This window comes from Nocardia mexicana NBRC 108244, assembly GCF_001613165.1.
Lineage (GTDB): Bacteria > Actinomycetota > Actinomycetes > Mycobacteriales > Mycobacteriaceae > Nocardia > Nocardia mexicana.
Window position 1 is genome coordinate 171,978 of the sequence record NZ_BDBV01000022.1, and the last position, 92,333, is coordinate 264,310.

Annotated in this window: 91 protein-coding genes, 1 tRNA gene and 3 pseudogenes (1 of these 95 only partly in view); 53 read left to right on the forward strand and 42 right to left on the reverse strand. The window is 66.7% G+C overall.

Features of this window, described 5'->3' with window-relative positions; genetic code table 11:
* On the forward strand, positions 1-191 hold the 3' portion of the coding sequence (locus NM1_RS09295; protein WP_068016607.1) for an alpha/beta hydrolase. It extends 736 nt beyond the left edge of the window; 191 of the gene's 927 nt are visible here — the last part of the coding sequence; the start codon falls outside the window, past its left edge; it ends in the stop codon at positions 189-191.
* 188 nt (positions 192-379) lie between these two features.
* Here the strand turns inward: NM1_RS09295 and NM1_RS09300 are convergent, their stop codons facing one another.
* Entirely contained in the window at positions 380-1,777 is a 1,398-nt protein-coding gene (locus NM1_RS09300; RefSeq protein ID WP_068016611.1) for an MmgE/PrpD family protein, read from the reverse strand.
* 114 nt (positions 1,778-1,891) lie between these two features.
* Here NM1_RS09300 and NM1_RS09305 point away from each other — a divergent pair, with 114 nt between their 5' ends.
* The 9 genes from NM1_RS09305 to NM1_RS09345 all read left to right on the forward strand — a co-directional run bounded on the left by NM1_RS09305 (position 1,892) and on the right by NM1_RS09345 (position 12,766).
* Positions 1,892-3,064, forward strand: coding sequence for a CaiB/BaiF CoA transferase family protein (locus tag NM1_RS09305; protein ID WP_068016614.1), 1,173 nt, complete (start codon positions 1,892-1,894; stop codon positions 3,062-3,064).
* 122 nt (positions 3,065-3,186) lie between these two features.
* Positions 3,187-3,666 (forward strand): MaoC family dehydratase, encoded by a 480-nt coding sequence (locus NM1_RS09310; RefSeq protein WP_068016618.1) that lies wholly within the window; start codon positions 3,187-3,189, stop codon positions 3,664-3,666.
* Between the two features lie 97 nt (positions 3,667-3,763).
* Entirely contained in the window at positions 3,764-5,659 is a 1,896-nt protein-coding gene (locus tag NM1_RS09315; RefSeq protein WP_246010765.1) for an AMP-binding protein, read from the forward strand.
* Positions 5,656-6,819 carry an acyl-CoA dehydrogenase family protein gene (locus tag NM1_RS09320; protein ID WP_068016623.1) on the forward strand — a complete coding sequence of 388 codons (1,164 nt, stop codon included), beginning with the start codon at positions 5,656-5,658 and terminating at the stop codon, positions 6,817-6,819. Before NM1_RS09315 ends, NM1_RS09320 begins: the two co-directional genes overlap by 4 nt.
* A gap of 146 nt (positions 6,820-6,965) precedes the next feature.
* Positions 6,966-8,144 (forward strand): CaiB/BaiF CoA transferase family protein, encoded by a 1,179-nt coding sequence (locus tag NM1_RS09325; protein ID WP_068016629.1) that lies wholly within the window; start codon positions 6,966-6,968, stop codon positions 8,142-8,144.
* A complete protein-coding gene (locus tag NM1_RS09330; protein ID WP_068016632.1) occupies positions 8,141-9,292 on the forward strand; it encodes a CaiB/BaiF CoA transferase family protein in 1,152 nt (383 codons plus the stop codon). Before NM1_RS09325 ends, NM1_RS09330 begins: the two co-directional genes overlap by 4 nt.
* Before the next feature lie 147 nt (positions 9,293-9,439).
* The gene (locus tag NM1_RS09335; RefSeq protein ID WP_068016944.1) at positions 9,440-10,156 is read left to right on the forward strand and encodes a GntR family transcriptional regulator; all 717 of its coding nucleotides are present in this window, start codon (positions 9,440-9,442) and stop codon (positions 10,154-10,156) included.
* Positions 10,157-10,547: 391 nt separating this feature from the next.
* Positions 10,548-11,840 (forward strand): MFS transporter, encoded by a 1,293-nt coding sequence (locus NM1_RS09340; protein ID WP_068016635.1) that lies wholly within the window; start codon positions 10,548-10,550, stop codon positions 11,838-11,840.
* A 38-nt stretch (positions 11,841-11,878) separates the two neighbouring features.
* Positions 11,879-12,766, forward strand: coding sequence for an HpcH/HpaI aldolase/citrate lyase family protein (locus tag NM1_RS09345; RefSeq protein WP_068016637.1), 888 nt, complete (start codon positions 11,879-11,881; stop codon positions 12,764-12,766).
* 99 nt (positions 12,767-12,865) lie between these two features.
* Here the strand turns inward: NM1_RS09345 and NM1_RS09350 are convergent, their stop codons facing one another.
* On the reverse strand, positions 12,866-13,975 hold the full coding sequence (locus NM1_RS09350; RefSeq protein WP_084519311.1) for a helix-turn-helix transcriptional regulator: 1,110 nt from the start codon (positions 13,973-13,975) through the stop codon (positions 12,866-12,868).
* Positions 13,976-14,231: 256 nt separating this feature from the next.
* Between NM1_RS09350 and NM1_RS09355 the strand changes: the two genes are divergently transcribed.
* The 3 genes from NM1_RS09355 to NM1_RS09365 all read left to right on the forward strand — a co-directional run bounded on the left by NM1_RS09355 (position 14,232) and on the right by NM1_RS09365 (position 18,288).
* Complete coding sequence (locus NM1_RS09355) at positions 14,232-15,659, forward strand: MmgE/PrpD family protein (RefSeq protein ID WP_068016640.1); 1,428 nt, start codon at positions 14,232-14,234, stop codon at positions 15,657-15,659.
* Between the two features lie 61 nt (positions 15,660-15,720).
* Positions 15,721-17,187 carry an aldehyde dehydrogenase gene (locus NM1_RS09360; RefSeq protein WP_068016642.1) on the forward strand — a complete coding sequence of 489 codons (1,467 nt, stop codon included), beginning with the start codon at positions 15,721-15,723 and terminating at the stop codon, positions 17,185-17,187.
* A gap of 51 nt (positions 17,188-17,238) precedes the next feature.
* Positions 17,239-18,288, forward strand: a complete 1,050-nt coding sequence (locus NM1_RS09365; RefSeq protein ID WP_068016647.1) for a zinc-dependent alcohol dehydrogenase family protein — start codon at positions 17,239-17,241, stop codon at positions 18,286-18,288.
* A gap of 178 nt (positions 18,289-18,466) precedes the next feature.
* Here NM1_RS09365 and NM1_RS09370 read toward each other — a convergent pair whose 3' ends face one another.
* From NM1_RS09370 to NM1_RS09400, 7 genes are all read right to left on the reverse strand, one after another.
* Positions 18,467-19,225, reverse strand: a complete 759-nt coding sequence (locus tag NM1_RS09370; protein WP_068016650.1) for an SDR family NAD(P)-dependent oxidoreductase — start codon at positions 19,223-19,225, stop codon at positions 18,467-18,469.
* A gap of 30 nt (positions 19,226-19,255) precedes the next feature.
* Entirely contained in the window at positions 19,256-19,684 is a 429-nt protein-coding gene (locus NM1_RS09375; protein WP_068016654.1) for an ester cyclase, read from the reverse strand.
* A 114-nt stretch (positions 19,685-19,798) separates the two neighbouring features.
* Complete coding sequence (locus NM1_RS09380) at positions 19,799-21,331, reverse strand: sugar ABC transporter ATP-binding protein (RefSeq protein ID WP_246010763.1); 1,533 nt, start codon at positions 21,329-21,331, stop codon at positions 19,799-19,801.
* 1 nt (position 21,332) lies between these two features.
* The gene (locus NM1_RS09385; RefSeq protein WP_068016656.1) at positions 21,333-22,418 is read right to left on the reverse strand and encodes an SMP-30/gluconolactonase/LRE family protein; all 1,086 of its coding nucleotides are present in this window, start codon (positions 22,416-22,418) and stop codon (positions 21,333-21,335) included.
* Positions 22,415-24,565, reverse strand: a complete 2,151-nt coding sequence (locus NM1_RS09390; RefSeq protein WP_169814223.1) for an ABC transporter permease — start codon at positions 24,563-24,565, stop codon at positions 22,415-22,417. The genes NM1_RS09385 and NM1_RS09390 overlap by 4 nt, the downstream gene beginning before the upstream one ends.
* Before the next feature lie 77 nt (positions 24,566-24,642).
* A complete protein-coding gene (locus NM1_RS09395; protein ID WP_068016662.1) occupies positions 24,643-25,713 on the reverse strand; it encodes a sugar ABC transporter substrate-binding protein in 1,071 nt (356 codons plus the stop codon).
* A gap of 58 nt (positions 25,714-25,771) precedes the next feature.
* The gene (locus tag NM1_RS09400) at positions 25,772-26,806 is read right to left on the reverse strand and encodes an ABC transporter permease (protein WP_169814224.1); all 1,035 of its coding nucleotides are present in this window, start codon (positions 26,804-26,806) and stop codon (positions 25,772-25,774) included.
* Between the two features lie 247 nt (positions 26,807-27,053).
* Between NM1_RS09400 and NM1_RS09405 the strand changes: the two genes are divergently transcribed.
* From NM1_RS09405 to NM1_RS09415, 3 genes are all read left to right on the forward strand, one after another.
* Positions 27,054-28,415 carry a carotenoid oxygenase family protein gene (locus NM1_RS09405; RefSeq protein WP_068016668.1) on the forward strand — a complete coding sequence of 454 codons (1,362 nt, stop codon included), beginning with the start codon at positions 27,054-27,056 and terminating at the stop codon, positions 28,413-28,415.
* Between the two features lie 129 nt (positions 28,416-28,544).
* Positions 28,545-28,916 (forward strand): nuclear transport factor 2-like protein, encoded by a 372-nt coding sequence (locus NM1_RS09410; RefSeq protein ID WP_114699417.1) that lies wholly within the window; start codon positions 28,545-28,547, stop codon positions 28,914-28,916.
* 134 nt (positions 28,917-29,050) lie between these two features.
* The gene (locus tag NM1_RS09415; RefSeq protein ID WP_068016675.1) at positions 29,051-29,845 is read left to right on the forward strand and encodes an enoyl-CoA hydratase/isomerase family protein; all 795 of its coding nucleotides are present in this window, start codon (positions 29,051-29,053) and stop codon (positions 29,843-29,845) included.
* A 33-nt stretch (positions 29,846-29,878) separates the two neighbouring features.
* Here the strand turns inward: NM1_RS09415 and NM1_RS09420 are convergent, their stop codons facing one another.
* Genes NM1_RS09420 through NM1_RS09445 form a run of 6 tightly spaced genes read right to left on the reverse strand, consistent with a single transcriptional unit; the run spans position 29,879 to position 34,758 of the window.
* Positions 29,879-30,613, reverse strand: a complete 735-nt coding sequence (locus NM1_RS09420; protein ID WP_068016678.1) for a GntR family transcriptional regulator — start codon at positions 30,611-30,613, stop codon at positions 29,879-29,881.
* A 30-nt stretch (positions 30,614-30,643) separates the two neighbouring features.
* Complete coding sequence (locus NM1_RS09425) at positions 30,644-31,096, reverse strand: MaoC family dehydratase (protein WP_068016681.1); 453 nt, start codon at positions 31,094-31,096, stop codon at positions 30,644-30,646.
* A 14-nt stretch (positions 31,097-31,110) separates the two neighbouring features.
* Positions 31,111-31,980 (reverse strand): HTD2 family dehydratase, encoded by an 870-nt coding sequence (locus NM1_RS09430; RefSeq protein WP_068016684.1) that lies wholly within the window; start codon positions 31,978-31,980, stop codon positions 31,111-31,113.
* Between the two features lie 5 nt (positions 31,981-31,985).
* Entirely contained in the window at positions 31,986-32,732 is a 747-nt protein-coding gene (gene fabG, locus NM1_RS09435; RefSeq protein WP_068016687.1) for a 3-oxoacyl-ACP reductase FabG, read from the reverse strand.
* Between the two features lie 23 nt (positions 32,733-32,755).
* Positions 32,756-33,598 (reverse strand): HpcH/HpaI aldolase/citrate lyase family protein, encoded by an 843-nt coding sequence (locus NM1_RS09440; protein WP_068016690.1) that lies wholly within the window; start codon positions 33,596-33,598, stop codon positions 32,756-32,758.
* Positions 33,595-34,758 carry an acyl-CoA dehydrogenase family protein gene (locus NM1_RS09445; RefSeq protein ID WP_068016692.1) on the reverse strand — a complete coding sequence of 388 codons (1,164 nt, stop codon included), beginning with the start codon at positions 34,756-34,758 and terminating at the stop codon, positions 33,595-33,597. The genes NM1_RS09440 and NM1_RS09445 overlap by 4 nt, the downstream gene beginning before the upstream one ends.
* Positions 34,759-34,893: 135 nt before the next feature.
* Between NM1_RS09445 and NM1_RS09450 the strand changes: the two genes are divergently transcribed.
* Positions 34,894-36,102, forward strand: coding sequence for an acetyl-CoA C-acetyltransferase (locus NM1_RS09450; RefSeq protein WP_246010789.1), 1,209 nt, complete (start codon positions 34,894-34,896; stop codon positions 36,100-36,102).
* A 50-nt stretch (positions 36,103-36,152) separates the two neighbouring features.
* Positions 36,153-37,316 carry an acyl-CoA dehydrogenase family protein gene (locus NM1_RS09455; RefSeq protein ID WP_068016699.1) on the forward strand — a complete coding sequence of 388 codons (1,164 nt, stop codon included), beginning with the start codon at positions 36,153-36,155 and terminating at the stop codon, positions 37,314-37,316.
* A 231-nt stretch (positions 37,317-37,547) separates the two neighbouring features.
* On the opposite strand, the gene NM1_RS09460 is transcribed toward NM1_RS09455, so the two are convergent.
* On the reverse strand, positions 37,548-38,801 hold the full coding sequence (locus tag NM1_RS09460) for a CoA transferase (RefSeq protein WP_068016702.1): 1,254 nt from the start codon (positions 38,799-38,801) through the stop codon (positions 37,548-37,550).
* Positions 38,802-39,148: 347 nt separating this feature from the next.
* On the opposite strand from NM1_RS09460, the gene NM1_RS09465 reads away from it, so the two are divergent.
* Together NM1_RS09465 and NM1_RS09470 are read left to right on the forward strand one after the other, a co-directional pair.
* Positions 39,149-40,327, forward strand: coding sequence for a lactonase family protein (locus NM1_RS09465; RefSeq protein WP_084519315.1), 1,179 nt, complete (start codon positions 39,149-39,151; stop codon positions 40,325-40,327).
* A gap of 191 nt (positions 40,328-40,518) precedes the next feature.
* Entirely contained in the window at positions 40,519-40,929 is a 411-nt protein-coding gene (locus tag NM1_RS09470; RefSeq protein ID WP_084519316.1) for a GlcG/HbpS family heme-binding protein, read from the forward strand.
* Positions 40,930-41,144: 215 nt separating this feature from the next.
* Here NM1_RS09470 and NM1_RS09475 read toward each other — a convergent pair whose 3' ends face one another.
* Positions 41,145-41,834, reverse strand: coding sequence for a TetR/AcrR family transcriptional regulator (locus tag NM1_RS09475; protein WP_068016711.1), 690 nt, complete (start codon positions 41,832-41,834; stop codon positions 41,145-41,147).
* 148 nt (positions 41,835-41,982) lie between these two features.
* Here NM1_RS09475 and NM1_RS09480 point away from each other — a divergent pair, with 148 nt between their 5' ends.
* The gene (locus NM1_RS09480) at positions 41,983-43,392 is read left to right on the forward strand and encodes a thrombospondin type 3 repeat-containing protein (RefSeq protein ID WP_147288827.1); all 1,410 of its coding nucleotides are present in this window, start codon (positions 41,983-41,985) and stop codon (positions 43,390-43,392) included.
* Positions 43,393-43,548: 156 nt separating this feature from the next.
* Here the strand turns inward: NM1_RS09480 and NM1_RS43850 are convergent, their stop codons facing one another.
* Positions 43,549-43,803, reverse strand: a complete 255-nt coding sequence (locus NM1_RS43850; protein WP_147288826.1) for a hypothetical protein — start codon at positions 43,801-43,803, stop codon at positions 43,549-43,551.
* On the opposite strand from NM1_RS43850, the gene NM1_RS09485 reads away from it, so the two are divergent.
* Positions 43,766-44,167: a hypothetical protein gene (locus NM1_RS09485; protein WP_147288825.1), complete on the forward strand. Its 402-nt coding sequence runs from the start codon at positions 43,766-43,768 to the stop codon at positions 44,165-44,167. The two genes, NM1_RS43850 and NM1_RS09485, sit on opposite strands and share 38 nt — an antisense overlap.
* A 178-nt stretch (positions 44,168-44,345) precedes the next feature.
* Here NM1_RS09485 and NM1_RS09490 read toward each other — a convergent pair whose 3' ends face one another.
* Positions 44,346-45,125 (reverse strand): IclR family transcriptional regulator, encoded by a 780-nt coding sequence (locus NM1_RS09490; RefSeq protein WP_068016719.1) that lies wholly within the window; start codon positions 45,123-45,125, stop codon positions 44,346-44,348.
* An 83-nt stretch (positions 45,126-45,208) separates the two neighbouring features.
* On the opposite strand from NM1_RS09490, the gene NM1_RS09495 reads away from it, so the two are divergent.
* The 10 genes from NM1_RS09495 to NM1_RS09535 are packed head-to-tail and all read left to right on the forward strand — an operon-like array spanning position 45,209 to position 56,464.
* Positions 45,209-46,291, forward strand: a complete 1,083-nt coding sequence (locus tag NM1_RS09495) for a cupin domain-containing protein (RefSeq protein WP_068016723.1) — start codon at positions 45,209-45,211, stop codon at positions 46,289-46,291.
* Entirely contained in the window at positions 46,288-47,151 is an 864-nt protein-coding gene (locus tag NM1_RS09500) for a fumarylacetoacetate hydrolase family protein (protein ID WP_068016726.1), read from the forward strand. The genes NM1_RS09495 and NM1_RS09500 overlap by 4 nt, the downstream gene beginning before the upstream one ends.
* On the forward strand, positions 47,144-47,839 hold the full coding sequence (locus tag NM1_RS09505) for a maleylpyruvate isomerase family mycothiol-dependent enzyme (protein ID WP_068016729.1): 696 nt from the start codon (positions 47,144-47,146) through the stop codon (positions 47,837-47,839). Before NM1_RS09500 ends, NM1_RS09505 begins: the two co-directional genes overlap by 8 nt.
* Before the next feature lie 22 nt (positions 47,840-47,861).
* Complete coding sequence (locus tag NM1_RS09510; RefSeq protein ID WP_068016732.1) at positions 47,862-49,046, forward strand: FAD-dependent oxidoreductase; 1,185 nt, start codon at positions 47,862-47,864, stop codon at positions 49,044-49,046.
* On the forward strand, positions 49,043-50,521 hold the full coding sequence (locus NM1_RS09515; protein WP_068016736.1) for an aldehyde dehydrogenase family protein: 1,479 nt from the start codon (positions 49,043-49,045) through the stop codon (positions 50,519-50,521). Before NM1_RS09510 ends, NM1_RS09515 begins: the two co-directional genes overlap by 4 nt.
* Positions 50,522-50,569: 48 nt before the next feature.
* Positions 50,570-52,699 carry a hydantoinase/oxoprolinase family protein gene (locus tag NM1_RS09520; RefSeq protein ID WP_068016739.1) on the forward strand — a complete coding sequence of 710 codons (2,130 nt, stop codon included), beginning with the start codon at positions 50,570-50,572 and terminating at the stop codon, positions 52,697-52,699.
* Positions 52,700-52,702: 3 nt separating this feature from the next.
* Complete coding sequence (locus NM1_RS09525) at positions 52,703-54,703, forward strand: hydantoinase B/oxoprolinase family protein (RefSeq protein WP_174556857.1); 2,001 nt, start codon at positions 52,703-52,705, stop codon at positions 54,701-54,703.
* Positions 54,700-54,981, forward strand: coding sequence for a hypothetical protein (locus NM1_RS43855; RefSeq protein ID WP_174556858.1), 282 nt, complete (start codon positions 54,700-54,702; stop codon positions 54,979-54,981). Before NM1_RS09525 ends, NM1_RS43855 begins: the two co-directional genes overlap by 4 nt.
* Positions 54,978-55,718 (forward strand): SDR family NAD(P)-dependent oxidoreductase, encoded by a 741-nt coding sequence (locus NM1_RS09530; protein ID WP_068016742.1) that lies wholly within the window; start codon positions 54,978-54,980, stop codon positions 55,716-55,718. The genes NM1_RS43855 and NM1_RS09530 overlap by 4 nt, the downstream gene beginning before the upstream one ends.
* Positions 55,715-56,464 (forward strand): class II aldolase/adducin family protein, encoded by a 750-nt coding sequence (locus NM1_RS09535; protein WP_068016745.1) that lies wholly within the window; start codon positions 55,715-55,717, stop codon positions 56,462-56,464. The genes NM1_RS09530 and NM1_RS09535 overlap by 4 nt, the downstream gene beginning before the upstream one ends.
* Before the next feature lie 85 nt (positions 56,465-56,549).
* Here NM1_RS09535 and NM1_RS09540 read toward each other — a convergent pair whose 3' ends face one another.
* The 4 genes from NM1_RS09540 to NM1_RS09555 all read right to left on the reverse strand — a co-directional run bounded on the left by NM1_RS09540 (position 56,550) and on the right by NM1_RS09555 (position 59,125).
* Positions 56,550-56,873 (reverse strand): hypothetical protein, encoded by a 324-nt coding sequence (locus NM1_RS09540; RefSeq protein ID WP_068016748.1) that lies wholly within the window; start codon positions 56,871-56,873, stop codon positions 56,550-56,552.
* Positions 56,874-56,962: 89 nt separating this feature from the next.
* Positions 56,963-57,154 carry a hypothetical protein gene (locus NM1_RS09545; RefSeq protein ID WP_147288824.1) on the reverse strand — a complete coding sequence of 64 codons (192 nt, stop codon included), beginning with the start codon at positions 57,152-57,154 and terminating at the stop codon, positions 56,963-56,965.
* A 72-nt stretch (positions 57,155-57,226) separates the two neighbouring features.
* Complete coding sequence (locus NM1_RS09550; RefSeq protein ID WP_068016755.1) at positions 57,227-57,979, reverse strand: SDR family oxidoreductase; 753 nt, start codon at positions 57,977-57,979, stop codon at positions 57,227-57,229.
* A 210-nt stretch (positions 57,980-58,189) separates the two neighbouring features.
* Entirely contained in the window at positions 58,190-59,125 is a 936-nt protein-coding gene (locus NM1_RS09555; RefSeq protein WP_068016951.1) for a LysR family transcriptional regulator, read from the reverse strand.
* A 237-nt stretch (positions 59,126-59,362) separates the two neighbouring features.
* Here NM1_RS09555 and NM1_RS09560 point away from each other — a divergent pair, with 237 nt between their 5' ends.
* Both NM1_RS09560 and NM1_RS09565 read left to right on the forward strand, forming a co-directional pair.
* Positions 59,363-60,553, forward strand: a complete 1,191-nt coding sequence (locus tag NM1_RS09560) for a low temperature requirement protein A (protein WP_068016953.1) — start codon at positions 59,363-59,365, stop codon at positions 60,551-60,553.
* A complete protein-coding gene (locus NM1_RS09565; protein WP_068016758.1) occupies positions 60,550-60,822 on the forward strand; it encodes a hypothetical protein in 273 nt (90 codons plus the stop codon). Before NM1_RS09560 ends, NM1_RS09565 begins: the two co-directional genes overlap by 4 nt.
* Positions 60,823-61,061: 239 nt before the next feature.
* On the opposite strand, the pseudogene NM1_RS43860 reads toward NM1_RS09565, so the two are convergent.
* From NM1_RS43860 to NM1_RS09580, 4 genes and pseudogenes are all read right to left on the reverse strand, one after another.
* Positions 61,062-61,198, reverse strand: a pseudogene (locus tag NM1_RS43860) (aldo/keto reductase); the annotation flags it as partial.
* A 48-nt stretch (positions 61,199-61,246) separates the two neighbouring features.
* Positions 61,247-62,275, reverse strand: coding sequence for an NADP-dependent oxidoreductase (locus NM1_RS09570; RefSeq protein WP_068016761.1), 1,029 nt, complete (start codon positions 62,273-62,275; stop codon positions 61,247-61,249).
* Positions 62,275-62,829, reverse strand: a complete 555-nt coding sequence (locus NM1_RS09575; protein WP_068016764.1) for a TetR/AcrR family transcriptional regulator — start codon at positions 62,827-62,829, stop codon at positions 62,275-62,277. Before NM1_RS09575 ends, NM1_RS09570 begins: the two co-directional genes overlap by 1 nt.
* 5 nt (positions 62,830-62,834) lie before the next feature.
* The gene (locus NM1_RS09580) at positions 62,835-63,527 is read right to left on the reverse strand and encodes a type 1 glutamine amidotransferase domain-containing protein (protein ID WP_068016767.1); all 693 of its coding nucleotides are present in this window, start codon (positions 63,525-63,527) and stop codon (positions 62,835-62,837) included.
* Between the two features lie 120 nt (positions 63,528-63,647).
* Here NM1_RS09580 and NM1_RS09585 point away from each other — a divergent pair, with 120 nt between their 5' ends.
* The 3 genes from NM1_RS09585 (at position 63,648) to NM1_RS09595 (ending at position 66,125) form a co-directional block, all read left to right on the forward strand.
* Positions 63,648-64,574 (forward strand): LysR family transcriptional regulator, encoded by a 927-nt coding sequence (locus NM1_RS09585; RefSeq protein WP_068016770.1) that lies wholly within the window; start codon positions 63,648-63,650, stop codon positions 64,572-64,574.
* 188 nt (positions 64,575-64,762) lie between these two features.
* Positions 64,763-65,167 carry a helix-turn-helix domain-containing protein gene (locus NM1_RS09590; protein ID WP_068016771.1) on the forward strand — a complete coding sequence of 135 codons (405 nt, stop codon included), beginning with the start codon at positions 64,763-64,765 and terminating at the stop codon, positions 65,165-65,167.
* A 46-nt stretch (positions 65,168-65,213) separates the two neighbouring features.
* Complete coding sequence (locus tag NM1_RS09595) at positions 65,214-66,125, forward strand: hypothetical protein (protein WP_068016774.1); 912 nt, start codon at positions 65,214-65,216, stop codon at positions 66,123-66,125.
* Between the two features lie 175 nt (positions 66,126-66,300).
* Here the strand turns inward: NM1_RS09595 and NM1_RS42105 are convergent, their stop codons facing one another.
* Positions 66,301-66,747, reverse strand: coding sequence for a hypothetical protein (locus tag NM1_RS42105; RefSeq protein ID WP_147288823.1), 447 nt, complete (start codon positions 66,745-66,747; stop codon positions 66,301-66,303).
* Positions 66,748-67,581: 834 nt separating this feature from the next.
* The gene (locus NM1_RS09600; RefSeq protein WP_246010761.1) at positions 67,582-68,964 is read right to left on the reverse strand and encodes a hypothetical protein; all 1,383 of its coding nucleotides are present in this window, start codon (positions 68,962-68,964) and stop codon (positions 67,582-67,584) included.
* A gap of 482 nt (positions 68,965-69,446) precedes the next feature.
* Between NM1_RS09600 and NM1_RS09610 the strand changes: the two genes are divergently transcribed.
* Positions 69,447-69,872 (forward strand): helix-turn-helix domain-containing protein, encoded by a 426-nt coding sequence (locus tag NM1_RS09610; protein ID WP_255286179.1) that lies wholly within the window; start codon positions 69,447-69,449, stop codon positions 69,870-69,872.
* On the opposite strand, the gene NM1_RS42110 is transcribed toward NM1_RS09610, so the two are convergent.
* The 5 genes from NM1_RS42110 to NM1_RS09625 form a co-directional block, all read right to left on the reverse strand.
* Entirely contained in the window at positions 69,863-70,219 is a 357-nt protein-coding gene (locus NM1_RS42110; RefSeq protein ID WP_147288822.1) for a hypothetical protein, read from the reverse strand. The genes NM1_RS09610 and NM1_RS42110 overlap by 10 nt on opposite strands.
* A 250-nt stretch (positions 70,220-70,469) precedes the next feature.
* Positions 70,470-71,180 carry a hypothetical protein gene (locus NM1_RS09615; RefSeq protein WP_068016779.1) on the reverse strand — a complete coding sequence of 237 codons (711 nt, stop codon included), beginning with the start codon at positions 71,178-71,180 and terminating at the stop codon, positions 70,470-70,472.
* Positions 71,181-71,246: 66 nt separating this feature from the next.
* A complete protein-coding gene (locus NM1_RS40965; protein WP_084519326.1) occupies positions 71,247-72,452 on the reverse strand; it encodes a hypothetical protein in 1,206 nt (401 codons plus the stop codon).
* A gap of 139 nt (positions 72,453-72,591) precedes the next feature.
* Positions 72,592-72,972 carry a hypothetical protein gene (locus tag NM1_RS09620; protein ID WP_246010759.1) on the reverse strand — a complete coding sequence of 127 codons (381 nt, stop codon included), beginning with the start codon at positions 72,970-72,972 and terminating at the stop codon, positions 72,592-72,594.
* A gap of 11 nt (positions 72,973-72,983) precedes the next feature.
* Positions 72,984-74,441, reverse strand: a complete 1,458-nt coding sequence (locus tag NM1_RS09625) for an NsdA family TPR-like regulatory protein (protein WP_147288821.1) — start codon at positions 74,439-74,441, stop codon at positions 72,984-72,986.
* 273 nt (positions 74,442-74,714) lie between these two features.
* Between NM1_RS09625 and NM1_RS09630 the strand changes: the two genes are divergently transcribed.
* On the forward strand, positions 74,715-74,918 hold the full coding sequence (locus NM1_RS09630; protein WP_147288820.1) for a hypothetical protein: 204 nt from the start codon (positions 74,715-74,717) through the stop codon (positions 74,916-74,918).
* A gap of 9 nt (positions 74,919-74,927) precedes the next feature.
* Positions 74,928-75,224, forward strand: coding sequence for a DUF6968 family protein (locus NM1_RS09635; protein WP_068016789.1), 297 nt, complete (start codon positions 74,928-74,930; stop codon positions 75,222-75,224).
* Positions 75,225-75,306: 82 nt separating this feature from the next.
* Here the strand turns inward: NM1_RS09635 and NM1_RS09640 are convergent, their stop codons facing one another.
* Complete coding sequence (locus NM1_RS09640; protein ID WP_147288818.1) at positions 75,307-76,680, reverse strand: NsdA family TPR-like regulatory protein; 1,374 nt, start codon at positions 76,678-76,680, stop codon at positions 75,307-75,309.
* A gap of 280 nt (positions 76,681-76,960) precedes the next feature.
* Between NM1_RS09640 and NM1_RS09645 the strand changes: the two genes are divergently transcribed.
* The 6 genes from NM1_RS09645 (at position 76,961) to NM1_RS42115 (ending at position 79,983) form a co-directional block, all read left to right on the forward strand.
* Positions 76,961-77,176 carry a hypothetical protein gene (locus NM1_RS09645; RefSeq protein WP_068016797.1) on the forward strand — a complete coding sequence of 72 codons (216 nt, stop codon included), beginning with the start codon at positions 76,961-76,963 and terminating at the stop codon, positions 77,174-77,176.
* A gap of 126 nt (positions 77,177-77,302) precedes the next feature.
* Entirely contained in the window at positions 77,303-77,824 is a 522-nt protein-coding gene (locus NM1_RS09650) for a hypothetical protein (RefSeq protein ID WP_068016800.1), read from the forward strand.
* A 6-nt stretch (positions 77,825-77,830) separates the two neighbouring features.
* On the forward strand, positions 77,831-78,040 hold the full coding sequence (locus NM1_RS09655; RefSeq protein WP_068016803.1) for a hypothetical protein: 210 nt from the start codon (positions 77,831-77,833) through the stop codon (positions 78,038-78,040).
* Positions 78,041-78,102: 62 nt separating this feature from the next.
* Positions 78,103-78,720, forward strand: a complete 618-nt coding sequence (locus NM1_RS09660; RefSeq protein WP_068016807.1) for a hypothetical protein — start codon at positions 78,103-78,105, stop codon at positions 78,718-78,720.
* Positions 78,717-78,953: a hypothetical protein gene (locus NM1_RS09665; RefSeq protein ID WP_068016811.1), complete on the forward strand. Its 237-nt coding sequence runs from the start codon at positions 78,717-78,719 to the stop codon at positions 78,951-78,953. The genes NM1_RS09660 and NM1_RS09665 overlap by 4 nt, the downstream gene beginning before the upstream one ends.
* Before the next feature lie 181 nt (positions 78,954-79,134).
* Positions 79,135-79,983 (forward strand): zinc ribbon domain-containing protein, encoded by an 849-nt coding sequence (locus NM1_RS42115; protein WP_114699394.1) that lies wholly within the window; start codon positions 79,135-79,137, stop codon positions 79,981-79,983.
* Here NM1_RS42115 and NM1_RS09675 read toward each other — a convergent pair.
* Positions 79,946-80,022, reverse strand: a tRNA-Pro gene (locus NM1_RS09675). The two genes, NM1_RS42115 and NM1_RS09675, sit on opposite strands and share 38 nt — an antisense overlap.
* A 386-nt stretch (positions 80,023-80,408) precedes the next feature.
* Here NM1_RS09675 and NM1_RS09680 point away from each other — a divergent pair.
* The 3 genes from NM1_RS09680 (at position 80,409) to NM1_RS09690 (ending at position 86,007) form a co-directional block, all read left to right on the forward strand.
* Positions 80,409-80,924 (forward strand): DUF8176 domain-containing protein, encoded by a 516-nt coding sequence (locus tag NM1_RS09680; protein ID WP_246010758.1) that lies wholly within the window; start codon positions 80,409-80,411, stop codon positions 80,922-80,924.
* A gap of 430 nt (positions 80,925-81,354) precedes the next feature.
* Positions 81,355-83,742: a beta-glucosidase family protein gene (locus NM1_RS09685; RefSeq protein WP_068016820.1), complete on the forward strand. Its 2,388-nt coding sequence runs from the start codon at positions 81,355-81,357 to the stop codon at positions 83,740-83,742.
* Between the two features lie 198 nt (positions 83,743-83,940).
* Positions 83,941-86,007 (forward strand): neutral/alkaline ceramidase, encoded by a 2,067-nt coding sequence (locus NM1_RS09690; RefSeq protein WP_068016822.1) that lies wholly within the window; start codon positions 83,941-83,943, stop codon positions 86,005-86,007.
* Here the strand turns inward: NM1_RS09690 and NM1_RS09695 are convergent.
* On the reverse strand, positions 85,994-86,779 hold the full coding sequence (locus NM1_RS09695; RefSeq protein WP_084519317.1) for an alpha/beta fold hydrolase: 786 nt from the start codon (positions 86,777-86,779) through the stop codon (positions 85,994-85,996). The two genes, NM1_RS09690 and NM1_RS09695, sit on opposite strands and share 14 nt — an antisense overlap.
* 95 nt (positions 86,780-86,874) lie before the next feature.
* On the opposite strand from NM1_RS09695, the gene NM1_RS09700 reads away from it, so the two are divergent.
* Together NM1_RS09700 and NM1_RS09705 are read left to right on the forward strand one after the other, a co-directional pair.
* Positions 86,875-87,474 (forward strand): TetR/AcrR family transcriptional regulator, encoded by a 600-nt coding sequence (locus tag NM1_RS09700; RefSeq protein ID WP_084519318.1) that lies wholly within the window; start codon positions 86,875-86,877, stop codon positions 87,472-87,474.
* 18 nt (positions 87,475-87,492) lie between these two features.
* Positions 87,493-88,305: an amidohydrolase family protein gene (locus tag NM1_RS09705; protein ID WP_068016828.1), complete on the forward strand. Its 813-nt coding sequence runs from the start codon at positions 87,493-87,495 to the stop codon at positions 88,303-88,305.
* A gap of 23 nt (positions 88,306-88,328) precedes the next feature.
* On the opposite strand, the gene NM1_RS09710 is transcribed toward NM1_RS09705, so the two are convergent.
* Positions 88,329-89,069, reverse strand: a complete 741-nt coding sequence (locus NM1_RS09710; protein ID WP_068016831.1) for a serine hydrolase — start codon at positions 89,067-89,069, stop codon at positions 88,329-88,331.
* A gap of 156 nt (positions 89,070-89,225) precedes the next feature.
* Positions 89,226-89,858 (reverse strand): TetR/AcrR family transcriptional regulator, encoded by a 633-nt coding sequence (locus NM1_RS09715; protein ID WP_084519319.1) that lies wholly within the window; start codon positions 89,856-89,858, stop codon positions 89,226-89,228.
* 58 nt (positions 89,859-89,916) lie between these two features.
* Between NM1_RS09715 and NM1_RS09720 the strand changes: the two genes are divergently transcribed.
* Positions 89,917-90,756 carry an alpha/beta fold hydrolase gene (locus tag NM1_RS09720; RefSeq protein ID WP_068016834.1) on the forward strand — a complete coding sequence of 280 codons (840 nt, stop codon included), beginning with the start codon at positions 89,917-89,919 and terminating at the stop codon, positions 90,754-90,756.
* A 52-nt stretch (positions 90,757-90,808) separates the two neighbouring features.
* On the opposite strand, the gene NM1_RS42965 is transcribed toward NM1_RS09720, so the two are convergent.
* The gene (locus NM1_RS42965) at positions 90,809-90,964 is read right to left on the reverse strand and encodes a DUF6131 family protein (RefSeq protein WP_169814225.1); all 156 of its coding nucleotides are present in this window, start codon (positions 90,962-90,964) and stop codon (positions 90,809-90,811) included.
* Positions 90,965-90,980: 16 nt separating this feature from the next.
* Positions 90,981-91,391, reverse strand: coding sequence for a hypothetical protein (locus NM1_RS09725; RefSeq protein WP_068016837.1), 411 nt, complete (start codon positions 91,389-91,391; stop codon positions 90,981-90,983).
* Between the two features lie 238 nt (positions 91,392-91,629).
* On the opposite strand from NM1_RS09725, the pseudogene NM1_RS09730 reads away from it, so the two are divergent.
* Positions 91,630-92,051, forward strand: a pseudogene (locus NM1_RS09730) (nitroreductase family deazaflavin-dependent oxidoreductase).
* Positions 92,052-92,144: 93 nt separating this feature from the next.
* Here the strand turns inward: NM1_RS09730 and NM1_RS42970 are convergent.
* A pseudogene (locus tag NM1_RS42970) lies at positions 92,145-92,333 on the reverse strand (DoxX family protein); the annotation flags it as partial.

Genomic DNA, 92,333 nt, shown 5'->3' on the forward strand with positions numbered 1-92,333 from the left:
GCAGCGAGGCGGGTTCGCTGTGGATGTCCACCGAACTGCACGGACGGGCGCGCAGCTCGAAGAAACTGGTGGTCGTCGAGGGCGGCACCCACATGGACTTCTACGACATCCCCAAGTACGTGGACCACGCCGTGTCCGAGGCCGTGCCGTTTTTCCGGGAGAACCTGGCGGGTAGCTCCGGCGAGAGCTGAGATCCCGTGTGCGAGCAGCAGGTGCCGCACATGAAACTCTTCCAGGCCCCCGCGCACTTCGGATGTGAAGTGTGCGGGGGCCCGGGGCGCAATCGGTCGGCAGTCGTCGATGGGGTGTGTGGATTCCGGCTGAAGCTTGCCGGAATGACGGGGGAGCCGTTGTGCTGAACGATCGGGGTGCCGCTGTGCTACGGAATCCGCAGCAATGCGGCGAATTCCGTTGCGGTGGTGGCCGGGTCGGTCGACTTGATCGCCCGCAGCAGTTTCTCGCCGCGATCAGGGCCCAGGGCCGTGCTGGTGAGTTCACGGAACTTGGCGTCGAGATCCGCTGGGGGCATGGGGTTTTCGGCGGTTCCCAGCGGGCTGTCGACGAAGATGCTCTCGCTGGTGCCGTCGCGATAGTCGACGGTGATATCGGCGACCCACTTCCCGGGGTAGCCGGTGTCGAGCTCGGGGTCCACCTCGATCTTCACCTGACGCGCGAGAGCGGCGACCGCGCTGCCGCCGCCCAGATCGAGCCGCCCCTGCATGTAGTCGTGATGGGTCCGGAACCCGTTGCCCAGGCCGAGAATCGACAGCGCGAACTGGAAGGGCAGGCTGTACTGCAGATGCTCGATGGTGCGGGGCGCGTAGGCATTCGCGTTCCGGGTGCCGATGATGACATCGCCTCCGGTCTGGATGCCGAGCCGGATGCCGTCGATCTCGCCGGCGCGCGCCGACAGTTGCCGTGCGCCGTCGATGTAGGCGTGGTTGATGCCGCAGCAACAGTACGGCTTGATCCACACACGGGTGATCTCGAACGGCACGTCCGGGGCGAATGCGGCGACGGCCGTCTCTCCGGCGTCTCGCCCAGCGTACGTGCGGAAGAATCCTTTGCCGCCGGTCAGAAACGTGGTTGGCCCGGTGATCCCGGCGGCGGCCAGCTCGGCGGCGCGGATGCCGTTGCGGGTGCCGATCCCGGAATGGAGCCGCTTCACCGAACCGCCGGACGACGTGTACTCCGTCGTTCCCGAGCAGTGACTGAGGGCGATCGCCAAGGCGTGCACGGTGCGCTCGAGGTCGAAGCCGCGCATCTTGGCGGTCACGGCGGCGGCGCCGAAGGCCGACAGCAGTCCGTGCGGGTGGAAACCGCGCTCCAGCAGCTCCGGCGCGGCCAGCACGCCGATCCGGGTGTAGACCTCGTACCCGGCGACGATTCCCGTGATCACCTCGCGCAGCGAGGATCCCAGTTCCTCGCCGATAGCGAGCGCCGCGGAGACCACGCAGCTGCCGGGGTGGCTCGAGCTGGCGCGGTGGGCGTCGTCGTACTCGAATCCGTGGCCGAGCGTCGCATTGACGAACGCCGCGTCGGCGGGGCCCATCGCGTCGCCGCTGCCCGTGGTGTGAGCACGGCCCGGCGCATGTGCCGCGCGGGCGAGCTCCTGGACCGCCCGGCTCCAGGGCAGCGCGGCGCACCCGATCTGGACCGCGAGCTGGTCCTGCATCAGGCGCCGTGCTCCGTCGAGAGCCTCGGGTGGAATCGAGTCGTACTCGAGCTCGGTGACCAGTCGGGCCACGGCGGTCTCGAGTGCCGGAATGTTCTGCATTTCAGGACCTTTCGCGGGGACATGCCGGGCGCCTCCACCCGTGATCCGGATTATGCGCACCGTGTGATGTGGCATACTATATATTATATTCAAAATTGAGGTTGGAGGCCTGCCATGCAGCACAAGCCGCTCGACGGTATCCGGATCCTGGAGATCGGTGGCTACATTTCGCTTCCCTTCGCCACCTCGCTGCTGTGCGCGCTGGGGGCCGAGGTGGTGAAGGTGGAGAAGCCGGTCGACGGTGAGGACTTCCGGCGTCACCAGAACAATGGGAGCCCGTATTTCCGGCAGTACAACACCGGAAAGCGCAGCCTGTCGGTCGATCTGAAGCGGCCGGAGGGAGTCGCGCTGGTCAAGGCGCTGGTGCCGCGATTCGACGTGGTCCTCGAGAACCTCCGGCCCGGAAAGCTGGCAGCCATGGGGCTCGGCCCCGACGAGTGCCGCGCGCTGCGGCCCGATATCGTCTACGGCTCGGTGACCGGATTCGGTCCCGGCGGCCCGCTGGCCGACCGCCCCGCGTACGACACCATCGGGCACGCCTTCGGCGGCCTCTACTCGCTGTTCGGCGACGAGGGCCGTCCGCAGCTGGCGGGCGGGCTGAGCGCGGACCTGGTCACCGGGCTGAGTACGGCGACGGGCGTCCTGGCGGCTCTGGTGGGCCGTCTGCGGACCGGGTCGCCGCAGCACGTGCAGACCTCGATCATGGAGGCCGTGAGCACCCTGACCGCCGACGGGGTCACCCAGTCGTTCGAGCTGGGCGCCGATCCGAGCCGGCAGAGCAGGCATCCGCAGGCGCAGAACTTCTGTGTCGAGACCGCGTCGGGGGAGTACCTGGCCGTGCACCTGTCGTCGTCTCAGAAGTTCTGGCGCGCACTGTGTTCGGCGATGGATCGGCTCGATCTGACCGAGGACCCCCGCTTCGCGGAGTACCGCCCGCGGGAGGCCAATTACTTCGATCTGGTCAAGATCGTGGAGGCGGAATTCGCGAAAAAGCCGGTGCGCCATTGGGAAGAGGTCCTCACCGCCGCGGATGTGCCCTTCGCGCCGGTTCTTTCGATGACCGGGTACCTGAAGCACGAGCAGGTCCGGTGGCTGGGGCTGGTCGAGCCGCAGTCCGACGGACTGGCGGTGCTGCGTCCCCCGTGGACGTTCGACGGGGAGCGCCCCGACCGGCCGGGCTCCGCGCCCCGGGTCGGGGTCGACAGTCGCGCCGTCGCCGCGGAGGTGTACTCCGCCGAGCAGATCGATGCACTGGTCGAGGCGGACGTCCTGTTCGCCGACGGCTGACGCGCGACGGCTGATAGCGCAACGGCCGCAACTATTCAATGCGACAACATAATATATAATGTTATAAGTTGAGGTGGTCTGCGGACAGCGGAGCGCACCTCACAGGATCGAAAGGACTTGTCATGCCCGGCCTCTATTTCGAGGAATTCGAACCCGGAAGCGTCATCGAGCACCCGACGCGGCGCACGGTGACCGAGATGGACAACGTCTTGTTCAGCACGCTGACACTGAATGTGGCGCCGCTGCACCTGGACGCCGAGTACAGCAAGGGCTCGATCTACGGGCAGCGGCTGGTCAACAGCCTGTTCATCCTCGGGCTGGTCTCGGGGATCACGGTGCCCGACACGACCCTCGGCACAACCTTGGGCAACCTCGGGTTCCAGGAGGTGAAGTTCCCGGCGCCGGTCTTCCACGGCGACACCATCCGGGTGCGGACCGAGATCGTGACGAAGCGGGAATCCAAGAGCCGCAACGACTCCGGCATCGTCACCTTCCGCCATCAGGGCATCAACCAGCGCGACGAGGTCGTCTGCGACTGCCTGCGGGCGGGATTGATGCTGAAGCGTTCCGCCGCACCGGAACCGGCGGCCACGGCGTCCTGAGTGGGGCGAAGGCGCGGAAAGAAAGGATGTGCCCGCGATGCGAGGACCAGGTCCGGCACGGACGACCGGGGCGTCGGCGTGGATGCCGGGAGACGAAGTGCGAGCGCGCAGCCGGCTGCTGCGAGCCGCGGCCGAGTGGGGGTACGGCGACCTCGCCGAACTGCACCGCGCATCGGTCGATGACCCGGAATGGTTCTGGCGGGCCGCCGCCGAGGATCTCGGCGTCGAATTCGCCGTGCCGTTCGACCGCGTTCTCGACGAGAGCGACGGCAAGCAGTTTCCGCGGTGGTTCCCGGGCGGCCGGTTGAATCTCGCGACCCTGTGTTCGCATCGCCACGCCGCGGGCGCGGCAGCGGGCAAGACCGCCGTCGTGTACGAGGGCGACGACGGCCGCCGCCGCGCGCTGACCTACGCGGAACTGGACACCGAGGTGCGCCGGTTCGCCGCCAACCTGTCCGCCCTCGGGGTATCGCAGGGTGACCGGGTGGTGCTGTTCGTCCCCGTCGTTCCGGAATCGGTGGTCGCCTTCCTGGCTTGCGCCATGATCGGCGCCATCTCGGTTCCGGCGTTCACCGGGTACGGCCCGGAGGCGCTCGCGGCGCGTCTGCGGGACTCGGAGGCGGTCGTTCTGATCACCGCCGACGCGACCACCCGGCGGGGAAAAGTGGTGCCGCTCAAGGAGACTGCCGACGAGGCCCTGGAGTCGGTGCCGTCCGTCCGCCACAGCGTCGTGGTCCGCCATCTCGACAACGGCGTCGAGATGCGCGACGGACGGGACCTCTACTGGGACGAGTTGCCCGCCGATCCGGAGCCGGTGCCGACGGCGCAGGTGGAATCGAACGATCCGCTCACCATCGTCTACACCTCCGGCACCACCGGGCGGCCGAAGGGAATCGTGCACTCCCACGGGGGATTCGCGGTCAAGGCCGCCGTCGATTTCGGCTACGGATTCGATGTGCACGACGACGATGTCATCGCCTGGATCTCGGATATGGGCTGGCTCGTCGGCCCCTTGCTCATCGCGGGCGGGCTGCAGTTCGGCGCGACCGTGGTGTTCACCGAGGGCGTGCCCGACCATCCCACACCCACGCGGATGTGGGAGATCGTCGACCGCAACGGCGTCACTCTCCAAGGCGTGGCGCCCACCGCGATGCGCCTGGTGATGGGCCGCACCGAAGGTCCGCCGCCGGGCCTGAATACGTTGCGCGCCTTCGTATCCACCGGTGAAGCGTGGGACGAGCCGACCTGGCGCTGGCTGTTCGAGACGGTCGGCGGTGCGCGCCGCCCGATCATCAACTACAGCGGCGGCACCGAGGTCGGCGGCGGGCTGTTGATCGGCTATCCGTTCCTGCCGATCGATCCGGCCTCGTTCAACGCCCCGGTTCCCGGCGTGGATGTGGCCGTGCTGGATTCGGACGGGAATCCGGTGACCGGCGAGGTCGGCGAGCTGTCGGTCCTGAACACCTTTCCGGGAATGACACATGCCTTCTGGAACGACCGCGAGCGCTATCTCGAGACGTACTGGAGCCGGTGGGACGACGTCTGGGTGCACGGCGACCTGGCCGCCGTCGACGAGCACGGCACCTGGCACATACACGGACGTTCCGACGACACGATCAAGGTGTCCGGCCGACGCGTGGGCCCGGCCGAGATCGAGGCGGCGCTGCTGAAGGACCGCCGCATCGTCGAGGCCGCCGTCATCGGCGAGCCCGATTCCCAACGGGGGCAACGGGTTGTCGGATTCGTCGTGCTCCGCGCCGGCGATATCGACCGCGACGATCTGACGGCCACCGCCGTACACCACATCGGCCGCTCGTTCGCTCCGCGCCTGCATGTGGTGGCGGCGCTACCGAAGACCAAGAACGGCAAGATCATGCGCCGCGCCATCCGGTCCCGCTATCTGGGTCTCGCACAGGGGGATCTGTCGTCCCTGGACCCCGCGACCCCCATCGACGGGATCCCGACCCGCGAACTATCAGGAGATCACGAATGACAACCACCGACGACACCGACCTCGAACTGGTTCGCAAGAACTCCCGGGAACTGGCTCGTCGCTTCGGGTACGACTACTGGCGCGAGAAGGACAAGAAGGGTGAATACCCTTGGGAATTCGTCAAGGCGTTCGCCGACGCCGGGTGGCTCGGCGTGATGATTCCCGAGGAGTACGGCGGCCTGGGCCTGGGCTTGATCGAGGCGGGCATCATGCTGCAGGAGGTCGCGGCCTCCGGCGCGGGCATGAGCGGTGGTTCGGCCATCCACTTCTACGTTTTCCCGCCCGCGCCGATCCTGCGCTACGGCTCGGAGGAAATGAAGCGCGAGTGGCTGCCGAAACTGGCCTCGGGTGAGATCCTGATGGCGTTCGCGATCACCGAACCCACTGCGGGCGTGGATACTTCGCGCATTCGCACCAAGGCCACCAAGACCGACGGCGGCTGGGTGATCAACGGGCAGAAGGTGTTCATCACCAACGCGCAGAACGCGCACAAGATCCTCATCGTGGCGCGGACCTCCCCGCGCGACGAGGCCAAGCCGCTCGACGGCATGACCCTGTTCTTCACCGATCTGAACCGCGACAAGATCACGGTGCGGGAAATCGAGAAGCTGGGCCGCTCGGCGATCGACTCGAACGAACTGTTCATCGATAACCTCGAGGTCCGCGACGACGAGGTCGTCGGCGAGGTGGGCCAGGGCTTCAAGTACCTGATCGACGGCCTCAACCCGGAGCGAATCGTGGTCGGGCTGGAGGGGGTCGGCCTCGGCCGTGCCGGTCTGGAGCTGGCGGCCCAGTACGCCAAAGACCGGATCGTATTCGACCGTCCCATCGGGCAGAACCAGGCGGTGGCGCATCCACTCGCCGACTCGTGGATCCGGCTCGAGGCCGCCGAGCGCGTGTGCATGCACGCCGCCGAGTTGTTCGAGGCCCGAAAGTCCTGCGGTAAGGAGGCGGCCGCGGCGAAATACCTCGGCGCCGAAGCAGGTTTCGAGGCGTGCGATCGCGCCATGTCGACGTTCGGCGGGTACGCGTACTCGAAGGAGTACCACATCGAGCGGCTGTGGCGTGAGGTGCGGCTGCTGCGCAACGCGCCGTTCTCGCAGGAGATGGTCCGCAACTACATCGCCGCGCAGGCGCTCGGGCTTCCCCGGTCCTACTGATCCCGGAGCCCCAGGGCCCCAACGACTCCCGAGATCCTGCTGAACCGCCAGGGGGTCTCGGGCGGCGACGCCGGCCGCCGCACATCCGTGCGTCAGTCACCCTGCGGTCGGCGTCGCCTACCAAACAAACGTCAGGAGTGCATGTGATGAGTGGACCATTGGCCGGAGTGCGCGTCCTGGTCCTGGCCGGTATGGGACCGGTGCCGTTTACCGGGATGCTCTTGGCGGATATGGGTGCGGACGTGGTGCGGGTGGTGCGCCCGTCGCACCGGTCCGCGCGGTCACTCGGTCAGACCGACGGCCTGCGCGACGACCACGACGTGGTCAACCGCGGAGTCGACTCGATCGCGGTGGATCTCAAGGATCCCGGGGGGATCGAGGACGTGCTGCGGCTGGCCGCGGTGTCGGACGTCTTCATCGAGGGGTACCGGCCCGGCGTGGCCGAACGGCTCGGGGTGGGCCCCGATGTGCTGCTCGCGCGCAACCCGGAGATCGTCTATACCAGATTGTCCGGATACGGCCAAACCGGGCCGCTGGCAACCGAAGCCGGGCACGACATCAACTACGTCGCGCAGGCGGGCGCCCTGCACGCCATGGCCCGCGCGGGTGAGCCGCCCCGGCCGCCGATCAACCTGCTCGGCGACTACGCGGGCGGCGCGACGCTCGGCGCCTTCGGCATCGTGTGCGCGCTGCTGGAGGCATGGAAGTCGGGACGCGGACAGGTGGTCGACGCGGCCATGGTCGACGGCGTGGCATTGCTGACCGCCAAGCTGCAGGGCCTGCGCGCGGCGGGCCTGTACTCCGACGAGCCCGGGACCAATTACCTGGACTCCGGTGCGCCGTTCTACGACACCTATCGATGCGCGGACGGCCGCTACCTCGCGGTGGGTGCGTTGGAACCCGATTTCTACGCCGAATTCATCGCGCGGCTGGGAGTCGATACCCGGGACTGGCCCGATCAGGACGACCGCCGGGCCTGGCCGCGGCTGCGCGAACTGATCGGCGCCGCGATAGCGCGGCGCACCCGTGCGGAGTGGGCGGAGATCTACACGGGAACCGATGCCTGCGTGACGCCGGTGCTGTCGTTCGGCGAGGCGGCCGACCACCCGCACAACGCCGCGCGCGAGCTGTTCCACACCGTCGGCGGCGTACTGCAGCCCGCCCCCGCGCCGCGGCTGAGCCGCACTCCCGCCCGCGTTCCGGCCGTCCCGCCGTCCGAGCGGCTCGACACGGGTGAACTGATCACGCGCTGGAGCGTCCGGACCGATACCGATGTTGCCGAATACATTGCCGCACAGGTGATGACGAAGGAGACCGGGGAATGACCACGCCGCTGTCCGGCATCACCGTCGTCGGCCTCGAGCAGGCCATCTCCGCCCCGCTGTGCACCCGGCACCTCGCGGATCTGGGCGCCCGGGTGATCAAGATCGAACAACCCGGGTTCGGGGACTCGACCCGCCATTACGACCGGGTGGTGCGGGGGATGGCCGCGCATTTCGTCTGGCTCAACCACGGCAAGGAATCCGCGGCACTGGATCTGACCGACCCGGCGGACGCGGACGTGTTCACGGGCCTGCTGGAGCGGGCGGATGTGCTGGTGTCCAACCTGGGGCCCGGCGCCCTCGGCCGCCTCGGATTCGCGCCGGAGGAGCTGGCCGAGCGCTACCCGCGGCTGATCGTCGTCGATATCTCCGGCTACGGCCGTGGCGGGCCGCTGGACCACAAGCGTGCCTACGACCTGCTCGTGCAGGCCGAGGCGGGATCCTGCGCGATCACCGGAATGCCCGGTGCCCCAGTCAAACCCGGTATTCCCATCGCGGATATCGGCACCGCGCTCTACGCGTACTCCAGCGTGCTCGCCGCGCTGTACGAACGCGACCGCAGCGGTCGCGGCGCGGTCATCCCGATCGCCATGCTCGACGTCGTCGCGGAAATGATGGGCTTCGCGCTGAATCAGGTGCTGCACGCCGGAACGGAACCCGAGCCCGTCGGGATGGGGTCGCCGATGATCGCCCCCTACGGCGCCTACCCGACCGCCGACGGGCAGACGGCGGTGCTCGGCACCACCAGCGACCGCGAATGGCGCCGTCTCACCACGGATCTGCTGGACCGCCCGGAGCTGTCAGCGGATCCGCGCTACGCCCACAACCACGACCGCGTGGCCCACCGTGCCGAACTCGACGAGATCGTCGGAACCTGGTGTGCGAAGCGCGATCTCGCCGAGATCCAGCGCCTGGCCGATGCGGCCGGAATCGGCAATGCCCGCCTCAACGGCGTGCGTGAGCTGGCCGAGCACCCGCAACTGGCAGCCCGGGATCGGTGGCACGACATAGACTCCACCGCCGGACCGCTGCCCGCGCTGCTGCCGCCCGCCCTCGCTCGCGGCTGGGCCCCGGTATCGGGCCGGGTACCGGAACTGGGCGCCGATACCGAGGCGATCAGGGAGGAATTCGGCAGCTCGATCGCTGAGTAAAGGCAGGGCGAGCCTGACCGTTGGCCGAAGGCAAGGCGGTCCTGGTCGCCGGGTAAGAGCAGACGCCACGCGGCCGCTCGAATGTTTTGTTCCGGAAAGCATGAGGCATAATGCATAGAAGTGCCGACCGGAAAGGACCGAGCCTTCATGGAATCGACGACGCGGGGACTGCCGCGTAGTTCGAACTCGCCGCGACAGCAGCTTTCCGAGGATGTCGCAAGCTATGTCCGGGAGCTCATCGTCTCCGGACGGGTACGGCCGGGCGACTTCCTGCGCACCGAACCCATCGCGGAGGCGGTGGGTGTCAGCAATACACCGGTGCGCGAGGGCCTGTTGCTGCTCAGCGGTGAGGGTTTCGTCGAGCTGGTGCCGCGGCGCGGCTTCATGGTCTCCGCCTTCAGCCGCCAGGACGTGCGCGACATCTTCTGGGCGCAGGCGACTTTGGCCGGTGAACTGGCCGCGCGTGCCGCGAAGTCCATCTCCACCACGCAGCTGGATCACCTCGCCGATGTGACGGCAAGGCATGCCGCGGCGGTCGAGAGCGGCAAGGATCCGGCGCTGGTCGTGCAACTCGGCCACGAATTCCACCGCACGATCAACCTGGCCGCCGATTCGCGCCGCCTCGCCATGCTGTTGCGCTCGATAGTCCGGCAGCTGCCCGACCGGTTCTACAACGATATCGAGGGCCATGGCACGGAGGCGCTGCAGGAGCACCCCGCGATCCTCGAGGCGTTGCGGAAACGGCGCGGGAAGGCGGCGAGCACCCTGATGCGCGACCACATCATGGCCGGCGCCGACGAACTCGTCGCCATGCTCGAGAACCAGGGTCTGTGGTCGGACGAAGACCGGAAGTCCACGGCTTAGGCCGCAACTCGACACCACGCGAACCTGCCGAGAGCCGCCGCGGCTGTGTGTGTACCAGTGCGTGTCGGCCGGGTGTCGCGCGCGGGTCCGTATCGGCCCGCCATCGCGTGCTGGCGTCGTGCTCCGCTCGAAGTAACTGCGTGGCAGTATCTTTCGCTGCCGGGGAGAACTCCGTGCCGGTCTGTTCTGCGATGATGTCTCGCTAGGCAATTCGGCTGTGCCATCCGCCGGAAGGGCGACTGTCGCGCGGCGGGCGGCAACTATCCAGATTCGCCACATTATATATTGTGCGCTACTACACTCTGGCTGGGCCCGGTGCGTTTCTCCGGGCGACGCTCGAAGAGATAGGGCCACACAGGTGACCGGAACATTCCACGCAACTCCCGGTACGATGCGGCGAATTGCGATCGCGGGCGGTATCGGTACCGTCATCGAGTACTACGACTTCTTCATCTTCGCCACGGCGGCGGCACTGGTCTTTCCCAAGGTGTTCTTCCCGGCGCTGGGGTCCGCGGCCGGCACGGTCGCGTCGTTCGCGACACTGGGTGTCGCGTTCGTCGCCCGGCCGGTGGGATCGATCCTGTTCGGGCACTTCGGTGATCGGATCGGCCGCAAGCGGACGCTCGTCGCGACACTGCTGATCATGGGTGCGGCCACGGCCGCCGTGGGCGTCATGCCGACGGCGCACCAGGTCGGGGTGATCGCGCCGATCGTGGTGGTGGTGCTGCGATTTCTGCAGGGCCTCGCGGTCGGCGGCGAATGGACGGGGGCGACCCTGATGGCGGCGGAGAACGCGCCGCGCGGGCGGCGCGGATTCTGGTCGGTGTTCGGATCGTTCGGCGGTTCCGTCGGGCTGGTGCTGGCCAGCTGCACCTTCCTCGTCACCGGCGCGACCATGAGCAACGAGACATTCGAGGATTTCGGGTGGCGGATCCCCTTCCTCACCAGCCTGGCCCTGGTCGTGGTCGGTCTCGTCGTGCGGCTGCGGATCGACGAGACTCCGGTATTCGCCGAGGAAGCCGAGCGGCACGGCATCGCCTCGATCCCGCTGCTCGAGGCGGTCAAGCGGCAGCCGCGCGAGGTCATGCTGGCGTCCGGCCTGCTGGTGATGGTGTTCGCGTTCTACTACATCGCGGTCAGCTACTTCCTGACCTACGGGACATCACACCTGCACCTGAGCCGGACCACCGTCCTGGCGATCAGCATCGTGCCCGGATCGGTGTTCTGGGTCTCGATGACCCTGAGCGCCTGGCTCTCCGATCGGATCGGCCGCAGGCGAATCCTGGTGGCGGCCAACGCGGTTGCCGTGTTGTGGGCGGTGGTGCTGTTTCCGATCGTCGAGGCCGGTGGGGTCGTCACCTATGCCGTCTGCGCGTCGGTGACGACGCTCATCGCCGGCGCCGCCTACGGCCCGGTCGGTGCCTTCCTGCCGGAGTTGTTCCGGACCAGGTACCGGTATACCGCCAGCGGCGCCACCTACAACGTGGCAGGCATTCTGGGCGGCGCGGTCCCTCCGCTGGTCGCCTCCGCGATCACCGAGGCCTACGGCGGCCTGGCATTCGGGGCGTTTCTCGCCGTCCTGTGCCTGATCAGCCTGGGGTGCGTCCTCGCGTTGCCCGAGACCCGGCACAACCGGATGGACGGTGTGGAGGCCGCGGCAGACGAGGCCGTTGCGGATACTTAATATATAATGCGTTAACGACACGTTGAAGGAGAAGAACCGTGAAGCCGTATCGTTCGATGCTGTTCGTTCCCGGGCACAAACCGACCTGGGCGGAGAAGGCGGTCGCCGCCGGAACCGATGCGCTGATACTCGATATGGAGGATTCGGTGCCGGTCGCGGACAAGCCCGCCGCGCGGCTGACCGTACGGGACACCATCGGCCGGCTGCGCGAGCAGAACGTGCGGCCCGACGTGTGGGTGCGGCCCAACAGTTACGACAGCGGTCATTTCGGCGCCGATGCCGAGGCCGCGATCGTCGCGGGGGTGGCGGGACTGTTCCTGCCGAAGGTGTACACGGCGGAGGAAGTCCGGCGCATCGACGCCGTCGTGGCCCACATCGAGGAGCGCGAGGGCCTGGAATCCGGTTCGGTCGGGCTGATCATCAGCTTCGAGACGGCGGTGTCGGTGGCGCACTGCGAGGAGATCGCCGCCGCATGCCCGCGGGTGTGGAGCCTGCTCGGCGCGACCGGCCCGAATGCGGACGTCGGCCGGGAGCTGGGTTTCGAATTCACCCTCGAGGGTCTGGAGACCCTGTATCAGCGCAGCCGCATCGTGGTGGCGGCGCGCGCGGCCGGGCAGACACATCCGGTGACGGGCGTGTGGCAGGACATCAAGGATCTCGACGGGTACCGGCGGTTCGCGGAGGATTCCCGGCGGCTGGGATTCCGGGGGATGGTCTGCATCCACCCGTCGCATATCGCCATCGCCAACGAGGTGTTCACCCCCTCCGAGGACACGGTGGATTTCTACCGGCGCATGATCTCGGCGTTCCGGGAGGCCGAGGCGAACGGCAGCGGCGCGGTCGATTTCGAGGGTGTGCACATCGACCTGGCCCATGTGAAGACGGCCGAGGCCGTCATCGAGCTGGCGGATGCCATCGGCGTCTAGGAGTGTTCCGACGGTCGGCCCCGGGGTATAAGCCTCGGGGCCGACCGCGTTGCGGAAGTTACTGCGCGGCTGAGGGTTACGACTCGTCCGGTCGCGGGGTCAGTGTCCGTGTCGGGTGGCGGTATCGCGCAGCCAATACGCGACCGCCTCGGCGCGGTTGGCGGCGCCGAGTTTGCGCAGGATATGGGTGACGTGGGTTTTGACCGTGCCCTCCGAGATCGAGAGCTTGCGCGCGATGAGGCGGTTCGGCTCGCCCGCGGCGAGCAGCTCGACCACCTCGACCTCGCGGCTCGACAGCAGCGGATGGGCCGGGGCGGGAGCCGGAACAGCCTGCCGGGCAGCGATATTCACGTCGGTGGTGAGCTGGTCCATGCCTCGGCGCAGGTCGGCGAGCCCGTCGAGGACCCGGAGGCGGGCGAGCGAGTGGCTCAGCCCCTCGGCGAACAGGTCGAGGACGGCGCGGTCGGTGGCGTCCACGTCGCGGTGCGGGCGGTGGCAGTCGCCGTGCACCAGGCCGACGACCTTGCCCCGGACCGTGAGCGGGGCGATCCCGTACGAGGTCGAACCGGACATCTTCACCAGCGTCCGGTCGACCCGCGGATTGTGCTGGACGTCGAGGGCCAGCCCCGGGCGCGCGTGCCGGACGATATCGGATTCGATGAGCGTGCCGTCGAGTCGCGGCGGCCTGCTGCGGCCGGCCGTCACCATCTCCTCCGCCAGCCGCTGGTCGCCGATGACGCACATGGTGTGCAGATGCCAGAACGACTCGTCGACCGTGGACACCAGCGCGCGATCGAATCCGAGCGTGCACACCGCCTCGGGGGCGCGGGCCAGCAGGTCGTCGGCTGTGGTCGCATCGTGCAGGCGCGCCAGCGCCCGGCGGACCCGGTGCATCATCTCCACGCCTTCGGACACGCGGATCTCGTCGACTTCGCCCTCGGCGTCGCGGATGCGGGCCAGCAGCACGGTCAGTTCGGCCACCCGTCCGGGCTCGGCGTGCGTGTTCGCGAGGGTGGTCAGATCCGCCACGGTGGCGTCCCACAAATAGCGGAGCAGTTGTCTGGCGGCGGACGCCGGGAGGAGGTCGCGGACGGGGAACTCCCGGCCCAGCGTGCGGCTCACCGCCGCGGTGAGATCGCGGATCCGCCCGCTCAGATCGGCGTCGAGCATCATGCCGCGGTGGTGCGTATCGAGGGTTCCGGTGGCCACTGTCGTCTCCGAGGTGCGTAACGTAACAATATATTATGTCAAATCATTGTCGATGACAAACGACGACGCGCGACGAGATCGGGCAGCGGTGGCCGTGTCGATCGTCCGAAGGTCGTAGTCGAATCGGACGAGGGACAGATGCTACGACCTCGCACCGAGGTCCATGGTTGTAATCGGGGTCACAGATCCGGTGTGGCCGCATGCGTCAACCTCCGCCCCGCTGTGGGCGAGGGCCGTACTCGAGAGGAATCCGTTCGTGTCGAAGACGATCGTCGAACAGCTCGCCGACTTCACCACCCAGGTCGACTATTCGCGCTTGCCCGAGCGGGCGGTGGTCGAATCCAAGCGCATTCTGCTGGATTCGATGGGGTGTGCCCTGGGTGCGGTCGACCAGCACAAGGGCAGGATCGGCATCGAGTACGGACGGCTGACCGGCGGGTCCAACGGTGATGCGACGATCATCGGAACCGCCGACCGGGTCTCGATCTTCGGTGCGGCCTTCGCCAACGGCGAGCTGATCAACGCCCTGGACTTCGACGCCGTGCTGCCGCCGGGGCACGTGACGCCCTACGTCCTTCCGCAGATCATGGCCGTCTCGGAGAGCCGGAGCCGCTCCGGCCGGGACGTGATCGCCGCGATCGCGCTGGCCCACGAGATGTCGTTCCGGTTCTACAAGGCCATGGACTATCTGCGTGATGTCAAGGACGGCAAGATGAATCTCGCGAACGTCCTCGGTTACAGCAACACGATCTTCGGGGCGACCGCTGCCGTCGGCCGACTCGGGGACTACTCACCCGCGGTGTTGGCGAATGCTCTCGCGATCGCGGCGAGTACCTCTCCGGTGAACTCCCAGCGCTCGTGGACTGCGCATGCCCCCACCGCGACCATCAAGTATTCGCTGGCCGGTGCGCTCACCCAGGCGTCGCTCACCGCCGCCTACATGGCCGAGCTGGGTCACCGGGGCGATCTGCCGGTGCTCGACGACGCCGAGTACGGGTACCGGCGCTTCATCGGCACCCAGCGGTGGGAGCCGGACCGGATCCTCGAGGATCTGGGTGAGAACTGGCTGTTCCCCGCCGAGCAGACCTTCAAGCCCTATCCGCACTGCCGGATTCTGCACGGCCCGCTGCACGCGCTGACCGAGATCGTCGAGCGCAACGACCTGAAGGCCGACGAGATCGACGCCATCCGGTGCTGGGGTGAGGCGGCCGTGCTGCATCCGCTGTGGCTGAGCAACGCCATCGAGCACACCCACGACGCGCAGTTCAGCATCGCGCACGGCCTGGCCGTGGGGGCACATCACGTGCTGCCCAGCAAGCGGTGGCACGATCCGGAGCTCGTCTTCAGCGACTCGGTCATGCGGCTGATGGACCGCGTCACCTTCCAGCCGCACCCGGACTACTTCGCCGAACTCGCGGCCCATCCGTCGGCCCGCCCGGCGCGGGTCGAGGTCGACGCGCGCGGCACCACCTTCGCCGCCGAGCGCCGATTCCCGAAGGGCAGTCCCTCGCCCGATCCGACCACCCGGATGACCGACGACGAGCTGATCGCCAAGTTCCGCGTCAACGCCGAGGGCGTCCTCTCCGAGGCCCGGATGGACAGCGTGGTCGAGGCGGTGTTCGAGCTCGACGAGGTGGACGACTTCGGGGTCGTCATGCGGCAGCTCGGCACCGATACCAACTGAAAATCATTCAGAAGCTAGTCGCCGACCCGTCAGCAGTGCGGGTCGGTGCGAGGAGAAGACGATGGTCTGGCAAGGCAACTACACGAAACTGTTCATCGGCGGCCGGTGGACGGATCCGACGGCGACCGAGAAGATTCAGGTGATCTCGCCCTATACCGAGCAGGTGGTGGCCGAGGTGCCGCTGTCCTCGACCACGGATGTGGATCGGGCCGTCTCGGCGGCCCGGCACGCCTTCGATCACGGACCGTGGCCGCAGCTGCCGCTGTCCGAGCGGATGGAGGTGATGAGCCGGGTCAGCGCCGGGCTGGGGGAGCGGCAGGAGGAGATAGCCCAGCTGATCACCGCGGAGATGGGCAGTCCCATCACGTTGTCGCGTGGCGCGCAGTCGCTCGGGGCGAAGATGCTGCTGGACGCCTTCCTCGAACTCGCACCGCGATACGAGTGGAGCACGATCCGGAGGTCTTCCAGCGGAACGGGTTTGGTGACTCGGGAGCCGATCGGCGTTGTCGCGGCGGTGATTCCGTGGAACGTACCGCTGCAGATCACGATGCTCAAGCTGAGCCCGGCCCTGCTCGCCGGATGTACGGTGATCCTGAAGACCGCGCCCGAGGCGCCGCTCAACGCCTATCTGTTCGCCGAAATCCTCCAAGCCGCAGGGCTTCCCGACGGCGTGGTCAACATATTGCCCGCCGATCGCGGGGTCAGTGAGCACCTCGTGACGCATCCGGACCTGGACAAGGTGTCGTTCACCGGATCCACCGCGGCCGGGCGGCGCGTGGCCGAACTGTGCGGGCGGGATCTGCGGCGGGTGACCCTGGAACTCGGCGGCAAGTCCGCCGCGGTCATCCTCGACGACGCCGATCTCGACCTGGCGATCGGCCAGATCCGGAAGCTGTCGATGCGCAACAACGGGCAGGCGTGCAGCAACAAGACCCGCATCGTGGTCGCGCGCAGCCGGGAGGCGGAACTCCTGGATCGGCTGACGGCCATGGTCGAATCTATGCCGGTCGGCGATCCGGCCGATCCGGCGACGGAGGTCGGGCCGGTGGTGAGCGCGCGCCAGCGCGCCATGATCGAGGGCTATATCGAGATCGGCCGCAGTGAGGGCGCGAAGGTCACGGTGGGTGGTGGCCGTCCGTCCGGTCTGGACCACGGGTGGTTCGTGGAGCCGACCGTCTTCGCCGGTGTCGAGCCGAATATGCGGATCGCGCAGGAGGAGATCTTCGGGCCGGTGCTGTCGGTGCTGAGCTTCCGCGACGAGGACGAGGCCGTCGCGATCGCCAACAACTCGGAGTTCGGGCTCAACGGATCGGTGTTCGCCGCCGACCCCGCGCACGCGCTGGCGGTCGCGCGCCGCATCCGCACGGGGACCGTGGAACTGAACGGCAACGTGGTCGGATTCCATTCTCCGATCGGGGGATTCAAGTCCAGCGGCATCGGCCGCGAGGCCGGGCTCGAAGGCTTCGACGGCTACGTGGAGCCGAAGTCCTACGGCCTGCCGCCCGAGCTGGCGGATTCCCTGTCCTGACGAGAAACAACGGATCGACCCGGCGGCGGCCGGAAAACTGGAGGAATACCGATGCGCGGCATTGTGTTCAACGGTGATCGCGAGCTGGAGATCGCCTCGTTCGACGACCCGGAACCGGGTCCCGCGGACGCGGTGGTCGAGATCAAAGCGTCCGGTATGTGCGGGAGTGATCTCAGGTTCTATCGAGCGCCCGCGGGAGAAGCGCTGGCGGCGTTCGGTTTACAGGGCGACGGGGCCGGGATCATCGCCGGGCACGAGCCGTGCGGCGTCGTCGTCGAGGTCGGAGCCGACGTCGACGACCGTGTCGTGCGGGTAGGTGACCGGGTGATGGTCCACCACTACGACGGTTGCGGGTTCTGTGATCGCTGCCGCACGGGGTGGACGCAGATGTGCGAGCGGGGCGCCAAGATCTTCGGGGCGACCGCCCACGGGGGTCACGCCGACTACATCAAGGTGCCCGCCCGCACCCTCGTCCCTTTGCCCGACGAGCTGAGCTTCGCCGCCGGCGCGGCGATCGCGTGCGGGACCGGAACGGCCTTCGGCGGGCTGGTGCGCCTGGATCTGAACGCTCGCGACACCGTCGCGATCTTCGGTCAGGGGCCGGTCGGCCAGGCCGCCGTGCAGCTGGCGGCCGCTATGGGCGCCGAGGTCATCGCGGTCGACGTCGCGAGTGAACGAGTTGCTCGCGCAACAGAATTCGGCGCCGCGCATGCGATCGACTCCGGCGCGACGGATGTGGTGGAGGCGATCCGCGAGCTTACCGGCGGCAAGGGTGTGACCCGTGCGCTGGACTGCTCGGGAGCGGCGGCCGCGCGGGTGGCCGCGGTCCGGGCCACGTCCCCCTGGGGTCGGGTCGGATTCGTCGGGGAGGGCGGTGAGGTGACGCTGAACGTCAGTCCCGACATCATCCGCAAACAGTTGACGATCGTCGGCTCCTACACCTTTTCCGTTGTGGGACAGGGCGAGTGCGCTCGATTCATCGCCACCCACGGCGTCGACGCCGACAAGGTCTTCACCGACCACTGGAGCCTGGACGACGCCGAGGACGCCTACCGGGAGTTCGACAAGCAGACCGGCGGGAAGGCCGTCATCGAGTTCTGAGCCCGGCGGAGGGTGCTGCGCGCCGAAGAGAGATATCGTATCTCTCTTCGGCGCAATGCGTTTCACAGTGCGTTATCACCTGTGCACGGTGCGGACAAGCACCCGGGGGACGATCGGGGGCGAAGCAGAAGGGCCGTGGCAGCTCGGCTGCCACGGCCCCGCTGTACCGGTTCCGGCGTCAGTACAGCGTGTATCCGCCGTCGACCGCGAGCGTCACGCCGGTGACGAACGATGCGGCATCCGACAGCAGCCACAGCGCGGCCTCGGCGTGTTCGACGGGCTCGCTCGCCCGCCGCAGCGCATGCGTGGCGGCGACCGTGTCGGCGTAGGACGGGTTCTTCTCGAGATACTCGAGGTACATCGGGGTCTTGGCCGTCGACGGGCCGATGGCGTTGACGCGAACACCCTGCTCGCCGTACTCGGCGGCCGCCGCCTTCGTCAGACCGGCGAGGGCGTGCTTGGAGGCGGTGTACTCGGCGGCCTTCGGGATATAGATGAACGACCCGACGGAGGCGGTGTTGACGACCGCGCCGCCGCCGGTCCGGATCATCGCCGGGATCTCGTACTTCATGCAGAGGAACGGGCCGGTGACATTGATGGCGAAGATCCGGTCGAATTCCTCGCGCGTCACGTCGACCAGGTTCTTCCCGGTGTTGGGTACGCCCGCGTTGTTGAAGGCGCCGTCGAGCCCGCCGTAGGCGGACACCGCGGCGGCGACCATGGCCTCCACCTGCGCCTCGTCGGTCACGTCCACCGTGACGAACTGGGCGGTATGGCCCTCGGCGGTCAATTGTTTCGCCAGCGCCTCGCCCGCCTCGGTCGTGACGTCGGCGATGGTGACCTTGGCGCCCCGCTCCGCGAAGAGCCGTGCGGCCGACTCCCCGATGCCACTCGCGCCGCCCGTCACGATGATGGAGCGTCCTTCGATTTCGGCCATGATGTGTCTCCTGTCGGTGTTGTTGTCGGTTCAGCTCGCGGCGGGGTCCGGCAGCAGGCCCAGCTGAGTCAGGAACGAGGCGTTGTCCCAGTACACGCGGTGCTCCACGACCTTGCCGTCGCGTGCGGTGAAGGTGTCGACGAGCGGGAAGGTCACCGCGCGGCCGGACGGGGGCACCTCGCCCTGCGCGGTGGCCAGCGGGCCGGTCTGAGTGCCGGAGAACGTCAGTTCGGCGATCGCGGTGTCGCCGTCTCGCCAGATGTTGCGGCGGTCGATCTTCATATCGGGGAAAGCGGTGATGAAGGCCTGGATCAGGCCTCGCAGCGCGTCGATGCCCTGCAGTGGGCCGGTGGGGAACTCGGCCGCGACGTCGTCGGCGAACGGACTGGCGGCCAGCTCGAGATTGCCGGACTCCAGGCCGTCGTAGTGCTTGTGGACGAGGTCGGTCAGCTCGCTCATGGCGGTGGCCTTTCGGATAGCGCGGGCGAGGACGCCCGAGATCGAAGATGTTAAATATATTATGCGTCATGTCTGTGTGATGTGAAAGGGTCTGTGCGCCAACGCCTGTCCTCCTCAGTGCACCGCCGCGAACATCAGCCGGGTCTCGTCGGCCTCCTCGGGATCGAATTCGGCCGCGATCGTGCCGTTCTTCGCGACCAGGATCCTGTCCGAGAGGGCGCGGATCTCCGGCATATACGACGAGATGACGACGACGGCGACACCGTCGTCGGCGAGGCCGCGGATCATGGCGTGGATCTCGGGGATGGTCCCGAGGTCCACACCGCGCGTCGGTTCGTCGATGATCGCGACGAGCGGTGTGCGGGTGAGGCCCTTGGCGAGCACGACCTTCTGCTGATTGCCGCCGCTGAGCTCCTCGAGCGTCGCGCGGTGCGGTTGCAGGGTTCGCACCTGGAATCGCTCGACGAACCGTTGTGCCACAGACTTTTTGGCTCCTGGCCGTACTACCAGGGGGAGGCGCGCGGCACCGCACAGATGGCCCAGATAGATGTTGTCGGCGATGGTCAGGTGGCTGAAGAAGCCCGAGGCCTTACGGTCCTCGGTGATATAGACGATGCCCGCCTTGCGCGCGTGGCGCGGCGTCCGGAACCGGACCTCGCGACCGTTCAACCGCGTGATGCCGCCACGGAGCCTGCGCCGCTTCATGATTCCGCTGACGATCATCGCGACCTCGCTGCGGCCCGCGCCCACCAGTCCGTAGATTCCGACGATCTCACCGGCGTATGCGGAGAACGACATGTTGCGCACCACCGGTAGTAATGTCACGTCCTCGACCTCCAGGACGGGGATCGGTTCCGGTTGGCGTCCGGCGGGCACGCGGCGCATTTCGACGTTGCGGCCCACCATCATTCGCACCACCTCGTCGCGGCTGAACTCCGGCCGGGTCAGTGTGCCCTGCACCTCCCCGTCGCGCAGCACGGTGATGCGGTCGGCCTGCTCGAAGGCCTCGTCGAGCATGTGGGTGATGAAGATGACGCCGATGCCCCGGCGCTCGAGATGCCGCATCGACATGAACAGCTGCAGGCGTTCCTCGGGGGTGACCGAGGAGGTCGGTTCGTCGAGGATCACCACCTTCGCATTTCGATGCACGGCCCGGGCGATCTCGACCATCTGCTTCTGGCCCACGCCGAGCGTTCCCACCGCCACCTCGGGGCGGATGTGAAAGTTGTGGGATTCCAGCAGTTCTCGTGCGGCGATGTTCAGGTGAGCGAGATTGTTGAACACCTTCTCGTCGCCCATGAAAAGGTTCTGCGCCACCGTCATCGACTCGACCAGTGATCCCTCCTGGTACACCATCGAAATCCCGGCGTCCACAGAGTCTTTCGGTGCCGTGAAGGCGCACTCGCGGCCGTCGACCTGCACCGTGCCGCTGTCGTGGGCGACCGCGCCGGAGATGATCTTGACCATGGTCGATTTCCCGGCGCCGTTCTCGCCCAGCAGGGCGTGGATCTCGCCCGGCCGGACGTCGAAGTCGACCCCCCGCAGCGCATAGGTACCGCCGTAGCGCTTGCTCACCTCCGACAGCCGGATGACCGGCACGTTCGTGACCGCACTCACGTTGTCCCCGTTCGGCATTCGCGTTGCCACCTCATTCCTCCTCACTGTGCAACCGCAGCAGATTTCCGAACCCCTTCGCGGCGGCGACCAGATGGTCGCCGTCGACCGCCACCCCGGTGATGCCGTGCCGCTCGCTGTCGACTCGGGCGTGGGCGCTCTCCACGACGCGGCCGGTCCGGTCGATGCGCAGCACCAGCCCGCACGAGCGGGCCGGAGCCCACGGTTTGACCACGCCGAGTACGCGCAGCTGTCCCATCTGCATGGTGTCGGTATAGGGGTTCGCGCAGCGCAACCGCGGCACGAACCAGTCGTCCGGGTCGATCTCCGCCACCATCTCCTCGATGACCTTCGGTTCGTCCAGCAGCATTTCGGTGACACGGTTGCGGATGTAGGGCGCCGCGACCCACCAGCCGTCGGCGGCGGTCCGCAACCGCCCCGGGTACAGCGGCATGTTCGCGGCGATCGCTCGGGCGGTTCGAGCCGGAGAAGCGATGGTGCGCAGCTCGATTCGATGATCCAGGCTCAGCGACACCAGCACTTCGGTGTCGGAGGCGACCTCGATTCCCGACGGCCAGCCGAGGCTTTCGGCCTGGATCCGTGCGTCCGGGCCGTCCACCCGGACGATGAGCCCCGACCGGTCTCCGCGCACGAGGGCCCGAGACCAGCCGTCGGCCGTCTCGTGCCGCGAACCCACGGTGGCCGCGAGCGAACCGTCGGGAAGTACGGCGAGATCGGTGACGCAGGACGATACCGGCCCCCCGCTGCACAGCTCCTCGACCGTCCCCGCCGCATCGATCGAGAACAACCCGGTGCCTTCGACGGCCGCGATGAGCCGATCCTGCCGCCACACGAGTGGGCCCACCGGTCCGGGCAGCTCGGCGAGCGTGCGCACCCGCTCGTCACGCAGCTCGAAAACCGCACTCGAGCTGCTGAAAAGCACCGCGCCGGAGTCGGTTACGATCACGTCGTCGGGCTCGTAGGCACCCGTCGGCAGCAGGTCGGCGGCCTCGTCCAGGCGGCGGTTGGGTCGCAGACCCGCATCCATCGGCGGCACCGTGCGATGGCGCCCCCACGCCGGATTGATCCATTCGGCAACAGTCCTGGCCGTGCGATTCATGCGTTCACCTCGGCGGGGGTACGAGCGCTGCCGCCCAGGCCGGGCACCTGCGCCGGGTCGATCGAGCCGATCTCGCTCGCGTCGAGAGGCAGTCGTCCGATGCGGTTGTTGCTGACTCCGCACAGATAGAGATGCCCCGCATGCTCCTTGACCGACGTCACCATCGGGTAGTTCTCCATCGTCTCGTCCCACAGCACCTGCAGGATCTCGCCGCGGTCGTCGAACTTCACCACGCACGACATGTTGAGCTGCGGCACCACCCAGTTGTCCAGGGAGACTTCGCGAGTCATGCGCCGCCGCACAGCCGGATGTCGGCGCAGCAGGTCCGACATCGGAGTTCGCATGGCGCACAGCGGAAGCCAGTAGTTGCCGTCGGAGGACCGGTTGAGGTTGTCCGGGTACCCCGGCAGGTTCTCGAGGACGGGCTCGAGCTGTCCTTGCTTGGGCCCGGCGATCCACAGTCGATCCACTCGGCACAGGCCGGTGCTCACGATCAGGATCGACATGCCATCGTGCGCGGTGCAGATCCCGTTGGGGAATACGTGATTGGAGACGACGACATCGGTGCTGCCGTCCGGGTCGATGCGGATGACGCGCCCGTTGGCCCGGAACTCGACCAGCTCGACGAGGAAGTCGGCCGTATTGGTTCGGGTCGAGAAGTCCGAGGCGTAGATCGATCCGTCGGGGGCGATATCGAGGTCGTCTATCGCGCGCAACCCCGAATCGTCGAGCAGCGACAGTCGGCTCCGCCTGACCTTGTTGGCCAGCAGTTCGTGCTCGCCGTCGGGGGATATCCGGTAGACGCCCATGCCGCCGACCGCGACCACCAGCTGCCCATCGTTGTCGAGGACGTGACCGCAGGGGAAACCGCCGGTGCGAGAGAAGATTTCGCCCTCGGTGCGGCCCGGCTCGAACTTCCACACCCAGCCGCGCTGGTCGCCGCAGAACACGTTGCCGTCGTTGTCGACCGCGCAGTCCTCGGCGCCGCGGATCTGCCCGAGCCCGATCGGCGGCGCCGCGGTCAGCCTGCTGTTGAGGTTCCAGACGCTGCCCGGCGCGGTCACATCGATCAGCGGAGGCAGCACGAGCCGCGCCGGATCGATCTTGAGTTTTTCGACCGTGCGCTGCCGGTACTTGCCCCATTCGAGGTCCAGAATCGTGAAAACCAGCAGCACCGCCGCCAGAATCACCGTGTAGTAGGAACCCTGGGCGCCCTCGGAGATCGTCGCCTGCTGCACGACCGCGACCACCAGCACGCCGACGGTGGCTCGCAGCACCGATCCGCGGCCGCCTTTGAGGCTCACCCCGCCCAGCACAACGGCCGTCAAAGCGATGATCTCCCAACCCTTTCCGACGTTGGGGTCGGTGCGGCCGAGCCGGGCCGCGGTCAGCAGACCGGCCAGTCCCGCCAGCGCACCGGACAGCACGTAGATCCAGAAGGTGGTAGCGAGGACCGGAATTCCGTTGCGGCGCGCGGATCTTCGATCCGAGCCCACGGCCGTCACCCACCAGCCCCACCGTGACCGGGTCAGCCCCAGGTGCACGACGAGGAGTACGACCAGGAACAGGAACCATTCGGTCGGGATTCCGGCGATCTTGCCGAACCCGAGGAATTCCCAGACGATATCGGGCTTCGAGACGCCGATCCGGGTGCTGAAGGCGTTCTGGAACGCCGTGGCGGCCCCGCCGAATGCGATGAAGGTGACGAGAGTCGTGATGAACGGCCGCATCTTCAGCCGCGCGATCAGGAAACCGTTGACCGCGCCGAGTGCCGCACCGGTGAGGACTGCCGCGGGCACCACGACGGCCATCGGCCAGTCCCACACCCGGTTGGCCACCATCGCCCCGATGGAGGCGACGCCGACGATCGAGCCGACCGACAGATCGATACCACCGCCGACCAGCACCACGGTGAGCCCGATGGCCAGCAACCCGAATTCCGTGGCCTGGTCGAGGATGAGCGGCGCGTTATCGGCGCCCACCTGGGTGGTGGCGAGGACGAAAGCGCACAGAATCAGAGCGAGCGCCAGCGGTACGGCACCCTCCATCCACCGCTTCTCGAACAGGTCCGATAGTGTGCGGTAGCGGGCGATGCGGTCGGTCCAGCGACCGCCGGTGAGTGCGAAAGAGTCGACGCCCCTGGACAATTGCTTGATTCCCCGTCGCCCGGCGGTCAATGACCTGCTTGCCGGGGGCGATTCCGAGTCGGTGTGCGTGGTCATGCTCACCGGCCCTTGTAGCAAGCGATGGAGATGTCGTCGACATTGGTCTTGTCGACCAGCGCGTCGGCGACGAAGGCGACGGTGTGGCTGCTGCCGGGCTGGGCGCCGGTCTGGATGAGCTGCTGGGTCGCCGCGACGGCGGCCTCGCCGATGCCCTGGACGTCGTAGGCGACCGAGGCGGTGACCAGTCCCTGCTTCATGGCCTCGCAGGTGCCGCTGTTGGCGTCGAAGGTGTACACGCCCACCGAATCCGGCGCCACCTGACCGCGGGCGACGGCGCTGGCGACGGTCTGACCCACGGTGACCGCGTTGACGTCGTAGGTCACCAGGAATCCGCAGAGCTTGCCCTGCTGTTGTTGCAGCATCGAATCCGCCGCCTGCTGTGCCACCGCGTTCTGGAACTGCGAATGCGAGACGGTCACGGTGTAGCCGAGCGGCTCCAGCACCTCGCGGATGCCCTGGTTCCACTGCAGCGAGGCGGGGTCGTTGCCGGGCCCGTCGATCACCGAGACCTGCTTCGGTGCGTTGCGCCGGCCGCAGTCGTCGGCCGCTCGCTGCGCGATGGTCCGCGCCGCGCGGTGGACGTCGACGCCGATGAACGCGTCGCCGAGCCGGGTCGACATCATATTGAGGACCACGGTGCGGATTCCGGCACGTTCGGCTTGCTGAATCGCGTTGTCCAGCAGGCCCAGATCTTGATTCTGCAGGACGAGGACGTCGACGGCCTTGCGGGCGATGAGGTCGTTGATGATGCTGATCATCCGGTCGCTGCTGAAATTGGCGTCGTACACCTCGAAGTCGGCGCCGAGGCTGCCGAACGCCCGCTCCATCGTGGAGCCCCAGTTCTCGGTCAGGGCATAGCCTTTGTACAGGATCGGGACGAAGGCGATCTTCTTGTCCTTCATCACGTCGTGGGCCTTCTGCACGGCGGGCATCAACTCCACGTTCGCGCCGAAAGCCTGGTCACCGCTCGCCTCGCCGCCGCCGCTCGCTCCACTGTCGACCGAACATCCGGCGACCGCGAATGCCGCCAGCGCCGCCGTCACCAGTGCGAGTATCTTTTTCCTGCTCATCGTTGAACACTCCTGAATTCGGATTACTAGGGTGGGAAAGGCTCTGTGCCGGAATGGGTTACAGTTCGCCGGACTTCTCGGTCTCGACATTTCTCGGATGCAGCCAGGCATCGAACGCGATGGCCGCGATAAGGACCGCGCCGCGGATCAGATCCTGAACGGCGGTGCTGAGGCCGTGCAGCACGAGCAGGTTGTTGAGCACGCCGACGAACAGCGAACCGGCGAGGACGCCGAGAATCGTTCCCCGCCCGCCGGACAGTGAGACGCCGCCGATCACCGCGACGGTGAGCGCGGTGAACAGAATCGGGTCGAAAGAGGTCACGGTCGTCTGCACGCTGCCCTGAATCGACACCGCCACGTACCCGGCCAGCACGGCGAGCAATGCCGCGATCACATAGGTGAGGACCTGCAGCGGCCGAACCGGCGCGCCGGTGATCCGCGCGGTGTCGAAATTGTCGCCCATCGCTCGAATGAGACGGCCGGGAGAGGTGTAAGAGATGAACAGCCATGCCACGACGAAGACCGCGCCGGCCACGAGCACCGGCCGCGGAATCCCCAGCACGGAGCCGCTGCTCAGTTCGGCGATCAACGACGAACCCGGCACGTTGTAGACGTTCTGGCTCAGGAACAGGAGGTCGATTCCGCCGATCGCGAGCATGCCGGTGGCGAGCGTCGCGAACAGCGCGGGCACCTCGAAATAGGCGACCAGCACGCCGTTCACGATCCCGGCCAGCAGCCCCAGCCCGGCCAGTAACGCGATCGCCTGCCATTCCGGCATGCCGCGGTGCATGAACGCGAGGGTCGCCTGGGCCGCGCCGAGCCCGATACCGGCCACCGACAGATCGATGCCTTTGCCGAGAATGACGACGGCCTCTCCGACGGCGAGGATTCCGAAGGCGGCCGACAGGCTCAGAATGCTGGTGAAATTGCCGAACGACAGGAAGTTGGGCGTCAGCATCCCGCCGACGACACATACCAGCGCCGTGATCCCGATAACGAGATACGCCTGCTCGACCCGGGAAATCCGATCTCGCGGTGAGACAGGAACTTTCGCGTCCAGCGTGGCTTGCGCCGGGAATTGTCGTGGCCCCATCGCCGCTCCTCGTCCGTCATGTGATGTGGCTGACAACTGTGGCCCAGAGCACATCGCCGCAACATCCGGCGCTGGTCGGATTCGGCTACGACCTTCGGACGATGGCCCCTACCGTCGGGGGGAGGTTTTCGGGCCGGTGACCTGGCAGTTTTGTGGGCGGCTGACGGTGCCCGCAAGAACAAGACTGTTTGTCGGCGAATTCTCTCGGCATTGTGGCACGGCCGATTCGAGATAGGGAGAACCGCTGATGACGTCCACGCCGAATGCCGAGATTCCGTTGCATCTGGCCGGGAACAATGCGCCGGTCACCGAGGAGGTGACGGTGGAGCCGAGGGAGGTGGTCGGCCGGATACCGGCCGAGCTGGACGGGATGTTCGTGCGCAACGGCCCGAATCCGCGGACGGGCTGGTCGCCGCACTACTTCGCCGGTGACGGCATGGTGCACGCGGTTGCCCTGCGGGACGGGAGAGCCCGGTGGTATCGGAACCGATATGTGCGGACCCCGCTGTACGACAATCCCGGCCGGTCGCGTTTCGATCTTGCCCTCGATGCCGCGACCGGGACGGTGGACTACCGCGTCACCACCGCCAACACGCATCTGCTGGTGCACGCGGGCCGCTTGCTGGCGCTCGAGGAGGGCGGCTTCCCCTACGAGTTGAATGCGGCGCTGGATACGTTGGGGCCGTTCACTTTCGGTGGTGAACTGACCACACCCATGACCGCGCATCCGAAGGTCTGCCCGGATTCGGGGGAGCTGCTGTTCTTCGGAGGGCGACTGCGGGCGCCGTACCTGACATATTACCGGGCCGCGCCGACCGGTGAACTGCTGCAGTCGCAGGTGATCGAGGTGCCGCGGGCGACGATGATGCACGACTTCGCTGTCACGGCACAGCATGTGGTGTTCATGGATCTGCCGGTGGTGTTCGACCGAGCGGTGGGGTGGCGGTGGGACGACGCGCACCGGGCGCGGTTCGGGGTGATGGCTCGCACGGGTGGACCGGTCCGCTGGTTCGATATCGCGCCCTGCTACGTATGGCACACGCTCAACGCGTTCGAGGCCGACGGCAGCCTGATCGTCACCGGTACCCGGGTACCGAGCTTGTGGCGCGGGGGCTCCGGCGACATGGGCGGCGAGTTGCCGCGCTTGCACCGGTGGCGCTTGGACCTGGCGCGCGGCACGGTAACGGAGGAGCAGATCGACGACGTGTCCGTGGAGTATCCGCGAGTGGCCGACGCGCTGATCGGTCGTGCGCACCGCTTCGGTTTCGTGAGCAGCTTCTCCCTGGATGTCGAACGGCGCCACTCGTGGGTCTACCGCTACGACTTCGCAGGCGGTGTGACCCGTGCGGCGCATAAGCTACCCGGCGGCCACACCTGTGGGGAGGTGGTCTTCGTTCCGCGGCGCGACGCTGTCGGCGAGAACGACGGCTACCTCCTCGGATTCGCCCACGACCGTGCCCGCGGCACCGGCTATCTGCTGATCCTCGATGCCGGTGACCTCACCGCCGACCCGGTGGCGGAGGTCCACCTGCCGGTGCGCGTGCCCGCGGGATTCCACGGCACCTGGATCCCGTCCGGAACGCTCGCTGCCCACCGGTTCCACTCCTGATCCGCGGCTGAAATCCTGCCGAGTGTGGCCGCGAACTGTCCAATATCTGCACACTCGCTGCGCCGACACATGGCGATCATGGTGGTGCAGGCGACCTGCGGCACCCTGATAGGAAGGCATCAGCCACCGATGAGCAACACACCCGACCAGGCGACCATCGAGCTCGCCGAGAACTGGGTCAAGGCCCTGAAGAACATCGACCTGTTCCTCGAGATCACCACCGAGGACTGCCAGGTGTGGCACAGCGCCGACGACAAATGGGTCTCGGTGGCCGAGGCCGTCGCCGCCGTCTACGAGCGCTCCGGTGACGACGGCGTGCCCGACTTCCGTGCCGAGGGGATCACCTACACCGAGAACGGCTTCTTCAACGAGGCCTCGACCGAGGTTCAGATCAGCGGTCAGCGCGTCAAACTGCACCTGCTGCAGATCGTCGAGGCCCGCGACGGTAAGGCTGTCCGGGTACGCGAGTACATCGGCCCCGAAATGGGCATCCAGCCGTAAGAGCAAGTGAGCCAATGGAAAGCGCGCGGACCGGCTCACCCGGACCGCGCGCTTTTTCGCGGACGAGGAGGAGGGGTACACAACATAATATATAATGTTCTAGTTGATAGTGCTGACAATACGGGAGGACGGATATGAGTCGCTACGCGCGCTTCGAGCACCTGCGGGTGGACGGGCCCGACGATGCGGGAGTCGCCGAGCTGGTGTTCGACGCCCCGAACCTGAACGCGGTCGGCGAGGGCGCCCACGCCGATCTGGCGCAGGTGTGGCGCGAGTTCGACTCCGACCCCGAGGTCAAGGCGGTCGTCATCCGGGGCGAGGGGAAGGGGCTGTCGGCGGGCGGTTCGTTCGCGATGGTCGAACGGTTGCGCGACGACTTCGAGGTCCGGTCGCGCGTGATGCGCGAGGCCCGCGATCTCGTCTACAACGTCCTAGATTGCAGCAAGCCGATCATCTCCGCGATCCACGGCCCCGCTGTCGGCGCGGGCCTCGTCGCGGCCGTACTCGCGGACGTGTCCGTGGCGACCAAGACCGCGAAGATCATCGACGGGCACACTCGGCTCGGTGTCGCGGCCGGTGACCACGCCGCGATCTGCTGGCCGTTGCTGTGCGGCATGGCGAAGGCCAAGTACTACCTGATGACCTGTCGTCCGCTCACCGGCGAGGAAGCCGAGCGCATCGGCCTGGTATCGCTGTGCGTCGAACAGGATTCCGAACTCCTGCCGACCGCGCGGGAAGTGGCCCGCGAACTGGCTTTGGGTGCGCCCACCGCGATCCGGTGGACGAAGCAGTCGCTGAACAACTGGTACCGCCAGGTCGCGGGGTCCATCTTCGACGCTTCGCTGGCACTGGAGTTCTACGGATTCGGCGGCCCGGAGGTCCGAGAGGGTCTCGCCGCTCATCTCGAACACCGCAAACCCCAGTTCTGAGTGGGCCTGGCTGCTGAGACCGGTTGTGAGACATTACTTCTCAGGGCCGGTGTCAGTGTTCTCGGAGTCGGTGTCCGTGACGGGATCGTGCCAAGGGCCGCGCTGATCGAGCATGCCGAGCACGCCTTGCGCGCCGTCGAGAATATGTCTTTCGGTGAGCTCCCCGGCGCGCTGGGCGTCGCGGGCACGCAGGGCCTCGATCAATTGCGGGTGGTCGTTGCCGCTGGCTGCCAACCGGCCCTCCAGCGACGCGTAGAAGCGATTCGGCAGGTGCCTGACGACCGACCCCAGCAGCAGGGTGAGCCGGTGTGAATCGGCGGTCAGATTGATATGGCGATGAAAGTCGTGCCCGAATCCGGCGGCGGCGTCGCGATCTCCCGCGCCGATGGCGTTGCCGAGTTTCGCGTTGATCGCCTCGAGTTCCTCGATCTGTTCGGAGGTGATCCTGCCCGCGGCGCGAACGGCCAGCTCTGCGGCGAATTGTGCCTGAGCCCAGAACAAATCGTGCACATCCTGCTGTGAGACCGGTGCGACGACGAATCCGCGCCGCGGCACCAGTTCGACGAATCCCTCACTGCGCAGCGCGAGCAGACCCTCGCGCACGGGTGTATTGCTGACACCCACCGCCTCGGCGATCGGTTCCATCCGCAGGAACTCTCCGGGGCGTACCTGCCCTGACATGATCAGTTCGCGAACATATGCAGCGACTTCCTCCGGCAGTTGCTGCCGCCCGCGGTTGCCGCGGATGCGGATCAAATTGTCGGCCACGGTTCGCCTTTCCGTCTATGTGCGGAACTGTCAGGTGAGCAGCACCAAAGTGTCGGCGACGCAGGCGGGTTTCGTCTCGTCGGCGGCGTGCACGACATAGCGCGTGGTCAGGATGGCACCGGCGGTAGTGTCGCGGAGTTCGGTGAAGGTGGCGGTGCAGCGCAGGGCCGAATCCACCGGGACGGGATCCGGGAAGCGCACCTTGTCGATGCCGTAATTGACTCGGGCCGTGCCGAATTCGAGCGCAAACAGCTGCTGTCCGAAGTACGGCAGCAGCGACAAGGTCAGAAAACCGTGGGCGATGGTGCGGCCGAACGGGCCACCGGCGGCGCGCGCCGGATCGACGTGAATCCACTGGTGGTCGCCGGTCGCTTCGGCGAAGGCGTCGATGCGGTGCTGGTCGATGGCCAGCGGCTGGCTCGGGCCCAGCCGTACGCCGAGGGCGGCGCGGACCTGATCGAGATCCGTGAATGTACGAACCATGGCCGGTTCCCCTGTCATCCGAGGCCGATTTCGACGGTCGCGTTCGGGCCCGCTGCCTCGGCGCCGGGTCCGAACAGCTCGACCCGCAGCGCATTGCCGTCCTGGCAGGTCCGCAACTGCGCGGGTTGGGCGCAGAACAGGGGTGCGCGGTTGCGGTGCCTCAGCCGGGCGGGGCGTCCGGTGGCGCCGGTCAGACGCCGGACCTCGGCCGCGGCGAGGGTGATCAGGGGGCCGTGGACGACCAGTCCTGGATAGCCCTCGACGCGGGTGGCGTACGGCCAGTCGTAGTGGATGCGATGGGCATTGGCGGTGGCGGCCGAGAATCGCATCAACAGGGTCGGATCTGTCGCGAAGTCCCAGCGACTGTCCCCGGCGGACCGGAACGGGCCGCCGGCCGGTGTCAGCGCCGCCGCCGCGGCGACCGGCGCGTCCGTCGTGCTGGGGGCCGAGGGTTCGCGGTAGATGAGGTCTTGGCGTTCCTCCACCGCGAGCTCGCCACCGTCGCGGTAGAGCCTGGTGCCGACCACCACCACGACCAGTTTTCCGGAGCGACCGGACTTCTCGCTCACCGATTCCACCCGGGACACCCGGCGCACGGTCTCGCCGACGTGGATTTCGCTGTGCCAGTGGACTTCACCGCCGGCGAACATGCGTCGCGGGAGAGGAACGGGCGGCAGGAAGCTGCCCCGCGCGGGGTGCCCGTCGGTGTCGATCTGTGCCGAACCCGGCCAGCGCGGCAGCGCCACCCAGTGCCACATCGGTGGCAGTTCGTCACCGGGCCGGGGTGTCGGCAGCCCGTCGTCGAACAGCGCCGCCAGCGCGGCGACCGGACCGGGATCGATGATCTCGTCGGTGGTGACGGTATGTGGTTCCCACTGTCGCATGACTGCTACATCAACCTTCCGCCGGTGACCTCGAGTACGGTGCCGGTCATGTAGGACGACAGATCGCAGGCGAGAAACAGTGCCACCGAGGCGATTTCGCCGACCTCACCGGCACGGCCCAGCGGGATCTCGGTCATCTTCTGCTCCCACACCCGCTCCGGCATCGCCTCGGTCATCGGGGTGCGGATGAGGCCGGGCTGAATGGCGTTGACCCGAATGCCATGGTGGGCGACCTCTTTCGCGGCGGCCTTGGACAGGCCGACGATCCCGGCCTTGGCGGCGGAATAATTGGTCTGCCCGACCAGGCCGACCTTGCCCGACAGCGACGACAGGTTCACGATCGCGCCGCTTTTGCGCTCGCGCATGATCGCCGCGGCCTTGCGGGTTCCGTTCCAGGTGCCCTTGAGGTGCACGGAGACGACCTGGTCGAACTGGTCCTCGGTCATGGTGCGCATGGTCGCGTCGCGGGTGATGCCGGCGTTGTTCACCATGACGTCCACGCCGCCGTAGGTGTCCAGCGCGGCCTGCAGTAGCGCGTCCACATCCGCGGAATCGGTGACTTCACAGCGGACTCCGATGGCCTTGCCGGGCCCGCCGAGGCGTTCGGCGGCCTGCTTCACCGTGTCGGCATCGAGGTCTCCGAGCACGACCCGGGCCCCCTCGGCGATGTACGTCTCGGCGATGGCATAGCCGATGCCCTGTGCGGCGCCGGTGATGACCGCGGTGCGGTCCTGCAGCAATGGTCGGGACATTTCCAACTCCGTTTCGTCGGGCGTCAGGGCAGGGGAGTGTTCGCTCGGGTCAGGATGCGATGGGCGCGGTCCACGACCGGCTTGTCGACCATCTGCCCGTCGAGTACGGCGGTATCGCCGGTACCGCTCGCCTCGACTATCGATGTGGCCCAGCGGATTTCGTCGGCGCTGGGGCGCAATGTGGCACCGGCCGTGCCGATCTGGCGGGGATGGATGCAGAGCTTGCCGGTGAATCCGAGCCTGCGGGCGTGATTCACCTCGGCGATGAGCAGTTCCGGGTCATCGATACTGCCGGTGACGCCGTCGATCGGTCCGGGCAGGTTCGCCGCGGCCGAGGCGAGCACGAGTGTGCTGCGCGCCGCCGCGAGCGCGTGGTGGTCGCCCGGGTCGATGCCGAGTTGGGCCGCGAGATCGAATGTTCCGATGGCCAGCCGCCGCACGGTCGCGACCTGGGCGACCGCCGCCGCGTTCAATACGCCGTGCGCGGTCTCGATCAAAGCGATGAGTGTGGCGCCCGCGCCGAGGGCTGTCGCCGCGTCCAGCAGTGTGCCGGGATCTTCGGCCTTGGGGACCATCACCGGGGCCCTGTGCTGAGCAAGCATCGCGAGATCGGCTGCATGCCAGGGAGTTCCGGTGGCATTGATGCGTACCGCGCCGCTGTTCCCGGCGGTGAGCCACTGGTGGACATGGTCGCGAGCCTCGCCCTTACGGGCGGGGGCGACCGCGTCCTCGAGGTCCAGCACGATCAGGTCCGCGCCCGAAGCCTGGGCTTTGGGAAACCGCTCCGGTCGGTCGCCGGGCACGAACAGCCACGTCGCGGCCGTTCGCACGGCGGCCGTCGCGGATGAATCCGGTGGTGCGGTCATGCGCGCCGCCCGGCTTCCCGGAGCAAGCCGCCCCCGATGATCAGACGCTGAATCTCGCTGGTGCCCTCGTACAGTCGCAGCAGCCGGACATCGCGGTAGATGCGCTCGACCGGCACCTCGCGCATGTACCCGGTGCCGCCGTGGATCTGAACCGCGAGATCGGCCACCTTACCGACCATTTCGGTGCAGAACAGTTTCGCCGCCGAGGGGCCGAGGCGCCGGTCCGCACCGCTGACATAGCGTTGCGCGGCTTCGCGAACCAGCGCGCGACCGGCCATCACACCGGTCTGCTGATCGGCGATCATGGCCTGCACCAGCTGGAATTCACCGATCGGCCGACCGCCCTGAGTCGCCGACGCCGCGTAGGCGACCGATTCGTCCAGCGCGCGTTGCGCCGAACCGACCGCCAGCGCGGCGATATGCACGCGGCCGCGGGCGAGCGACGTCATCGCCGCCCGGTATCCGACGTCTTCCGAGCCGCCGACCAGAGCGGATGCGGGCACTCGTACGCCGGAGAACACCACGTCCGCGGTCCAGGCGCCTTCCTGGCCCATCTTCTTGTCCTTGACGCCGACCTCGACGCCGGGGGCGTCGGCGGGAACCAGGAACACCGCGATCCCCGGGCCCGATTCGCCGGCGGGGCGGGTGCGCGCGAAGACCACGAACAGATCCGCGATCGGCGCGTTGGTGATGAACCGCTTCTGGCCGTCGATCACCCAGTCGTCGCCGTCGCGAACGGCCTTGGTGCGCAATCCCGCCGGATCGGATCCCGCGCCCGGCTCGGTCAGCGCGAAGGAGGCGACCACTTCGCCGGAGGCTATGCGTTCGAGCCATCCGGCCTTCTGCTCGTCGGTGCCGAAGTTCACCAGCACCTGGCCCGCGATGCCGTTGTTGGTGCCGAACATCGACCGCAGCGACAGCGAGGTGTATCCGAACTCCATCGCCAGCTCGACATCCTGGGTGAGGTCCAGACCCAACCCGCCCCACTGCTGCGGGATCGCATAGCCGAACAGGCCCATCTCGGCGGCCTGTTTGCGCAGATCGCCGGGAATGGCGTCGGCCTCCATGATCTCCTGCTCGCGCGGCACGACCTTCGTTCGAACGAAATCACGCACATGCGCCAGGATCGCGCTGAAGTCCTCGGGGCCCACCTCGGGCATTCGATCACCGTCCTCTGGTCCGTCGAAGAATATTATATAAAATGTATATGCCGCAAGCGGTGCCGGCTGCTTCGGTGGCCGCCATGGGCCAGTTCGATCGAGATGGGTGTGAGGATATTGTCGAATCAGCAATTGTTGCGGCGGGTCGCGATCGTCGATCCGCTGCGGACTCCTGTCGGAACCTTCGGCGGCGCGCTGCGCGATGTCGCGGTGGAGGACTTGGCGGCCACCGTGGTTCGCGAGGTGGTCGCGCGGTCCGGCATCGATCCCGAGCGCATCGATGACGTCGTGTTCGCGCAGTCCTACGCGAACTCGGAGGTTCCGTGTGTGGGGCGCTGGGTGGCGCTGCACGCCGGGCTGCCGATCGGGGTGCCGGGGATGCAACTGGATCGGCGCTGCGGGGGTGGGCTGCAGGCTCTGGTGACGGCGGCGATGATGGTGCAGACGGGCGCCGCCGACGTGGTGCTGGCGGGTGGGGTGGAATCGATGAGCCGCATCGAGTACTACTCGACCGCCACTCGCTGGGGTGCGCGGGCGGGTACCGTCTCGCTCTACGACCGCCTCGACCGTGGCCGCGAGCGGTCGCAGCCGGACGAGCGGTTCGGCCGCATCTCCGGAATGATCGAAACCGCAGAGAATCTCGCCGGCGACTACGCGATCGATCGCGAGAGCGCCGACGCGTATGCCGCGCGGAGCCACCAGCGCGCGGCGGCGGCATGGAAGAACGGCCGCTTCGACGACGAGGTGGTGCCGGTCGCGGTGCCGCAACGGCGCGGGGAACCGCGAATAGTCAACGCCGACGAGGGAATACGGCCCGACAGCACCAACGAAAGCCTCGCCAAGCTGCGTTCGATCACACCCGGCGGCACGGTGACCGCCGGTAATGCGAGCCAGCAGAACGATGCGGCCTCGGCCTGTCTGGTGGTGGCCGAGGACCGACTCGCCGACCTCGGAGTGACGCCGATCGGATTTCTCGACGGCTGGGCCGCGGCAGGCTGCGATCCCTCGCGAATGGGTATCGGCCCGGTGCCTGCGGTCGCGAAACTCGCTGCGCGCCAAGGTACCGACACGCAGAAGCTGTTGAACGGGCTCGATCTGGTCGAGTTGAACGAGGCCTTCGCCGTGCAGGTGCTCGCGGTGCTGGAGGGGTGGGGCTGGCGCGATCACGATCGGCTCAACGTCAACGGTTCCGGTATCTCGCTCGGACATCCGATCGGCGCGACCGGCATGCGGATGGTGACCACGCTGTTGCGCGAACTCCATCGCCGCGGCGGCGGGAAGGGGCTCGCCACGATGTGTATCGGTGGCGGTCAGGGACTCGCCGCGACGGTCGAAGCGGTGTAGTGACCGCACCGATGGACCTGAAATAGAACATATAGGCACGAAGGAGAACAATGAACACCCTTACCCCCGACGAGCAGGAGATCGTTGCCCTGGTCGGCAAATTCGTCGACGAGAAGGTCCGTCCCCGGGTGCGGGAGTTCGAGGCCGACGACATCTACCCCGGCGAGCTGATCGATGAGATGAAGCAACTCGGGTGCTTCGGCCTGCTGGTCCCGGCGCGGTTCGGTGGAATCGAGGTCAGCACAGCGTGTTTCGCCCGGATCACCGAGGAACTGGCCCGCGGGTGGATGAGTATGGCCGGTGCGATCGGCGGCCACTCGGTCATCTCGTATCTGCTGCGGACCTTCGGGACCGAGCAGCAGCAGGAGAAGTTCCTGCCCAAGATGGCCACCGGCGAGATCCGGGCGACCATGGCCCTCACCGAACCCGGCGGCGGCAGCGACCTGCAGGCCATGCGCACCACAGCCCGGGCCGACGGCGACGACCTGGTCGTCAACGGGAGCAAGACGTGGATCTCCAACGCCGCGCACTCCGGGCTGATCGGGCTGCTGTGCATCACCGACCGCGACGCCCGGCCCGCGCACCGGGGGATGAGCGTCGTGCTCGTGGAACCCGGTGCGGGGCTGGTCATCTCGAAGAAGCTGCCGAAGCTCGGTTATCGCGGGGTGGAGGCGTGCGAGCTGGTGTTCGAGAATATGCGAGTGCCGAGCGCCGCGATCCTGGGCGGCGCCCCCGGTGCCGGATGGAACCAGATGATGCGCGGGCTCGAGGTCGGCCGCGTGCAGGTCGCCGCCCGCGCCGTCGGGGTGGCGCAGGCGGCGCTCGCCGACGCGACCGCCTATGCCCAGCAGCGCGAATCGTTCGGGAAGCCGATCTGGCAGCACCAGGCGGTCGGCACCCACCTGGCCAACATGGTTACCAAGGTGCAGGCGGCCCGCCTGTTGACCGCCGACGCCGCCGACCGCATCGACCAGGGCGTGCGGGCGGATATGGAGGCCGGTATGGCCAAGCTGTACGCCTCGGAGGCGGCGATGGAGGTCGCCCTCGACGCGATGCGCGTGCACGGCGGCTACGGCTACTCCCGGGAGTACGAGGTCGAACGTTACTTCCGCGACGCCCCGCTGATGATCCTCGGCGAGGGCACCAATGAGATTCAGCGCAATGTGATTGCGGCGCAGCTGATTTCCCGAAACAAGCTCGACGACCGGCTCTGATTCCGGAGTCGGCGGGCACGCGCTTCCCTGGCCACGCGGTCGTCGCAACGAGGGGTTGCGATGACCGCACAGCCGTCCCGCCCATGGTGCCCGCGTCGTGCTGCCGAATCAGGCTGTTCTGTCCATGGTTCCCGTGTCGCGCGGCCGAATCAGGATGTTCTGTCCATGGTTCCCGCGTCGTGCAGCCGAATCAGGATGTTCCGCCGACGGTTCCCGCGTCGTGCTGCCGAATCACACTGTCCCGTCGATAATTCCGGCGTCGTGCAGACGGCCCAGTTCGGCGTCGCCGAGGCCGAGAATTTCGGTGAGGACCTGGTCGGTGTGCTCGCCGAGGCCGGGCGCGATGGCGAAGTCGCCGTATTCGGCGCCTATGCGCAAGGGGGATCGGGTGGACAGCACCCGGCCGACACCGGGCTGCTCGACCTCGCCGAAGATCGCGGGTGCGCCCTGTTCGCGAAAGGTGGCCGCCACCTCGTGCACGGTGCGGAACCGGCTCCACAGCACACCGGCGTCGCTCAGTGTTCGGTCGATGTCCGCGAGGGGCCGGGCGGCGAACCAGGGTCGCAAGGTGGCGGTGATGATCTCGCGATAGCTGTACCGGTCGGCCTCGGTGCGGAAGTCGGCGCCGAGGGTCTCCTCGAGCGCGTCGAACACCTTGCCGGTGCCGGTGACCGTGCGCAGCGCGTCCCAGTGACGCACGGTGAGGGCGACGACCATGACGCGGCTGCCGTCGGCGGTCGCGAAATCCGCTCCGTAGCTGCCGTACACCTGGTTGCCGTGCCGCGCACGGCTGCTGCCGAGCTCGTCTGCCTCGGCCAGCCAGCCCAGATTCGCCAGCGTGGAGAAGGCCACGTCCGCCAGGGCGATCCGGATGAAGGACCCGACCCCGTCGCGCGTGCGACGGTGCAGGGCGGCCAGCAATCCGGTCGTGGCGGTCATACCAGCCAGCAGATCCCAGGCGGGCAGCACATGGTTGACCGGTGCGGCCGATTCGATAGGGCCGGTCATATCCGCCACTCCCGCATCGGGATTCACGGTGTAGTCCACGGCCGCGCGACCGTCGGCGTAGCCGTCGATGTGGACCTGGATCAGATCGGCGCGGCGTTCGGTCAGGGCCTCGTAGGACAGCCACGGGCGGCCGACGTTGTTGTCGACGACGATGCCCGCATCGGGACCGGCGCCGGTGGCGAGCGCGATGACCAACTCGCGGCCCTCGGGGGAGCGAAGGTCGACCGCGATCGACCGCTTACCTTTGTTCAGCGCCGTCCAGTACAGGCTGCGGCCGGTGCGCTGCGACAGCGGCCAGCGGTTGTAATCGGCGGCGCCGCCGATCGGATCCACCCGGATGACATCGGCCCCGAGCTGGCCGAGCGTCATCCCGCCCGACGGGCCCGCTACGAAACTGGCGAACTCCAGGACGCGCAGCCCGGCCAGCGGGCGCCGGGTCGAGTCGTCGATGGTCGAGTCGGGCCGGGTGATCGTCATCGAGTTGCCTCTGCTCTGTTGCGGGGTGGGATTGTCGGTCATGGTGGTTGCCACGGAGACGGTGGGCAATATTAAAGTATAAAATATATGATACTTCTGTTGGCCCCATCGACATCATCTGCGCCCATCCGGGCAGCAGCGGACCTCCGGCAGCGTCTACGGCCAGCTGATCGACGAAATAGGGTATGTCACAATGGCATTCGATGCTTCCTACCGGGGAATGAGCGGCGGTGAACCCAGGTATCCGGCGGATCCCGGCGCGCGTCGAGGACTTCCGTTGTGCGGTGGCCACCTAGTGTCCAAATCCTGGACGTTCTGACCGTTGGGCCGGTCCTAGGCTCCGCGACATGACATCGGATTCAACGACGAAGGGTGCGTCGGGGATGCGCCGCCGGGCGAACTCCGACGGCCGTAGTCGGCGGCGCAGGAACGCCATCAGAGTATTGGCTGTCGCTGCCACGATCTTGCCCGGATTCACGGCGGCGGCACAGCCTGCGGTGGCGGACGCGTCCGAATACCGCATCTATATGCACGGATTCATGAGCGACGGGGTCGTCGGATACAACGCCTCCGACGCCGGGCCCCCGACTCCGATCGGCCGGACACCGACCGGCCCTCCGCCGAACTGGCCGGAGGCGGCGTCACCGGACGGCCGGTTCCTGTTCGTGGCGCCGACGCAGAATCCGCGGTTGATTCCCTACGCCATCGGGTCCGGCGGGAGCCTCACCCCGCGAACACCGCTCGGTTTGCCCGACGTGCCGGTCGACATCACGTTCGCGCCGAACGGCCGCGACGCCTTCGTTCTCGTCGGCGTGACGAATGCGGCGGTGGTACCCGTGCGTTTCGACAGTGATGGGATTGTGGTCCAGAACGGTCCTGTGACGCCGCTCGGCCTCGCGATCGACGGCCTGGGCTCGGCGTCGGTGTCGCCCGATGGGCGAAATCTGTACGTGGCCAGCGTGCCGTCCAGGCAGGTGGTGGTCTTCGACATCCGCGAGGACGGTACGTTGTCCGGGGCCAAACAGCGTGTCGCCGGCGGCATGAACCCGCTGTTCCCGACGATCACCCCGGACGGCCGGCACCTGTACATCGTCAACGAACTCAGCGCCACCGTGCAGGCGTTCAACCGGGCAGAGGACGGGACGTTGTCGGAGGTGGCCGGGTCGCCGTATCCGGCGGGCCTGCTCCCGCACGTTCCGAGCATGACCCCCGATGGCCGCTACCTGTATGTGCCGAATATGGGCTCGGCCGCCATCAGCTCCTATGCGATCGAGGCGGACGGGAGCCTGCGGGCGCTGCCCACCGCCGACTTCGACCCGAGGGTGGGTGTGTACTCCGAATCGTCGGTGATGTCGCCGAGCGGCAAGGTGCTGTGGGCGCTGGGCACCGATCCGATGGGTGCCCAGGAAGTCCTGCGCCGCTTCACCATCGGCGACGACGGCACTCTCACCCGGGACGAGGCGACGGTCCTGTATCCGGGCACCGCCGTCGCCGACGGCCGGACATTGACGCTGGTACCCGCCTGACGAGCTGCGGCCGCCGCCCGGACCGACTTCGCTTCGAATCCGGTGGTCCCGGAGGGCAATTCGACAGGGCGGCCGCGACACGATGCCGTTGATCACCGCGGTGGACCAGGCGTCCGCGGTGCGTTGCCTTGGTGGCGGGCGCGCCCAGCTCCAGTGGGACCGGGAAGCCGGATCTCCGCTAATTTGGTGATGTGGCGTCGGGAATTCCCTTGGAACAGGCCGAAACAGTGATCGCGGCTGCTCGCCGGGTGGCGGGTGAGCTCGAGGAATCGGTCTGCGTCGCGGTGGTGGAGAGCGGCGGCACGATGGTGGCGTTCGCGCGTATGGACGGCGCGTCCCCGGCCGCGGTCGATGCGGCGAAACGAAACGCGGACATCGCCCTCGCATTCGGATTCGACACCGTGCACATCACCACCCCGATACCCGGTGACCACCGAGTGCCGGACCGCCGGCAGCCGGACGGTCATTCGCTGGTCCCGAACGGCGGTGGGGTGATCATCCGCATGAACGGCACCGTCGTCGGCGCCGTGGGCGTGTGCGGCGCGGCCTCATCGATCGTGGACCACAAGATCGGCACAGCCGCAGTGTCCGACCTGACCTGACCGGCGGGCAGAAGGCGCGGGCGTTGCCCCGCAGGCCGTTCGTGTCGCCCGTCTGGCCGGTTGGTGGTTTCCGCCGTAGGTGAGGCGGGGTGTAGCAGGGTTCCTCGTGGAGGGAGCCGTTGCCGGGGTCGGTCATTCGGCAGTGCCATTCGAGGACGACGAGAGACCCTCGGCCGTGGGGACCGCTTCCACAGGGGCGGGCCTGATGTCGTGGTTCAGGTCGCCGGTGGTGAGTTCGTATATTCCGGCTTGCCGAACAGCGCCATCGCGCACTGGGCGAGAAGGGGGGTCAGCTCGGGCAGTGTCGCGGCGGGCTGGGTGCGCAGGTGATGGCGCATGCGTCCGTCCAGGCCGTCGACGAAGAAATCGAAGGCCTCCGGAGGAGGCTGGGGGATGGTGGGGTCCTGGCTGACCGCGAGGCTGTGCAGTGCCCGCATTCGTTCGCCGAACAGGCGCACCATGGTGAATCGTGTGCCGGCCGAGACGGGTCCGGCGCCCATGATCTCCACGTGCATAGCCTTGGCCGCATTAGGCTCGGCCGCAAGGGTTTCCAGGTAGGTGCGGATCGAAATGTCCAGCAGGGAGCGCCAATCGGGTGGACCGTCGGGGGTGCTGGCGACCGAAACTGCGTCGGTGATTCTGTCGACCGCGACGTCCACGCAGACCTCCAGGGCCGCGCCGAAGCATTCGTCGATGCTGTCGAACAGCTCGTAGAAGGTGCGTTTCGACACGCCGGCCGCCTTCACCAGATCGATCACCGTGACGGCGTGGTAGCCCTTCTCCGCCGCGAGATCGAACGCGGCGATGCACAGCCGCCCGCGCTGGGAGCTGGCTACGTCTTCGCGGCTGAGCCGGTGCCGACCCCGGGGCAGCGAGCTGGGAGCGAACGCCTCTGCCATCGTCATGCCCCCGATGGTAGCGAATGAGAAACCTTCTCGTACCTATTGTCAGGCCTATCGGGGAACGGTAGCGTACCTCACAACCCGCATTGAGGTACGACGCGGTATTTCGATAGTGCTCGGGAGCTGATCCCGAAAGACATGGGGAGTTGCGATGAGGCCCAAGGCAGGATTGCGATGGGGTGCGGCGGTAACGACCGTCCTGGTGATGGGACTGCCCGCGGTGGCGTCGGCGGCGCCGCTGGCTCCGCTTCCGATTCCGGATCCGCCGAAGTGCGGCATCTGGGGGTGCACCGATTCGCCGCCCGATCTCGGCGTGCCGATCCCGGATCCGGGCCCCGAACCCGAGGTGCCCGCGGGCGGCTGGACCTGGGGCAACCCACCGCCGGAATCGGAGTCGTTGATGTGGGTCGACTTCGACCGCGACAGCGTGCCCAACTGGGCCGACAACTGCCTGCTGGTGCCGAATCAGGATCAGGTCCCGGCGACCAAGCCGGCCGACGGCAGTGTGCCGGTGAGCCCAGAGGCCCACAACATGGCCGTCGAATGGAAGTCGGAGAATCCGAACTCGAACTATCGCCTGGCGGACCAGTTGGGCGAGGCGTGCTCGTCGTACAACGAGAATTGGCGCCTGACCTATCAGGCATTCCGGACATCGAGCAATGAGCGCAAGCGCGACATCTTCAAATTCATGGGTGAGGGCGGGCCGATGTTCGGTCCCGACAACATGGTGCTGGCAGTGCCGACCTGTTCGACGCTGCCCGCCTCGGTATCGATCCTCGAGCTGACGTTGCGGCTGCCCGTCGGCAGTGTCACCAACGCGCTCGCCGCCATTCTGACTCCCGCGATCACCGACCATTTGTCGTGCAGCGGGCCTTTCGTCAAGCTGATGGAAGACGTGGCCATGCTGGCCTGGGCCGGTAAGCACCAGTACCAGCCGACCAACGAAGGCGGCACGATCACCAACCGGTTCCTGCCGCTCCCCACGGATATTCCGCAGCTCGCGCCGCTGTACAGGCTGTTCCCGTGGCTGTTCCCGGCCGGTGACGGGCAGACCGTGCAGGGCAGGGTCAGCCGCGGCGCCAAGTCGACGCTCGACGGCAAGGACGCGATCGTCCTCGACTGGCGCGCGGTCGGCGGTGCGGGCATCGGGCAGGGGCCGACCACCTATCCGGTGACCGATCAGAAGCTGAGCGACTTCTTCAATATCGTCAACGGTCTCGGGAACGCCGCGGGCAACACCATCGAGGGTGCGATCCTGCGGGCCCTGCCGTTGGCGATCGGCAATGTCATCAAGGCCGTTCCGCCGCTGAACGCGCTCGACCCGAACTATCTGATCTACGACGCCTGTCGTGCTGTGCAGGAAGGCTTCTGGGCCTGCACTGTCCAGATCGGCGCCAAGCGCGAATCGGACCACATCGAGACGGTGATCGACGAAGCGTGGATGCCGATGGAGACGCTCGACCCCAGCATCATCAACCACTACCAGTGGGAGGCCACGCACCTGGCCGACACGACACCGGAACGATACGGGCTGCCGCCACAGCTCGGTCTCTACAACTGACCGAGCCCGCCGGACCGCGCGGGCGAGGGCCGCAACTCGTGCGACAACGGTTGCGGCCCTTGGCCTCCCACTGATCGGCGGACGGTTTGGGCAAGGCCGCCGACGGATTGTGCGAGGTCGGTGAATCCGTTGTCGTACAAGGCCCCTGTGACGCCGCTAGTGGACGGGCTGGGTGAGTTCGTTGTGCTCGTCGTTGACCAGGTGGAAGGCGTAGGCGAGGCTGGTGATGGCTGTCTGCCATCCGTCGCGGCTTCCCACGCCGACGGGGTCGCGGGCGATGGCCAGCAGCACGGTCGCGGCGTCGATTGCGTGTGCCGCGGCGTTGAGCAGGGTGGGTGCCGGGGCGGGCGCGGTGCGGGTGGCGAGTGTGGTGATGCGCTGCCGTGGTGTTCTGCCACGGCGGCGGTTCACGCCCGCCGACCTGCCCGGCTACGCGGGCCGGCTGTTCGACTATCTGCTGATCGATCCGGCGGTGCTGCGGTTGTCGACGTGGGCGAATCTCGAACGGCCCGAGGCGACGTCCGGGGAGATCGGTGCGTACCGGCCGAAGGTCGAGGCACTGCGTGAGCACGCCGACGCCGACGCGGCCGATGTGCTGGCGCTCGTGCTCGGCCTCGTCACCGCTTGGGCCGACGCCTCACCGTCACTGCGCACTCTCGCCGCCGACGGCCCCGAATCCCCGCAGCGCCTCGAGCGGCACCGCACGGCCATGACCGCCGCCGTCGCCGCCGTGTCGCGTGAACTCGAACGGTCGGCGGCGCCAGAGCCGCCCTGATCCCTCGCAGCACGACGTCACGCCCGTGCCGTAGTAACTCGTGGACCCTGATCTACCGAGTTCGGCCGCGCCGGGTTGGAGTGGACCGCATATCAGAGTCGGACGTGCCGGTGAGTCAGGCTGTACCCCCGGTTCGGCCGTGCCAACCGTGGCGGGCAATGGCTACGCTGTGTCCGGCTCACTGGAATTGGTCGAGGACCTGCCGGCTTTCGGTCGCCAGTGCGACGAGTCGGCGTCCGATTCTGTCGGCGAGCCGGCGATTCATACGGATGGTGGGGGCGGCGACGGAGAGTCCGGCGATGGGCTGGCCGGTGCTGGTGCGAAGCGCGACTCCTACTGCGGTCAAACCCTTTTCGGTGTCATCGGCGTTGACGGCGTAGCCGAGGCGTCGGGCGGATTCCAGGGCGCGTTGCAGGGTGGTCCAATCCTGGTCGGTGAGGTGGGCTTCGCGGTCGTCGGCGGGGGTGGGCCCGCGGCGGGCGTAGAGGCGGGCGAGTTGGACCGCGGTGAGATCGGCGAGCATGGCTTTTCCGGTGGAGGCGGTCCGGGCGGGCATGATCGCCCCGCGCCGATCGCCGACCCGTAGTGCCTGTTGCGATTCGACGCTGCCGATGAATCGGACCCAGCGGCCGCTGCGCACGACCAGATGCACGGATTCGCCTGTCTCATCGCGGAGTTGGCGCATGAGCGGGCGGGTGAGCAGGTTCAGCCGGCTGGTTGCCCGATGTTCGACGGCGCCCAGGAACAGTGCGGGGCCGGGCAGATAGCGGCGGGTGGCGTCCTGCACGGCGAAGTCCCGGTACACCAGCATCGACAGCAGGCGGTGCGCCGTCGAGGACGAGATTCCCAGAACCGCGGCCGCGTCCTTGACCGTGAGTTCCCCCTGGTCGCGGAGGATGGCGATGAGCAGTAGGGCGTTGTCGACAGAGCTCTGTGGATAGGTGGGTCGATCCCGCATAGCAGAATCCTAGTGCATTTATGAGACGGATCACATTAGCGTCGAATCCAGCTTCACATCACAGATAGCTGGAAGGAAACGCGGTGGCCACGACGTCCGAGGCGGACGCTGCCGATCAGGTGGCGTTGTCGCAGTTGTACCGAGATTTCGAGCATGAGCATCTGGTCCCGTTGTGGACGCAACTGGGGGATCTGATGCCGGTGCAGCCGAATTCCGATGCGCGCCCGCATCATTGGCGTTGGTCGACGCTGGCGCCGATGGCGGCACGCGCGGGAGAGCTGGTGCCGGTGGGCCGCGGCGGTGAGCGCCGTGCGATCGCGCTGGCAAATCCGGGACTGGGTGGCGCGCCGTACGTGTCGCCGACATTGTGGGCGGCGATCCAGTATCTCGGTCCCCGCGAGACCGCGCCCGAGCATCGGCATTCGCAGAACGCCTTCCGTTTCGTCGTGGAGGGCGAAGGTGTGTGGACGGTGGTCGACGGGGACCCGGTGGCGATGCGCCGCGGGGATTTCCTGTTGACGCCGGGCTGGCATTTCCACGGCCACTACAACACCACCGGTCGGCCGATGGCCTGGATCGACGGCCTCGACATCCCGTTCGTCCGCTACACCGACTCGTCGTTCTTCGAATTCGGTGCCGAGCACCCGGAAACTACTGCGACACCGAGTATTTCGCGTTCGGAACGGTTGTGGGCACATCCGGGCCTGACCCCGGTATCGCAGGCGGGACGGCGTCCGAGTTCGCCGATCGCCGCGTACCGGTGGGAACACACCGACCGGGCCCTCACCGACCAGCTCGATCTGGCGGACAAGGGATTTCCCGGTGCGGTGGCGCCGGGGCACGCGGCGGTTCGGTTCACCAATCCGACCACCGGCGGCGACGTCATGCCGACGATGCGCGCCGAGTTCCATCGCCTGCGTGCCGGGGTCTCCACCGCCACTGTCCGGGAGGTCGGATCGTCGGTGTATCAGGTCTTCTCCGGAGCCGGGCGGGTGCGAGTCGGGGACTGCGAGTACGGGGTGGACCGCGGTGACCTGTTCGTGGTGCCGTCGTGGCAGCCAGTGGCGATCACCGCGGGCGTCGGCGAGCATCTGGATCTGTTCCGGTTCGCCGACACGCCGATTTTCGAAGCACTGCACCAGTTCCGGGCCGAGGTGACGCGATGAGACTGGCGACGCTGCGATCGGATGCGGGAACGTTCGCCGCCAGGATCGCCGACGACGGCGCGGTGCACGATCTCGGAATCGGTGATGTCGGTCAGTTGCTCGCGCTGCCGGGCTGGGAGTCGATCGCCCAGGGCGGCCGCCGCCGGCATGTGGCGGTCCTCGACTATGCACCGGTCGTGCCCCGGCCGGGAAAGATCGTGTGCGTCGGGCTGAACTACCGCCACCACATCACCGAAATGGGCCGCGAGATCCCCGAATATCCCACCCTCTTCGCGAAGTTCCCCGAAGCGCTGGTCGGCGCCGGTGACGACATCGTGGCACCGGCAGCCAGCGCGCAGCTCGACTGGGAGGCCGAACTGGCGGTGGTGATCGGCCGCCGCGTCCGGCATGCCGACCGCGGTGCCGCGGTAGCGGCCATCGCCGGATACTCCGTGCTCAACGACGTGACCGTGCGGGACTACCAGTATCGGACACCGGAATGGTTGCAGGGCAAGACATTCGAGGCCACGACACCCTTCGGGCCGACACTGGTGACACCCGACGAATTCGATCCCGCCACCGCGTGGCTGTCGGGGTGGGTCGACGGCGAGCAGGTGCAATCGGCCACCCCGGGCGATCTGGTCTTCGATGCCGCGGCGCTGATCGAATACATCTCGGCGATCCTCACCCTGGCACCGGGCGACGTCATCGCCACGGGCACCCCCGGCGGCGTCGGTCACGCCCGCACCCCGCGCCGCTACCTGAGCCCGGGTGCTGTTCTGCGCACCAGCGTCTCGGGGCTCGGTGAACTGCGCAACCCGGTGGTCGCGGAGACGATCACCGGCGCGGTGCCGGTCGGGTCGGGAGCCGATCATGACTGAGACCCGGCCCGAGACGGCCCTGGACTGGATGCTCGGCGGCACTGCCGTTCTTCTCGACATCGTCGACCGACTGCCCGATCACCAACTCGGGCTGGACAGTTCGCTGCCCGGCTGGACACGCCGTCACGTGCTGGCTCACCTGACGGGCAACGCGCGGGCGCTGGGGCGCCTGGCCGACTGGGCGGCGACCGGTGACCCGAACCCGATGTATCCGAGTCCCGAGGCTCGCGACGAGGAAATCTCTTCCCGCGCAGGCGAACCCGCCGACCGGCTGCGCCAGGATCTGCGCGACACCGCGGCCGGGCTGGAGCGGCGGCTGCGCGCCCTGACTCCGCAGCAGTGGCGCAGACCGGTGGTCACCGCCCAGGGGAGGACGGTCGCTGCCACCGAGATTCCGTGGCTGCGCAGCCGCGAAGTGTGGGTCCACGCAGTCGATCTGGCCGCGGGGGTCAGCTTCGCCGACGTGCCCGCGCCGGTATTGGAGCGACTGGTCGCCGACGTGATCGCATACCGCGCGCAGCGGGGCACCGATCCGCTGTTCGCGGTCGAGTTCGAGAACGGGCGCCGCTGGCCGGCCGACCACTCCGCACCTGTGATCGCGGGATCGATGCCTGATTTGGCGGCCTGGCTGACCGGGCGGGGCCCCGCACCCGATCCGGCGGCGCCGTCGCTGAGCCGTTGGCTGTGAACATCGAAAGGCACATGTCACCATGCAATCTCGAACCGAAGCGTTGATTGTCGGCGGGGGAGTGGCCGGTCTGGCCACGGCGCTCGCCCTCTCCCGCACCGGGCGCACCGTCCGCCTCATCGAAAAAGCGCCGCTGTTCGGTGAAGTCGGCGCCGGGTTGCAACTCGGCCCGAACGCCACCCGCATTCTGGCCGCGTGGGGTCTGCTCGGCCGCGTCGTCGACAGCGGTGTCGTACCGCGCCGCATCTCGTTGCGGGACGCGCTGTCCGGCGACTGCCTGACCGCGCTGGAACTGGACGCCGACTTCGAGGACCGCTACGGCGCGCCGTACGTCGTCACACACCGCAGCGACCTGCATCGGATTCTGCTCGACGCCGCCCGCGACGCCGGCGTGGATCTGCGCACCGACAGCGAAGCCGACACCGTGACCGAACACGCCGACCGTGTCGTCACCACACTGACTACCGGAGAACAGTTCTCCAGCGACATCGTGATCGGCGCCGACGGGCTCAACTCCCGGCTGCGAGCAACCATCAGCGACGACGCACCCGTACCGTCCGGCTATGTCGCCTACCGCGGCGCGATGCCGGTCGGCGCCGCGACCGGTTCGGACCTCGACGAGGTTGTCGGCTGGATCGGACCCCGATGCCACCTGGTGCAGTATCCGTTGCGGCAGCGCGAAATGCTCAACACCGTCGCCGTGTTCCGCAGCGGGCGATTCGACGCCGGCGCGCCGGAGTGGGGCGGCCCGGACGAACTGGACCTGGCGTTCGAGAAGTGCTGTGGGCCAGTGCAATCGGCGCTTGAGCAGTTGTGGCGCGATCGCTGGTGGCCGATGAGCGATCGCGAACCCATCGGCAGCTGGCACCGGGACCGGCTGCTTCTGGTCGGCGATGCCGCCCACCCGATGTTGCAGTACCTCGCCCAGGGCGCCTGCCAGGCGATCGAGGACGCCGACACCCTCGCAGGCGCCCTCGGTGCCGCACCCCTCACCACCGGACGGTGGAAACAGGCGGTGACCGATTTCCAGAACCGCCGTATCCCTCGCACCGCCCGGGTACAGACCACCGCGCGCTGGTGGGGCGACCTGTGGCACTGCGACGGCATGACCGCCACCCTGCGCAACGCCTATCTGCGCGAGCACGACCCCAGCAGCTACCGCTACAGCGACTGGCTGTACGCCGACACCACCAGGAGTACCCGATGACCCTCAGGCTCGATGCCGAAATCCCCGTTCATATCGCGCGGCACCTCGATCGCGAGTTCCGGCTGCTGATCGGTGGTCGCTCGGTCGCAGCAGCGTCCGGCCGGACCTACGACGTCCGGTCACCGGCTACCGAAACCGTCATCGCGTCCGTCCCGGACGGTGACGAGACCGATGTCGAAATTGCCGTCGCCGCAGCGGAATCGGCGCGACATTCCTGGCGGATGACCCCGGCGCCGGAACGCGCGGCGATTGTGCGCCGGGTTGCTGATGTGATCGAGCAGCACGCCGAGGAATTGGCGGCCCTGGATTCCGTGGACGCGGGGTCGCCCATCGCCAATGCTCGCGCCGATGTCGCGATGGCGGTGGAGCATCTGCGCCTGTTCGCCGCACTCGCTTTGGAGATGAAGGGCGCGACGATCCCGGCCAGCGCCAACCTGCACTACACGTTGCGGGAGCCGATCGGCATCTGCGCGCGGATCGTGCCGTTCAACCATCCGCTGATGTTCGCCTGTAAGTTCGCCGCTCCCTTGGTCGCCGGCAACTGCGTGCTGGTGAAACCGCCGGAGGTGGCGCCGCTGTCATCACTGCGACTGGGGGAGTTGCTGGCGGGCGAGCTACCGCCGGGAGTGCTGTCGATCCTCGTCGGGGACGGTCCGGCCGTGCCCCGCGCCATCGCCCGCCACCCGCAGGTGCGACGCATCGGGTTCATCGGTAGCGAACCCACCGGCCGGGCGCTGCAGCGCGAGGCGGCCGAGCACACGGTCAAGGACATCACACTCGAACTCGGCGGCAAGAACGCCATGCTCGTGTTCGACGACGCCGATCTCGAAAAGGCCGCCGCCGGAGCGGTATTCGGCATGAACTTCACCTGGTCCGGGCAGTCGTGCGGATCCAACTCGCGGCTGCTGGTGCACGAGAGCGTCGCGGAGGAGGTCACCGCCCGGGTGGTGGCCGAGGTGGCGGCACGCACGGTGGGCAGCCCGTTCGACGAACACTGTCAGCAGGGGCCGCTGGTGTCGCAGCGGCAACTCGATCGCGCTCACCATTACATCCGCACCGCCGTCGCCGAAGGTGCCACCGTGCTGACCGGCGGTGTCCGGCCCGACGGCCTCCCTCGCGGTCACTACCTGCGGCCCACCGTGCTCGGCGGGGTCACCCCACAGGCAACCGTCGCCCGCGAGGAGGTGTTCGGCCCGGTGCTGTCGATCCTCACCTTCGACACCGAACAGCACGCCGTCGATATCGCCAACAGCGTCGACTACGGGCTGACCGCCAGCGTGTGGACCCGCGACATCACCCGGGCGCATCGCGTGATCGGCGCGCTCGATGCGGGGTTCACCTGGATCAACGGCTCGTCGCGTCATTTCCCCAATGTCCCGTTCGGCGGGTACAAGGCCTCCGGTGTCGGCCGCGAGGAAAGCCTGGAAGAACTGCTCAGCTACACCCAGACCAAGGCGGTCAACGTGCTGCTGTGACACCCGAAACCGTCTGTACCCCAAGCTCTCTCATCCTCGGAGGCCCTCATGCCCTACGTCATCGGAATCGACACGGGCGGCACGTTCACCGACGCTTTCGTCGCCGACCGTCACAACCGGCTCGCCGCCGCCAAAACACCCTCCACCCCACCGGATTTCGCCCGCGGCTTCCTCACCGCCATCGATGATCTGGCCGGTGCGCTGGATATCACGACCGCGCAACTGCTGTCGGAGACCGACTACATCGTGCACGGCACCACCTCCACCCTCAACGCGATCGTCACCGGTGACGTTGCCCGGGTCGGATTCCTGACCACTCGCGGCCACGCCGATTCCATCTCGATCATGAACCTGGAAGGCCGCTACGCCGGGCTGGGCAGCGACGACATCCAGCACATGGCTCGCACCGCCAAACCCGCGGCATTGGTGCCGCACGAGCGCATCCGCGAGATCGACGAGCGCATCGACTACAAGGGCGCGGTGATCGTCCCGCTCGACGAGCAAGCCGTGCGCGACCAGGTGCGCGCGCTGCTGGCCGACGGCGTCGAATCCATCGCGGTGAGCCTGCTGTGGTCGTTCCGGAACCCGGTGCACGAGCAGCGCATCCGCGAGATCGTCCGCGAGGAGGCTCCGGATCTCTATGTGGCGCTGTCGAGCGATGTGAGCCCGCGTATCCGCGAATACGCACGCAGCGTCACCACGATCATGAACACACAGGTCGGCCCCCGGCTGGCAGCCTACCTGCGGCCGCTCGAGGATGAGCTGAAGGATCGCGGCTTCACCGGCACCCTGCTGGTGATGCAGGGCTCCGGCGGCTGCGTATCATCCAAAGACGCACCCTCACACGCGATCACGACCATCGGATCGGTCCTCACCGGCGGTGTCATCGGGTGCCGCAATCTCGCAGAGACACTCGGGCACCGCAACGTCATCTCCACCGATATGGGCGGGACCACGTTCCTGGTCGGACTGGTCCGCGACGGCCAACCGGTCACCTCGACATCGACGGTGCTCAATCAGTACACCGTCAGCACGCCGATGGTCGACGTGCACACCATCGGGGCCGGGGGCGGTGCGATCGCCTGGATCGACGCGGGCGGCAACCTGCGCGTGGGCCCGCGCAGCGCCGGGGCACGGCCGGGTCCGGCGTGCTACGGCGCCGGTGGCACCGAGCCGACGGTGACCGACGCCGACGTCGTGCTCGGCATCGTCAACCCGGACAACTTCCTCGGCGGGCGCAAACAGCTATCGAAAGAACTTGCCACCGAAGCAATCCGGACACATATCGCCGAACCCCTCGGCCTGTCGGTGGCCGACGCGGCACAGGCGATCTACGCGATCCAGAACGCCCAGACCGCCGATCTGGTCCGCAAGGTCGTGGTCAACACCGGCCAGGATCCCCGTGACTTCGTGCTGTATTCGTTCGGTGGCGCCGGGCCGGTGCATGCGGCCAGTTACTCGGCCGACCTCGGTGTCGCCCAGGTCGTGGTGCCGCTGGGATCGACCGCGGCGGTGTTCTCCGCCTACGGCCTGGCCGCATCGGACATCGTGCTGACCGCCGAGCGCAGCCGCCCGCACACCTTCCCGCCGCCGGACACTGCCGTGAACGAGGTCTACACCGAGCTGGAAGACGAACTGCGGCAACGCCTGCGAGATCAGGGGCTCCGGTTCGAGACCGTGACCTACGAACGGGAAGCCGACATTCGCTACACCATGCAGATGGCCGAGGTCTCGACCCCGGTCCCCGGAGGGCAGCTCGCCGGGGACGATATCGCCGGCGTCGGCAGCGAATTCGAACGCCGCTACGAGAGCATCTACGGCAAAGGCTCCGGCTTCGCCGACGCCGGACTGCAGGTGATCACCTACCGGGTACGCGCCGTCGGGCACCTGCCCATCCGCCCGATCCTGCCCGAACACGCAGTGCACCAGGGCGATCCCGTCCCGCGCGGCACCCGCGAGGTTTTTCTCGACGTGGTCCACGGCCGGGAAGCGGCCGCGATCTACGACTACACGGCGCTGGGCGCCGGTCATCGGCTCGTGGGGCCCGCGGTCGTGGAAGCGCCGACGACCACCGTGGCACTGCCGCGCGGCACCGAGGCGACCGTCGACCGTCTCGGCAATCTCGTCATCACCTACCGGTCCGCGGACGCGGACACCGATGTCACGAAGGAGGGCTGACCCATGCCCGCAGTTCCCGTGGCCGGTTCGGAACGCTTTGCCGTTCAACCGGAATCACTTGCCACCGACACCCGCGCGGTCGGTGCGGTTGCCTTGCACCGGGTGGACCCGGACGAGGTCACCGCCCTCGACCCGCTGACCTACGAGGTCGTCCGGCACCGCCTGGCGGCGATCACCGAGGAGATGGGCGACGCCATCAAGCGTATGAGCGGCTCGGTCGTCGTCACCGACTGCAACGACTTCGGTGCCGCCATCCTCGACGAGACCGGTGACACCGTCCAGGTCGGCCTCTACAACATGCAGCTGGCCGCCTCGGTCGACATGGCCGCGAAATGGACACTGCACCACCGCAGTTCGAATCCCGGGTTCGGGCCCGGCGACCTGTTCCTGTGCAACGACCCGTGGGTCGGCGGCGGGCTGCACCAGAACGACGTCACCGTGCTGGCGCCGCTGTTCCACGACGGCGAACTGTTCGGGTGGACCGCCGCCGTCGCCCACCAGGTCGATCTCGGCGGAGTCTCCCCCGGAAGCTGGTCGGTCGACGGCCGCGACGTGTTCTGGGAATCCATCCCCACACCGCCGGTCAAGATCGTCGAAAACGGCCGTCTGCGAGCCGATGTCGAGGACGCATACCTGCGGCGATCCCGTGTACCCAAGCTGGTCGCGCTGGACCTGCGCGCGAAGATCGGTGCCAACAACGTCGCCCACGACCGGCTGCACGCTCTGATCGGCAAGTACGGCGCCCGCACGGTCAAGGCCGTCATGAAGCGGATGATGAACGACGCCGAGACCCGGGTGCGGGCGAAGCTCGCCGAACTCCCCGACGGCAGCTGGGGTGCGGTCGCGCACCAGGACGGCGGCCGCGCCGGCGACCGCGCGATCCACAAGATCGTGCTGACCATGACCAAATCCGGCGACCGGCTGACCTTCGACTTCACCGGTACCGACCCACAGGTCGATGGCATCATCAACTGCACCCTGGCCGGGCTGCGCGGCGGTATCATGCCGGTACTGCTCACCATGCTCTGCCCCGACATCCCCTGGGCACCCGGCGGCATCTACCGCGCCATCGGCATCATCAGCGAGCCGGGCACGCTCAACAACTGCACCTTCCCCGCCGGAATCGGCAAGGCCTCGGTCGCCTCGGCATGGGCGACCCAGAATGCGGTGTCGGAAACCGTCGCGGCCATGCTCGCCACCCACCCCGTGCACTCCCGCCAGCTGATGAGTGTGTGTTGTGGCACTTGGGATCTCACCCTGCTCGCCGGTGTCGACCAGCGCGGCGGCGGCTTCGTGACCATGCTGTGCGATGCCATGGCCGGTGGGCTCGGCGCCAAGATCGATGGCGACGGCGTCGATACCGGCGGCGAGAACTGCATACCGATGGGCCGCGTCGCCGACGTGGAGATCAACGAATTCAGCTTCCCCATCCTGTATCTGTGGCGGCGCGAGGAAACCGACTCCGGCGGTCCGGGTCGCTACCGCGGCGGTGTCGGCGCCTCGAGCTGCTTCATCCCGCACGACACCGGCCCGGACGGGCTGCATCTGGTCGTCTCCGCACCGGGCAAGGCAGTGCCACAGGCCCCCGGACTGTCCGGCGGCTATCCCGCCGCCACCCAGCACGACCTCCTCATCCGCGACAGCGCTGTCCGCGCCGCCTTCGCCGCCGGACGCATACCCGCCGCTTTCGACGACATGGGCGGCCGCCGCGACGTGGTCCCACCGCACCTCGAGACCGCCCTCGGCGCCGACGATGTCTACTACACCCATTGGCAAGGCGGTGGGGGCATCGGGGACCCGTTCCTGCGTGAGCCCGAGATGGTGGCCGCGGACGTCCAGGCGCACAAGGTATCTCCCGACGCGGCACGCCATGTATACGGCGTCGTGCTCGACGACCAGGCCCACCCGGACCTCGACCGTACCGCTGCCTACCGGCAGCAGGCCCGCGCTGAACGTGCCGGCGCCACAACCACTCTCACCATCATTCCGGGAGAACGACCGTGATCATCGACATCAATCTCGAGACCGGCGGCGACGGCGCGGTGTGCTGCCGTCACTGTGGCGCGCAGGTCGGCGCGTCGCCGCAGCAACCGATGTCGCAGGCGCTGGTGCGGACCTCGGCCGCAGCGAACGCGGGCCCGGGCATCAAGGAGGACCCGGCACTGTTCACCGACCGGACCATGGCACTGCGGCAATCGTTCTGCCCCGGCTGCCTGACAGCACTCGCCACCGAGATCGTCCCCGCCGACGAACCGAACTACCGAAAGTGGGCCCTGGCATGAGGTATTCGAACATCGACCGGAAGGTCGTCGTCGTCACCGGAGCCGCACAGGGTATCGGCGCCGGCTACGCCCAGCGGCTGCACAGGGAGGGCGCCACGGTCGCCGCCGTCGACCTGTCCCCGGCCGTCCAGGAGCTCGCGGACTGCACCTCGCACCACATCGTCGACGTCGCCGATCCGGACAGTTGTCGCACGCTGGCCGCCGAGCTCGGCGAACGGTACGGTCGCGTCGACGGTGTGATCAACAATGCCGCGATCTTTTCCACGATCCGGATGAAACCGTTCTGGGAGATCACCCCTGCGGAATGGGACCGGCTCATGGCCGTCAATCTCAAGGGGCCCTGGCTGCTGACCGCGACACTGTTACCGCTGCTACGACGTTCGGATGGTGCCAGCATTGTCAACATCGGCTCCGACGCCGTGCAACTCGGCAGATCCGGATACCTGCACTACGTGGCCAGTAAGGGCGGCGTCACCGCCATGACCTTCTCGATGTCACACGAGCTGGGGCAATACGGGATTCGCGTCAACACGCTCTCACCCGGCCCCGTTTACACCGAGGTCGCCCGGGAGACCGTATCGCCGGAACAGAAGGACGCCATGCTCGCCGCCCAGGCACTGCACCGTACCGCCGGACCGGACGACATGACGAGCCTCGCGGTGTTCTTGCTCAGCGACGACAGCAGTTACCTGACGGGACAGACGATCTCGGTCAACGGCGGGCTGGTACACCGATGAGCGACATCACCGAGGTCCGCCGGTTGGTCGCCACCTCCAGTCGCATCCTCGCCCGGCACGGCCAGGGCGACTTCATCTGGGGCCACAGCTCGGCCCGCGACCCCGAGGACCGGGGTGTGTGGATCAAGGCCAGCGGCTGGGGCCTCGACGAAATCACCCCCGCCCGTGTGCATCTGGTCGACCGCGGCGGAAAAGTTGTCGACGGCGAGGGTGCGGTGCAGTTCGAATACCCCATCCACACCGAGATCATGGCCGCACGTCCCGATGTCGGGGGAGTGGTGCATACCCACGCGCCGCACGCGATCGCGCTGGCGGCCGCAGGGAAGGAGTTGGTGCCGGTCAGCCACGCGGCCAACTACTTCGTGCCTCCAGCGGTGCCGCGGTTCACCGCGACCGCGGACCTGATCATGACCGCCGATCTCGGCAGGGCGGTCGCAGAGTGTCTCGGCGTCGCGTCCGCGCTGTTCCTGGTGAACCACGGAATCGTCACGGTCGGACCGGATCTGCCGACCGCAACGTTCGCTGCGCTACTGCTGGAGCAGGCGGCCGAACAGCAGCTACGTACCATGGCTTTCGGGGACGCGCTGCACTGGTCGAACCCGGCGGAGTCGCTGGCCAAACGCGAACACATCTACAACTCCACCGCGATCGGCAAGGCGTGGGACTACCTGGTACGAACCACCGTGAACACAGCAAGCTCACCAGCCGCCGATGGGGTCCCAGCGAGGATCAGCTCGCCCGAATGAACACCGCGACGACCGCGGCAGCCTGCTGCGAGGCAGGCCGCCGCGGTCCGGATCGGTTTCGGGAACCGTTGGCACAGTGTGGAATTCAGGCTTGACCGGTGTCGATACGGCTGATCTTGCCGTCGGCGTCGACGGTGAACGTCCAGCGGGTACGCATCTGTCCCCAGCGGTCGTTGCGATAGTTCGCGATCACCCTGAGACCGTCGCCGGATTCGGACTCGATCTCGAAATGGCCGTGAGTGGTGAAGATTTCGCGTTCGGCCCATTCGGTGAGGTCGTGCGGACGACCGTCGTCGGACAGCGTCGCGCCGGTGGCGAGGGTGTTGTAGAACCCGAGCCGGTCTCCGGTGTTGACCGCGGTCACCAGGGCACGGACGGATTCGCTGCTGGGCTGATCGGAGGTTGTCATCACGGTTCCTGCTGTGAAAGGGGTTGGGGTGGAGGCTGTTCGGTGCTGCTGGATTCGAACGAACGTCAGCCGCCAGCGGGCACCGTGATCTAGAACTGCTGCTCGAACGAAGGCTTCCCGAAGTCGCCGCGCAGCGCGGCACGCCACTCGTCGGCGTGCTCGAGGAGCATGCGTTCCATGCGGTCGAGCTGGTCGAGTCGCCATTCGGCGGTCTTGGTGAGGTCGGTGCGGAGGTTCCTTCGCTGTCGCTCCGCGAGGTCGGAGAACGCGTTGTCGGGCATGGCCATCTCCTGGGGGTGGTGTGAAATGGGCGCGGCGCCCGGTGTTTTCGTCCGGGCGCCGCGCGGGTGCTGTCACCGGGTGGTGTAGCCGCCGTTGGCGAAGATGGTCTGGCCGGTGACCCAGCCGCCGTCGGTGACGAGGAATTCGACCAGCGGGGCGATGTCGTCGATCTGCGTCAGGCGTCCGCCCATGGCCTGGGATTTGTGGAACTCCACCCGTTCCGGGGTTTCCTGGGGGTAGAAGAACGGGGTGTCCATCGGGCCGGGGGCGACGTTGTTGACCGAGATGCCGCGGGCGGCGAACTCTTTCGCCGCGGCGCGGGTGAAGTGCTCCACCGGGGACTTGGCGCCCGCGTAGGTGGAGTAGCCGTCGGTGAAGGCCGCCAGCAGCGAGGTCACCACGGTGACCACCTTGCCGCCGTCGTTGAGCCGCTTACCGGCCTCCTGCAGGAAGAAGTAGGCGGCCTTGGAGTTGATGTCGAACATCGAATCGTATTCGGCCTCGGTGGTTTCGGTGATCGGCTTGCGCAGCACCTTGCCGACGGTGTTGATCGCGATGTCGACCGAGCCGAACGCGTCGACGGCGGTGTCGAACATGCGCCGCACGTTGGCCGGGACGGTGAGGTCGGCCTGGAATTTGACCGCCTTGCGGCCGGTGGCCTCGACGGCGGCGACGGTCTTGTCGGCGTCGGCCTCGCTGCTCGCGCTGTTGTAGTGCACCAGCACGTTCGCGCCGCGCTCGGCGAGGCCGGTGCTGATGAGGCCGCCCAGGTTCTTCGCGCCCGCGGCGACGATCGCCGATTTGCCTGCCAACACTGTGCTCATGGGGTGAGTCCTTCTTGTCGGTTCGGGATCTTGCGAACTCGACGCTAGGAACGTATTGCACAAATGGGAAACAGAACTTATTGGTTTACTTACCACTATTAGTTGTTTGCGCAGGATATGCTCGCCTGGTAGTTCGATCCGGTTGTGGTTCTGCGCGTGCGTGTGCGGACCGACCGGGTGGTACGAGGTTGCGTCGCGATGTGCCGCAGGTTATCGGCGCGGTATCGGCGAGATGGTGCGTGGGTTGTCGCCGGTGGTGAGCAGGTCGCGGATGGCCGATCGGGTGTGTGGCAGCCAGACGCCCTGGACCGGGGCCAGGGGCGGGTCGGTGAGATTGATGATCTGCACGGTGCCGCCGAGTGCCGGACCGGGTGGCTCGGTGACGAAGGCGACCGCGTCCGGGTAGTCGAGAACCGCGGTGGCGGGCGTCGTGCCCTGAATCCGGTTCACCACCAGTGTCGGTTCGAAACCCGCACGGCGACAGGTACTCAGGATGAAATCGGTGTAGAACGACGTGCCCGGCGGCGCCCAGACGATGAACCGTTCGTCGCGCAGGTCGCGAATAGCGATGGTGCGGTGTCCGGCGAGGTGGTGGTCGCGGGCGACGGCGACGTGCAGCGGGTGGTAGGCGATCACGGCGGCCGCCAGTGTGGCGGGGACGGTGGTACCGCGCCGCAGCGCGAGGTCGACCGAGCCGTTCAGGACCGCCGTTTCGAGGTCGCTGGGGAACATTTGCAGCGCGGTGACCGACACGTCCGGCATCCCGTGGCGAACCGGTTCGAGCAGGCGGTGTACCTCCTCGGCAGTGATCGCCGGCGTGTGCGCGACGACGAACGGCCGACGCTGCGCGGCGGCGGCGTCGCGGACCTGCCGCGCAAGCACCTGACCCGCCGACAGCAGCACCGACGCGCCGTCGCGCAGCGCCTTCCCGGCCGGGGTCAGGCGCACCTGCCTCCCGGTGCGGTCGAACAGCGTCACCCCCAGTTGAGATTCCAGCTTGGCGACCGACGCGCTGAGCGCCTGCTGGCTCAGGTGCAGCTGCTCGGCGGCCTTGCTGAATCCGGAATGCTCCGCGACACACAGGAATTGCTGCAACCGCCGCGAGTCCAGCGGCTCCTCGGTCGGCGACACCGCGGGATTGAGCATGCGCCGCATGCTACCGGCTCGCGCGACCCCTACCGGAATTCGGCGCTGTCTTAGCACGGCGCCCGCTCGACCTGCACTTACAATTCCTCATTGTAGGTAGCCAGCTATTTACTGTTTCCGAATCGACGGGGCATGGACATACCGTCGATATCCGGCGTGGACGGCGACGTTGCCGCGACATCACCGTCCACGCCACCCCAATCGCCCCGAGGGCGTGTGGCGATCGAGGAGGAGGACATGCGGCTGCAATCGCTGTGGCGGTCCGGTGACGAGCCGCCGGTCACCACGATGGAGTTGTTCTTCGATCTGGTGTACGTCTTCGCCGTCACCCAGTTGTCGGCGACGCTGCTGCATCACCTGACCGTTCGCGGCGGTGTCGAAACGCTCGTGCTGTTCGGCGCCGTGTGGTGGGTCTGGAACTACACGGCATGGGCCACGAACTGGGTCGACCCCGACCGGGTTCCGGTGCGGGTGCTGCTGGCGGTGCTGATGCTGTTGAGCCTGATCATGTCCGCGGCCATCCCCGAGGCGTTCGGAGACCACGGCCTGCAGTTCGCGGTCGCGGTGGCCGCGATGCAGGTGTTGCGACCGTTGTTCATGGTGATCGTGCTGCGCGGCCACCAACTGTCGCGCAACTACCTGCACCTGGGCATCTGGTCGACCGCCGCGAGCGTGCTGTGGATCGTCGGCGCCACCGCCGACGGAAACGCCCGACTGCTGTGGTGGGTCGCGGCGCTCGCGGTCGACGTGCTCGGCCCGGCAGCGAACTACGCCGTACCCGGACTCGGGCGCACGCCCATGTCGACATGGACGTTGTCGCCCGCTCATCTGGCGGAGCGGTGCCGTCTGATCGTGATCATCGCCCTCGGTGAATCGGTCCTGTCGATCGGGAAGACCTATGCCGAACTGTCTTCGGGGGCACGGGCTTCGGCGTCGCTGATCGTTGCCTTCGTGGAGACGTTCGCGCTGTGGTGGCTGTACTTCACCCGCCGATCCGACGGGGCCGTGCACCGCGTGATCCGTTCGGGTGATCCGGCGAAGCTGGGCCGCGGCGCCTACGCCTACGCGCACGCCCTGTTGGTGGCCGGGATCATCGTGACCGCGGTCGCGGCCGAACAAACCATGTCGCACCCCGACCACCACGCCGAGTGGCCCGACGTGCTCGTCATCGTCGGCGGACCCGCCGTGTTCGCCGTGGGCATGCTGGTGTTCCTGATCTCCACCGGCGGCTTCGACCGCACCGAACGCCTCGCCGGGGCAACGGGTTTCGCTGCCCTTCTCGCGCTAGCCGTGGCCGGCGGGATGGCGGGCTGGCCGCTGCTGCTGCTCGACGGCGCCGTCGCCGCCGTCCTGCTGGCATTGGCCGTTGTGACCTCACTACCTACCGCACAGGCGCCCAACACGGCGCCGGAACTGGAGACCAGATGAGCCGCACCACCGTCGTCATCCTCGTCGGATTCGTCCTGCTCGCCGTGTTCGTGCTCGTCGGCTCGGCCTTCGGCAAGCGCGGAATCCGCCGCGCCACAGAGGATTTCCTGCTCGTCTGGCTGGCACTGGTCAGCGGCAACATGGCCGTCGGCGTGATCGACGAAGGCTACGGCTTCGCCGAGGAAATCCCCTTCTGGCTGCTGAACTTCCTGCCCGCCGCGGCCGTCGCGGCCGTCGCCCGCTACGCGGCGCGCCCCCGGAGTGCGTAGTGGCCGCATCGAAGCCGTTGCGCACCAAGCGATTGTGAGATCCGGGACCCGCGCCCGGTGTGCCGTTCGAGAGGTGGGAAGCAGCGCTGTCGGGGATGTTCGTGCCGTTGCGGGTCAGTCCCCCTTTCGGGACGGGCGTTTCACGGTCGGTTTGCGCACAGTCGTCTGTCGGACGTCGATCTGTCCACGATCGGCGGTAGCTCCCAGCGGATGTGGCGCAGCGAGGAATCGGCTGGCGCGGCGGTGTCGATGAAGTTCACGCCGAGTTCGACGGCCCGCCGCAGGACGCGGAAGGCTAGTCGGGATCGGCCGGGTCGCCCCGGACGCCGGAGCCGGTGATCTGCATGGCGCCGTAGCCGAGCCGGTGGACGGGCAGGTCGCCGCCGAGGTTGTAGCTGCCGGACGCTTTGTTCGGGTGTTGTGCTCATCGTGAAGTCCCTGGGGTTGCGGTGAGGCGCACCAGCATCTTGCCGGTATTGGCGCCGTTCATCATGGCGGTGAATGCGTCGAAGGCATTGTCGATGCCGTCGACGACGGTTTCGTCGGCGCGCAAGGTGCCGTCCGCGAGCCAGCCCGCGGCCTTGGCGGCCCACTCGGGAGCCTGGTGCAGGTGGTCGCTGACGTTCATGCCGCGCAGGGTGATTCGCTTGCCGATGGCCAGGGGGAGGTGGCTGGGGCCGGGCGGGAGTTGGGTGTCGTTGTAGATGGAGATGGCGCCGCACAGCGCGATGCGGCCGCGTAGGTTCATGGTGGTCAGTGCGGAGTCGAGGTGGTCGCCGCCGACGTTGTCGAAGTAGACGTCGACGCCGTCGGGTGCGGCGGCGGCCAGGTCGGGGTGGATGGTGCCGTTGCGGTAGTCGATGGCGGCGTCGAAGCCGTACTCGTCGAGGAGCCGGGCGGTCTTGGCGGGCCCGCCGGCGGAGCCGATCACCTTGGCGGCGCCGAGTTGCTTGGCGATTTGTCCGGCGACGGAGCCGACGGCTCCTGCCGCGCCGGAGATGAACACCACGTCGCCCTCGCGTACGGGGGCGACCTCGGTCAGGCCCGCCCACGCCGTGAGGCCGGTCGTGCCCAGCACGCCCAGATATGCCTGGGCCGGAGCGAGATTCGGGTCGACGACCTGTGCCTTCCCCGCGTCGAGCAGCGCGTACTCACGCCAGCCGTCGAAGTGGGTCACGGTCGACCCGACCGGGATCGTCTCCGAGCCGGAGGCGATCACGGTGCCGACCGCGCTGCCGGTCATGGGCTCACCGAGAACGAAAGGGGGAATATAGGATTCGACGTCGTTCATGCGGCCGCGCATGTACGGGTCGACCGAGAGCCAGTCGTTGCGGACCAGTACCTGGCCGGGGCCCGGATCGGGAACAGTGGCGGTCGTGAATTCGAAATCGGCCGGTTCGGGTGCGCCGACGGGCCGGGTGATCAGACGCCATTCGCGGCTTGTTGTGGGCATTATCGTTGTGCTCCTGAAGGTTTCGAGGGGGTGAGTCCGTCGAGCAGTGCGGTGGTGGTGCGGTGCAGCAGGTCCGTCCGGTCGGTGGACAGCAGACCGATGGTGGCGGCCAGCAGGATCCGTGCCGCGTCCGCCGGGTGGTCGATGTGCTCGGTGGTGAGGGTGGTGGTGATCAGGGAGTGGAGTTCGTCGGTGAACTCGCGGCAGATGTCGCCGCAGAGCCGGGCCTGCTCGTCGAAAATCTCGGTGGCGTGCGGGGATTCGGCGAAGTGGCCGGTGGCGAGCTGGACTTTGGCCGACAGGATGCCGTGTATCCGGTCGACGAGAGGGCCGTCGGCTACGGCGGCCTCGCGGGCATGGGAGAGGGCCTCGGTGTGCAGCCGGTCGGCCACCCGGCGTACAGCGTCGTCCTTGCTACGGACGTACTGGTAGACCGCCGACCGGGAGACACCGACCTCTGTGGCGATGTCGTCCACGGTAGTCCGGCGCACGCCATAGCGCAGCAGGCAGCGCAGGGTCGCGTCCAGGATGTCCGCGGTGCGGTCGGCGGCCACGGAGATCAGAGCGCCTTCAGCATCTCCGCGGCCAGCGGTGCGGAGGAGGCCGGGTTCTGGCCGGTGTAGAGGTTGCGGTCGACCTCGACCCGCGGAGCCCAGGGCTCGCCTTCGCGGTAGTCGACGCCGAGTTCGACCAGGCGGTCCTGCAGCAGCCACTTGGCCTTGTCGGCGAATCCGGCCTGCGTTTCCTCGGCGTTGCTGAAGGCCGCGACGCGGTAGCCGGCGAAGGGGGACTTTCCGTTCGCGTCGGCGGTGGCCAGCAGGGCGGCGGGGGCGTGGCACACCACGCCGAGCGGCTTACCGGAGGCGAGGGTGTCGGTCAGCAGCTTGCCGGAGACGGTGTTGACGGCCAGATCCTCCATCGGCCCGTGGCCGCCCGGGTAGTAGACCGCGTCGTAGTCGGCCAGCTGGGCGTCCTCGAGTTTGATCGGGTGGGCCAATTCGGTGGCGGCAGAGAGGGTTTCGGCGATCTTCGCCGCGCCGTCGGGCCCGCCGTTGACCTCGGGCGCCAGGCTGCCGCGGTCGACCGACGGGACGACGCCACCCGGGGTGGCCACCACGATGGTGTGCCCGGCGGCCTTGAACGCCTCGTAGGGTGCGGCGAACTCCTCGCCCCAGTATCCGGTGGGGTGCTTGGTGCCGTCGGCCAATGTCCAGTAGTCGACGCCGGTCATGACGAACAGGATGCGTGCCATCTAGAACTCCTTCGGGGAATGATGCGGGCTCCGACGGGCTGACACTTCGTATGTGTTTCGTCAGACCGTCGAGACCCACGCTAGGACGGCATCCATCACCTGACCAATAGAATCTCTGATATGGGACATAGGGTGACCAATAGCTCCGTTGATTTGGCGCAGCTGCGGACGTTTCTGGCCGTCTACCGAGCCGGATCGCTTACCGCCGCCGCGACCCAGGTGGGCCTGTCCCAGCCCACAGTGACGACCCAGGTGCAGGCGCTGGAACGGCACCTCGGCCGGCCGCTGTTCGAACGGTTGCCCCGGGGCGTGGCCCCGACAGCGGCGGCCCACGACCTGGCCGCGCGGGTAGCCGATCCGATGGACGCCCTGGAGGGCGTCATCGGTAGCCGGTCAACGGAGAGTGCGCCGCTGCCGGAGCCGCCCGTTCTCCTCGGCGGCCCGGCCGAGATGCTCGCGATCGTGGCCCTGCCTGCCCTGGCGCCCCTGGTCGGCGACGGAGTCCGGCTGACCGTCACCACCGGACTCACCGACGATCTGCTGACCGACCTGCGGGCGGGCAAACTCGACCTGGTCATCGCCACCACGCGGCCGCGCGGCCGGTCGGTACTCGCCGAGCCCCTCGCGGACGAGGAGTTCGTCCTCGTCGCCGCGCCCGAGGTCGCCGATAGCATCGACGTCGACCGGCTACGCGCCAATGATCCCGGCGGCCTGGTCGGGGTTCCGCTGATCAGCTACGCCGCGGATCTGCCGATCCTGCGCCGCTACTGGCGCCATGTCTTCGGCATGCGCTTGGAAGCCGAACCCGCGTTGACCGTCCCGGACCTGCGCGCGGTCCTCGCCGCGGTCGCCGCGGGCGCCGGTATCAGTGTGCTGCCGCGCTACCTGTGCGCACGCGAACTCACCATGGGAACCGTTGTGACGCTTATGGATCCCGACGATCTACCGATCAATACCGGATTCCTCGCACGTCGCGTCGGCGGGCCCCTCCGGCCGCACGTCGACCGCGTCCGCGCCCAGTTGCTGAACGCGGCGAAAACCTGGTGAGCGATCCTGGTCGAGTACCGCACTGCCGGATGATTGTTCGTCAGCCGCGATTGCGAATGTCGCAATAGATTCGTCAGAGTTCGCTGGATAGTCGGAACGCCAGGTGACTTACCGCTTGTCACCTGGCGTCTTCTGTCGGGGTTAGCGGACGGTATTTGAAACAGTGGGAACCGGATTGGCTGAAGTCGGTGATCGCCAAGATCGAGGCTGCTCCAACGCGCCGACCTTCGAAGACGGATGGCAGCACAGTTCGACCGCGACGGCTGGATCGTCGGCTGTCCGCAGAGACGATGGCCGATCTGGTAGCTGCTTACGAGACCGGCACCTCTACCAACCAACTATGCGAGCTGTACGGGCTGTCCAAGGGCGCACTGCTGAAGATCCTTCAGGAGCACGGCATGCAGATGCGAAACCAGCCGATGACGGAGGGGGAGATCGACTGGGCGGTGCGGCTTTACGGCGAGGGGCAGTCGTTGAATGCCGTCGCTCGGCAGCTTGGCAAGGCCAAGGGGAGCGTGTGGAAGGCGTTGCGGGGCGAGGGTGCGATACGTCCGCCCGAACCAGTTGACGGCTTGTTGCTGTCTTCTTGGTGAACTGGGCCTCTCGACGTGTCGGTGGACCTGAGTATTGTCCCTCTGTATGGACGAACCAGACGCTGAATCGGCGGCGACGGCCGGTGAGGAACCGCAAACGCGCGTCACCTACCGGAATCCACTCGCCGAAGAGATGACGCAGCGTGAAGCCACGATCCGAGACATGCTCGGCAGCCGTTTGAAAACCGACATGAATGAGCTAGAGATCACTATCTCCGACTACAGCTCCGACTTCAAGATCGTGTTTGACCATTTCTGCCGTTACCTCCTCGGCAGAGACAACTTGAGTGTGATCAACAGTGACGGCACCCGGCAGTGGAAGCGCAAGTCATCTGGTCTACTTCGAAACTTCTTGGTGTCCCGCATGGCGGTTCGTGACCACACATACGTGTTGGTCAAAAGATACTGGGAGGCCGATCCCGAACTCGCACGGGATGAGGACGCCGAGTTCATGGACCAATACCGAACCAAGGTAAAAGCCATTCTTGTGAAACCGCAGTTCGCATTCCTGCAAGACCTTCGCAACTATGGTGTCCATAAGTCTCTGTATCCGTTCACCTTGCACACGCAGTTCGCTGGCGGGTACATGAAGAACGACATCAAGTTGGACCGCGATAAGCTCATGTCCACCTACAGCAGCTGGAGCGCACCTGCAAAGCAAGACATTGAGTCGCAGGATGGCGAAGTGGATCTGCTTACTCCGATGGAAGAGTGGTCGAAGGCGTGTAGAGAATTCTACGAATGGTTTCACGGTGCGATTACAATCCACCATATGGAGGACTTCCAAGCGGTGGAACGCGCCTTGGAGGAGTACCAAGAATGGCGGCGGGAGACTGGAACAATGCCGCCTGACTGGATAATCAATGGCGGAGAGTCTTCAAGTGCTCCAAAACGACGTTCACATAAGAGTCGCGATGCGCGGAAGAAGCGCAAGCGCAAGCAGAGGAAGCGGCGGTAGCGGCTCCCCAATATGTGAGAACCCCGCCTTGTCCGGACCAAGACGTGGTCTCCGCGAGACAGGTCATGCGAGGAGGCAGAGCGAAAATGACCTGTTACGATGCGCGAAAGCATTCAGGACCCGGAATACTCGACCATCGTGCGGTCCAAGCACTTTCTCATTGATACCGCACGATTTAAGACAAGCGTTCTAGAGAAATTCTTCTCCACTGTCTTGGCGGTGTAAATTCAAGAGCTTGATCAGCCGAAACTGTGATCAAGATATCGATCCCATCAGGTAGTATCAGCGGCTCTTGTGGCACGATTCTGACATCACCGAAATCCTCTGACAATGAACGTGCAATTGAAAATCCAGCACCGCTTGGATGGATGATCAGTACGCCACAGTGTAGTCCACTTTCTCCAACGAAGGACTGAACCATGTTCACCGAGTCGGCGTCTATCCAGCTCTGTATTTTATCCCGGAACGCTCGATCGAGGCTAAAGGGACGACTGTGACCATACTGGTAGCCCGTGAGGAGAATTCCGGGAGTGAAGTCGGAGGTCTCGAATGCTGCAAGATCCTCCGCGCAGGATTGATGAAATCTGAGACTGCAACTTCCAAGGTGCAGTAAATAGGTCATCGACACCTTGTTGTTCCAATTTGAACAGGAGCGGTCCAAGTTGTGTCTCAATCTGGCGGATTGACGGCGCTCCATTATACTCTGAACGCCCCCCGGCGGCGGCAGTTGCATCTGGCATCACAAACCACGTTTTCTGCAAGCCGGGTACACTAATTGGTGAATTCGATACTTTCCTGTCAATTGTCGCGCGGAGATTTTCCAGCTCCCCACTCTTGAGCGCCTTAACTTCGACAGCAGTTCTTGTTGAACGGTAGTCGACGACCGGTCCCGGCCTCTCATTTTCACAAACGCGATCAAGCTCATTATCATCCAGCAACGCTGACACGGCCGCCTTGCCCAACTGCTCTTCCGGACTCTCTTTCAGGCATTTGGGGTGTGTACACGTAGCCATGGTGGAAAGGATAACGCAATCAGATACGGCGTTGAAATCAGATTCCCGAACTACACATAGATAACATCCGACCAGTTGGCTTTAACCGGTGTTACCGCCACCATAGCGCTTCAGCGAGCGATCGCCCCACAGGCGGTCATCCGGTTCAAGTAGCGTCCGTCATCCTCCGTTCCAGTCGGGCTGACAGGATTTGAACTGCGACCCCTTGACCCCAGATCGGATGGAGGTCGAAATCGCAGGTCAAACGCTTTGCACGGAAGTTCATCCGGAGTCCTGATGTGCTGGTCAAGGGACAACGCTCGTAGCGTGCGGTCCCGTTCTGGTCCCGCCCCGAGGCGCCAGCGAGCTTCAGTTCAGAGCAGGTGCGCAGCGTTCCGCACGATCACTTCGGTTGTCAAGCTGGCGACGGCCCGGCCGCCGAGTCCTAGTCAACCCTCCAGGGTTCAATTGCCAGCCACGTAGTTGTCCGCGAAGGCCAGTACGCGCGGGGCAAGAGTCATGTAGGGAGGAATCCACAGCCGACGTGTAAATCCTGGGCCATTCTGCAACGCGTATAAACCCTGTCTGCCGTTGAAACGACCGATCAGCTCCTTCACCGTGGCGGCATCAGTGGCCGTGTTCGGGTACAGGATTGCGTCGAGCTTCTCTTGCAGCTCAACCATCTGCGGCTGGATGGCGTTCACCATGTCCAGCACGCTGGGATCGGCGGTCATCTGTTCCAACTCGCTGCGCTTCAACCATGGCTTCTTCCGAGCCTCTCTCGTGAAGTGAAGCATGTAATCCCGGTCCATGCACACGTTCACCGCTGGTTCCCCGTGCAGGCGTGCCGCGAAGTTGTACTTGAATGCATTGATGTCGCCGTGCAGCAGCGCATCGCGCATCTCTAGCAACCAGCGATAATCGAACGACGTGCTCAGCAAGCCATCGAACAGGTCCAGCACTGCCTGCTCCTCAGTGGTCTTGCGACCGAAGAGGTCACGTACGGCGCGGATCGACTGATCCTTGTGGCTGTGTAATGCACTGGTGAACGAGATCAGCGCCGAACGTAACCTCCGCCGTCGCTCGTCGATGGCGTCCTCATCGACCAACGAGATTCGCCTATCTCGTAAATCGGTGATCACCTCGATCAGCACATCGCAGAATCTGTCGCTTTCATCTGAGACATGCCGCAGCAACTCACTATCCAACATCCGCCGAAGCCGGTCGTACGCATCGCGGTAACACTTATCCTCGTTTTCGGTGAACGAGCACACTTTCGTGAAGATGATTGCCGCATCCACGTCGGGATCTCGGTAGCCCAGGATCGCACCATACGGGTCAGCGGCGGCGGCTGCGTCGGCAGCGGAGTCCTGATCCATCTGCTGCTGAGCAGCCTCTTGAGCTGCACTGATGCCAGTGACAGCGGAAGCGATCCGCTCCTGAATCTCAGCACTCGTGGGCAGCCCCTCTGACAGCCAACGGCGACCATCACGCACGATGCCACCCAGAGCATCCTGTAGGGAGTTCTGTGCAGCGACGCGTGTCATGCGGTCCCTGGCATCAGGGGTGTTGGCATGATCCATCAACACGGCGGTCATCACCTGGGCCAATGCACGAAGGGTCTCGACAATGATGACCATCGCCGGATTGCTCGGCAGCGGTGCGACGTCCGGCGACATCCTGCTCTTCCACACCTCGATTGCATTACCGCAGAAGTCCTCCGGCTGGTCACCCGCAAGTCCGTCCAGGCTGGCGACAAACTCTTTCAGATAGCCGACCCATTCCTGTACTTTCGCCGCGTCTTCCTTTGCCTCTTCCACCTGCTCGCCTTCCTCGGACACCGTCACGTGTTGCGTGGCTCCCCCGTGTGGGCAGCAGAACAGCTTCGCACGGAGGTCTGACAACCGCACTGCAATTTGGGGCGATCTTCGCTGCCCGCACCTCGGCGCGGATCGGTGAGGTGTCCAGGTGCCGGGTGCGCGATATCGATCCGGAGACGTGGACGTGGATGGTGTGGCGGCAGACCACTCCGTCGCCGGCGGGCTAGATGGCAAGGGCACCAACGGAAATCGTGCTCGGGTGGTTCCGCTGATCGAGGAAGTTCTCCGGGTCCCGCTGCATGTCCTCCAGAAGATCGCTGGACACGCGGACAGCCGCACGACCGAGATGTACCTACACCCGGATCTCCGGGAGGTCACCGGTGCGGGCGACAAACTCTCGAAGCACCTGCGGTCCCATTCTGGTCTCGCTCTCCGGGTCGTTTGAAATGCGAACCCTCTCCGACCCAGTTCAGAGAGGGTTTTTCGCGGTCGGGGTAACCGGACGGTACTTGAAACAGTGGGAACCGGATTGGCTGGGCAAGGTGATCCAGAAGATCGAGGCTGCTCCGCTTCGCAGGCATGGGAAGACAGATAGCAGTACCGTGCAACCGCGGCGGTTGGATCGTCGGCTGTCACCCGCCACGATCACCGAGTTGGTTGATGCCTACCGCGACGGTACTTCGACCAACCAGCTGTGCGACGAGTACGGGCTGTCCAAAGGCGGCTTGCTGAAGATCTTCCAGGAGCACGGCGTACAGATGCGGTACCAGCCGATGACGGAGGAGGAGATTGACTGGGCAGTACGGCTTTACGGCGAAGGGCAATCGCTCAATGCTGTCGCGCGACAGCTCGACAAGAGTAAAGGAAGTGTGTGGAGGGCGCTGCGGGGACGAAAGGTGGAGATGCGGCCATCAACTCGGCCGACCTACCAATGAAGCCATTGTGCAAGTATAGCTACTGCGCCCGCGACCAGGAGACCTGCAATAACTTCTTTCGTGAACCGACGGGCAAAATTGGCAAGCTTCTGTAAAATATTCGGCCTCTTTCCCATAGACCGGACATGCAGCACATCGGGTCGGTTCATTAATTGAAGGTCCGGAATGATCTTTTGAATTGTTTCACCATCCGCTCCATCTACAACCATATTCTTGGACATGCTGCCATTGTTTTCGACCGATTCTGCATACATTCCGCCGCTGTTAATTGTTATATTTTCCTCCACGCGGCTACCGCCGCGTAGATGGCCAACGCTAATGCCCGCCGATTGTTTCCTATCTTTCATGAAATACCTCTCTGGCCAGGCGGAAGTTTCCTATATCACTGCGCTCCGGTCGGTAACTAATATTACTGCTGATTACTAAATAATAGTGCGATGCGAATATGTCAATCGTAGATTGACACTATCTCTCACGATTGTGTACTTGCCAAGTTCGTACGGATTCACCGGCCAGCCCTCGTGATGATGCCAATCGTCTTATCAGAAGGCCGGGGCACCGCGAACTGAGCCGGGCCGTAGCCGTGAGCTTCCCTCGTCATGGCCGTGGGAACCCGGCAATGTCAGTCTCGTATGTCCGACTCAAGCCCAAACGATCGAGCCATTCGTTTGCGAATGTCTTGCTTGTGTCACATGCCCATCCGGCGCAGCCAGCTCCTAGCGCCTTGTTCGGAAACCAAGGGGTGCCGAGAGGCTGCTGGTTTTCCATGAAGCCCTGCGCGGTCTTGAGTGTCCGTAAGAACTTGTCCCCATTATCGAGATTGTCCCACTGCGGTTTGGGGTGGATCAGCAGGTTGCGCAACTTCACCATAGTGTTCGTCGTCTGGAACGGCCATGCTCCCTCGTCGAGCCGAGGCTTGCTGGCGAAATCTAACGCGAGCTGAAACTTTTCGAGCGTACGCAGTTGATACTCCGCCACCTGCCACGCCCCCTGCATCTTTGCTACCGCAGACGCCGATAGGACGCTGATCCTTGATGCGCCATGGCCATCGTCGTAGGCATCCTGGAACGTCTCATTCACGAGCGCTTCGAGGAACAGCACCGACGAGGTGACCGCAGAGATCGCGAGCACACGATGCTCTATGTCCGCGACGTCCGACTGGAGAAGTGTCTGTTCCCGCTCACGACACAGGCGGGCGCTGTGCAGAGCTGACCACAGATGGAGGGAGGCGTAGTAGTGGCGAACCTTGACGCTTACGTTCAACTCGGCTGCTACTTTGAGCGAGGCCGAAACCTCATGATCGGTCATGGTGCCCCATCTCAATTGACACCTCACGCAAGCGGGGCCTCCGGCTCGACGCAGGAGCGTGAGTTCTCACGGCTCCACCAAATCCAGTAGATCCTGGTACCTACGAGCCACATGCTCGTTTCGCAACGCTTCCTCCACCTCGTTGTCATTCGCCAGTGCAGCGAGCGGCTCACGTGCAATGTCGACGTCACGTTCGATGAGAGCCATGGCCAACGGTGCACCACTGTTGCTGTAGAATACTCGGCGGTGAATGCCCGCACCATACCCTCCAGGCTCACCTATATAGCACAACACAAGCCATTTCAGGGTGCGTATTAGCTCATCGGGCGGAATGCTGTGCAAGCCGCCGCACTCAATCAAATCTCGTAGCAGTGCGCCATGTCTGGCGTTGCTTCGGAAGTCATATCCAGTAGTCTCCAATAGTTGATTATACGACGCGAAGAACGACGAACGTTGAGCACGTCGAAGATATGGTAAAACGCCTGCGGCATCTGCGACACGGACGTGGGTCTTTGTCAGAGGTTCTCTGCCAACCCTTTCCTGAAATTTCGTCGCAAGGCCAACGCGTACGCTGTCCCTCGTCGTCTCAGCTAGGGCGGACAAGACAGAATAGGAATTTTGCCGCACTATCTCTGGATTTTTCTCATCAAGAGCGTAACTTGTTAGAAACTCAAGTATCTCTATCTGACGTGTGTCCGGAGCATGGCTGTAGTCTTCGACTAATCGAGCATCCGCTGTCGCTGGCACTGAAGCTTGAATCAGATCCTTGACTTCTATGACCTTGAGTAATGTAACGGGATCCTTTGACAGGACCGCTTCGATGCATGTTTTGAAGATGTAGATGCAATCTTCAATGCCAGCCTCGTACTCTGAGTCTTCATGCTCAAGGTCTCGCCGGATATCATAGGTACGCGTCAATCGGCGCCATTCGGCTCGGGAGAGAAGTCCCATCCTATACGATAAATCTATGATCTTTGCCGTTGAATAGCTCTCGATGTCGTCCGAACTTTTTACCGGAGGGAGCTTATGGGCTGCGGCTGCTTCACCAGCAATGTCGAGACCAGCGATAGTGATCTTTTCCCTGAGATCAGCGATAGCGGCGTTCAATAGACGCTGACATGCGCTGCTCGGATCCACCGGCAACAGTCGTCGAACTCGGTCGATCAACCCCTTTGCCTGCCATTGGGGGAGGATTTGCTGCATAAGCTGCGGGACGTCGCTCGCTGCTATTATTTCGACGTCTGGGTGCGCTAATACTATTTCGCCGTCCACAATGCCCTCCGTAAGGCGATACACCCTGCGCTTGTGCTCTGCCCTGGATGTCGGGGACTGGCTAGGGGACGTTACGTGACATGAGCGCACAGTCAGCGTCAAGCGACTGGCGGCCTACTGCCTGGAGATCATTAGGAACTTACAGAGCGGCAGCCACGTCCCGCTCCACCGCCTCGAAGACCCCGATGTCGGTCTTCTGCTGCCACTCCGGCAGTTGTTCCCACGGTGCCACGTAGCTGGGCTTCGGTTCCGGGATGTGCGCGTAGATCTGTCCGATCCAGCAGATGGCGACGAATCGGCCTTTCGTCTCCGGATCGAGGCGCGTCGCGGCACCGTTGGTGAGACGGATGAACTCGGCAACCTGCTGGTACACCGCCGCCGCGCTGGCTCGCTCCCAGTCCGGCGTGTCCTCCCACGGCGTGATGTAGCTGTCCTTCGGCGTACCGGGATAGTGCGTGGTCACACCGGCAATCCAGGCTTCACGAAAGACTTTGCCGCCATGGTTGGTATCGGTGCTCACTGTGCTCCTCATCAGTAGGTGGGTGCGGTTGCCAGCGTAGAGATCTGGTGTTCGAGGTGGGCTACGTGCCGATCGCCCTGCAGCCCGGCCAGTCGTTGCCGCAGTTGATCAAGCCTGCGCCCGAGATAGCCGGATCGGGTGCGCCGCGCAATATCGACGGCGGTTCCGCCGTACCACACTGCCTGGACTGGATCGCTGCGCAGTGCCCCGGCCGCGGCGAGGTCGACCAGCACGCTGGCGCGGCGGCGGGTGGATAGTGGCCGATCCAAAAGCGGCGTCAGTATGGCTTCGGCCGGCTCGGCCTGGCCCAGTTGGATCAGGCAGCTCGCCTGTTCTTCGTCGATGCGTTCACCGCCGAACCGCAGCCACCCCACCAAGGGAGTGTCCGCGAGATCCAGCACTCCGCGCGCAGCATCGAACGACCGCTTACAGCCATCGCTGTCACCGAGGCCCGCCAGGACTTGTGCCCGGACGCTCTCTGCCCAATACCGGGTAGGAAGTTGGCTGTCCCCACCCTGGGCTATGCCGACGGCCTGTTCCACGAGCGGTAGGGCGTAGTCGTAGCGGTTATCGAAAATGCCGATGTAGGCGTGACGTGTCAGGGCACAGGCCCACAGGTCGTAGGCCCGTGCTTCGGCCGCGAACGTGCCTGATAGCGCATAGCAATGGGCGGCCTCGGCCAGCTGGTTGGCATCGAGCAGAATCTCGCCGGACAGTTGGAGGATGTCAGCGATCAGCTCGTGTTGGCGACGGCGCAGCTCGGGGAGACGCGAGTGCCGCAGGCCCTCCACCAAGGTGGTGAGCTGCTCACGGGCAGCGCCGAACACGGCGGCCTTGGTTTCGGCCTGACCGTAGTCCTGCCACAGCAGCTGGTTCACCCGGCCGTACTGCTCAAGCGTGGTTGGATCGGCCTGGCCCGTGGCGGAGGAATAGCGCAGCCGATCCCAGTCGATCCCCACCGGGGCCGCGAGGGTGGTTGTGGCAATGCTCAGCAGCCGCAACAACTCTCGCCGGTTCATATCCGTAATCTCCGTGGGGTACGCCCCACCGGGTATAGCGGGGTGACTGCCACCCACAGTAGTAGATCCGCCGCCAGGGACCGGGGGAGCGCCCACAGTGTTCGCCGCCCCGCTCACGGTTACGTCCGCCAGTTCAGCGCTGGTCGATCCGTCATTCGCGGCGCCAGCCCGCCGGGAAGATATATGGTGCCGTTGCCGCCAGACTGCTTCGCCCTCGGCGATGATCTGCTCGAAGCGTGCCCGATCTTCGGCAGTTGCCCGCTGGTCGAGCGTGGTATCCAGGATGGCCTGCGTGGCGGAGCGCGGTTTCACCGCGGAGAGGCCGGTCCGCCAGTTGGTCACGGTGGTGGATTCGAGTCCCAGCAGGAGGGCGAAGTCGCGCACCGATCGCCGCATCGCTTCTTGCAGCGCGGCTGCCTCAAATCCTGTCCATTCCCGCCCTCTGACCATCGCCCCACCTACGGTACGCCCTGACCAGGTCAAACCCATACGTTAGCCACACAGTACGCCACCACTAGGCACTCGCGAGGAAAACTGCCTACCCGCCACCCTGAAGAGGCATTATTCGCTGCATCTACAGGGGGAAATCCCATGCCTCGCAATCTATTTCGCGTCATCCTGCTTGCTAGCGCCGTGACGGGTTCGGTACTCGTTGGTGCCGGTGAAGGTTCGGCGACGACAACACCGAGCCGGTGTTCAGTAGCGGCACCTGTGCACACCGGTGTGCCCGAGCACATCAAGGAGTGGTGCGACCGCCAGTACTACGACGAACTCATACCCGGCTGCCAGGCGCGTTTCAAGACGTCGGACAAGCGGCGGCAATGCTACGAGCTGGTCAATCAGTGGTATGCGGATTGCCTCAGCGGCAAGCACTATCCGTTCCGGTGGGCTGCCGCGCGCCTGCCCGAAGCCGAAGCGGCGGAATAGGATTACGTCATGCCAATTACCTGGGAGTTGGGCGAACCGATCGCTGTGCGGACGCTGCATCGCGGGGAGGAAGCTGTAACGGTGGAGATTGGTCGGCCTCGGCCGTACATGGAGAGTGAAGACTTCTTCTGCCCGTTCCGGATCAAGGGCACCGAGCTACTGGACGAGGGCTACACCGTCGGCGTCGACAGCGTCCAGGCCCTCACCCTGACACTGGCTCGCATCGGTGATGTTCTGGCCGCCAGCGGCGATGGCTACACCTACCTCGGTGGGGAGGATCTGGGGTTCCCGCGGAGTTCAGGCTAGGCAGTTCAGCACCGATGAGAGCCCGTCAATCATCAGGCTGGCGGGCTCTTTCGTTGGGCAGCAATATATTTGAACGCGCACCCTATGTCAGCGGTTGCTCCCTGAGATACCCGTCCAGCTCCGCCACCGGCGCTGTTCCCTGCCACTGCGTCATCGAGGCCCGTACCGTTTGGATGCGTTCGGCCAGCTGCACCGAGCGGTTCTGCCGTGCCCAACCGGCCGCATCCATCAGGGCGCTAACCGCGGGTTCGGGCTGATCCGATTGCACATAGGTTGCCGCTAAGTAGAGCTTGGAAAAGGCGTTGTCGCGCACCATGTGCGGATCATGCAGCGCCAGCGACTGTTCCGCCTTCTCGACCGCCCGATCCGACTGTCCGAGGTTGAGGTAGCACTGACTCTCGGTATGCGGTAAAAAGCCGTCGTCGTAGAAGTAGGCCAGCGAGGGCTCCTGTGCCCCTTCAGTTTTCGCCCGCTGGTATGAGCTGTGTGCCTGTTCCAACGCCGCGAAGCATTTTGTCTCGTCCCCGGCTTTGGCATAGGCGCGAGCGAGTTGGTCGTAGGCGAAGGTGTGCACCATCGGCTCGGCCTGCTTGGTGCTGGCCACCGCGGTCGAGGCGTAGTCGACCGCCAGCCCCAGCCGATCCTGTGCCTTGGCAACATGGCTCATCCGAGCCAGTGTGAATCCGATCAGGTCCGGGGCGCCCGCTTGATGTGCTGCGGCGTGCGCCACTTCAAAGTAGCGCCAGGAGTTGGCGAACTGGCGTGCATCGAGTGACAGCCATCCGGCCAGACCCGCTAACTTGCTGTACACCGCAAGCAGCTGCGGCTGCAGGCGGGCGGGACAATCCGCCAGCATGGCGTGCAGCAGACGCAGCTGCGCCTGCGCAACGGTCAGAACGGCCTGGGCACCCTGGATATCGTCCTGGCGCCGGCAATAGTCGCAGATCCGATCGAAGTGCTCGATCAGGGCAGCGTCCACGCGCGATGGCTCGTCCACGGCCTTGACGAGGCGTTCGTGGGCTTCGGTCAGACCAGCAGCACCGAGTGCCAAGCCCGCCATGGAGCCTGTTAGTACCTGTAGAAACGTCTTGCGCTCCACAACATCCTCCCCTTCCACACCCAGAGGACTGCCTCCCACGGTAACCGCTTCGGGAAGGGGTGAGGAGATGGCGCTGCTCGGATGCCGTGTGGGTTGGAGCGCGCTCGGGTCGTCGGTGAGTGGACGATCATGCCGCTGCCGCCAAACGGATTCGCCCTCGGCCACAATTTGGTCGAACCGCGCCCGGTCTTCCGGGGTGGCCCGCTGCTGCAGGGTGGTATCCAGCATGGCCTGGGTGACAGACCGGGGCAGCACGCTCCCCAGGCCACTGCGCCAGTTGATAACGGTGGAGGGATCAATTCCTAACAGGGCGGCGAACTCCCGCACGGACTTCCGCATGGCCTCCTGCAGCGCCACGGCTTCAAACCCGGTCCATTCCCGCCCTCTGACCATAGCCTTACCTAAGTTCAACCGTTCTGACCTGGGCAAATACGTTCAGTAGCCCCACACTACCCCACCACTAGCCTGTCGCGGGCCAAACCCCTTGGGGGCCAAGGTAAAACCGGTACCCGGTACCAAGCGACGCCGTACCCCCTCGGGCGGCGCACCGACCTCAGTGCCGGGGTCAGTGGCGAGAGCCCTTGGTGCCGGGTACCGCTCAGGCCGAAACGGACCCAGCTCGGGGAGGTACCACGCCATGCCCTACACGACGCTCGCCATTCACCAACTCGCCACCATGACAGAATCCGAAACGCACCTCGCACCGGATACGCCCTTCACGGTGGCGCAGGCTCACACCATCACGCAATTCCACATCGCCTGCCGAGCCATCAAATGCCCGCGTAAGGCAGCGGCGCTGCAGGTGCTCGCCGAGGCCGACCGCCTGAAGCCGTCTACGATCCATCCGCGGTGATCCGGGATGACGGCTATTTCAGGGGACGACGCACCGGACGATCGGCCAACGCGGCCCAGTGATCCGGACGGTACTCCTGACGCTATTCCTGAATGGGCACCGTTGGAACCGTTGCCCTCATCCGAGATGATCCTGGCCGCGTTTTCAGGCCGTCAGGTTGTCACGGCAAGCGACATCCTGCATCCGGCCTTCGACTTGGTGGAGTGCCAGCGGGAGTACCGGCAGGCGTTCGATGTTCTGGCTGATGCAACAGCGTCGTATGCGCAACTGAAAGCAGCTGCGGCAGCGCTGGTTTCGGCTCAGTGCGACATCGAGATGCTGATCACCATCATTGACGAAGTGGTGCGGGAACGGTTGGCACAGCGGCGCAATCGGCTGGATGGTGCACCCCCTCCACCACCGCCGATGCTGGCCCCATCACCGAACTCGATGCCCGTCGACGGCTTGCTGCTGGAGCCGTTGCACACCGAGAGCATCGGTGAAATTGCCGCCCGGATGGCGGATCTCTGGGAAGCCATCATCGCCAAGGCCCAACAGCGGAACTGCGATGAAGTTCCGGAAGCTGAGCAGTTGGTGGAGCTGTGCAAGGGCTACGACTACTTAGCTGCCGAGATCGAATCCGGCCGACGCCTGCTGCCGGGGGTGTGATCGCCCATGCGGCCAGCTCGCCCGCCTCGACGTATCCGCCATATCCACATCGAATCCGGTGCGCTGAGCCTCGACTACCAAGCCAGCGAGGAACAGGCACAGAACGTTGCGGACGAACTGGCGAGTGGATTCGGCGAGCTGGAGCTGGTTGTGACGATCGACGATGACGTGCGCGCCGATCTTCCGGCGCTGCCCTGCAGCGACTTATGGGACTAAGCGCGAAAGCTGTTCCACCCCAAGCATTTCCTATCTTCCCGATACAGAAGGGATTCCCCTGCATGCCCGAAAACAACGCCACCACGTCCACCGACCGCCCCGCCTACCACATCTTCTACGGCGCCGATCCCGAGCGGCCTTTGGCCTTCACCGTGCCGCCGGTGGAGGCGACGCCGGATCAGCCGCTGCCGGACACCGGATCGTTCTTGCGGGTCTGCGCTGGAATGGAGGAACCAAGCACGGTGATGCTCCGTACAGCACGGGAGCTGGTGGGCATCTGGCGACATGTCCATGATGAGCGGCCCAAAGACACCGCCAAGATCAATGAGCAGCTCAATTTGTATGTCTGGTTCATCGACCGCGAGGCGGGTGGGCACACCAAAGGGATTGTGTACCAACGGGATGCGCCACTGAGCCCATCGACGTACGGGCAGTGGGTGGCGTGGCTTGTCTGGAAGTACCTGCTGTATGCCCTGCGGCAGAACGATGCTGAGCACCACGAGCGCGATGCGGCCGAACTTGGTTGGTGCATCGAGTCGTTCAACGAGTTGGTGGTGGCGGTACGGGAGGGGCGGCTGCGCCTCCCCGAGGAACAGGGGCCGGAGGGGGATGGGACGGAGTTTCCACCGAGGCGAGTGTGGCCCGACGCTGGGCTTCAGTCGAGCGGGACCGACCAATGACCTCCCCAGAACCCATACACTTCCGGAACTTTGTCCAGGCAGACGGCAAGCTGGCCGAATTCATGTGCCAAGTGCACCTGATGGATCTCACCACGGCGCGAGCGTGGGAACTGCGGTATATCCATCGCTTTCACCACCCGGACGAGTGCATTGTGCACCTGGAGGCGGCGTACCTGCTGCTGCAGGATGACGATGGGTGGGGCAGCTTGGCGCTGCCCCACGGCGATGGTTGATCCGACGTGTCGTCATCGCTAGTCGTCATCCTGTGGCCCGCCTCGGTGTTCTTCACGGCGGTGCTGAGCTTCCGGGTTGGTGTGTGGTGGAAGGAGATTCACCAGCCGGGGCGGCATATGTTCGTTCCTGGCCGTCACAGTGACGATGCGATCGGTGCCACCGCGTGGCCGTACCAGTCGCATGGTCTTCGCGGAAGTGACGGGGCGCGGCGGCACGAAGTATCGCTACTTCGTTTGCCGCGGTCGTGAGGATGGTGTCTGCGATCTCCCGCATCTTCGGGTGGAACTGGTCGAGGAAGCGATCGCAGCGCACTACGAGACGCTGGCCTTGCCGAGTGACTTCATCACCGCGCTTCGTAGCCTGCTGGACGAAGTCCTGGCTGATGAATCCGCCAGCGTGAGGGAGCGACACGCCTCCCTGCAGCGGCAATTGAAGAAGCTCGATCAGAAAGAAGATCGGCTGGTTACGGCACTGGCAGACGACACCATGCCGACGGGCAAGATCAAGGCGAAGCTGCAAGACATCCGAGTACAGCGCCTACGGATCGAGGCCGGGCTGACCGATTCCGCAGCAGAACTCAGTCTTGGCGTCGATCTCCTGCGTGACGCACTCCGGCTGGTATCCAACCCACGCCAGCTGTACCAAGACGGCACTGATTCGATCCGTCGCCTGCTCAACGAGACGTTTTTCGAGCGGTTCTACCTGGACGATCCAGATGTGGCCGACGATGAGAAGACACCACTGTTCTCCGAGTTGCACGATGCTCATCGCGCCTACCGGGAGCGCAGCACCGGAGCGGCGGAAGGACTGAAGCTTGCCGCAGGTCGGGCTGGCCATCAACCAGGCACCCAGTCCAAGCGATCGACGCGACGGAGGCGTCCGTCCGGCACAGACGATGGAAACACCAGGTTGAACGATCAGGCAGTAGAGGAGAAAAACGCCCCTACCCTCGCCAGTGTCTTTTCAGTCACTGGTTCAGGTAAGGGCGCTCTGGTCGGGCTGACAGGATTTGAACCTGCGACCACTTGACCCCCAGTCAAGTGCGCTACCAAGCTGCGCCACAGCCCGTTGCTCCCGCTTGCGGCGGGTGCTCGATGAGATTACCCCAGGACCCCCGGGTGTCACCAAATCGGCACTGTGCGGGGGCTGGTGGGCGTGTTGGGGGCGGAGTTGGGTGGTTCGGGGGGCATGGTGCGGTGGGATGTGCAATCTTGTTATCGCCCAACGATATTGACCGCCGGATCGGGTGGTGAGGGCGGCGCGCATCGGAAAGGGGGTGCGGCGGGGACATGGTTGTGCAGCGGAGGTCGCGGCGCCGGTCGTCGGGGAGCGGGGTGCCCAGGAGCGGTGGGCCGCTCCGGGATGTGGCTCGTGGGGCGCCCGCGCCGGTCTGGCCGGGGATGATCACGTCCGCGCGGCCGCGGCGGCATGCCCGGGGGCGAGGGCGGCGCGGGATGCTGGTTGGGTCGGCGGCGATGATCGGGTCGGTGGCGGTGGTCGGCGTGCTGGTGCTGGGCCGGGTCGATGCGCATACGCCCGCGACGGCGCCGGAAGCGCTGGTGGGCGCTGCCGATCTGAGTCTCGGCGGCGGACCGGAGTGCATCCCGACGCGAACCGAGCAGTTGGTGCGGGGGAACGGGGTGGGATCGACGGGGTCGGGGCCCGATGTCATCTTGGCGTTTCAGCACGCGTACTACGTGGCCCGCTCGGGGTTGCGGGCCCGAGCCGTGACGACCCCCGACGCGTGGGTGTCACCGGCGGCGGTGATCGATGTCGGGATCGCGACGGTGCCGACCGGCACCCGGCACTGCGTGGAGGTCGCGCCGCAGCCGGACGGGCGGTTCGCCGTGACGATCACCGAGAACCGGCTGGATCGATCGGTGCGCACCTACCGTCAGGAGGTGACCGTAGAGGTCCGCGAGGGTTCGACGGTGATCACCCGTATCGACCCGGTGCGCCCGCGACGGTAGGTGCGGTGGCGACCCGGGAGTGGTGGCAGATCGCGGGGCGGTGGCGAATTGACGTACGGGCTGACCCCTCGTGCAGTGCCGGACCGGGGGCGGACCGAGGAGTGGTGCCGAACCGAGAGGCGGTGCTGAATCAACCTCCGGTGCCGAACCGATGTGCGTGCCGAACCGATGTGCGTGCCGAACCGATGTGCGTGCCGAACCGATGTGCGTGCCGAACCGGCGGGCGGCGCTGCCCAAAGGCGACATACCTCGGCTCGGCGCATCGGGCGCAGTCCATATTCGAACTGCCAGACACCAGGGACGGCGTGTCGCGGTAGCGGCACGGGCGTCGCGGAGTGACCATCGGGAGATGCGGGAGACACGCACTTGACCGAGTGGTCGGTCGGGTAGCCTCGGGCGGGACACGCAGTCGACAGGAACGGGGCGGCGCATGGACGACCGGATCGAGGAGTTGCTGGCGAAACTGGACCTGTCGTCGAAGGCCCGGTTGATCTCGGGGGCCGGAATGTTCCGGATGGCGGGCGATCCGGCTATCGGGCTGGCCGAGATGCCGGTGTCCGACGGTCCGTCGGGGGTGCGCGGCGAGAACTGGGACGAGCGCGATCCGTCGGTCAGCCTGCCGTCCGGCACCGCGCTGGCCGCGACCTGGGACCGGGACCTGCTCGGCGAGATCGGCGGGCTGATCGCCGCGGAGGCACGCCGCAAGGACGTGTACGCGGTGCTGGGGCCGACCATCAACCTGCACCGATCCCCGTTGGGCGGCAGGCATTTCGAATGCTTCTCCGAGGATCCGATGCTCACCGCCGAGATGGCCGACGCCTACGTTCGGGCCGTGCAGCAGCACGGGGTGAGCGCATGCCCAAAACACTACGTGGCCAACGACTCCGAGACCGATCGCTTCACCGTGGATGTGCGCGTCGACGACCGGACGCTGCGCGAACTGTACCTGTATCCGTTCGAGCGCAGCGTGCAGGCGGGCGCCTGGATGGTGATGGCGGCCTACAACTCCGTCGACGGCACCACCATGACCGAGAATGGGCTGCTGGACGAACCGCTCAAGGGCAGTTGGGGTTTCGACGGCGTGGTGGTGTCGGACTGGACCGCGGTGCGGTCGACCGAGGGCGCCGCGCGGGGGACCGATCTGTGCATGCCCGGCCCGCCGACGCTGTGGGGTGAGCCGCTGCTGCAGGCGATCCGCGCGGGTACCGTGCCGGAGGCGGCGATCGACGAAAAGGTCCGGCGCATCCTGCGTTTCGCGATGCGCGTCGGTGCGCTCGACGGATCCCCGCGTCCCACACCGGATTTCACCGACGCGCAGTCGCGAGGCCTGGTGCGCCGCGCCGCCGCCGAGGCGATGGTGCTGGTCCGCAACGACGGTGTGCTGCCCCTGCGGCCCGATACGACGGTCGCACTGCTGGGCGCGCCCGCGGCCGAACCGCGGCTGATGGGCGGCGGCAGTGCCACGGTGATCCCGTCGCACACCAGCACGCCGCTGCAGGGTCTGCGAGACGCCCTGCCGGTCACCTACACCCCCGGCGTGTGGCTGTCGGACGCGCTGTCACCGGTGCCGCTGGACCTGATCACCGACCCCGAAACCGGCACGCCCGGACTGTGTCTGCGTTATCTGGACGGCGAGACGGTCCTCGATACCCAGCACCGCGCCGCCGGCAACCTGGTGCTCTTCGGTGACCCGTCGGCGGAGCGCGCGTCGGCGGTCGAGTTGCGCGCGACATTGCGAGCCGACCGGTCCGGCGAATGGCGGATCGGCGTCGGGGCGCTCGGGCACGTGCGGCTCGATCTGGATGGCGAGACCGCCGCCGAGGGTGATGTCGGATTCGAGGGCAGCGATCCCGTTGCCGCACTGCTGGATCCCCCGCAGCGAACGGTGGCCCGAACACTGGCCGAGGGCCAGGAGGTCGACGTCCGCATCACCATCGGCAACCTGACCGCGATGCCGGGACTGGGCGTCTTCCTCGGCGTGACGCTCGGGGCCGAGCGCCCGCGGCGTTCGCCGGAGGACGAATTCGCGGCCGCGGTCGAGGCGGCGCGCACCGCCGACGTGGCGGTCGTGGTGGTCGGCACCACCGAGCAGATCGAGAGCGAGGGCACCGACCGGGCCACGCTGCGGCTGCCGGGCCGTCAGGACGAGCTGGTCGCCGCCGTGGCGGCGGAGAACCCGCGCACCATAGTCGTGGTGAATTCCGGTGCGCCCGTGGAGATGCCGTGGCGCGAGGATGTCGCCGCGGTCCTGCTGTCGTGGTTCCCGGGGCAGGAGTTCGGGGCGGCGCTGGCCGACGTGCTCACCGGCGCGAGCGAACCCGGCGGCCGCCTGCCCACCACCTGGCCGAAGACCATGGCCGACGTCCCGGTGCTGAACACCACCCCCGACGGCGGCGCCCTGACCTACTCGGAGGGCGTGCACATCGGCTACCGGGCCTGGCTGCGCGCCGGGATCGAGCCCGCGTACCCGTTCGGCCACGGACTCGGCTACACGACATGGGAATTGCGCAATCTAGACGTCTCGGGCCGGACCGTCACCGTCACGGTCACCAATATCGGTGAGCGCACAGGCAAACAGGTCGTGCAGGTCTATCTCGCCCGCGAGCACAGCGCGATCGATCGGCCGGTGCGCTGGCTGGCCGCCTTCGCGACCGTGACCCTGGAGCCGGGGGAGTCACAGCGCGTGGAGATCGCGTTGCCGCAGCGGGCATTCGAGCACTGGGCCGACGACGGGTGGGCCGTCGAGCCCGGCGTCTTCGGCGTGCACGTCGGCACATCGGTGATCGCCCTGCCTCTCGCGGCCGAGATCGTCGCCTGACCGTATTTCCGGCTGTGGCCGAGCGTGTTGTGTATCTATCAGGGCCGGTAGGGCCGATACTTGCCGCGCAACGCTAGCGAGCTGGACGATCGTCCAGTACGCTTCCGTGAACGATACGTACAGCGAGGGCGAGAGGTTCGCTACCGACCGGGCAGCCGATCGGTGGGCGGCTCCCGCCCCGGGACCGAAGGAGCGGCCGTGGCGGTTTCCCGGCGATCGATGCTGGCCGGTACCGCGGCCGCCACCTTCGCGGCCAGCGTGGCGGGCGGGAATCCCGCTGCGGCGCAACCGGCCCCGGGCACGGGTGACGGCCAGGGCTATCTGATCGGTTGCGGCATGGCCGATGTGACCGGCGCGGTCGCGGGCCAGGGCATGATGGGCTACTCGGAGCTGGACCAGGTGGCGACCGGCCTGCTCATGCACTGCTGGGCCCGCGCATACATCGTGGTCGACCGGGCGACCGGGGACCGGGTGGTATTCGTCAACGCCGATATCGCCTGCCTGTTCCAGTCGGTGCACCTGGCGGTCCTGCAGCGGCTGGCGCGGCGGTTCGGCGCCCTCTACACCGAGCGCAATGTGAACCTGAACGCCACGCACAATCACAACTCCTGCGGCGGCACCGCGCGCGAGTACGCGTATTCCCTTGCCGCCTACGGTTTTCAGCAGAACTCGCACGATGCCGAGGTGGACGGGATCGTCGCGGCGATCGCGGCCGCGCACGAGCGGCTGGCGCCCGGCACCGTCCTGCTCGGCCACGGCGAACTGCACGACGCCAGCGTGAACCGCTCGCGGGCGGCCTTCGAACTGAACCCCGCCGAGGACAAGGCGGAACTGCCCGACGCCATCGACCCGCAGGTGACGGTGCTGCGACTGCGCCAGGGCGGCAGGGACGTCGGCGCGATCACCTGGTTCGCCACCCACGGCACCTCGCTCACCGACCACAACACGCTCATCTCGGTCGACAACAAGGGCTACGCCAGTTACCGCTGGGAGCACGACGAGATGGGGGTGCGGCACCTGGACGGCCCGCCGAGTTTCGTGGCGGCGTTCGCGCAGACCAATGCGGGCGATATGACGCCCAACCTGAACATCACGCCGTGGCATCCGTCCGGTCCGACCGACGACAACCGAACCAACTGCGCACTCATCGGCGAGCGCCAATATCGAGCGGGGCGTGCGGCTTTCGCGTCGGCGCGCTCGATGGGCAGCGCCGGTGTCGACGCCATGCTGCGCTACGTGGACATGGGCGACACCGCGATCGACGGCGCCTACACGCCCGACGGCAAACCGGCGCGCACCGCCCCGGCCATGATGGGGACGGCGGCCGCGGCCACCAGTTCCGAGGACAATTGGAAGACCCAGCTGCCCTTCCTGCGGGAGGGTGACACCAACCCCGTGGTGGCCGCGCTCGGCGGCGTGGACGCGCCGATCGAGCAGTGGATGCGGGATGCCCAGGCGCCCAAGATGATCGTCGCGCCGCTGGGAATCCTGCCGCCGCGGCCGTGGGTGCCGCCGGTGGTGCCGATCCAGATCATGCGCATCGGGGATCTGGTGCTGGCCTCCGGCCCCGCCGAGTACACCGTGGTGTCGGGACTGCGGATCCGGCGGCTCGTGGCCGGGGCGCTGTCGGTACCGCTGGAGAACGTGCTGCTGCAGGGCTATGCCAATGGCTACAACGGGTACGTGACCACGCCCGAGGAGTACGTCTCCCAGCAGTACGAGGGCGGGGAGACGCTGTACGGCCGCTGGACACTGTCGGCGTACATGCAGGAATTCGACCGGCTCGCACGGGCTTTGGCGGCGCGGATCGATCTCGGCCGCGGCCCGGCGCCCCTGGACTGGACCTCCGGAGCACAGCCGAACCTGCTCCCCGCGGTGCCCGCGGACGTCCCCGCGCCCGGTCGGGCGTTCGGTGACGTCCTGACCCAGCCGGAGCCGAACTACGGAGCGGGACAGACCGTTTCGGTGGGATTCGTCGGAGCCCAGCCCAACAACGATTTCCACACCGGCGGAACCTATTTCGAGGTGCAGCGCAGCGCGGGCGGCGGCTGGCGCCGGGAATTCGACGACAACGACTGGTGCACCGAACTGCATTGGGCGCGCCCGGACGGCCAGCCCGCGGCCTCGGTGGTCGAGATCCGGTGGACGGTACCCGATGATGCCGAATCCGGGCGCTACCGCATCGAATACACCGGTGACAGCAGGGATGCGGCCGGGCGCACCGCGCGGTTCACCGGTATCTCGGCCGAATTCACCGTCGGCTGAGCCCGCCGTCCCGTAGCGCGCCGGTGGTATCGAGAATCGCGCGCACCACCCGCCGCGGACTGTCGATCATCGGCACGTGACCGGCGCCGTGCAGGATCTCGAACCGGGCCTGCGGCGCCCTTTCTCGCGCGACGGCCCCGTTGACCGAGATCGGCAGCAGGCGGTCCCGCGCGGCCCAGGCGAGCGTCACCGGGCCCGGGAGCGGGTCCAGCGGCGCGATCTGCGACCGAGTGCCGAGCATATCGTCGAGGATCGGACAGGACAGCAGATCATCGGCGATGCCGAGGGCCTGCCGCGCGGTCAGCCGGTCGCCGTGGACGCAGATGTCACGAAATGCGATACGGCGCACGGCGGCCGAGCGCAGGCCGATCGGCGCCACCGGGCGGGTGAGCCGGGTGATCATCGCGAGTCGGGCGATGATCGACGTCCCGCCGCTGTGGCTGGTTTCGCCCGCGGTCCAGAAACCTGCCGGGGAGAGGGCGCAGACGCTGCGTGCCCGTCCCCGCCGCGCGAGTTCGATCGCGATCCATCCGCCGAGCGAGTTACCCGCGATATGAGCGGTGTCCCAACCCTGTTCGTCCATTCGCCGTTCGATGTCGTCGACGAGGTCGCCGATGTCCACCGGGCGATGCGGCGGGGGCGGCCCGCCGCGATGGCCGAGCAGCGTGGGTGCGAGGACGTGATGGTGGCGCGACAGGGCGGGGACGAGGCCGTCCCACACGCGCCCGGACATGGAGACGCCGTGCAGCAGGATCAACGGTGATGCGCTCACGGGCCGATTCTCTCCTGCCGTTCCTTCGCGGTGCGGGTCGGCCCCGAAGCGAATCCTTGCGCCGGACTGGAGCGCTGCTCTAGAGTGGTGCTCTAATGGACTCTCGATCTACCCGCTCCGATGCTCGTCACGCCGTGCTGTCCGCGGCGGTGGAGCTGTTCGACGCCCGCGGTTACGACGCGGTGTCGATCGCGGAGCTGACCGCCGCGTCCGGGGTGAGCAACGGATCCATCTACCACCACTTCGGGGCGAAGGACGGCGTCCTGGCGGTGCTGGTCGTGGACGCCCTCGCCGGATTCCAGGCCGGTGTTCTCGAAACACTGGACGCCCGAACCGATCCGGCGTCGGCGGTCCGGGCCCTCGTCGCGTACGAACTGCGGTGGTACGAGGAGCATCCCCGCGCCGCGCGCCTGGTGATCGCCCATCGCGACACGGTGGCCGCGAGCGCGCGGGGGCGTGAACCACTGCGCGAGATCAATCGGGAATTCGGTCGTCGCCTGCGCGCCTGGCTGCGCGAACAGCAAGGGTCCGGGGCGCTGTCGGAGGCGGTGGACCCGAATCTGCTGTACGCCATCGCGTTCGCGCCCGCGCACGAGACGGGCAAGCTCTGGCTCGCGGGCCGGATCAGGAAGCGTCCCACCGATTTCGCCTCGGCACTCGGCGAGGCGGCGTGGGCAGGTTTGCAAGCCGTGTAACGAAAGGACGTGCGCGCCATGACAATCGACGTCTGGGCTCAGCATCCGACCGCAGAATTCCTGGCTCAGGACATGTTCGCGGCGCTGCGCCGATGGACCGGCGGCGCCATCCCGTCCGGGCCGATTCCGCTGTCGGTGACCCTCGACGCCATGGACGCCGGGGGAGTGGACCTGGCGCTCATCACCGCCTGGCACGCTCCGGAGGGTGCGTTGATCTCGAACGACGAAGTGGCGCGGTGCGTGTCGGCCGCGCCGGAGCGCCTGGCGGGCATCGCCTCGGTCGATCTGCGCAGGCCGATGGAGGCCGTGCGCGAGCTGCGGCGGCGCGTGCGTGACGAGGGGTTCAAGGGACTGCGGGTGCTGCCGTGGCTGTGGGAGTCCCCGCCCACGGACCGGCGCTTCTACCCGCTGTTCGCCGAATGCGTCGAGCTCGGCGTCCCGTTCTGCACCCAGGTCGGGCACACCGGGCCGCTGCGGCCGTCGGACACCGGGCGGCCGATACCGTATATCGACCAGGTGGCGCTGGACTTCCCGGAACTGACCATCGTGTGCGGGCACGTCGGCTACCCGTGGACGGAGGAGATGATCGCGGTGACTCGCAAGCACGGGAACGTCGTGATCGACACCTCCGCCTACACCACCGAACGGCTACCGCCGGAACTGGTTTCGTATCTGCGGACCGGAACCGGACGCCATCGGGTGCTGTTCGGCTCGAACTTCCCCATGATTACGCCGGGTCACGCCCTCGACGGGCTCGATAAGCTCGGGCTCGACGACGAGGTGCGGGAGCTGTACCTGGAAGGCAACGCGCGCAGGGTATTTCGCTTGTAACGCAGGCTTGTCCGGCCGGGTGCTCAGTACCGACGCCGCGACCAGGCCTGCGTGGAGACGCGAGCCAGCAGGCGGGCGGCGGGGTCGCCGACGGCGCGCCCGTTCGCTAGCGGGCCGGTGTAGCAGACGGCCAGCGCATACGGCGGAGCGTCGGGCGGAAAGACGAGCGCACCACTGTGCCGCAGTCGGCGTCCCCAGCTGTTCTTGACGGCGATGCGGGCGCCGGCGGGCAGGCCGGTCGGAAGATCATCGCGAAAGGCGTTGCGCTCCAGCACCGTCAGCTCCTCGGGGCGCAGCGCCAGGAGCAGCCGCGCCAAACCCGCGGCCGTCACCTGGTTGGTGGCCCCGGCCTCGCGGGCCGGATCATCCTCGGGCACGCGAGTCATCCGGGCGCCGGTCATGCCCATGTCGTGCCACATCCGGGCGACCCGTTCCAGGCCGATACGCTCGACACAGAGGTTCGCGGCGAGATTCGACGAGTGCGTGATCATCCGCTCGGCCAGCCAGCGCACCGTCGCCCGGCCGCCGATGCGCCGCCACGGAATCGGATCGCTGTCGTCGTCCGGACGGATATCGAACCACCGGCCCGGGACCTGCGACGCGAACCGATCGTGTACGGGCACCGCGACATCGAGGTCCGTCCCGCCGCGGTACAGCGCCGCCAGCACCGCGGCCCGCACCGTGCTCGCCGCGTCGTGGGCGGCATCGGCGTTGATCGCGTAGAACGGAGCCTCGCCGTGCCGGACTGCGCAGATCGACAGCATGCCTCACAGCCTATCCACGGTGACTGTGAGGTTCTTTACGAATTGTCGCATTTCGGACAAATATACGATTCTGGGAGAGCGCGGACCGGGCTCCCTCGTAGCGTCGTCCGGTGGCGCCCGCGCAGCCTCGGCCGGTTGCGCTGCTGTCGGTATGTGCTACTTCTCGGACGCCTCGGGAAGCGCTGTGGCGTACTCGGACTCGCGTGCGTCCATCGCCGCCTCGAGATGAGCCGCCATGGCCCGCCCCGCGGCGTGCAGAGGTTCGGTGGACCGGAGCGTGCGGCTGAGGATGAACGCGCCTTCCAGCGCGCTCAGCATCGCGAGCGTGAATTCCCGTGCGGGGCCGGGGCGCAGGCCGCGCCGCACGAAGTATCCGGCACCCTCCTCGATCCAGGAGGCGATGACCTCCGCCGCCACCTCGCGCAGCGGCGGTTCGCTGTCGGCGATCTCGCCGGCGACCGTGCCGACCGGGCACATGTTCATCCAGCCGGACTGTTCGATATCGGCGGCCGCGGCGGCGAAGGCGGCCGGGACCGCGTCGCGCAGCTCCTCGAAGGGGTCCATCAGCAGCGGGATCAGCTGGATGTAGGCGGCGCCGCTGGTGCGCAGCGCCTCCGCGGCGATCTGCTGTTTGCCCTCGGGAAAGTGGTGGTACAGCGAACCGATCGGCGCGCGAGCCGCCGCGGTCAGCTGCTTGACGCTGGTCGCGCCGTAGCCCTGGCGGCGCATCAGCTCGGTCGCCGCGGTGAGGATGCGCGCTCGGGTGCCGGTTGACATCTGCTCCGCCATGCCACCACACTAGAGCATGCGCTCTAGAGCGACTGTTCTAGCGGAAAGGTAGGGTCGTATGCCTGTCGTCGAGGTGCCCGCCGGGCCGGTGCACTATCTCGAGCACGGAGAGGGCCCGCCGGTGGTCCTGCTGCACGGGCTGCTGATGAACCACACCGTCTGGGATTCGGCTCTGGACATGCTGCCCACCGGCTTTCGCTACATTCGGCCGGACCTGCCGCTGGGCTCGCATCCCGAGCCGATGCGCGACGACGCCGACCTGACCCTGCGGGGCCTCAACGTGTTGATCGCGGATTTCCTTGCAGCACTGGATCTTCGAGATGTCACGCTGGTGCACACGGACTGGGGCGGCGGGCTGTTCCTCACCGCCTACGGGCTCGACGAGCGGGTGTCACGGCTGATCGCGCTGCCGTGCGAGGCGTTCGACAACTTCCCGCCGGGACTGCCCGGGAAGATGTCGGTCCTGGCCCTCGGCGTTCCGGGCGCCCTGCCGATCGCGTTGCGCCAGTTGCGCATCGGGTGGATACGCCGCTCACCGCTGCTGTTCGGGCGGATGGCCCGCTATCCGCTGTCCGACGAGCTGGTGCGCGGTTGGACCGAACCCGGCCTGCGCGATCGGAGAATCGGGCGTGACGTGCGGAAGTACGGTCTGTCGCTGCCGCGCAAGGACGAGCTGATCGCCAATACCGAAGCGCTGCGGAATTTTCCGGGCGAGGCACTGGTGCTGTGGTCCTCGGCCGACAGGGTGATGCGCCGCGAGTACGGGCGCCGGCTGGCGGGGTTGCTGCCCCGGGGGCGGCTGGTCGAAATCGATGACGCCTACGTGCTGTCCATGCTCGACCAACCGCAGGCCGTCGCGAAGGCCATGGCGGAATTCCTCAGCGCGAGTTCGTCATGAGTACGCCGACAGGCCGCCACGGCCCGGCCGATCACGCAGCCGCTCGGGGCGATCAGAAGTAGTGCCGTCGGCCCCCGACGGGACGGCCGACCCCGCCCAGCAGCACCAGCACCGCGCCGACGACGGCCAGTACGATGCCGATCGTGGTGAGGATGGGGATGCTGAGCAGGTATCCCACGATGATCAGCAGGATTCCGAGAATGATCATGGTGCTACCTGTTCTGTCAGCCGTGTGACCGGGCGTGGCGGGTGGTCTGTGGCGAGCCTGCGGCAGGTCGCCGGAACAGACGGCTCCACGACCAGGCGGGGCTCTCGGCGGCCGGTCGGGCCATGGGCTCGGTGGTGCGCCGGGCGGCGGTGGCTTCGCGACGTGAGCGGCGAAGTTCCCTGCGCACCTTGGCATTACGCCGGGTGCTGGTCAGCGCGCCCGCCATCACCAGTGCGAGACCGAGCATTCCGGCCGCGCCGATCGCGGCCCCGACCGCGAAGAGTTCACCCTGCGAGCCCGCGAACGACTGGTCGAACACGGTGAACTCGGGTGACAGCAGATGTCCGTCGCCGAGGTTGGCGGACACTGCGGCGACGCCGACGGCGACGGCGGCGAGCAGCACGATCAGTCCGATGAGAACAATCATGACAATCCCAAACTTTGTCGGATGGTTGTGTTGTGGCAATGCCCTCGGCGGTGCGGTTCAAACGGCTCGGCGGGGACCGCGAGCCGGGAGGGCGATGCCAGATGTCCACCGAGAGTTCGGGATTGCCGCGCGGTAACGCCCGGGCGACCGCCCCGAAACCGTATGCCTATACGGTGAAAGGGTGCCGAGGAACCCATTGCCCGCCGTGGGGCGCGCCATCGCGCGCCGCCCAGCGGTGATGCGGGCCGCCCCCGCCGTCGCCGTTCTGGAACGCATCGTGCGCAGGGTCAGCCGCGGGCGTCGCGGTGTGCTGGATCTGGCCGGACTGCCCTCGATCGAGCTGACCGTGCTCGGCCGCAAGACCGGCCTGCCGCGCACGGTGTCGCTGCTGTACGTCCCCGACGGACCCGGTACCTACCTCCTGGTCGGTTCGAATTGGGACGGCCCAGGCATCCGGCGTGGTCGGCCAACCTCGACGCCGCCGAGCACGCCGAAATCCACAGCGGCGGAGAGCGTTTCAAGGTCCGCGTCCGCCGCCTCACCGGCGCGGACCGCGACCGCGCCTGGCACCGGGCCGTCGCCTACTGGCCCGGCTACACCATGGAGCAGCGCCTGGCCACCGGCCGCCCCTTCCGCCTCTACGAACTCACCCGCATCTGACCGCGATTCCCGCACCCCGTAGCCCTTCCCGCACGCCTTTACAACACGTGCAACGGGTGCGGGAGCGGGCGCGGGGTGCGGGAAGCGGCCGTGCTAGCGGCGCCGGAGGAAACGGCGGCGGGGGGAGCGGTGGGACTCTGCGCGGTGGGCCAGGTCGGTGCTGCGTTCCTTTGCGCGGTCGGCCAGTTCGGCGGCGCGTTCGGAGGCCTCGGCGGCGAGGGTCCAGGCGCGGTCGCGGTTGGCGTCCGCGAGTTCCCGGCTGCGCTGGCGGGCGCGGCGGGC

Coding starts and splice junctions, on each gene's coding strand:
- NM1_RS09500 (WP_068016726.1), top strand. CDS start 46,288: ATGAGACTGGCGACGCTGCGATCGGATGCGGGAACGTTCGCCGCCAGG.
- NM1_RS09540 (WP_068016748.1), bottom strand. CDS start 56,873: ATGACAACCTCCGATCAGCCCAGCAGCGAATCCGTCCGTGCCCTGGTG.
- NM1_RS09570 (WP_068016761.1), bottom strand. CDS start 62,275: ATGCCCACAACAAGCCGCGAATGGCGTCTGATCACCCGGCCCGTCGGC.
- NM1_RS09565 (WP_068016758.1), top strand. CDS start 60,550: ATGAGCCGCACCACCGTCGTCATCCTCGTCGGATTCGTCCTGCTCGCC.
- NM1_RS09465 (WP_084519315.1), top strand. CDS start 39,149: ATGACATCGGATTCAACGACGAAGGGTGCGTCGGGGATGCGCCGCCGG.
- NM1_RS09440 (WP_068016690.1), bottom strand. CDS start 33,598: ATGACCGCACCACCGGATTCATCCGCGACGGCCGCCGTGCGAACGGCC.
- NM1_RS09560 (WP_068016953.1), top strand. CDS start 59,363: ATGCGGCTGCAATCGCTGTGGCGGTCCGGTGACGAGCCGCCGGTCACC.
- NM1_RS09395 (WP_068016662.1), bottom strand. CDS start 25,713: ATGAGCAGGAAAAAGATACTCGCACTGGTGACGGCGGCGCTGGCGGCA.
- NM1_RS09720 (WP_068016834.1), top strand. CDS start 89,917: ATGCCTGTCGTCGAGGTGCCCGCCGGGCCGGTGCACTATCTCGAGCAC.
- NM1_RS09655 (WP_068016803.1), top strand. CDS start 77,831: ATGCGGCCAGCTCGCCCGCCTCGACGTATCCGCCATATCCACATCGAA.
- NM1_RS09485 (WP_147288825.1), top strand. CDS start 43,766: ATGCGCTGCCGTGGTGTTCTGCCACGGCGGCGGTTCACGCCCGCCGAC.
- NM1_RS09525 (WP_174556857.1), top strand. CDS start 52,703: ATGCCCGCAGTTCCCGTGGCCGGTTCGGAACGCTTTGCCGTTCAACCG.
- NM1_RS09480 (WP_147288827.1), top strand. CDS start 41,983: ATGAGGCCCAAGGCAGGATTGCGATGGGGTGCGGCGGTAACGACCGTC.
- NM1_RS42105 (WP_147288823.1), bottom strand. CDS start 66,747: ATGACCTATTTACTGCACCTTGGAAGTTGCAGTCTCAGATTTCATCAA.
- NM1_RS09710 (WP_068016831.1), bottom strand. CDS start 89,069: ATGCTGTCGATCTGCGCAGTCCGGCACGGCGAGGCTCCGTTCTACGCG.
- NM1_RS09320 (WP_068016623.1), top strand. CDS start 5,656: ATGACAACCACCGACGACACCGACCTCGAACTGGTTCGCAAGAACTCC.
- NM1_RS09425 (WP_068016681.1), bottom strand. CDS start 31,096: ATGGTTCGTACATTCACGGATCTCGATCAGGTCCGCGCCGCCCTCGGC.
- NM1_RS09475 (WP_068016711.1), bottom strand. CDS start 41,834: ATGACGATGGCAGAGGCGTTCGCTCCCAGCTCGCTGCCCCGGGGTCGG.
- NM1_RS09505 (WP_068016729.1), top strand. CDS start 47,144: ATGACTGAGACCCGGCCCGAGACGGCCCTGGACTGGATGCTCGGCGGC.
- NM1_RS42115 (WP_114699394.1), top strand. CDS start 79,135: ATGGTCTTCGCGGAAGTGACGGGGCGCGGCGGCACGAAGTATCGCTAC.
- NM1_RS09645 (WP_068016797.1), top strand. CDS start 76,961: ATGCCCTACACGACGCTCGCCATTCACCAACTCGCCACCATGACAGAA.
- NM1_RS09400 (WP_169814224.1), bottom strand. CDS start 26,806: ATGGGGCCACGACAATTCCCGGCGCAAGCCACGCTGGACGCGAAAGTT.
- NM1_RS09360 (WP_068016642.1), top strand. CDS start 15,721: ATGGTCTGGCAAGGCAACTACACGAAACTGTTCATCGGCGGCCGGTGG.
- NM1_RS09490 (WP_068016719.1), bottom strand. CDS start 45,125: ATGCGGGATCGACCCACCTATCCACAGAGCTCTGTCGACAACGCCCTA.
- NM1_RS09615 (WP_068016779.1), bottom strand. CDS start 71,180: ATGACCGATCATGAGGTTTCGGCCTCGCTCAAAGTAGCAGCCGAGTTG.
- NM1_RS09715 (WP_084519319.1), bottom strand. CDS start 89,858: ATGGCGGAGCAGATGTCAACCGGCACCCGAGCGCGCATCCTCACCGCG.
- NM1_RS09705 (WP_068016828.1), top strand. CDS start 87,493: ATGACAATCGACGTCTGGGCTCAGCATCCGACCGCAGAATTCCTGGCT.
- NM1_RS09335 (WP_068016944.1), top strand. CDS start 9,440: ATGGAATCGACGACGCGGGGACTGCCGCGTAGTTCGAACTCGCCGCGA.
- NM1_RS09370 (WP_068016650.1), bottom strand. CDS start 19,225: ATGGCCGAAATCGAAGGACGCTCCATCATCGTGACGGGCGGCGCGAGT.
- NM1_RS42965 (WP_169814225.1), bottom strand. CDS start 90,964: ATGATCATTCTCGGAATCCTGCTGATCATCGTGGGATACCTGCTCAGC.
- NM1_RS09310 (WP_068016618.1), top strand. CDS start 3,187: ATGCCCGGCCTCTATTTCGAGGAATTCGAACCCGGAAGCGTCATCGAG.
- NM1_RS09365 (WP_068016647.1), top strand. CDS start 17,239: ATGCGCGGCATTGTGTTCAACGGTGATCGCGAGCTGGAGATCGCCTCG.
- NM1_RS09595 (WP_068016774.1), top strand. CDS start 65,214: ATGGACGAACCAGACGCTGAATCGGCGGCGACGGCCGGTGAGGAACCG.
- NM1_RS09685 (WP_068016820.1), top strand. CDS start 81,355: ATGGACGACCGGATCGAGGAGTTGCTGGCGAAACTGGACCTGTCGTCG.
- NM1_RS09430 (WP_068016684.1), bottom strand. CDS start 31,980: ATGCGACAGTGGGAACCACATACCGTCACCACCGACGAGATCATCGAT.
- NM1_RS09530 (WP_068016742.1), top strand. CDS start 54,978: ATGAGGTATTCGAACATCGACCGGAAGGTCGTCGTCGTCACCGGAGCC.
- fabG (WP_068016687.1), bottom strand. CDS start 32,732: ATGTCCCGACCATTGCTGCAGGACCGCACCGCGGTCATCACCGGCGCC.
- NM1_RS09410 (WP_114699417.1), top strand. CDS start 28,545: ATGAGCAACACACCCGACCAGGCGACCATCGAGCTCGCCGAGAACTGG.
- NM1_RS09460 (WP_068016702.1), bottom strand. CDS start 38,801: ATGACGATCACCCGGCCCGACTCGACCATCGACGACTCGACCCGGCGC.
- NM1_RS09680 (WP_246010758.1), top strand. CDS start 80,409: ATGCTGGTTGGGTCGGCGGCGATGATCGGGTCGGTGGCGGTGGTCGGC.
- NM1_RS09305 (WP_068016614.1), top strand. CDS start 1,892: ATGCAGCACAAGCCGCTCGACGGTATCCGGATCCTGGAGATCGGTGGC.
- NM1_RS09580 (WP_068016767.1), bottom strand. CDS start 63,527: ATGGCACGCATCCTGTTCGTCATGACCGGCGTCGACTACTGGACATTG.
- NM1_RS09725 (WP_068016837.1), bottom strand. CDS start 91,391: ATGATTGTTCTCATCGGACTGATCGTGCTGCTCGCCGCCGTCGCCGTC.
- NM1_RS09300 (WP_068016611.1), bottom strand. CDS start 1,777: ATGCAGAACATTCCGGCACTCGAGACCGCCGTGGCCCGACTGGTCACC.
- NM1_RS09650 (WP_068016800.1), top strand. CDS start 77,303: ATGATCCTGGCCGCGTTTTCAGGCCGTCAGGTTGTCACGGCAAGCGAC.
- NM1_RS09535 (WP_068016745.1), top strand. CDS start 55,715: ATGAGCGACATCACCGAGGTCCGCCGGTTGGTCGCCACCTCCAGTCGC.
- NM1_RS09375 (WP_068016654.1), bottom strand. CDS start 19,684: ATGAGCGAGCTGACCGACCTCGTCCACAAGCACTACGACGGCCTGGAG.
- NM1_RS09515 (WP_068016736.1), top strand. CDS start 49,043: ATGACCCTCAGGCTCGATGCCGAAATCCCCGTTCATATCGCGCGGCAC.
- NM1_RS09625 (WP_147288821.1), bottom strand. CDS start 74,441: ATGGTCAGAGGGCGGGAATGGACAGGATTTGAGGCAGCCGCGCTGCAA.
- NM1_RS42110 (WP_147288822.1), bottom strand. CDS start 70,219: ATGAAAGATAGGAAACAATCGGCGGGCATTAGCGTTGGCCATCTACGC.
- NM1_RS09520 (WP_068016739.1), top strand. CDS start 50,570: ATGCCCTACGTCATCGGAATCGACACGGGCGGCACGTTCACCGACGCT.
- NM1_RS09445 (WP_068016692.1), bottom strand. CDS start 34,758: ATGCCCGAGGTGGGCCCCGAGGACTTCAGCGCGATCCTGGCGCATGTG.
- NM1_RS09660 (WP_068016807.1), top strand. CDS start 78,103: ATGCCCGAAAACAACGCCACCACGTCCACCGACCGCCCCGCCTACCAC.
- NM1_RS09635 (WP_068016789.1), top strand. CDS start 74,928: ATGCCAATTACCTGGGAGTTGGGCGAACCGATCGCTGTGCGGACGCTG.
- NM1_RS09325 (WP_068016629.1), top strand. CDS start 6,966: ATGAGTGGACCATTGGCCGGAGTGCGCGTCCTGGTCCTGGCCGGTATG.
- NM1_RS09545 (WP_147288824.1), bottom strand. CDS start 57,154: ATGCCCGACAACGCGTTCTCCGACCTCGCGGAGCGACAGCGAAGGAAC.
- NM1_RS09340 (WP_068016635.1), top strand. CDS start 10,548: ATGCGGCGAATTGCGATCGCGGGCGGTATCGGTACCGTCATCGAGTAC.
- NM1_RS09415 (WP_068016675.1), top strand. CDS start 29,051: ATGAGTCGCTACGCGCGCTTCGAGCACCTGCGGGTGGACGGGCCCGAC.
- NM1_RS09385 (WP_068016656.1), bottom strand. CDS start 22,418: ATGAATCGCACGGCCAGGACTGTTGCCGAATGGATCAATCCGGCGTGG.
- NM1_RS09455 (WP_068016699.1), top strand. CDS start 36,153: ATGAACACCCTTACCCCCGACGAGCAGGAGATCGTTGCCCTGGTCGGC.
- NM1_RS09665 (WP_068016811.1), top strand. CDS start 78,717: ATGACCTCCCCAGAACCCATACACTTCCGGAACTTTGTCCAGGCAGAC.
- NM1_RS09510 (WP_068016732.1), top strand. CDS start 47,862: ATGCAATCTCGAACCGAAGCGTTGATTGTCGGCGGGGGAGTGGCCGGT.
- NM1_RS09550 (WP_068016755.1), bottom strand. CDS start 57,979: ATGAGCACAGTGTTGGCAGGCAAATCGGCGATCGTCGCCGCGGGCGCG.
- NM1_RS09700 (WP_084519318.1), top strand. CDS start 86,875: ATGGACTCTCGATCTACCCGCTCCGATGCTCGTCACGCCGTGCTGTCC.
- NM1_RS09555 (WP_068016951.1), bottom strand. CDS start 59,125: ATGCTCAATCCCGCGGTGTCGCCGACCGAGGAGCCGCTGGACTCGCGG.
- NM1_RS09405 (WP_068016668.1), top strand. CDS start 27,054: ATGACGTCCACGCCGAATGCCGAGATTCCGTTGCATCTGGCCGGGAAC.
- NM1_RS09585 (WP_068016770.1), top strand. CDS start 63,648: ATGGGACATAGGGTGACCAATAGCTCCGTTGATTTGGCGCAGCTGCGG.
- NM1_RS09330 (WP_068016632.1), top strand. CDS start 8,141: ATGACCACGCCGCTGTCCGGCATCACCGTCGTCGGCCTCGAGCAGGCC.